Annotated in this window: 92 protein-coding genes and 5 pseudogenes; 57 read left to right on the forward strand and 40 right to left on the reverse strand. The window is 70.3% G+C overall.

Annotated features, from left to right (window positions below; all coding sequences use genetic code 11):
- Positions 1 to 31: 31 nt before the first annotated feature.
- The 8 genes and pseudogenes from QMG73_RS32515 to QMG73_RS32550 form a co-directional block, all read right to left on the reverse strand.
- Complete coding sequence (locus QMG73_RS32515; RefSeq protein ID WP_281902114.1) at positions 32 to 955, reverse strand: lysophospholipid acyltransferase family protein; 924 nt, start codon at positions 953 to 955, stop codon at positions 32 to 34.
- A 10-nt stretch (positions 956 to 965) separates the two neighbouring features.
- Entirely contained in the window at positions 966 to 2543 is a 1578-nt protein-coding gene (locus QMG73_RS32520) for a lactate racemase domain-containing protein (RefSeq protein WP_281902115.1), read from the reverse strand.
- Positions 2544 to 2553: 10 nt separating this feature from the next.
- Entirely contained in the window at positions 2554 to 3705 is a 1152-nt protein-coding gene (locus QMG73_RS32525; RefSeq protein ID WP_281902264.1) for a zinc-dependent alcohol dehydrogenase, read from the reverse strand.
- A 38-nt stretch (positions 3706 to 3743) separates the two neighbouring features.
- Positions 3744 to 6002 (reverse strand): HAD-IB family hydrolase, encoded by a 2259-nt coding sequence (locus QMG73_RS32530; RefSeq protein ID WP_281902117.1) that lies wholly within the window; start codon positions 6000 to 6002, stop codon positions 3744 to 3746.
- The gene (locus QMG73_RS32535) at positions 5999 to 6799 is read right to left on the reverse strand and encodes a hypothetical protein (protein WP_281902119.1); all 801 of its coding nucleotides are present in this window, start codon (positions 6797 to 6799) and stop codon (positions 5999 to 6001) included. The genes QMG73_RS32530 and QMG73_RS32535 overlap by 4 nt, the downstream gene beginning before the upstream one ends.
- Before the next feature lie 21 nt (positions 6800 to 6820).
- Positions 6821 to 7420, reverse strand: a complete 600-nt coding sequence (locus tag QMG73_RS32540) for a TetR/AcrR family transcriptional regulator (protein WP_281902121.1) — start codon at positions 7418 to 7420, stop codon at positions 6821 to 6823.
- Positions 7421 to 8503: 1083 nt separating this feature from the next.
- Positions 8504 to 10327 (reverse strand): annotated as a pseudogene (gene glgB, locus QMG73_RS32545) (1,4-alpha-glucan branching protein GlgB); the annotation flags it as partial.
- 5 nt (positions 10328 to 10332) lie between these two features.
- Positions 10333 to 11595 (reverse strand): glycosyltransferase family 4 protein, encoded by a 1263-nt coding sequence (locus QMG73_RS32550; RefSeq protein WP_281902266.1) that lies wholly within the window; start codon positions 11593 to 11595, stop codon positions 10333 to 10335.
- Positions 11596 to 11956: 361 nt separating this feature from the next.
- Between QMG73_RS32550 and treZ the strand changes: the two genes are divergently transcribed.
- On the forward strand, positions 11957 to 13678 hold the full coding sequence (treZ, locus tag QMG73_RS32555; RefSeq protein ID WP_281902125.1) for a malto-oligosyltrehalose trehalohydrolase: 1722 nt from the start codon (positions 11957 to 11959) through the stop codon (positions 13676 to 13678).
- Between the two features lie 8 nt (positions 13679 to 13686).
- Here the strand turns inward: treZ and QMG73_RS32560 are convergent, their stop codons facing one another.
- Positions 13687 to 14451, reverse strand: coding sequence for an aldo/keto reductase (locus QMG73_RS32560; RefSeq protein ID WP_281902127.1), 765 nt, complete (start codon positions 14449 to 14451; stop codon positions 13687 to 13689).
- 47 nt (positions 14452 to 14498) lie between these two features.
- Here QMG73_RS32560 and QMG73_RS32565 point away from each other — a divergent pair, with 47 nt between their 5' ends.
- The 3 genes from QMG73_RS32565 (at position 14499) to QMG73_RS32575 (ending at position 20230) form a co-directional block, all read left to right on the forward strand.
- On the forward strand, positions 14499 to 18884 hold the full coding sequence (locus QMG73_RS32565) for an SNF2-related protein (protein ID WP_281902129.1): 4386 nt from the start codon (positions 14499 to 14501) through the stop codon (positions 18882 to 18884).
- A complete protein-coding gene (locus QMG73_RS32570) occupies positions 18881 to 19711 on the forward strand; it encodes an SWIM zinc finger family protein (RefSeq protein WP_281902130.1) in 831 nt (276 codons plus the stop codon). Before QMG73_RS32565 ends, QMG73_RS32570 begins: the two co-directional genes overlap by 4 nt.
- A 96-nt stretch (positions 19712 to 19807) precedes the next feature.
- Complete coding sequence (locus tag QMG73_RS32575; protein WP_281902132.1) at positions 19808 to 20230, forward strand: PIN domain-containing protein; 423 nt, start codon at positions 19808 to 19810, stop codon at positions 20228 to 20230.
- A 5-nt stretch (positions 20231 to 20235) separates the two neighbouring features.
- On the opposite strand, the gene QMG73_RS32580 is transcribed toward QMG73_RS32575, so the two are convergent.
- Positions 20236 to 21024, reverse strand: coding sequence for an FAD:protein FMN transferase (locus QMG73_RS32580; protein WP_281902134.1), 789 nt, complete (start codon positions 21022 to 21024; stop codon positions 20236 to 20238).
- Positions 21025 to 21162: 138 nt separating this feature from the next.
- Here QMG73_RS32580 and QMG73_RS32585 point away from each other — a divergent pair, with 138 nt between their 5' ends.
- From QMG73_RS32585 to QMG73_RS32600, 4 genes are all read left to right on the forward strand, one after another.
- Positions 21163 to 21894 carry a response regulator transcription factor gene (locus QMG73_RS32585; RefSeq protein WP_281902268.1) on the forward strand — a complete coding sequence of 244 codons (732 nt, stop codon included), beginning with the start codon at positions 21163 to 21165 and terminating at the stop codon, positions 21892 to 21894.
- Positions 21872 to 23359: a sensor histidine kinase gene (locus QMG73_RS32590; RefSeq protein WP_281902136.1), complete on the forward strand. Its 1488-nt coding sequence runs from the start codon at positions 21872 to 21874 to the stop codon at positions 23357 to 23359. Before QMG73_RS32585 ends, QMG73_RS32590 begins: the two co-directional genes overlap by 23 nt.
- Positions 23360 to 23401: 42 nt before the next feature.
- Entirely contained in the window at positions 23402 to 25450 is a 2049-nt protein-coding gene (locus QMG73_RS32595) for a glycosyltransferase family 39 protein (RefSeq protein WP_281902138.1), read from the forward strand.
- A 264-nt stretch (positions 25451 to 25714) separates the two neighbouring features.
- Positions 25715 to 26575 (forward strand): S1C family serine protease, encoded by an 861-nt coding sequence (locus QMG73_RS32600; protein ID WP_281902140.1) that lies wholly within the window; start codon positions 25715 to 25717, stop codon positions 26573 to 26575.
- Between the two features lie 604 nt (positions 26576 to 27179).
- Here the strand turns inward: QMG73_RS32600 and QMG73_RS32605 are convergent.
- The gene (locus QMG73_RS32605; RefSeq protein WP_281902142.1) at positions 27180 to 28862 is read right to left on the reverse strand and encodes a putative bifunctional diguanylate cyclase/phosphodiesterase; all 1683 of its coding nucleotides are present in this window, start codon (positions 28860 to 28862) and stop codon (positions 27180 to 27182) included.
- 160 nt (positions 28863 to 29022) lie between these two features.
- Here QMG73_RS32605 and QMG73_RS32610 point away from each other — a divergent pair, with 160 nt between their 5' ends.
- The 5 genes from QMG73_RS32610 to QMG73_RS32630 are packed head-to-tail and all read left to right on the forward strand — an operon-like array spanning position 29023 to position 33400.
- Positions 29023 to 30015 (forward strand): NAD-dependent epimerase/dehydratase family protein, encoded by a 993-nt coding sequence (locus tag QMG73_RS32610; RefSeq protein WP_281902145.1) that lies wholly within the window; start codon positions 29023 to 29025, stop codon positions 30013 to 30015.
- A gap of 45 nt (positions 30016 to 30060) precedes the next feature.
- The gene (locus QMG73_RS32615; protein ID WP_281902147.1) at positions 30061 to 30942 is read left to right on the forward strand and encodes an ABC transporter ATP-binding protein; all 882 of its coding nucleotides are present in this window, start codon (positions 30061 to 30063) and stop codon (positions 30940 to 30942) included.
- A complete protein-coding gene (locus QMG73_RS32620; RefSeq protein ID WP_281902149.1) occupies positions 30939 to 31670 on the forward strand; it encodes an ABC transporter permease in 732 nt (243 codons plus the stop codon). The genes QMG73_RS32615 and QMG73_RS32620 overlap by 4 nt, the downstream gene beginning before the upstream one ends.
- A 13-nt stretch (positions 31671 to 31683) precedes the next feature.
- Positions 31684 to 32757 carry a sensor histidine kinase gene (locus QMG73_RS32625; RefSeq protein ID WP_281902151.1) on the forward strand — a complete coding sequence of 358 codons (1074 nt, stop codon included), beginning with the start codon at positions 31684 to 31686 and terminating at the stop codon, positions 32755 to 32757.
- A gap of 37 nt (positions 32758 to 32794) precedes the next feature.
- On the forward strand, positions 32795 to 33400 hold the full coding sequence (locus QMG73_RS32630) for a response regulator transcription factor (protein WP_281902153.1): 606 nt from the start codon (positions 32795 to 32797) through the stop codon (positions 33398 to 33400).
- Positions 33401 to 33886: 486 nt separating this feature from the next.
- On the opposite strand, the gene QMG73_RS32635 is transcribed toward QMG73_RS32630, so the two are convergent.
- The 5 genes from QMG73_RS32635 to QMG73_RS32655 all read right to left on the reverse strand — a co-directional run bounded on the left by QMG73_RS32635 (position 33887) and on the right by QMG73_RS32655 (position 38576).
- Entirely contained in the window at positions 33887 to 34264 is a 378-nt protein-coding gene (locus tag QMG73_RS32635; RefSeq protein ID WP_281902155.1) for a VOC family protein, read from the reverse strand.
- Positions 34265 to 34276: 12 nt separating this feature from the next.
- Positions 34277 to 34732, reverse strand: coding sequence for an MSMEG_6728 family protein (locus QMG73_RS32640; RefSeq protein ID WP_281902157.1), 456 nt, complete (start codon positions 34730 to 34732; stop codon positions 34277 to 34279).
- A 28-nt stretch (positions 34733 to 34760) separates the two neighbouring features.
- The gene (locus QMG73_RS32645) at positions 34761 to 35348 is read right to left on the reverse strand and encodes a hypothetical protein (protein ID WP_281902158.1); all 588 of its coding nucleotides are present in this window, start codon (positions 35346 to 35348) and stop codon (positions 34761 to 34763) included.
- 92 nt (positions 35349 to 35440) lie between these two features.
- Entirely contained in the window at positions 35441 to 36268 is an 828-nt protein-coding gene (locus tag QMG73_RS32650; RefSeq protein WP_281902160.1) for a TrmH family RNA methyltransferase, read from the reverse strand.
- Between the two features lie 712 nt (positions 36269 to 36980).
- On the reverse strand, positions 36981 to 38576 hold the full coding sequence (locus QMG73_RS32655) for a hypothetical protein (protein ID WP_281902162.1): 1596 nt from the start codon (positions 38574 to 38576) through the stop codon (positions 36981 to 36983).
- A 148-nt stretch (positions 38577 to 38724) separates the two neighbouring features.
- On the opposite strand from QMG73_RS32655, the gene QMG73_RS32660 reads away from it, so the two are divergent.
- The 6 genes from QMG73_RS32660 (at position 38725) to QMG73_RS32685 (ending at position 43201) form a co-directional block, all read left to right on the forward strand.
- Positions 38725 to 39036: a hypothetical protein gene (locus tag QMG73_RS32660; RefSeq protein WP_281902164.1), complete on the forward strand. Its 312-nt coding sequence runs from the start codon at positions 38725 to 38727 to the stop codon at positions 39034 to 39036.
- Positions 39033 to 39944, forward strand: a complete 912-nt coding sequence (locus QMG73_RS32665; protein ID WP_281902166.1) for an FAD:protein FMN transferase — start codon at positions 39033 to 39035, stop codon at positions 39942 to 39944. Before QMG73_RS32660 ends, QMG73_RS32665 begins: the two co-directional genes overlap by 4 nt.
- Positions 39937 to 40488: a ferric reductase-like transmembrane domain-containing protein gene (locus QMG73_RS32670; protein ID WP_281902167.1), complete on the forward strand. Its 552-nt coding sequence runs from the start codon at positions 39937 to 39939 to the stop codon at positions 40486 to 40488. The genes QMG73_RS32665 and QMG73_RS32670 overlap by 8 nt, the downstream gene beginning before the upstream one ends.
- Positions 40489 to 40518: 30 nt before the next feature.
- The gene (locus QMG73_RS32675; protein WP_281902169.1) at positions 40519 to 41814 is read left to right on the forward strand and encodes an NADH-ubiquinone oxidoreductase-F iron-sulfur binding region domain-containing protein; all 1296 of its coding nucleotides are present in this window, start codon (positions 40519 to 40521) and stop codon (positions 41812 to 41814) included.
- Positions 41811 to 42044, forward strand: coding sequence for a ferredoxin (locus QMG73_RS32680; protein ID WP_281902171.1), 234 nt, complete (start codon positions 41811 to 41813; stop codon positions 42042 to 42044). The genes QMG73_RS32675 and QMG73_RS32680 overlap by 4 nt, the downstream gene beginning before the upstream one ends.
- Before the next feature lie 473 nt (positions 42045 to 42517).
- Positions 42518 to 43201 (forward strand): helix-turn-helix domain-containing protein, encoded by a 684-nt coding sequence (locus tag QMG73_RS32685; RefSeq protein ID WP_281902172.1) that lies wholly within the window; start codon positions 42518 to 42520, stop codon positions 43199 to 43201.
- Positions 43202 to 43276: 75 nt separating this feature from the next.
- Here the strand turns inward: QMG73_RS32685 and QMG73_RS32690 are convergent, their stop codons facing one another.
- Positions 43277 to 43669, reverse strand: coding sequence for a VOC family protein (locus tag QMG73_RS32690; protein ID WP_281902174.1), 393 nt, complete (start codon positions 43667 to 43669; stop codon positions 43277 to 43279).
- 215 nt (positions 43670 to 43884) lie between these two features.
- Here QMG73_RS32690 and QMG73_RS32695 point away from each other — a divergent pair, with 215 nt between their 5' ends.
- The 8 genes and pseudogenes from QMG73_RS32695 to QMG73_RS46245 all read left to right on the forward strand — a co-directional run.
- Positions 43885 to 44040, forward strand: a complete 156-nt coding sequence (locus tag QMG73_RS32695) for a hypothetical protein (RefSeq protein WP_281902176.1) — start codon at positions 43885 to 43887, stop codon at positions 44038 to 44040.
- A gap of 14 nt (positions 44041 to 44054) precedes the next feature.
- Positions 44055 to 45437, forward strand: a complete 1383-nt coding sequence (locus tag QMG73_RS32700; RefSeq protein WP_281902178.1) for a methyltransferase domain-containing protein — start codon at positions 44055 to 44057, stop codon at positions 45435 to 45437.
- Positions 45427 to 47457, forward strand: a complete 2031-nt coding sequence (locus tag QMG73_RS32705; protein ID WP_281902179.1) for a sulfatase-like hydrolase/transferase — start codon at positions 45427 to 45429, stop codon at positions 47455 to 47457. Before QMG73_RS32700 ends, QMG73_RS32705 begins: the two co-directional genes overlap by 11 nt.
- Positions 47458 to 47560: 103 nt before the next feature.
- Positions 47561 to 48844, forward strand: coding sequence for a citrate synthase (locus QMG73_RS32710; RefSeq protein ID WP_281902181.1), 1284 nt, complete (start codon positions 47561 to 47563; stop codon positions 48842 to 48844).
- A gap of 52 nt (positions 48845 to 48896) precedes the next feature.
- On the forward strand, positions 48897 to 49421 hold the full coding sequence (locus QMG73_RS32715) for a SigE family RNA polymerase sigma factor (protein ID WP_281902183.1): 525 nt from the start codon (positions 48897 to 48899) through the stop codon (positions 49419 to 49421).
- Entirely contained in the window at positions 49418 to 50719 is a 1302-nt protein-coding gene (locus QMG73_RS32720; RefSeq protein WP_281902185.1) for a hypothetical protein, read from the forward strand. Before QMG73_RS32715 ends, QMG73_RS32720 begins: the two co-directional genes overlap by 4 nt.
- Before the next feature lie 23 nt (positions 50720 to 50742).
- Complete coding sequence (locus QMG73_RS32725; RefSeq protein ID WP_281902187.1) at positions 50743 to 52224, forward strand: hypothetical protein; 1482 nt, start codon at positions 50743 to 50745, stop codon at positions 52222 to 52224.
- A 119-nt stretch (positions 52225 to 52343) separates the two neighbouring features.
- Positions 52344 to 52664 (forward strand): annotated as a pseudogene (locus QMG73_RS46245) (helix-turn-helix domain-containing protein); the annotation flags it as partial.
- Positions 52665 to 52666: 2 nt separating this feature from the next.
- Here the strand turns inward: QMG73_RS46245 and QMG73_RS32735 are convergent.
- Positions 52667 to 52948 (reverse strand): annotated as a pseudogene (locus QMG73_RS32735) (IS630 family transposase); the annotation flags it as partial.
- An 84-nt stretch (positions 52949 to 53032) separates the two neighbouring features.
- On the opposite strand from QMG73_RS32735, the gene QMG73_RS32740 reads away from it, so the two are divergent.
- Entirely contained in the window at positions 53033 to 53518 is a 486-nt protein-coding gene (locus QMG73_RS32740) for an HAD family hydrolase (RefSeq protein ID WP_281902270.1), read from the forward strand.
- 206 nt (positions 53519 to 53724) lie between these two features.
- Here QMG73_RS32740 and QMG73_RS32745 read toward each other — a convergent pair whose 3' ends face one another.
- The gene (locus QMG73_RS32745; RefSeq protein WP_281902189.1) at positions 53725 to 54288 is read right to left on the reverse strand and encodes a hypothetical protein; all 564 of its coding nucleotides are present in this window, start codon (positions 54286 to 54288) and stop codon (positions 53725 to 53727) included.
- Between the two features lie 401 nt (positions 54289 to 54689).
- Between QMG73_RS32745 and QMG73_RS32750 the strand changes: the two genes are divergently transcribed.
- Both QMG73_RS32750 and QMG73_RS32755 read left to right on the forward strand, forming a co-directional pair.
- Positions 54690 to 55694, forward strand: a complete 1005-nt coding sequence (locus QMG73_RS32750) for a calcium-binding protein (RefSeq protein WP_281902191.1) — start codon at positions 54690 to 54692, stop codon at positions 55692 to 55694.
- Positions 55695 to 55708: 14 nt separating this feature from the next.
- Positions 55709 to 55981 (forward strand): hypothetical protein, encoded by a 273-nt coding sequence (locus QMG73_RS32755; protein ID WP_281902193.1) that lies wholly within the window; start codon positions 55709 to 55711, stop codon positions 55979 to 55981.
- A gap of 253 nt (positions 55982 to 56234) precedes the next feature.
- On the opposite strand, the gene QMG73_RS32760 is transcribed toward QMG73_RS32755, so the two are convergent.
- Positions 56235 to 57953: a transthyretin-like family protein gene (locus QMG73_RS32760; protein WP_281902194.1), complete on the reverse strand. Its 1719-nt coding sequence runs from the start codon at positions 57951 to 57953 to the stop codon at positions 56235 to 56237.
- Positions 57954 to 58144: 191 nt separating this feature from the next.
- On the opposite strand from QMG73_RS32760, the gene QMG73_RS32765 reads away from it, so the two are divergent.
- The 5 genes from QMG73_RS32765 (at position 58145) to QMG73_RS32785 (ending at position 67403) form a co-directional block, all read left to right on the forward strand.
- Positions 58145 to 60520: an ATP-binding protein gene (locus tag QMG73_RS32765; RefSeq protein ID WP_281902195.1), complete on the forward strand. Its 2376-nt coding sequence runs from the start codon at positions 58145 to 58147 to the stop codon at positions 60518 to 60520.
- Between the two features lie 336 nt (positions 60521 to 60856).
- Entirely contained in the window at positions 60857 to 62410 is a 1554-nt protein-coding gene (locus tag QMG73_RS32770) for a trypsin-like serine protease (protein WP_281902197.1), read from the forward strand.
- 29 nt (positions 62411 to 62439) lie between these two features.
- Positions 62440 to 63018, forward strand: a complete 579-nt coding sequence (locus tag QMG73_RS32775) for a hypothetical protein (RefSeq protein ID WP_281902198.1) — start codon at positions 62440 to 62442, stop codon at positions 63016 to 63018.
- Positions 63019 to 63034: 16 nt separating this feature from the next.
- Positions 63035 to 67039: an ALF repeat-containing protein gene (locus tag QMG73_RS32780; RefSeq protein WP_281902200.1), complete on the forward strand. Its 4005-nt coding sequence runs from the start codon at positions 63035 to 63037 to the stop codon at positions 67037 to 67039.
- 1 nt (position 67040) lies between these two features.
- Entirely contained in the window at positions 67041 to 67403 is a 363-nt protein-coding gene (locus QMG73_RS32785; RefSeq protein WP_281902202.1) for a hypothetical protein, read from the forward strand.
- A 30-nt stretch (positions 67404 to 67433) separates the two neighbouring features.
- Here the strand turns inward: QMG73_RS32785 and QMG73_RS32790 are convergent, their stop codons facing one another.
- Both QMG73_RS32790 and QMG73_RS32795 read right to left on the reverse strand, forming a co-directional pair.
- Positions 67434 to 68654: a sensor histidine kinase gene (locus tag QMG73_RS32790; RefSeq protein WP_281902203.1), complete on the reverse strand. Its 1221-nt coding sequence runs from the start codon at positions 68652 to 68654 to the stop codon at positions 67434 to 67436.
- The gene (locus QMG73_RS32795) at positions 68651 to 69307 is read right to left on the reverse strand and encodes a response regulator transcription factor (protein WP_281902205.1); all 657 of its coding nucleotides are present in this window, start codon (positions 69305 to 69307) and stop codon (positions 68651 to 68653) included. Before QMG73_RS32795 ends, QMG73_RS32790 begins: the two co-directional genes overlap by 4 nt.
- Before the next feature lie 128 nt (positions 69308 to 69435).
- Here QMG73_RS32795 and QMG73_RS32800 point away from each other — a divergent pair, with 128 nt between their 5' ends.
- From QMG73_RS32800 to QMG73_RS32815, 4 genes are all read left to right on the forward strand, one after another.
- The gene (locus QMG73_RS32800) at positions 69436 to 70005 is read left to right on the forward strand and encodes a hypothetical protein (RefSeq protein WP_281902207.1); all 570 of its coding nucleotides are present in this window, start codon (positions 69436 to 69438) and stop codon (positions 70003 to 70005) included.
- An 89-nt stretch (positions 70006 to 70094) separates the two neighbouring features.
- Entirely contained in the window at positions 70095 to 71153 is a 1059-nt protein-coding gene (locus tag QMG73_RS32805; protein ID WP_407676890.1) for an efflux RND transporter periplasmic adaptor subunit, read from the forward strand.
- Positions 71154 to 71212: 59 nt separating this feature from the next.
- Positions 71213 to 71866: an ABC transporter ATP-binding protein gene (locus QMG73_RS32810; protein ID WP_281902272.1), complete on the forward strand. Its 654-nt coding sequence runs from the start codon at positions 71213 to 71215 to the stop codon at positions 71864 to 71866.
- A gap of 5 nt (positions 71867 to 71871) precedes the next feature.
- A complete protein-coding gene (locus QMG73_RS32815; protein WP_281902274.1) occupies positions 71872 to 73065 on the forward strand; it encodes an ABC transporter permease in 1194 nt (397 codons plus the stop codon).
- Between the two features lie 133 nt (positions 73066 to 73198).
- Here the strand turns inward: QMG73_RS32815 and QMG73_RS32820 are convergent, their stop codons facing one another.
- Together QMG73_RS32820 and QMG73_RS32825 are read right to left on the reverse strand one after the other, a co-directional pair.
- Entirely contained in the window at positions 73199 to 73846 is a 648-nt protein-coding gene (locus QMG73_RS32820) for an alcohol dehydrogenase catalytic domain-containing protein (protein ID WP_281902211.1), read from the reverse strand.
- Positions 73847 to 73851: 5 nt separating this feature from the next.
- Positions 73852 to 74451: a luciferase domain-containing protein gene (locus QMG73_RS32825; protein ID WP_281902212.1), complete on the reverse strand. Its 600-nt coding sequence runs from the start codon at positions 74449 to 74451 to the stop codon at positions 73852 to 73854.
- On the opposite strand from QMG73_RS32825, the gene QMG73_RS32830 reads away from it, so the two are divergent.
- From QMG73_RS32830 to QMG73_RS32840, 3 genes and pseudogenes are all read left to right on the forward strand, one after another.
- A complete protein-coding gene (locus QMG73_RS32830; RefSeq protein WP_309299553.1) occupies positions 74407 to 74709 on the forward strand; it encodes a winged helix-turn-helix transcriptional regulator in 303 nt (100 codons plus the stop codon). The genes QMG73_RS32825 and QMG73_RS32830 overlap by 45 nt on opposite strands.
- Before the next feature lie 314 nt (positions 74710 to 75023).
- Positions 75024 to 75158: pseudogene (locus QMG73_RS32835) on the forward strand (DUF1062 domain-containing protein); the annotation flags it as partial.
- A gap of 40 nt (positions 75159 to 75198) precedes the next feature.
- Positions 75199 to 75327, forward strand: a complete 129-nt coding sequence (locus tag QMG73_RS32840) for a hypothetical protein (RefSeq protein WP_281902279.1) — start codon at positions 75199 to 75201, stop codon at positions 75325 to 75327.
- A gap of 188 nt (positions 75328 to 75515) precedes the next feature.
- On the opposite strand, the pseudogene QMG73_RS32845 reads toward QMG73_RS32840, so the two are convergent.
- Positions 75516 to 75764 (reverse strand): annotated as a pseudogene (locus QMG73_RS32845) (carbohydrate-binding protein); the annotation flags it as partial.
- Positions 75765 to 75926: 162 nt separating this feature from the next.
- On the opposite strand from QMG73_RS32845, the gene QMG73_RS32850 reads away from it, so the two are divergent.
- From QMG73_RS32850 to QMG73_RS32860, 3 genes are read left to right on the forward strand one after another with little or no spacing between them, the layout of a single operon-like run.
- Complete coding sequence (locus QMG73_RS32850) at positions 75927 to 77204, forward strand: sensor histidine kinase (RefSeq protein ID WP_281902214.1); 1278 nt, start codon at positions 75927 to 75929, stop codon at positions 77202 to 77204.
- On the forward strand, positions 77195 to 77854 hold the full coding sequence (locus QMG73_RS32855; RefSeq protein WP_281902216.1) for a response regulator: 660 nt from the start codon (positions 77195 to 77197) through the stop codon (positions 77852 to 77854). Before QMG73_RS32850 ends, QMG73_RS32855 begins: the two co-directional genes overlap by 10 nt.
- A 57-nt stretch (positions 77855 to 77911) precedes the next feature.
- The gene (locus QMG73_RS32860; protein WP_281902218.1) at positions 77912 to 78634 is read left to right on the forward strand and encodes a hypothetical protein; all 723 of its coding nucleotides are present in this window, start codon (positions 77912 to 77914) and stop codon (positions 78632 to 78634) included.
- A gap of 110 nt (positions 78635 to 78744) precedes the next feature.
- On the opposite strand, the gene QMG73_RS32865 is transcribed toward QMG73_RS32860, so the two are convergent.
- From QMG73_RS32865 to QMG73_RS32875, 3 genes are all read right to left on the reverse strand, one after another.
- On the reverse strand, positions 78745 to 79182 hold the full coding sequence (locus tag QMG73_RS32865; protein WP_281902220.1) for a hypothetical protein: 438 nt from the start codon (positions 79180 to 79182) through the stop codon (positions 78745 to 78747).
- A gap of 3 nt (positions 79183 to 79185) precedes the next feature.
- Positions 79186 to 83337, reverse strand: a complete 4152-nt coding sequence (locus tag QMG73_RS32870) for a LamG domain-containing protein (RefSeq protein WP_281902222.1) — start codon at positions 83335 to 83337, stop codon at positions 79186 to 79188.
- Between the two features lie 620 nt (positions 83338 to 83957).
- Positions 83958 to 84242, reverse strand: a complete 285-nt coding sequence (locus tag QMG73_RS32875; RefSeq protein ID WP_281902224.1) for a hypothetical protein — start codon at positions 84240 to 84242, stop codon at positions 83958 to 83960.
- A gap of 247 nt (positions 84243 to 84489) precedes the next feature.
- On the opposite strand from QMG73_RS32875, the gene QMG73_RS32880 reads away from it, so the two are divergent.
- A complete protein-coding gene (locus QMG73_RS32880; RefSeq protein ID WP_281902226.1) occupies positions 84490 to 85140 on the forward strand; it encodes a hypothetical protein in 651 nt (216 codons plus the stop codon).
- A gap of 213 nt (positions 85141 to 85353) precedes the next feature.
- Here the strand turns inward: QMG73_RS32880 and QMG73_RS32885 are convergent, their stop codons facing one another.
- The 3 genes from QMG73_RS32885 to QMG73_RS32895 form a co-directional block, all read right to left on the reverse strand.
- A complete protein-coding gene (locus QMG73_RS32885) occupies positions 85354 to 86964 on the reverse strand; it encodes an HNH endonuclease signature motif containing protein (RefSeq protein ID WP_281902228.1) in 1611 nt (536 codons plus the stop codon).
- Positions 86965 to 87495: 531 nt separating this feature from the next.
- Entirely contained in the window at positions 87496 to 87996 is a 501-nt protein-coding gene (locus QMG73_RS32890; RefSeq protein ID WP_281902229.1) for a GNAT family N-acetyltransferase, read from the reverse strand.
- 66 nt (positions 87997 to 88062) lie between these two features.
- Positions 88063 to 88266: a hypothetical protein gene (locus QMG73_RS32895; protein ID WP_281902231.1), complete on the reverse strand. Its 204-nt coding sequence runs from the start codon at positions 88264 to 88266 to the stop codon at positions 88063 to 88065.
- Between the two features lie 170 nt (positions 88267 to 88436).
- Between QMG73_RS32895 and QMG73_RS32900 the strand changes: the two genes are divergently transcribed.
- The gene (locus QMG73_RS32900; RefSeq protein WP_281902233.1) at positions 88437 to 88970 is read left to right on the forward strand and encodes a DUF402 domain-containing protein; all 534 of its coding nucleotides are present in this window, start codon (positions 88437 to 88439) and stop codon (positions 88968 to 88970) included.
- Here the strand turns inward: QMG73_RS32900 and QMG73_RS32905 are convergent.
- From QMG73_RS32905 to QMG73_RS32915, 3 genes are read right to left on the reverse strand one after another with little or no spacing between them, the layout of a single operon-like run.
- Complete coding sequence (locus tag QMG73_RS32905; protein WP_281902235.1) at positions 88957 to 89223, reverse strand: hypothetical protein; 267 nt, start codon at positions 89221 to 89223, stop codon at positions 88957 to 88959. The two genes, QMG73_RS32900 and QMG73_RS32905, sit on opposite strands and share 14 nt — an antisense overlap.
- 47 nt (positions 89224 to 89270) lie before the next feature.
- On the reverse strand, positions 89271 to 89846 hold the full coding sequence (locus QMG73_RS32910) for a TetR/AcrR family transcriptional regulator (protein WP_281902238.1): 576 nt from the start codon (positions 89844 to 89846) through the stop codon (positions 89271 to 89273).
- A gap of 34 nt (positions 89847 to 89880) precedes the next feature.
- Entirely contained in the window at positions 89881 to 91410 is a 1530-nt protein-coding gene (locus QMG73_RS32915) for an MFS transporter (RefSeq protein WP_281902240.1), read from the reverse strand.
- Positions 91411 to 91537: 127 nt separating this feature from the next.
- Here QMG73_RS32915 and QMG73_RS32920 point away from each other — a divergent pair, with 127 nt between their 5' ends.
- From QMG73_RS32920 to QMG73_RS32945, 6 genes are all read left to right on the forward strand, one after another.
- A complete protein-coding gene (locus QMG73_RS32920) occupies positions 91538 to 92557 on the forward strand; it encodes a 5'-3' exonuclease (RefSeq protein ID WP_281902242.1) in 1020 nt (339 codons plus the stop codon).
- A gap of 44 nt (positions 92558 to 92601) precedes the next feature.
- Complete coding sequence (locus QMG73_RS32925) at positions 92602 to 94104, forward strand: DUF3375 domain-containing protein (RefSeq protein ID WP_281902244.1); 1503 nt, start codon at positions 92602 to 92604, stop codon at positions 94102 to 94104.
- The gene (locus QMG73_RS32930; RefSeq protein ID WP_281902245.1) at positions 94097 to 94768 is read left to right on the forward strand and encodes a DUF4194 domain-containing protein; all 672 of its coding nucleotides are present in this window, start codon (positions 94097 to 94099) and stop codon (positions 94766 to 94768) included. The genes QMG73_RS32925 and QMG73_RS32930 overlap by 8 nt, the downstream gene beginning before the upstream one ends.
- A complete protein-coding gene (locus tag QMG73_RS32935) occupies positions 94765 to 98109 on the forward strand; it encodes an ATP-binding protein (protein ID WP_281902247.1) in 3345 nt (1114 codons plus the stop codon). Before QMG73_RS32930 ends, QMG73_RS32935 begins: the two co-directional genes overlap by 4 nt.
- Positions 98106 to 99359 carry a Wadjet anti-phage system protein JetD domain-containing protein gene (locus QMG73_RS32940; protein WP_281902248.1) on the forward strand — a complete coding sequence of 418 codons (1254 nt, stop codon included), beginning with the start codon at positions 98106 to 98108 and terminating at the stop codon, positions 99357 to 99359. The genes QMG73_RS32935 and QMG73_RS32940 overlap by 4 nt, the downstream gene beginning before the upstream one ends.
- A 166-nt stretch (positions 99360 to 99525) precedes the next feature.
- A complete protein-coding gene (locus QMG73_RS32945) occupies positions 99526 to 100626 on the forward strand; it encodes a hypothetical protein (RefSeq protein WP_281902250.1) in 1101 nt (366 codons plus the stop codon).
- A gap of 49 nt (positions 100627 to 100675) precedes the next feature.
- Here QMG73_RS32945 and QMG73_RS32950 read toward each other — a convergent pair whose 3' ends face one another.
- The gene (locus QMG73_RS32950; RefSeq protein WP_281902251.1) at positions 100676 to 101116 is read right to left on the reverse strand and encodes a hypothetical protein; all 441 of its coding nucleotides are present in this window, start codon (positions 101114 to 101116) and stop codon (positions 100676 to 100678) included.
- Between the two features lie 540 nt (positions 101117 to 101656).
- Between QMG73_RS32950 and QMG73_RS32955 the strand changes: the two genes are divergently transcribed.
- The 3 genes from QMG73_RS32955 to QMG73_RS32965 all read left to right on the forward strand — a co-directional run bounded on the left by QMG73_RS32955 (position 101657) and on the right by QMG73_RS32965 (position 104803).
- Complete coding sequence (locus tag QMG73_RS32955) at positions 101657 to 103282, forward strand: AMP-binding protein (RefSeq protein ID WP_281902252.1); 1626 nt, start codon at positions 101657 to 101659, stop codon at positions 103280 to 103282.
- Positions 103279 to 104166 carry a phosphopantetheine-binding protein gene (locus tag QMG73_RS32960; RefSeq protein WP_281902253.1) on the forward strand — a complete coding sequence of 296 codons (888 nt, stop codon included), beginning with the start codon at positions 103279 to 103281 and terminating at the stop codon, positions 104164 to 104166. Before QMG73_RS32955 ends, QMG73_RS32960 begins: the two co-directional genes overlap by 4 nt.
- 94 nt (positions 104167 to 104260) lie before the next feature.
- Positions 104261 to 104803, forward strand: a complete 543-nt coding sequence (locus tag QMG73_RS32965) for a peptidase inhibitor family I36 protein (protein ID WP_281902255.1) — start codon at positions 104261 to 104263, stop codon at positions 104801 to 104803.
- A 57-nt stretch (positions 104804 to 104860) separates the two neighbouring features.
- Here the strand turns inward: QMG73_RS32965 and QMG73_RS32970 are convergent, their stop codons facing one another.
- Together QMG73_RS32970 and QMG73_RS32975 are read right to left on the reverse strand one after the other, a co-directional pair.
- The gene (locus tag QMG73_RS32970; protein ID WP_281902256.1) at positions 104861 to 109180 is read right to left on the reverse strand and encodes an nSTAND1 domain-containing NTPase; all 4320 of its coding nucleotides are present in this window, start codon (positions 109178 to 109180) and stop codon (positions 104861 to 104863) included.
- Entirely contained in the window at positions 109177 to 109914 is a 738-nt protein-coding gene (locus tag QMG73_RS32975; protein WP_281902258.1) for an NUDIX hydrolase, read from the reverse strand. The genes QMG73_RS32970 and QMG73_RS32975 overlap by 4 nt, the downstream gene beginning before the upstream one ends.
- Before the next feature lie 100 nt (positions 109915 to 110014).
- Here QMG73_RS32975 and QMG73_RS32980 point away from each other — a divergent pair, with 100 nt between their 5' ends.
- Positions 110015 to 110782 carry an AfsR/SARP family transcriptional regulator gene (locus tag QMG73_RS32980; RefSeq protein WP_281902259.1) on the forward strand — a complete coding sequence of 256 codons (768 nt, stop codon included), beginning with the start codon at positions 110015 to 110017 and terminating at the stop codon, positions 110780 to 110782.
- A 20-nt stretch (positions 110783 to 110802) separates the two neighbouring features.
- Here the strand turns inward: QMG73_RS32980 and QMG73_RS32985 are convergent, their stop codons facing one another.
- The 3 genes from QMG73_RS32985 to QMG73_RS32995 all read right to left on the reverse strand — a co-directional run bounded on the left by QMG73_RS32985 (position 110803) and on the right by QMG73_RS32995 (position 112855).
- Complete coding sequence (locus QMG73_RS32985; RefSeq protein WP_281902261.1) at positions 110803 to 111159, reverse strand: hypothetical protein; 357 nt, start codon at positions 111157 to 111159, stop codon at positions 110803 to 110805.
- A gap of 291 nt (positions 111160 to 111450) precedes the next feature.
- Positions 111451 to 112710, reverse strand: a complete 1260-nt coding sequence (locus QMG73_RS32990) for a hypothetical protein (RefSeq protein WP_281902263.1) — start codon at positions 112708 to 112710, stop codon at positions 111451 to 111453.
- Positions 112700 to 112855, reverse strand: a complete 156-nt coding sequence (locus QMG73_RS32995) for a sigma factor-like helix-turn-helix DNA-binding protein (protein WP_309299554.1) — start codon at positions 112853 to 112855, stop codon at positions 112700 to 112702. Before QMG73_RS32995 ends, QMG73_RS32990 begins: the two co-directional genes overlap by 11 nt.
- Positions 112856 to 112863: the final 8 nt, after the last annotated feature.

The raw sequence follows: 112863 nt of genomic DNA on the forward strand, positions 1-112863 counted from the left end.
AGTCGCTAGAACGACTTGAGGGACGCCCTGATCACGAAGAAGGTGGGCGCCAGGCTCTGCGGGGGGCGCGGTCGACCAGCGGGCGCGTGGACTCCCAGGTGCGGCGCCAGGAACTCGCCGGGAACTGCTGGCCACTGGGTAGGGCAAGCTCCCCGCGGGCCTGGGCGCGCAGGCTGCCGTACCAGCCGAGATCCTCCTCGGACCACAGCTGCGTGATCGAGTCGCCGACCCGAACGTTGAACGCGCGCGCCCCCTCGCCCTCGGCAGGGTGCAGCGGGGTGCCGTAGCGCACCACGACCCGGGCGCGGCCGGGTATCGGCCAGTTGCGACCTCGGGGCATTGCCGCGTACGTGCCGCGGAGCGCGATCGGAACGATCGGCACGCCCTGGGTGACGCAAAGGTGGGCGGCGCCCAGCCGCAGCGGCGACATCCAGCCGTCTTCGCTGCGGGTGCCCTCGGGGAACAGCAGCAGGCTCCACCCCTTCGCCAGCAGGTACGGCGCGAGGCTGCGCAGCCGGCGGGACCGGTGCCGCTCGACGGGGAACGCGTTGAACACGAGCGCGGTCACCGCGGCGCGCCAGCGGGCGTCGAAGAAGTAGTCTGCCGCGGCGCCCACCGCGACCCGCTTCTGCAGGTGTTGCGGGATCGAGCCGAGGATCAGCGGGGTGTCGAGGTGGCTGCTGTGGTTGGCCACGAACACCACCGGGCCCTTGAGGGCGTCGAGCCGTTCGCGGCCCTGCACCTCGGGGCGGGTCTGGCTCCAGGTGAGCGGGGTCAGCACGCCGCGCTGGAGTGCGCGGCGGGCGGCCTGGGCGACCTGGGTGCGGGCCCAGCCGGTGGGGAACTCGCGCGGTGGCTCCGGGGGTTCGTGTGCCGCCGCCGAGCGGGGTGTGCGCGACCGGCCACGCCAGTCGCGCCCGCCGGTGAGTACCTTGACGTCTCGGATCAGTCCCATGACAGCCCCCTCAGCGCACGTCGGCCATGGTCAGCGGCGGCGCGTGCAGGTAGTTGATGCTCGGGGAGCGACCTACCCGCTCGCGCGCCATCTCCAGTGCGTCGTCCAATGTGGAGGCGCTGCGGAATCCCATCCGCTCCGTGGTCTTCCGGTTGCCGCCGACGAAGATGACGTCGCCCAAGTGCTCCATGGCGTGGGCGCCCCAGTACCACATGTAGAGCGGGTGCACGCCGTGGTAGGCGTAGCTGTTGCGGTACAGGTGGATGTACCACGGATCGGTGGCGAACTGCTCCTCGAATTTTGTCTCGATGGCCACCGGGTCGGTGGTCTCGGCGAGCACCTCTTCGAAGAAGTCGATGTAGCTGGGGTGGTGCACGGGGTGGAACTCGTTGCGCACCGGGTGGTAATAGATCGCCACGCCGCCGGGCCGCACGATGGGCTGGCCCCGGTACAGGTTGAAGAAGTAGCCGAGTCCCAGTGACATCACGAGAATCGGGTTCATGATCGAGTTGACGTTGTAGGGGCAGATGTACGGCAGCCCGAAGATGCCGATGTCCGCCGGACCGTCCACTTCGGTCAGTTGCTGGCGCAGCACGTGGCGCGTGGTGACCTCGTGCACCTGGATCGGGTCGCCCGCGGTCACCGACGTCACGCCGTACGGGGCGGCCGTGCGGTGCCAGATCTGCCGGCGCTGCTTCGGTGGCGCGAGGTCGTTGGCGCGCTTGACGGCCAGGTACGACGCCTGGTCCTTGAGGTTCCACTCCCACTCGCGCTTGTTGAGGAAGCCGACGTAGTCGGGGAACGTGTCGTTGTTGACCGTCGTCTCGATCTGGAAGATGTTGACGCTCTCGTCGAGCAGCCCGGCCATGCGGTTGTACGAGTGGTGCATCGCCGAGTTCGGCGGGTCGTTGAACGACTTCGAATGCCGCAGGGTGTGCACGTTGTGGTGGTGCTTGAGGCTGCGGTAGGAAGCCAGGCCGACCGACACCGACTTCGGGCCGCCACTCATCGCGGTCAACGACACGTTCACGTACACGATCAGGTCGCTCTCGGCGGCCCGCCGGTTGATTTCGACGACCTCGCCGTGCCGGGTCTGGCCGATCTCGGTGAGGTTCGCCTTGTCCTCGGCGTCGTGGTTGCGCAGGTGGCGCGGGAAGAACGAGCGGAACACCCGCTCGCCGACCGTGCGCTTGAGCTCGGCGGGCGTCATCCGGCGGTGCAGCGCGTTGCCGGCGATCAGCTCGACGTCGTCGACGCCCTTGGCGGCGGCCAACTCCAGCACCTGCTCGATGATTCGCTGGCGGATGTCGGGTGTGCGCATCGGCGGCAGCGGGATCGACAGGTCGTCGAAGACGATCGTCAGCCGCATGCCCGGCCGCAGCAACTCGTGCAGCGGCTCGCGGCCGAGCGGGTTGGCCAGGGCGTGGCGGATGCGCGCGTCGAGGTCGCGCAGGCCAGGCAGCGACTCCGGCGGGTAGATGACGCGGCTGCCGAGCGGCAGCTTCTCTAACCGGAAGCCTTCGCCCTCATGCATGAGGAGCGCTGGTGTGCGCTCGTCCACTTCGAGCACAAAGCCGGGACGACTCATCAAAGGCCCCCTACTGGTCTTTCGTCGGATCGAACGCCACCTTGACCGAGCCCAACCGGCCGGCGGCGCTGGCGTGACCGATCGCGTCGCGCCAGCGGGAGAGCGGGTACACCGCGTCGACGTACCCGGTCAGCGGCGCCGACTGCGCGAGCGCCAGGGCGTCCGGGAAGTCGTGCCCGCCGGAGCAGTACGCGCCCACGAGGTTGAGCTCGCGGAACCACAGCGGCGTGAGGTCGACACCCGCGTTCGGCATGCCACTCATCACCACTGTGCCACCGGCCCGTACGACCCGCAGCGCGGTGTCCAAACCGGATCCGGCGGTGCAGTCGAACGCCAGGTCGACGCCGCCCAGCAGGTACTCCGAGCCGCGCTCCGGCCGGGCCAGGAAACCGCCGGTGGCCCGGCGCAGCGCCCGTGCCGCCCGGTCGGAGGCCAGCACCTCGGTGGCGCCGGCCTCGCGCGCCAACTCCCGCTGGTGCCCGTACCGGGCGATCACGTAGATGGGGCCGGCCTTCGTGTACTCGCGCAGCGCCATCGTCGTCAGCAGGCCGACCGTGCCGGCGCCGACCACGAGCACGCTCGCACCGTCTGGAATGGGCGCCCGGCGCACGGTGTGGATCGCGCACGCGAGCGGCTCGACCAGAACCGCCCGCTCATCGTCCACAGTGTCCGGTACACGATGGAGCTGGCTGGCGTGCGCGACGAACACGCGGCTCCAGCCACCGCCGGTGTCGGCGCAGTAGCCGGTCTGCATGCCGGCGGAGACCCGGCCGGCGGTGATGTGGTCGCAGCGGCTCGGCTGATCGGCGGCACAGCCGGCGCACGGCTCCAGCCCGCGGGGCACGCAGCCGAGCACCGGGTCGAGCACCACCCGGGTGCCCTTCGGCAGGTCGGGCAGGTCGTCGAGGGTGTCGCCGACGACCTCGTGGCCGGGCGTGAACGGCAGCGAGATCAGTGCCGACAGGTACGGCGAGTTGCGGCCGGTCAGCAGGCCCAGGTCGGAGCCGCAGATGCCGGACAGGCGCGGGCGCACCCTCGTCCAGCCGGCGCCGGGCAGCCGGGGCTCGGGGCGGTTGAGCAGGCGCAGCGGCGACAGGTTCGCCGCCATCCAGCCCGACGCCCGGCCGCCGACCGAGGTGCCGGTCGCGGTGCGGGTCGTCATGTACCGCACCGGAGAACGGTGATATTCCAGAGTCAGGTTCATAAGGCGGTCTCCACGAACGCGTCTCCCACCGGCAGCGTGTACGCCTTCCAGTGCGCGACCGGCCAGCGGCGCGACTTGGCGTGCCGGTAGAGGTGCGGGTCGGGGTTGACCGCGACCGGATGCCCGACGGCCTCCAGCAGCGGCCGGTCCGAGTAGCTGTCGCCGTAGCCGTAGCTCTCGGTCAGGTCGGCGCCGACCGTCTCGGCGTACCGGCGCAGCCACGCCGCGCGTGCCTCGCCGACCAGCGGCGGCGACTCCAGGAACCCGGAGAACCGCCCGTCGCGCACGTGTAGCCGGCTCGCCACCACCTCGTCGAACAGGCCGGCGATCGGCTGGACCAGCACGTCGACGGTGCCCGTGATGAGGACCGTGCGGTGGCCGGCCGCGCGGTGCTTGCGCACCTGGCGGATGGCCTCCGGATGCGAGCGTCGCAGCAGCGCGTCGCCCAGGTGGTGTTTCACGAGGCGGGCGAGGCCGGCCTCGTCGGCGCCTTCGTACCGGCGTACGAACGTGCGCAGGAACTCGCCGCGGTCGCGGCGCTCCGCGGCCAGGTAGCGCGGCATCCGGCGGACCAGGTCGGCCAGCTCCGCCGGCCATCCGGCCCGCGGCAGGTCGCAGAGCTTGGCCAGCAGGTACGTCTCGATCACGTTGGAGGCCACTATCGTGCCCTCCAGATCGAAGACCGCGATGACGCCGCCGTTGGGCGCGTGCTTGAGCGGTGGCAGGGCGCTGCTGCTGGTACGCCGTCCGGCGGTCGCCTTGCGCATGGTGGCCGTGATGGCCGGGTAGTGCACCTCTTGCAGGTAGTGGTGCCAGTCGATGACGGCCGCGTCGAAGCCGTGCTCCTCGGTGCGCTCCGCCGGCAGCGCTCGGTGCAACGCGAGCAGTTTGCTGTCGGTGTAGATGACCTCGGCCTCGGTGTAAACGCCGTAGAGCTCCGAGTACTTGCGCAGGAAGTCGAGCTTGTCCTTCTGCTTGGTGAGGTCGTCCTGCCAGTGCCGCGTGCGCGTGTTGGCGGGGGCGGACAGCAGCGCCTTCTGCGCCACCGACAGTGCCTTCTCACCGGTGCGTAGCATCCGCTCCACCCGCTTCGCGCCGGGGAACGTCCACACTGGAACCTTTATCTGGCCCCGGCCGCCGTCGGGCATCGGGTGCTCGGTGAAGTACTCCCGGACGCTGTCGTGGATGCCCCGGAACGTGAGCGGGTTACGGGAACCGGAGCCCACGTGGTAGTACGCCGGCTCGTCGACGGGCGGTGGCGTGGCGGCGACCGCGAGCGTGGCGTTGACGACGATGTCGACCGGGATCACGTCGAGTACGCCGTCGGGCAGGCCCGGGAACTCCGGCAGGATGCCCCGTCCGTACGCGAGGATCAGCGGGTCGGCCATCTTGAAGCCGTCGATCCAGCCGGGGAACGGGTATCGCAGCGAACTCTCCACAATGGCCGGTCGCACCACCGACAGCGGCATCGCGCCGGTGAGCTTCTCCTCGGCCACGCGCTCGCCGAGCGCCTTCGTGAAGGTGTACACGTCGGGCCACCCGAGGCTCTGCGCGCGCAGTCGGCCGTACTCGACGAGCTGTTTCTCCACCCACTCCACCCGCCGCTCCTCGGCGGCGGCCGCGGTGGACTGTGGTCCGGATTTTCCGTGGTCCTTTCGCGCGTCGGCGAGTGCGCGTCGCAGGACGCCCGGCCGCCGCGAGTCCCACTCCACGCTGTCGCGTGCCGCGCGGGCGGCGGCCAGCTCGGTGCGCCAGACCGCGTCGTGGTCGAGCGACCGCTCGGGCACGACACCCTTGCGCGCGCCCGCGACGTAGGCGGTCGAGACGTGCACGATGTGGGGTGTGGTTCCGGTGCGCGCGACCGCGTCATAGAGGTCGACGACGCCTTGCACGTTGGTGCGGAACGCGTCGTCGATCGGCGGGTCGAAAGACACCGTCGACGCCGCGTGGATTACGGCACTCAGGTCGTCAGGAAGTGTGACCTCGGTGCTGCCCAACTCGCCGTCGATCACGCTCACGCGCTCAGCGACTGCGGCGGCGGCCGCCTCGGCGCCCACCGCCTCGCGCCAGGTGTTGAAGACCGGCCGCTTCAGCAGCGTCCTGAGGCGATCCGTGCCGGACGAGCTGCCCCGGCGGCGGATCAGCAGCGTCACCCGGGTGGTCGGGTAGCTGGACAGCACCTTTTCAAGCAGCGCCTGCCCGAGGAAGCCGGTGCCACCGGTCAGCAGGATGTGATCCCCGTCCAGATGGCTCATGCGACAGACACACCGAACTTGGCGACCGACTTGGACACCAGACTCAGGCCCTCCTGGCCGGGCAGCTTGTCGACCTTCTGGTCGAGCATGCGCACCATCCTCGACCCGGCGCCCCCTTGGAAGAGGTAGCGCAGGATGAACTGGGTCTCCGCCTTCGTCGTGATGGTGGATCCCACCGGCGCCCAGAAGCGCTTGAGCGCGAACCGGGTGATCCGTTGGGCCCGCCGGCTGCGCTCCAGGCGCTCGCGGGCCTCGGTCATGTAGAACGCCAAATGTCGGCTCTCCTGTTGCTGGATACGCTGGAGAATCTTCGTCAGCGTCGCATGCTGTTCAAGCTCGATCAACCTTCCGTATGCGGCGTGGGCGGACCATTCGTTGACGGCGCCCCACGTCATGTGTGTGGCGATGAAATCCTCGCCGATCACCGCCGCGGCGAGGCACTGTGTGATGGGTGCCAGCACGTTGCCGGAGAAGCCTTGGTTGACCCGCACGCTCTCGTGGCGCGGCAGGCCGTTGATCTCATCGTGCACCGCGAGCACGCGGTCGATGACGTCGCCATGCCAGAACTCCTCGAAGTTCCACATCGTGAGAAACGTGGTGATCCGGGGGTTCTGGTGGGAGGGCGTGACCAGCAGATCGCGCAGGTAGCAGACGGTGTGGGTCTCGACGTCGGTCATGTAGTGCAGGCAGCGGAGGGCTTCGGGAGAGAGCGGTTGGTCGCGGAAGTCGTCGAAGTCGATGTCGTCGACGATGACGGCTTTCGCCTCGCGTTTGTAGGTGTCGAGGTTGAAGGACATGTGGCCGGCCTCCGAGGGGTGTCAGGTGACGGCGCGCAGGTACAGGTCGACCACCTCGTCGACCCGCTCTCGATTCGGAACCAGGACGTTGCCCGGACGGGCCAGACCGTCCATGAAAATGAAGGTCATCAGGGGACCGATGAACAGCCGGGTGGCCAGGTCGAGGTCGACGTCTTTGATGACCCCGGCGTCGTGGGCGTGTGCCAGCACGGTGTCGACCCTGGCCAGGAAGCGCTCCGGCACCGTCTCACGCCAGATCTGCGTGAGGGCTGGGGTGGTGACCATCTCGGCGATGAAGATGCGGAAGAGCGCGAGATTGTCGGGACTCATCAGGTGGCTGACCATCGTCCAGGCCACCTCGGAGAGCACGGCGCGCAGGTCTTCGCGCGACGCGACCGCACGATCGCCGAGCAAAGGGGCACGCTCGTCGAGCGCCGCGACCATCGCACCGAGCACGTCTACGAGCAGGTCTTCCTTGCTGCGGAAGTAGACGTAGAGGGTCTGCTTGGAGACGCCCGCGGTCGCGGCCACATGATCCATGCTGGTGCCGGCCACGCCGCACTGGAGGAAGGCTTCTAGCGCACCACGGCGGATCTGCTCCCGCTTCGCGCTGCCCCTCATGATCCCCCGATCAAACCAAACCGTTCAGTTTGGCATGGGGCTATCGTGTCATGCGAGGTGCTTGTGATCAAGGGCAGCTTTCGGGCTACCGCGATGTCCGCCGCGCTCAAGACCGCCGCTCCCGCGGCCTCACCCTCCGCCGTCCCCCGCCCTCTGCCGCCGCCCGCCGCCTTTCGCCACGCCCGCCCGCCCGTTACGGCGCGTCGCCACGCCCCGCGCGCTGCCGGCCGATCAAGGGCGAACGCACGTGGTTGGATCTCTTTGCCGCGTGCGTCCGCTCCCAGGCCAGCCCGGCGCGGCGTGTCGCCACGCCCTGCGCGCCGATCAAGGGCGAACGCACGTGGTTCGATCTCCTTTCCGCGTGCGTCCGCTCCGAGGCCAGCCCGGCACGGCGTGTCGCCACGCCCTGTACGCCGATCAAGGGCGTATGCACGCGGTGGATCTCCTTTCCGCGTGCGTCCGCTCCCAGGTCGGCCCGGCGCGGCGTGTCGCCACGCCGGGTGCGCCGATCAAGGGCGTATGCACGCGGTTTGATCTCTTTCCGCGTGCATTTGCCCTTGATCCATGCGAATGCCCTTGATCGGCGCGCAGGACGCGGCGTGCACCGCGCAGGGTGCGGCGTGCACCGCGCAGGGTGCGGCGTGCACCGCGCAGGGTGCGGCGACACGCCGCCGGTAACCCCTCGAACCCCGGCGGCTAGCCCCGGCCGCGATGGCGCGCCGCCTCCCACCCGGGGACCTTTTCCGCCGATCAAGGGCGAACGCACGTGGTTCGATCTCAAAACCGCGTGCATTCGCCCTTGATCGATGGGAATGGCGTTGATCGGCGCCGCGAACCCGCCGCCGCATCACGCGGCGTGCGCTCGCCCGCCGCCGCATCACGCGGCGTCCGCGAACCTGCCGCATCCGCCGCATCCGCCGCATCCGCGGCGTCCGCTCGGCCGCCGCCGGACCGTGCGGGTCGCCGCCAGGCCCACCGTGCGCCGCGCCGTGCGGTGCTACGCGCGGAGGGTGAGGCCGCGGGAGCAGCGGTATGGAGCGCGACGGGCATCGCGGTAGCTCAATATCTGTGGAAGTGGATTGTCTAGGCGCGTAGCCAGACCGCGGCGTAAGGGCCGATGTTGACTACCGCATTGCCCTTGGGCGTCGTGACGATTGCACCGAGGTTGCCCACGCCGGTGCCTCCGTACGCCTGGGCGTCCGTGTTGATGACCTCTTCCCACCGTCCCGCCTTCGGGAGGGTGAGCTCGTAGCCGATGCGCGGAACTCCGGAGAAGTTCACTACGCAGACCAGCGTCTCGCCATCCGCGCCGACGCGAGTGAACGCCAGGACGTTCGCCGCGTTGTCGTCGTGGCGGATCCAGCCGAAACCCTCGGGCTTCGTGTCCTGGGACCACAGGGCCGGTGTGGAGCGGTAGACCCGGTTGAGGTCGCGGACCACTTCGCTGGTGCCGTCGCCGGTCGACGACCAGTCGAGGCCGTTGGCTTCGCTCCACTCGTGCTCGTCGGCCAGCTCGGAGCCCATGAAGAGGAGTTGCTTGCCGGGGAAGGCCCACATGTACGCGAGGAAGCCTCGGAGGCCGGCCAGGCGCTGCCAGCGGTCGCCGGGGAGCTTCGCCACGAGGGAGCGCTTGCCGTGCACGACCTCGTCGTGGCTGATCGGGAGGACGAACTGCTCGTCGAAGGCGTACACCGACGGCCAGGTGAGCTGGTCGTGGTGGTAGCTGCGGTGCACGGGGTCGCGTTCGACGTAGTCGAGCGTGTCGTGCATCCAGCCCATGTTCCACTTGAGGCCGAAGCCCAGGCCACCCCAGTCGACCGGGCGGGAAACCCCGGGCCAGGCGGTCGACTCCTCGGCGATCATGACGACGCCGGGGTGGGTGCGGTAGACGGTCTCGTTGAGCTGCTTGAGGAGGTCGATGGCCTCCAGGTGATGGTTGCCGCCGTACGCGTTGGGTGACCACTGGCCCGGGCCGCGGGAGTAGTCGAGGTACAGCATCGAGGCGACCGCGTCGACGCGCAGGCCGTCGATGTGGAACTCCTCCAGCCAGTACAGGGCGTTGGCGATCAGGAAGTTGCGGACCTCGGGGCGGCCGTAGTCGAAGACCAGGCTGCCCCAGTCGGGGTGCTCGCCGCGGCGCGGGTCGGGGTGCTCGTACAGCGGGGTGCCGTCGAACCGAGCGAGCGCCCACGCGTCACGGGGGAAATGCGCCGGGACCCAGTCGAGCAATACTCCGACACCGGCCTGGTGCAGGCGGTCGACCAGGTACCGGAAGTCGTCGGGCGACCCGAACCGGGCCGTCGGCGCGTAGTACCCGGTGACCTGGTAGCCCCAGGAGCCGCCGTACGGGTGCTCGGCCACCGGCATGAACTCCACATGCGTGAAGCCAAGCTCGGTGACGTACTCGGTGAGCTGGTCGGCGAGCTCTCGGTACGAAAGGCCCGGACGCCACGACCCAAGATGCACCTCGTACACGGACATCGGCTGGGCGTGGTGGTCGCTCTCGCGGCTCTCGATCCACGACCCGTCGCCCCACTCGTAGGCCGACTCGTAGATCACCGAGGCCGTCTTGGGCGGGCACTCGGTCGCGGTCGCCATCGGGTCGGCCTTGTCGGTCCACTCGCCGTCCGCGCCGTGGATCCGGTACTTGTACCGGTGGCCGGGCGCGGCGCCGGGGACGAAACCGCCCCACACGCCGCTCGGGCCGAGCCGCTCCAGGGCGACGCCGCTCCAACCGTTGAAGTCGCCGATGACCTGGACGGCGCGCGCGTTCGGCGCCCAGACCGCGAAGTGCGAACCGCCTTCGCGAGCCTGGGCACCCAACACCTCCCAGAGCCGCTCGTGACGACCCTGAGAGAGCAGGAAGAGGTCGAGATCACCCATGGGAGTAGGCCGCTTCAGGGTGTCGAGCATCAGGCGACCGCCAGCAGGTTGCCCTCACGAACCGGGGCCACCGCGCGGCCCTGCGCCATGCGCAGCTCCGCCTGCTGGGCGTTGAACGCCGGCGCCTGAGCGATCGCCGACGAGTACACCGCGGCGGTGTGCGCCGCGATCGACGCCCAGCCGTACCGCTCGTGCACCATGGTCCGGGCCCGGCCGGCGAGCGTGCGCGCCAGCTCGGCGTCGGCCAGCAGCATGCTGACCGCGTGGGCGAGCGCGTCGGGGTCCTTCGCCGGGAACGTCACACCGTTGACACCCGGCTCGACGAACTCCGCCAGGCCGCCCGTCGCCGCGACCGCCAGCGGGGCACCCGCCGCGGCGCCCTCCAGGGCCACCATGCCGAACGGCTCGTAGATGCTCGGGACCGCGAAGCAGTCCGACGCCGCGATCACGGCGGGCAGGTCGGTGCCGCCCAGGAACCCCGGGAACGTCACCGCCTGCGACAGGCCGAGCCGGTGGATGTCGGCTTCCAGCTCCGGCCGGTACGGGCCGTCACCGGCGATCACCAGGCGCAGGCCCGGGTGCTCCGAGCGCAGCCGCGGCAGGCCCGCGATCAGGTCCTGCACGCCCTTCTCGTAGACCAGCCGGCCGGCGAAGGTCAGCAGCGGGCCGGCGCCGGCGAACCGCTCGCGCGCCTGGTTGATCGCTGCCTGGGGGACCTGCCAGCGGTCGATCTCGACGCCGTTCGCGACCACGTCGAGGCGCTCCATCGGCAGGTCGAAGAGGCGGTTGGCCTCCCACCGCATGTACTCGGAGCAGACCACGACCCGGGTCGACTCGCTGGACAGCCACCACTCCACCGAGTGGATCGTGCGGTTCATCTCCTCGGGGAGCCAGCCCTGGTGCCGCCCCGCCTCGGTGGCGTGGATCGTGGTCACCAGCGGGAGGTCGAGGTGCTCCTTGAGGGTCATCGCGGTGTGCGCCACCAGCCAGTCGTGCGCGTGAATCACGTCGTACTCGCCGGACTCGGCGGCGCGCAGCGCGGCGCGGGTGAGCGTGTGGTTGAACGCCATCGTCCACGCCAGCAACGACGGCGTCGCGAGCGGGAACACCGGCGGGTCCTCGGGCGCCCGGACGATGCGCACGCCGTCGGCGTACTCCTCAAGGGGGGCACCGGGGGCGTGGCGGGTGACGACGGTGACCTCGTGACCGGCGGCGACCAGCGAGACAGACAGGGCGTGCACGTGCCGGCCGAGGCCACCCACCATGACGGGCGGGTACTCCCAGGACAGCATCAGGATCCGGCGGCGGCCGTCGGGTGCGGGTCCCGAGGCCGTGGGGAGGCCGGTGTGCGGGTAGGTCGAGGGGGAGGGGAGAGGGCTGGGGCGGAAGGCGCCGTCTTGCTCGTCGACCCGCAGGGTCACTGCATCTCCATTTCAAGGGTGGGAAGGTGCGTGGCTACCCCGCCGGCGCCTCTGGCGGCAGGTGTAGGAGGTTGTCGCCCGACCGGGCTTCACCAATCAAAAAGCATTGTTGTTACGCGCGCATTCCAAAGAGGTCAGAAGGTGAGCGACGACACGCGATGTTCACGGTAACCGTGACCGCGACCACTGATTGCGGCGTGTCGGGGTCGCGCCGGGTCTACAGTCCGGTCACATGACCCACTTCGCGGTGTGGGCGCCCGAACGGTCCGACGTGCGGCTGCGGATCGCCGGCCGCGCCGACGACGTCCCCATGGTGGCCGGCGACGGCGGGTGGTGGCGCGCCGACCTCCCCGGCGTACTCCCCGGGACGGACTACGGGTACCTGCTGGACGGCGCCGGCGAGCCGCTGCCCGACCCCCGCTCGGCGTGGCAGCCGCACGGGGTGCACGGCCTGAGCCGCGTCTACGACCACGCCGCCTTCGGGTGGACCGACACCGCGTGGACCGGGCGGGCGCTGGCCGGCAGCGTGCTGTACGAGCTGCACGTCGGCACGTTCACGCCGGAAGGCACCTTCGACGCGGCCATCGGGCGGCTCGACCACCTCGTCGACCTGGGCGTCGACATGGTCGAGCTGCTCCCCGTCAACGCGTTCAACGGCACCCACAACTGGGGGTACGACGGGGTGTGCTGGTACGCGCCGCACGACGGGTACGGCGGGCCGGACGGGCTCAAGCGGCTCGTCGACGCCTGCCACGCGCGCGGCATCGGCGTCATCATCGACGCCGTCTACAACCACCTCGGGCCGTCGGGGGCGTACGCTCCGCGGTTCGCGCCATATCTCGCCCAAGGCGCCAACACGTGGGGGCGATCGCTCAATCTGGACGGTCCACACTCGGACGAGGTCCGGCGGTACATCGTGGACAGTGCGCTGTCGTGGCTGCGTGACTACCACGCCGACGGGCTGCGGCTCGACGCCGTGCACGCGCTCGTCGACCACCGCGCGGTACACGTGCTGGAGGAACTGGCCGCGGAGGTCGACGCCCTCGCCGCGCACCTCGGCCGCCCACTCACGCTGATCGCCGAGTCAGACCTCAACGACCCGCGGCTCGTCACGCCGCGCGAAGCCGGCGGATACGGGCTCCAGGCACAGTGGAACGACGACGCGCACCACGCCCTGCACGCGCTGCTCACCGGGGAACGGCAGGGCTACTACGCCGACTTCGGCTCCTTGGAGTGCCTCGCCACCGTGCTGACCGGGGCGTTCTACCACGCCGGCACGTGGTCGAGCTTCCGCGGCCGCACGCACGGCCGGCCCGTCGACCGCCAGCGCACGCCCGCGCACCGTTTCGTCGCGTACCTGCAGAACCACGACCAGATCGGCAACCGGGCCACCGGCGACCGGATCAGCGCGACCCTGAGCCCCGGACTGCTGCGCGTCGGTGCGGTACTGCTGCTGGCCTCGCCGTTCACGCCGATGCTCTTCATGGGCGAGGAGTGGGGCGCGACCACGCCGTGGCAGTTCTTCACCAGCCACCCGGAGCCCGAGCTGGCGACCGCCGTGGCCGAGGGGCGGCGGCGCGAGTTCGCCGAGCACGGCTGGCCGGCCGGCGACGTGCCCGACCCGCAGGACCCGCTGACGCTCGCCCGATCCCGGCTCGACTGGGCAGAACTCGGCAAGCCCGCGCACCGCGACATGCTCGACCTGTACCGGCGGCTCATCGCCCTGCGCCGCGCCCGGCCCGACCTGACCGACCCGCGACTCGACCGCGTCGAGGTCACGCACGGCAACCGCTGGCTCGTGATGCGGCGCGGCAGCACGGCGGTGGCCGCGAACCTGGCGCCACACCCCACCCGCGTCCCCCTGCGGGGGGACGAGATCCTCCTGTCGACCGCGCCCGGCGCGACGGCGGCGGGTGACCTCTCGGCCGAATCCGCCGCCGTCCTCGCCCTCTAGACCGGCACTCAGACCGCGTCGATCTTGGCCATCTCCTCGGGCGTCAACTCGAAGCCCGCAACGTCGAAGTTGGCCTTGATGCGGTCCGGGGTCGCCGACTTCGGGATCACCACGATGTCGTGCTGGAGGTGCCAGCGCAGGATCACCTGAGCCGGCGTCACCCCGTGCGCCCGCGCCACCTCGGCGAACACCGGCTCGCGCAGGTTGCTGCGGCGGAACGGGCTGTATCCCTCCACCACCACACCCCGCTCACGGTGCTCGGCGAGCAGCTTCGCGTCGTGCAGCGCCGGGCTGTACGGGATCTGGTTGACCGCCGGCGCCACCCCCGTCGCGTCGATCAGCTCGTCGATCTGGCCGATGCTGTAATTGCTCACCCCGATCGCGCGGGTCAACCCCGCCTCCCGCGCGGCGACGAACTCGCGCCACGTCTCCGGCCGCGCCCCGCTCGGCGGCCAGTGCACCAGCCACAGGTCGAGCTGGTCGACACCCAGAGCGCGCAGGCTCGCCTCGATCGTCTCCCGCTCGCGGCCAGCCAGCTCCGCGGGGAGCTTCGTGGTGACGAAGACCTGGTCGCGCGGCACACCGCTGTCGCTCAGCGCGCGGCCCACCTCGGCCTCGTTGCGGTACATCGTCGCGGTGTCCAGATGCCGATATCCGGTGTCGAGCGCCACCCGCACCGGGTCATACGCCTGCGACCCCGGAAGCTGCCAGGTGCCGAAGCCGAGCAGCGGCATCTGGCCGCCACCGGCGAGGCTCACGGTCGGTTGAGTCATGAACCCAACCTACTCTCGACAAATCCGGCCTCTGGCAAACTAGCGAGGTGCTGGTCGTACACGGGCTGTGGCACCGCGGTCACCTGGCCCTGTGGGCGGAAGATCCGGCGGCGCCAACCGAACCACCCCGCCGCTCGGGCCGTCCCCCGAAAGAGCGACCCCACCCCTTCGCCGCCCCCGCCGGCGACCTCGCCGCCGCGCTCGGCGACCTCGCGGCGAAAGCCACGCAGACCACCGCCGTGCTCGGCCTCCCGACCGCGGCCGGCCGGCCCGTCGACTCGCCTGAGTTGGTACGCCCAGAGCCGCCGGCCAGAGCCCCGATGGCACTCGCCTCCTGGCGCGTACCCGTGCTGGAGCTGGCGCCCGACGACGCGTTCCCGCTGCTCCGAGCCCTCGACGACGACGAGCTGCGGTACGGCGCGTCGCTGCGCCACCTGGCCGAGGTGGCCGACTTCGCCATCGACCTGGTCCGCCGCGGCCGCCTCCTCCCGACCCTCTCCACCGCCGCTGACGGGGCGTTCGCGCTCTGGCGGCCGCTGCTCACCGGGGCGGACGCCGCCTGGGCCCAGTCGCTCGCGGCCGCCCTGCCGCCCGCCACCCGCGCCGCCGGCGGCAGCCCCGCCGAGGTCACCGCCGCGGCCCTCGACGCCCTCGTCGACGCCGCCGCCCGCATCACCGGCACGCGCATCGCCGGCGGCCGAGGCACCGCCACCGGCGCCTGGCTTGCCGCGCTCACCGGATACGAGCGGCGCTTCACCGCCGACCCCGCCGGCATAGCCGCCCTCGGCGCCGAACTCGCCGAATGGCAGCGCGACGCCGCCGGCGGTGCCGTCCGCGCCTGCTTCCGGCTCGTCGAGCCACCATCCGACGAGGTACAGGACTGGCGGGTCGAGTTCGCCCTCCAAGCCGCCGACGAACCCAGCCTCGTCGTCGACGCCGAACGCGTCTGGCGCTCCCGCGGCGCCCTCCGCGCCCTCGCCCGCCACCTCGACGCGCCCCGCGAAACCCTCCTGACCGAGCTGGGCCGCGCCAGCCGCCTCTGGCCCGAACTCGACGACGCCCTCCGCACCGCCAAACCCAGCGAACTCGCCGTCGACGCCGCCGGCGCACACCGGTTCCTGCGCGAGGGAGCGCCGCTGCTGCACGCGGCCGGCTTCGGCGTACTGCTGCCAACCTGGTGGGGCAAACCCGGCTCGCGGCTCGGCGCCCGCCTCAACGCCAAGACCCGCACCGCACCCGGCACCGTCGCCAGCCGCAGCGCGGTGGGCATGTCGTCCATCGTGGACTACAAATGGGAGCTGGCACTCGGCGACGAGCCGCTCTCCGAAAGCGAACTGCGCACGCTCGCCAAACTGAAGACGCCACTCGTGCGGCTGCGCGGCCAATGGGTCGAGCTCGACGCGAAGCGGCTCGCGGCCGGGCTCAAGCTGCTCAAGTCCGGCGGCGAGATGACGGTCGGCGAGCTGCTCCACCTTGGACTGTCCTTGGAGGACGATCCCGACGCGCTGCCCATCCAGGCGGTCACGGCCGACGGGGCGCTCGGCGACCTGCTCGCGGGCCAGGCCGAGCGGCATCTGTCCCCAGTGGAACCGCCGCCCGGCTTCGTGGGCACGCTGCGCCCGTACCAGAAGCGAGGGCTGGCCTGGCTGAGCTTCCTGGAATCGCTGGGATTGGGCGGGATTTTAGCGGACGACATGGGCTTAGGAAAGTGTCTTTTGGGCGATACGCCCGTTTTTCTCAATGGTCGGCTCGTGCGGGCGGAGGACGCCTGGGATGCGTACGCCGGCCCGGCCGTCTCAGACGGCGAGGGCGAGTGGGGCGCGCCGACCGAGCCGCTGGTGACCAACGCGCTGTCCGGCGGGCCGTTCCCCGGACCGATGGTGGAAGCTCCCGTACGGCGCCTCTACCGGCAGCACGTCAGCGAGCCCCTGCGCCGGGTGCGTCTCGACGACGGCAGCGAGGTGGTCGTGACCCGGCGCCACAAGCTGCTGGGCACGCACGGCTGGACGACAAACATCTCCGTGGGTGACCGCCTGTGCGTGCCGGCGCGTCTGCGCTGGCGAGGCGAGCCCGTCGATGCGGACCTGACCACGTTGCTCGCCTGGCAGATCAGCGAAGGTTGCGAACTGCCGACTGGTGCGGTCCAGATCTCCCAGAAGGACACGGCAGTACTCGGGCGGCTTCGTCGCTGTGCGCTCGACTTGGGCGACCGGCTTGGCATACGTGTCAACAACCCACGGATTAGCCTCAATCACAAAGGATACGGCTTCCTTGGAATATATAGCGTTGCCTATATGCGTTATTTGGGGCGCCGCGGATACCAGTGGGGAGAGCGGTCCGCCGGCAAGGCGATCCCGGACTTCATCGTGTCGGCCGACGACGCGACGATCGCGCTGTTCCTGCGGGAGTACTTCACCGCCGAGGGCTCGGTCCTGACCGGGATGCGGGTAGTGGAGATCAGTTCGGCCTCACCTCAGCTGATGCGTCAGCTGTCTGCGATGCTTCGCCGTTTCGGCATCTGGATGCGCGTGACGGTCAAGCACAAGCGGGCGACGAACGGCTCCGGCATCGCCCGGCCGTACCAGGTCGGGCTGATCGGTGGCTCGTCCCTGCGCCTGTTCCGCGAGCACGTCGGGTTCTCGGATGCCACCAAGCAGTCGAAGCTGGCAGCGGTCTGCGCGAAGCCGAGTAACACCAACGTCGAAGGCGTGCCGGCCAGCGATCTGCTGATCCAGGCCAAGGATCGTAGCGGCCTGCCAGCCCGGCACTTCGGCGTGGGCCCGGTCTACTTCGCCGGAACGCAGGACGCATCGAAGGAGACGGCGGGGCTCGCTCTCGCGGGGTTCGACCGCATCCTTTCCGGCGAAGCGGCAGCGGAATATGCCCGCCGTCCGCGTACGAAGTGGACCGCGGCCGTCACGGATGCGTACCGGAGCTTGGACGTCGAAGGGCTGGGCGATCTGCGCGACGCCCTGGCCTGGCGTGCGGGCAGCGAGGTGCACTTCGCTCGGGTGGTGGCCGTCGAAGACGTGCACCACACAGGCTGGGTGTACGACTTCGAAGTCGCTGAGCACCACAACTTCGTCGCGGGCGGCATGCTGTGCCACAACACCGTGCAGTTGCTCGCGTTGACGGCGGGGGATGGGCCCGAGGTGGGGCCGACGTTGTTGGTGTGTCCGATGTCGCTGGTGGGGAACTGGCAGCGGGAGGCGGCCAAGTTCGCGCCGGAGCTGCGGGTCCACGTACACCATGGTGCGGAGCGGCCGCGGGGGGCGAAGTTCGCGGCGGCGGTGAGCGCCGCGGACATCGTCGTCACCACCTACGCGATCGCGGCGCGCGACGCGGAGGCGCTGGGCGAGGTCGCGTGGCATCGCGTGGTGGTCGACGAGGCGCAGGCCATCAAGAACGCGGCGACGCGGCAGGCGGCGGCGGTGCGGGCGTTGCCGGCGCGGCACCGGGTGGCGGTGACGGGTACGCCGGTGGAGAACCGGCTCGCCGACCTGTGGTCCATCATGGAGTTCGCGAATCCGGGGCTGCTGGGCGCGGCGGCGGCGTTCAAGAAGAAGTATGCCGAACCGGTGGAGCGGCACGGTGACGAGGAGGCGGCCGAGCGGCTGCGGCGGATCACGGGGCCGTTCGTGTTGCGGCGCCTCAAGACCGACAAGTCGATCATCTCGGACCTGCCGGAGAAGCTGGAGATGGAGGTGCTCTGCAACCTCACCGGCGAGCAGGCGTCGCTGTACCAGGCGGTGGTCGACGACATGATGGAGCGGATCGAGTCGAGCGAGGGCATCGAGCGGCGCGGTCTGGTGCTGGCCACGATGACGAAGCTGAAGCAGGTGTGCAACCATCCGGCACAGTTCCTGCACGACGGCACCCGGATGTCGGGCCGGTCGGGCAAGCTGGCGCGGCTGGAGGAGATCCTCGACGAGGTGCTGGCGGCGGGGGAGAAGGCGCTGCTGTTCACCCAGTACGCGGAGTTCGGTGCGATGCTGCGCGCGCACCTGTCGGGGCGTACCGGCCGCGAGGTGCTCTACCTCCATGGTGGAGTGTCCAAGAAGGACCGTGATGCGATGGTGGCGCGGTTCCAGGGTGAGGGCGGGCCGTCGCTGTTCGTCCTGTCGTTGAAGGCGGGCGGCACGGGCCTGACGCTGACGGCGGCCAACCATGTCGTGCACGTCGACCGCTGGTGGAACCCGGCGGTGGAAGACCAGGCGACCGACCGGGCGTACCGGATCGGGCAGCGGCGGGCCGTGCAGGTGCGCAAGTTCGTGTGTGCTGGCACGGTGGAGGAGAAAATCTCGGAGATGATCCGGGACAAGCGCGGGCTAGCGGCTCGCATCGTGGGCACCGGTGAGCAATGGCTGACCGAGATGTCCACATCGGAGCTGCGGAGCCTGTTCGCGCTGGAGGCCGGGGCGGTGGTCGAATGAGCTACGAGGTGTACGGGCGCACCCGGAAGGTCGACGGCGGGCTCAAGGCGCGCAGCACCCGCGGTCAGATCGGGGAGTCGTGGTGGTCGCGGCGGTTCCTCGACGTGCTGGAGTCGTTCGCGGTCGGCACTCGGCTGACGCGTGGCCGGTCGTACGCCCGCGCCGGCCAGGTGCTCTCCCTCGACGTGTCGCCCGGCATGGTCACCGCGTCGGTGCAGGGTTCGCGCGCCACGCCGTACCAGGTGCGGGTTGGGCTGGCACCGTTCGCCGACGAGCTCTGGACGCGGATCGAAGACATGCTCGCGGCGCAGGCCATCTACAGCGCGCGGCTGCTGGCCGGCGACCTGCCCCCGGAACTGGAGCGCGTCTTCGACGAGGCTGGCGCGCCGCTCTTCCCGCGCAGCATCGGCGAGCTCGACATGCGCTGCTCATGCCCGGACCACGCGGTGCCGTGCAAGCATTTGGCGGCGACGTTTTACTTGCTGGCGGAGGCGTTCGACGCGGATCCGTTCCAGATCCTGCACTGGCGGGGTCGGTCCCGCGATGCGTTGCTGGCGCGGCTGCGTGGCCCGGCGGCCCGCAGTCGTCGGGCGTCCGCGCCGGCGGCGATCGGCACCGCAGTCGCGCTGACCGAGGTGCCCGATACGGCGTTGGCGGAGTCGCTGGACCGGTTCTGGCTCTCGCCGCAGCCGCTGCCGGCCCGGCCGCAGACCCTGGACACCGAGCCGGACCTGCTGCTGCGCCAACTCCCCGCGCCCGGGCCCGCGCTGGGCGGCCCCGGCCTCCTGGAACGCCTCCGCCCCTTCTACCGCTCCCTGTCGTCCTAGCCCTGTGTAATCCGGACATTCCGCCCCGACAGGGCCCGCACCGTGCCCTGGGCGCCGGTATGGTGGCAGTACGTTGCCCGGAGTGGGAGAGTCGCGATGACCGCCGCACACGATGACTACAGCGACCTGCACGAGATCATCGATCGCCTGGCGCCTGACCAGGCGGAAGTGATCCGGCGTCACGCCCTTCGCCTGGTCAATTCGCCTCCGCCCAGCCGCTTCCGGGTACTGCGCACCTTCGACGGGCCGTCGACAGACCTTGGTGCTCGGGCGAAGGACGTCCTCCGGGAGGAGATGGGCGAGACCGGTGACCTTGAGCAGACCTCGTGTACGGAGGTCGATCTGGTGCGGATGGGCGAGCTCATGCGGCAGTACCGCGGCTTCCCGCTCGGTATCGCCGACGCCTCGGTCATCGCGCTCGCTGAGCGGCTCAAGGTCAACGAGGTCGCGATGCTCGATCATCGGCACTTCCGGTCGATCGTGCCAGCGCATACGCCAGCGCTCAACCTGTTGCCCTGAGGGTCTCAGGCGGCGTTGGCCCTGGTTCCACCGAGCGGGTCCAGGTGGGCCTGTACGGGGAGGGCGGCCAGCCAGTGTCTGGCGTCTTCGCCTCGGACTTGGGCCGCTGTCGCTAGCGCCGTCGCGGTCAGGCAGCTCTGCGCCACCACCGTCACTCGGCGCCACACCCGTGTCGCGGGTGCGCCGGTGCGGGGGTCCAGGACCTGGGCGGACGACGTGCCGATCGCGCCGCCGTGCGGCAACGTGATCGCCCCATCCCGCCAGCCGCCGGCTGGTGCTGGGCCGGCGGTGGCCACGTCGCCGCCGAGCGCTACGAGTGCGCCCACGCCGTATCGCACGGCGATCTGTTCGGCGCAGCGCTCGGCGATACGTGCCGGCGCGGTCGCGCCCAGGTCCAGGACCACCCCGGGCGGCAGCGTGAGCTGGCCCTCGTCGAGCCGTACGCGCCGCCAGCCGGGGACGGGTGCGGCCGGTGCCGAAAGCACCGAGCCGCACGCGGGAAGCCACGGGCGCCGCTGGCCGTACCGTTGCCGCAGCAGCGCCGTGCCCACCGTCGGATCGACGTCGCCCCCGGTGCGTTTCGCGGCATCCAGAGCCGCCTCGACCAGGTCGGCGAGCACCGGGCTCAGTCGCACGGGGCGGCCGGGCGCAAGGTGTACCCGGGAAAGCTCCCGACCGAGCGCGACGCGCGCCTCGGAGATCCGCGCCTGTGCCAGCTTGCGGGCCGCGCGCAGCGCGCTCGGATCCGTGACCGCGACGCGAAGGTCCGTGACCGCCACCCGTAGGTCATCCATGCCACGAAGCCTGCGCGCGGCGGCTGGGGCGGCCCTAGGGTCAAGCTGTGCCCGACCTGTGAAATCCTCACAGGCGGCGCACAGAAACGGCTTAGGGTTGGCACAGCCGGCGCGGCCAGCATGAAGGACGTGATGAGCATGAACACGCGGCAGGCCGGCCCCGAGCTGCGCCGCCACGACGGCGAGCCGGTGCGGGTGCTCGTTGTCGACGACGAACCGACCCTCACCGACCTGTTGTCGATGGCGCTGCGCTACGAGGGGTGGCAGGTCCGCACGGCCCCCAACGGGATGAGCGCTGTGCGCCTTGCCAAGGAGTTCGAACCGGACGCCGTGGTCCTCGACGTCATGCTGCCCGACCTCGACGGGCTGGAGGTGCTGCGCCGCATGCGCGGGAACTCGCCCGACGTGCCGGTGCTGTTCCTCACCGCCCGCGACGCCGTGGAGGACCGGGTCGCCGGGCTCACGGCGGGCGGCGACGACTATGTCACGAAGCCGTTCAGCCTGGAAGAGGTGGTCGCGCGGCTGCGGGCGCTGATGCGCCGGGCGGGCGTCGGCACGGTACGCGACGACGCGACCCTGGTCGTCGGCGACCTCAGCCTCGACGAGGACAGCCACGAGGTGCGCCGCGGCGGCGACCTGGTGACGCTGACGGCGACCGAGTTCGAGTTGCTGCGTTTCCTGATGCGCAACCCGCGCCGGGTGTTGAGCAAGGCGCAGATCCTGGACCGGGTGTGGAACTACGACTTCGGCGGGCAGGCCAACGTCGTCGAGCTCTACATCTCGTACCTGCGCAAGAAGATCGACGCCGGGCGCCCACCGATGATCCACACGCTGCGGGGCGCGGGCTATGTCCTCAAACCAGCTGAGTAAAAGCCGGCTGGGGAGCCTGTCGCTCCGCGCACGCCTGATCGCCACGATGGTGGCGCTGCTGGCGATCGTGTCTCTGATCATCGGCGTGGTGACCACGCTGTCCCTGCGCGACTACCTGTACGACCAGATCGACGCCCAGGTCATCTCGGGGGCGAACCGGTTCGTCGAGCAGCCCCCGAAGGGCGACGGCGGGAAGGGCCGGCCCGATCAGCAGCGGCCGCTGCTGTCACCCGGTCAGCCGGCGGGCACCGTGGTCGTGAAGCTCAGCGGGACGCAGGTGAAGGATTCCGGCGTCGCGCACCTGACGGCGTTCAGCGAGAACACCCCGGCTTCCGAGGCCCAGACGGCGATCCTCAGCCAGGTGGCGGCGGACAACAAGATCCACACCGTGGAGGTGCCCGATCTCGGCACCTACCGTGCCGCGGCTGTGCTGTGCAACGACGGGTACACCTACGTCGTCGCGGTGCCGCGCGGAACCGCGACGGCGACCGTACTGCGCGTGGTGGGGGTCGGGGTCCCTGTGGTCGCGGGCGGGGTGTTGCTCGCCGCCGGCATCGGGGCGCTCATCATCGGGGCGTCGCTGCGGCCGCTGCGCCGGGTCGCCGCGACCGCGAGCCGCGTCGCCGAGCTGCCGCTCGACCGCGGCGAGGTCGCGCTGTCGGTCCGCGTGCCGGAGGCCGACACCGATCCACGCACCGAGGTCGGCCAGGTCGGGTCCGCGCTCAACCGCATGCTCGGTCACGTGGCCAACGCGCTCGCCGCGCGGCAGGCAAGCGAGACTCGGGTACGCCAGTTCGTGGCGGACGCCAGCCACGAGCTGCGCACCCCTTTGGCAGCCATCAGGGGGTACGCGGAGGTCACCCGCCGGGGCCGCGAGGCTGTCCCGCCCGATGTGGCGCACGCCCTGCGCCGGGTGGAGTCGGAGAGCGCCCGGATGACCACGCTGGTCGACGACCTGCTGCTGCTCGCCCGGCTCGACTCGGGGCGGCCGCTGGAGGACAAGCCGGTCGACCTGTCGGCGCTGCTCGTCGACGCGGTCAGCGACGCGCACGTGGCGGGCCCCGAGCACCGCTGGCGGCTGGACGTACCCGAGGAGGCCGTCAGCGTCCCCGGCGACGCGCCGCGGTTGCACCAGGTGATCGCGAACCTGCTGGCGAACGCCCGTACACACACTCCACCCGGCACGGTGGTGACGTCGTCGCTGTGGGCGGCTCCCGACGGGTACACGATGATCAGGGTGACCGACAACGGCCCCGGCATCCCGGCGGACCTGCAGGCGGAGGTTTTCGAGCGGTTCGCGCGCGGCGACAGCTCGCGGTCGCGAGCGGCCGGCAGCACCGGGCTGGGCCTGGCGATCGTCGCGGCGGTGGTCGAGGCGCACCACGGCACGGTGTCGGTGGTGAGCCGGCCGGGACACACGGAGTTCACAGTGCGGCTGCCGGGCTCACAGCCCGGACATAGCTGACGCTGTGGTGACATGCAGGGTGGCGAGCAAGCCTGGGCCACCATGAGCCTCACCGTGACCTCTCTCGACGTGGTGCCCGAACAGCCGCTGGTGCCTGACCAGCCGCCCGCGGACCCGACCTCGCCGGCGAGCCAGCCTCGATGGGTCCGGCCCGCGCTGGCGGCTCTGCTGCTCGGCACCGCCGTGCTGTATCTGTGGAGCCTCGGCGCGTCCGGCTGGGCCAACTCGTTCTACTCCGCCGCCGCGCAGGCCGGCTCGGCGAGCTGGAAGGCGTTGTTTTACGGCTCTTCCGACGCCGCCAATTCGATCACAGTGGACAAACCACCGGCGTCGTTGTGGCTGATGGCCCTGTCGGTACGGGTGTTCGGGCTCAGCTCGTGGTCGATCCTTGTGCCGCAGGCGCTGCTGGGTGTCGCGTCGGTCGGCGCGCTGTACGCGACGGTGAAGCGGGTGTCGGGGCCGGCGGCCGGTCTGCTGGCGGGTGCGGTACTGGCGCTGACGCCGGTGGCGACACTGATGTTCCGCTTCAACAACCCGGACGCGCTGCTGGTGCTGCTGATGGTGCTCGGCGCGTACGCCACGGTGCGGGCGGTCGAGAAGGCGAGCGCGCGGTGGCTGGCGCTGGCGGGCGTGTTCATCGGGTTCGCGTTCCTGACCAAGATGTTGCAGGCTCTGCTGGTGGTGCCGGCGTTCGCGCTGGCGTACCTGATCGCCGCACCCACCGGCATCGGCCGGCGCATCGGGCACCTGCTGCTGTCGGGGCTCGCGCTGGTGCTGTCGGCCGGCTGGTACGTGGCCATTGTGGAGCTTGTGCCCGCCTCGATGCGCCCCTACATCGGCGGCTCGCAGGGCAACAGCATCCTCGAACTGACCCTCGGCTACAACGGGCTGGGCCGGATCACCGGCGAGCAGCCGGGCAGCGTGGGCGGCGGTGGTGGCAACGGCGGCAACTGGGGCCAGGCCGGATTGACGCGCCTGTTCGACTCGGAGATCGGTGGGCAGATTGCTTGGCTCCTGCCCGCCGCATTGCTCCTGCTTGCCGCCGGCATTGCTGTGACGTTGCGCCGGCCGCGCACCGACCTCGTGCGCGCCTCGCTGATCGTGTGGGGCGGTTGGCTGCTGGTCACCGGGCTGGTATTCAGTTTCATGGAGGGCATCTTCCACGCGTACTACACGGTCGCACTCGCGCCGGCGGTCGGAGCGGTTGTCGGTACAGGCGGAGTGCTTTTGTGGCAGCGCCGTCGGAGCCCTGTCGCGGCGGCGGTGCTAGCGGCTACGGTGGCGGTCACCGCATTGTGGTCGTGGGCGCTGCTGGGCCGCAGCCCAGACTGGCACCCGTGGCTGCGGGTCGCGGTGCTCGCCGGGGGCCTGGCCGCGGCGGCCTTGCTGCTCGTCGCCGGACGATTGCCCCGGTACGCCGCCACAGCCGGCCTGGCCGCGGCGGTCGCCGCCGCACTGGCGGGTCCGGCCGGGTACTCGTTCAACACGGCGTCGACCGCCCACAGTGGAGCGATCCCGACCGCTGGTCCGTCGGTGCAGGGTGGCGGTCCTGGTGGTGGTTTTGGTGGCGGGCCTGGCGGTGCTGGCGGGCCGGGCGGGTTTCGTGGCGGCACTCGGGGTGGTGGGCAGGCGCCTGCCTTCCCGGGCGGTGCTCAAGGCGGGGCCGCTGGCTCTCCTGGCTCTCCGGGCGGCGGCGCGACCCGCGGTGGCGGTGGTGCGCGGGGCGGCGGCATGGGTGGTCTGCTGAACGCGCAGGAGCCGAACGCTGAGCTGAAGAGCTTGCTGGAGGCGAACAGTGACCAGTACACATGGGTGGCCGCCACTGTAGGTTCCAACAACGCGGCCGGGCTGCAGTTGGGCACCGGGCTGCCGGTGATGGCTGTGGGTGGTTTCAACGGCAGCGACCCGTCGCCGACACTGGAGCAGTTCAAGCAGTACGTGGCGGAGGGGAAAATCCACTATTTCGTGGGCGGTAACGGCTTCCGCGCCAACGGTGGCAGCCAGGACTCCCAGGAGATCGCCGCGTGGGTAGCCGACACGTACACGGCCCAGACCGTGGGCGCCCAAACCATCTACAACCTGACCCCATAGCCCCCGCGCCCGGCGGTCCGCGCCCGGCGGTCCGCGCCCGGCGGTCCGCGCCCGGCGGCCCGCGTCCGCGCGCCCGGCCCGCTCTCTCTCCTCGCCGATCAAGGGCGAATGCACGTGGTTGGATCTCTTTTCCGCGTGCATTTGCCCTTGATCGTTGGGGTTTTCCTCGATCGGCGGGGCGAGGCGGGGACCGGGCAAGGGATGCACAGGGACCGCACAGCGGGCGCGAAGGGGCTTTCCAACCGCCGCGTCCAAGGTGGACGTATGAACGAGACGATCTCCCAGCCCGAGCCCGTGTCCGTCCCCTCCGCGCACTGGTCGCCCGCGGCGCCTATGGCCGCGGTGGCGCTCGGTCCGGCGCCCGCGCCCAGCTTGTGGCGGCGGCGGATGCTGGCCGCGGCCGTCGCTACCGCACTCGCCGTCACGAGCGGCGTCGGCGGTGGGCTGCTCGCTACCCAGTTCGCGAGTGCGTCGCCCACCACGACCAACACTGTCACCGCGACGTCCGTCTCCACCGGCGGGACTTACACACCGGCCCAGATCGTCGCCAAGGTCTCGCCGAGCGTGGTGACCATCCGGGTAACGTCGCGCGAGGGCGAGGCCGAAGGCTCTGGCGTGGTACTCAGCGTCGATGGCCTGATCATGACGAACAGTCACGTCGTCGAGTCCGGCGGCACGATCACGGTGGAGCTGTCGGATGGCCGTACCGTCGATGCCACCCTCGTCGGCCGCGACGCCGCCGCGGACATCGCGGTGTTGCGGGCCGAAGGCGTCTCCGACCTCACGCCAGCGACGCTCGGCACCAGCTCGAACCTGGCGGTGGGCGACTCGGTACTGGTGTTCGGCAGCCCGCTCGGCCTCGAAGGCACGGTGACGGCGGGCATCGTGTCCGCTGTGGACCGTGAGGTGTCGGAGTCCGGCGGCAGCGACATGAGCGGCCTCATCCAGACCGACGCGCCGATCAACGCGGGCAACTCGGGCGGTCCGGTGGTCAACTCGGCGGGCCAAGTCGTGGGCATCACGGTGGCGATCGCCACGACAAGTGAGGACGGCGGCAACATCGGGGTCGGGTTCGCGATCCCGATCGACACCGCGACGGCGGTCGCGACCCGCCTGACCACCTGAGCCGCGGTAGCGGCTCCTCGCCTGGCCCCGCCTCTCCTCGCCAACGCCGAGCACCTGCCGTCCGCGGTGACCAGCGCGGCCCTCATGCCGGCGCGGTCCTGGGCGGGCCGCCGCAAGCTTTCGCGCGGCGTCGGTTGGATCGGCGATCCGTTCGGGCCGGCGGGTCGTTCGGGCCTCGCACGAGGCGGTGCATGGGCCGTGCTGGGCCGTGCCGCGGCCGTCCACGTCGGACCTTGGAGCGGGAGCGTTGCTCTGGCGACGGTCGGGCTCCAAGATCTGGGCGTTGGCGGCGTCTGTGGCGATTGGCTGCCCCTCTTGGGGCAGCCAATCGCCACAGACTCGGGGACCTGGGGATAGAGCGGATAGCGGCGCGCGGCGATGGCGGAGGCCACTCCGGCCGGCGCGGCGGCGAGCCGGCCCGCGGATCTGCGGCCCGGCGCGGCGGTGGGCCGGCAGTTGGGGTCGTGGGCGGGCGAGGGAGCTGGTCGCGGCCCGTCGATCAAGGTCATTCGCATGGATCAAGGGCGAATGCACGCGGAAAAGAGATCCAACCACGTGCATTCGCCCTTGATCGACGGAAAAGGGCCGCGCGGGCGGGGTGCCGTTAGAAGGTGGGGGTGGGGACTGGGCGGCCCCACAGCCAGCCCTGACCCAAATCGCAGCCGATCGCGCGGAGCCGCCGCGCTTGCGCGGGTGTCTCGACGCCTTCGGCCGTAACGCTCAGCCCCAGCTTGTGACCCAACGTGACCAGGGTGCTCAGGATGGCTTCGCGCGTCGGGTCCACCTCGCCGCGGGGGCGGCGGCCCTTCAGGAAGCGGCCGGCCAGCTTCAATCCGTGTACCGGCAGGTCGCACAGGTATGCGAGGTTGGAGTAGCCGGTGCCGAAGTCGTCGATGGCGATCTGTACGCCCAGGTCCGCCAGGGCTCGCAACGTGTCGACGCTGTCGTCGTCGATGTCCATCACCGCGTCTTCGGTGATTTCGAGTTGGAGGCGTCCGGCGGGCAGGCCGGTGTCGTCGAGGATGGCGGCGACCTGGGCGGCGAGGCCGGGCTGGCGGATCTGGCGGACCGCCAGGTTGACGCTCACGAAGGTGTGGTCGGGCCAGCGGGTGGCGTCGCGGCAGGCCTGTGCCAGCAGGTGGCGGCCCAGGTGCACGATCAGGCCGGTGTTTTCCGCGAGGCCGATGAAGTGGCCGGCTTCGAGCAGGCCGAGGCGCGGGTGCCGCCAGCGGGCCAGCGCCTCGACGCCCATGACGGTGCCGTCGGCGATGTCGACGAGCGGCTGGTAGAAGGGGGTGAACTCGCCGCGGTCGAGGGCGCCGGGCATGTCGGCGGAGAGCCGGTACCGGGCGACGTCGGCCGCGTTGCGAGCCGGGTCGAAGACGGCCCACGCGCCCTTGCCGTCGGCTTTAGCCCAGTGCAGTGTGAGGTCGGCGGCGCGCATGAGGTCGGCCGGGTCGGAGCCTTCGACGGGGCGCTCGACGACGCCGGCGCTGGCCGATACTCGCAGGGCGTGGCCGTCGACCAGTACCGGGTCGGCGAGCAGCGCGAGTGCCTTGTCGGCCACCTTGACGGCGTCGTCGGTGCAGGTGGTCTCCTCGATCAGGATGGCGAACTCGTCGCCGCCGAGCCGGGCGACCAGCCGCGACGGGTTGGCGGCGAGGGTGGCGAGGCGGGCGCCGACCTCGTGGAGCAGGTGGTCGCCGACCTGGTGGCCCAGGCTGTCGTTGACGGCCTGGAAACGGTCGAGGCCGAGGAAGCAGACGCCCAGCCGGACGCCCCTGCGCGGGTCGGAGCAGGCGTGTTCGAGGGCACGGGCGAAGAAGGTGCGATTCGGCAGCGTCGTGAGGGCGTCGTGCAGCGCGGCGTACCGGAAACGGCTCTCGCTCTCCCGCAGCGCCGCCTCGGCCTTGATCCGCGCGGCGAGCGCGGCGTGCCTGAGCGTGTCTTGCGCGTCGAGGGTGTGGTCGCGCAGCGCCCGCGCGAAGCCGGTGGAGAGCGCGTCGAGCAGTTGGCCGACGCGGGCCGGGTCGCCGGACAGTCTGGATTGGAGGACGGCGATGGTGCGGCCGAGCGTCTCGGGGGTCTGGAATCCGGCGGCGACCAGCTCAGTGGCCACTGTGGAGCCGGCCGCCGGGTCGAACGGCTCGGCCTCGATCGCCGTGACCAGCACAGTGGCGAGGCGATCGACGAGCGTCAACCGCTCGCCGCGTGTCAGCGGCGCGCATGACGTGCCCTGTAACGCGCGCGCCCACTCTTGGGTGAACGGCGCCATCTCCCCGGCCATCGCGCACTAGGCTACCGCCACTTCGGCTTCGGGGCACCCGCCCGCCAACGTCCCAGAATGCGGAACCAGTCAATTAGGGAACACTAAGAAGACTGGGAGGTGGGCGGCCACGTTGGTACCGTCGGCCACGGCTGTGGGGGCTCGAGGGGTAAGAGGCGCGGTGAACAGTGGCGGGGCGATGAGCCTGCGCAAGAAGGTGCTCGTGCTGGGTGGCATGGACTTCCTGGCGACGCACCTGGCGCGACGGTTGGTAGCCGAGGGGTTCCGGGTGGTGATCGTCGCCAACGTGCCCAAGTCGCGCACAACCACCGGTAATCGCAATGTCGAGGTGCTTTCCGGTGACCTGACCAACGTGGACACTTGGGCCGCGTTGCCTCGCGAGTGGGAGCAGATCTACCTGCTCGGAGACGTGCCGACGCCGAGGGCGATCGACGCCGACCCGGTCCGGGCGGTACGCGGGCAGGCCCTCGCGGCCCTGCACCTGCTCGACTGGGCCGGCCCCAACGACAAGATCTTCTTCGCGTCCTCCGGCGAGGTGCACGCGGACGGCGTCGACGCGGGCGTGGTGCCGGTACCGACGGACGAGACCGATCCGGTCATGATCGGCGATCTGGCGGCGCCGCGGTCGGCGTACGCGGCCAGCAGACTGGCGGCGGAGGCCGCGCTGCTGCACGGCGCCCGCGCGGGACGGTGCCGGGTCGTGATTGGACGCCTTTACGACGTGTACGGGCCGCGGATGCCGGTCGACGAGCTCATCCCGCAGATGTGCCTGCGCGCGCTGCGCGGGGTGGACCCGTTTCCGGTGCCGGGTCCGCACCGGCAGCGCTCCTTCATGTACGTCGACGACGCGATCGCGGCGATGCTGCGGCTCGTCGACACCCCCGCGGCGGCCGGCGAGATCGTCCACATTGGAAACGGTGGCGCCGAGACCAGCGTCGGTGACCTGGCGAAACTCGTGTTGCGGGTGGCCGGGGTCAAGGCGCGTGTCGTGGCGCAGCCGCCACCGCGAGGCTCGACCGCCCACCGCATCCCCGACCTGACGAAGATCCGCCGGCTGATCGGGCTCGAGCCCGGGGTCAGCCTGGAGGAGGGCGTGCGCCGCACCTTCTACTGGTACCGGCGGACCATGACATCCGTCATGGGCGCGGGGTGACGGCGGGCAGCCTGCCGTAGCGCTCGCCGGGGACACGATCGTCCCATGATTGTTCTTCGTAACCTGGTCAAGCGGTACGGGGCCGTCACCGCCGTCGACGGGCTCAATCTGGAAATCCGCTCCGGCGAGGTGGTGGCGCTGCTCGGGCCGAACGGCGCCGGCAAGTCCACCACGATCGACCTGCTGCTCGGGCTGGCCCGGCCGGACGAGGGCAGCGCCACCCTCTTCGGGATGCCGCCCGCCACGGCGATCGCGCGGGGCAAGGTCGGCGCGCTGCTGCAGTCCGGTGGGCTGCTGCCCGACCTGACCGTCGCCGAGATCGTCGAGCTGACCGCCTCGCTGCACGGCAAGGCACGGCCGGTACCGGAGGTACTGCGCCGAGCCGGCATCGCCGACCTGGCCAAGCGCCGGATCGCCGGGCTGTCCGGCGGACAGCAGCAGCGGGTGCGGTTCGCGATGGCGCTGGTCGCCGACCCGGAACTCATCGTGCTCGACGAGCCGACCACCGGGCTCGACCCGGAGGCCCGGCGCGCGTTCTGGTCGGCGATGCACGAGGAGACCGCACAGGGTCGCACGGTGCTGTTCGCCACCCATTACCTGGACGAGGCCGACGCGTACGCCGACCGGATCGTCTTCATGCGGGCCGGCAAGGTGGTCGCGGACGGTACCGCTTCGCAGATCAAAGGGCTCGCGGCCGGCCGTACCATCAGGGCCACGTTGCCCGGCGCGGACCTGGCCGCTCTCGCGGCTCTCCCCGGCGTCGACCAGGCCGAAGGGCGCGGCGAAGCCGTGCTCCTGACCTGCCACGACTCGGCCGCCGCGCTGCGCGCGCTGCTCGCCGCGACGGACGCCCGCGACATCGAGGTCACCGGACGCGGCCTGGAGGACGCGTTCGTAGCGCTAACCCTGGAAGGAGCGGCGGCATGAACACCACGTACCTGCGGATGGAGGTCCGGCGGCTGCTCCGGAACCGCCGAGTGCTCATTTTCAGTATGCTGATGCCCGCGATCCTGCTGCTGATCTTCGGCGGGCTCAACAAGGACCAGGAGATCGGGGGCGTGTCGGCGACCGCGTACCTGATGGTGAGCCTGGGCATCTTCGGCTCGATGTCGACGGCCATCGGCGGCGGCGGTTCGATCGCCGTCGAGCGCGGCATCGGCTGGAACCGTCAACTGCGGCTCACCCCGCTGCGCCCCGGCCGGTACGTGGCGATCAAGGTGATGCTGTCGCTGCTGATGACGCTGCCGCCGCTGCTCATCGTGTACGTGCTGGGCGCGGTCGCGCTCGACGTGCGGCTGCCCGCCGGCACGTGGGCGCTCGTGGCGCTGGGCTCGTGGCTGGGCGCGCTGCCGTTCGCGGCGCTCGGCGTGGTCGTCGGCTACGTCGCCAAGCCGGACAGCGTGCAGCAGGTGTCGGGGCTGCTCTACATGCTGCTGGCGGCGTTCGGTGGGCTGTGGGTGCCGGTCGAGACCATGCCGCGGCTGATGCGCGACGTCGCCGAGCTCACGCCCGCGTACTGGGTCGGCCAGGTGGCGCGCAGCCCGCTGTTCCACGGCTCGCTCGGTGTGCACGCGGTCCTGGTACTGCTCGGCTGGACGGTGGCGCTCGCCCTCGTGGCGCTGAGCCGGTTCCGCGCCGACACCGCACGGGCGTAGGTAGCGTGACCGCGTGGCGCGTGGACGGTTCTTCTGGCTCTGGTCGGGCATCTGGCTCGTGTACCTCATCGAGCCCCTCGCCCAGACCTGGCAGGACGACGACGGCGCGGTGCGCGTGCTCGGCGTCGTGGTGGTCGGCTTGTTCGCGGCGGTGTTCGTGGCGTTCTTCGCCCGGCTCCGCCGCGCCCGCCTGGCCGGCGAGCCGGTGCCGGAGCCGATCGGCTGGGCCGCGGTCGGCGCGCTGGCCCTGCTGACCGTCGCGATCACGCCGGCCATCGGCGAGAGCGCGCTGGGAATGCTGACGTTCGTGGCGGTCACTGCCCTGTTCAGCCTGCCCCGGCGGCCGGCGCTGACCATCGCGGGACTGCTCATCGCGGTGCCGGTCGCCGTGCCGCTCGCGGTGCCCGGCTGGAAGATCCGGTACGACCTCAGCTTCTCGATCTTCCTGGGTTGCCTCGTGGTGTGGGGCGTGATCCAGATGCTCCAGCGCAATGCCGAGCTCGCCGCGGCACACGAGGAGATCGCGCGGCTGGCCGTCGTCGACGAGCGGAACCGATTCGCCCGGGACCTGCACGACCTGCTCGGCCACTCGCTCACCGTCGTCGCCGTCAAGGCGGAGCTGGCCGGGCGGCTCGTGCGGCTGGCGCCGGAGCGGGCCGAAAACGAGATCGGTGACGTGGAACGCCTGGCCCGCCAGGCGTTGCGCGACGTGCGGGCGGCGGTCGCCGGGTACGTTGAGGTGGCGCTCGCGGCGGAGCTCGCCGGTGCGCGAGCCGCCCTCGACGCCGCCGGCATCGAGGCCGACCTGCCCGACGACGTCGACGCGGTGCCGGCGGCGCGGCGCGAGCTGTTCGGCTGGGTGGTGCGGGAGGGCGTGACGAACGTGGTGCGGCACAGCGGGGCCAAGCGCTGCCGCATCCGGGTCACCCCATCGGAGATCGAGGTCTCCGACGACGGCGGCGGTGCCGGCGCGTCGTCAGGGCGCGGGCTCGCCGGGCTCGGCGAGCGGGTGGCGGCGGCGGGTGGGTCGCTGGCTGTTTCCTCGGTACGGGGGCAGGGGTTCACACTTCGGGTACGGGTGCCGTGATGCTGGCTGGTGTCCGGCGGTCTTCCCGAGGGCGCGCGTGATCAAGTTGCTGCTCGCGGATGATCAGGCTCTCGTGCGTGGCGCGCTGGCCGCGTTGCTGTCGTTGGAGCCCGACCTGGAGGTGGTGGCCGAGGTCGGCCGCGGCGACGAGGTCGTCGACGCCGCCCGCCGCACCCGGCCCGACGTAGCGCTGGTCGACGTCGAGATGCCCGGCCTCGACGGCATCGCGGCGACCGCCGCCCTCCGGGCCGCCCTGCCCGCCTGCCGGGTGCTGGTGGTGACCACGTTCGGCCGGCCTGGCTATCTTCGGCGGGCGATGGCGGCGGGCGCGAGCGGGTTCGTGGTCAAGGACACCCCGGCCCGCCAACTCGCCGACGCCGTCCGCCGGGTCGCGTCGGGCCTGCGCGTGGTGGACCCTGGGCTGGCCGCGGAGACGCTCGCGAGCGGCGACAGCCCCTTGACGCAGCGCGAGACGGACGTGCTGCGCGCGGCACGGGACGGCGGAACGGTGGCTGATGTGGCAGCGACGCTGTCGCTGTCCGAGGGCACGGTGCGTAACCATCTGTCGGCCGCGATCGGCAAGACCGGCGCCCGCACCCGCGCGGAAGCGGTCCGCTTGGCGGACGAACGCGGCTGGCTCTAACCCCCGCCGCCCCCGCCGCGTGCCCGCCGTGCCCGCCGCGCGCCCCCCTGCCCGCCGCGCGCCCCCCGGCCCCCTTTGCCGCCGATCAAGGGCAAATGCACGTGGTTTGATCTCTTTTCCGCGTGTTTTTGCCCTTGATCGATGCGAATGGCCTTGATCGCGGAGCGTGCGGCCGCCCGGTGGTGCTGCGAAGCGTGCCAGTCGCGCGGGTTGGAGGCGCGGGTCGCGGGTTGGGTGCGCGGTGGGCGCCCGGGGCGCGCAGGGTTGGGCGCGCTGTGGAGCTCTCGAGGTCAGGTTCGAGATATGGGCTCCCGCGACGTGCGTCGTGGTCGAGGCCGTTGCTCCCGCGGCCTCACCCTGCGCGGTGCAAGCCCAACCCCGATCGGGGTTGGTCGTGGGACGGCGGTGGGTGAGGCCGCGGGAGCAACGGGCATGGCGCGCGGCGGGCGTCGCGGTAGCTCAAGAGCTCGTGATTTGCAGGGTTTCTCAGCGGGGATAGGCGGGTGGGCGGTCCAGGAGGCAGAACTCGTTGCCCTCCGGGTCGACCAGCACGGTGAACGGCTCGTCGCCCGTCTGGCCCACGTCGGCCCGCCGGGCGCCGAGCGCGAGTAGCCGCTCCACCTCGGCCGCCGGGTCGCGCTCGACGGCGAGGTCGAGGTGGCCGCGGAGCTTGTCGCGCTTGGCGGAATCGGTTGGCTGGAGCCAGATCGTGGGCGCGCCCGGTGGGGCGCCGTCCGGCGGCAGCAGGTGTACGTTGCCGTCGTCGGCCTTGTCAATGTCGTAGCCGAGCGCTTCGGACCAGAACCTGGCCATCAGGTCGACGTCGTAAACATCGAGTGTCCACTGTGCAATCTGGCTGGGCATCGCGGGTTCCTCTCACGGTAGGCGGTCAGACAGCGGCCATACGTACGGCAGGTCGTCGGGCAGGTCGGCGCCGAACAGCGGCCGGTAGAACGCGGGATCCTTGCGCAGCAACGACGAACGGTGGCTGCGGTGGACGTCGTCCTGGCCGAGCCACGGCGGTAACTCGCCGGCGACCGCCAGCGCGGCCTGGTCGCGCGGCTTCCGGCCGTACTCGGAGACGAGCGTGCCGGCGACCGTGTCGCCACGGCCGCCGGCTGTCCAGGCGGTGCAGATCTCGAGTCCGTACCGGACCAGGCCCTCCAGGTACCCCGTCCACATCTTCGCGACCGGGTGGTGCCGCCACCCGTACCCGGGCACGGTCAGCGCGCGCAGCACCTGGAGCGCCTCGACGCGCTGCTTGCCGAGGCGGCGCCCGTCCAGCACCGCGGCGGTGGCGGCGAAGTCCGGGAACGGCAGGAAGGTCTGCACATCCGGGTAGTACCCAGTCAGGCGGCTTTCAGGCCGGTACCGGGTCTTGTCGCGTGGCGGCTGACCGTCCGATCAGCGTCCACCCGAGCCAGCCCACGCCTACCGCCGCTAGAAGGAGGCCGCCCAGGTAGACGGGCTCGGGTACGGCGTTGCGCAGTGAACCGGGGACCATGCCGGCGGTGTAGAGAGCTACGGCGACGGCGGGCAGCCTCCTGGCGCGCCAGCTCGACACTCCGAAGAGGACGGTGCCGGTGATGAGTACGAGTGCGGTCGCCCGGAACGCCATGCCTGTCGCGCCTTCGACCAGTCCATCCACGACACCGTCGTCGAGGTACCGGAAGACAAAGTGGAGGGTGTACTCGATGGCGAAAGCACCGGCCAACCCGGCCGCGTTGAGGCCGTAACCGATACAGCCGAGCACGCCCGCCTCGGCGCGCTGCCAGAGGTACAGGCCGCTGAGCGCGAACAGGCCGAACAGCGCGGCGAACGGCGCGATGGCGTGGGTCAGGTCGTTTTCCGGCAGGGCGCCGGACCGGCGGGCGGCATTGACCGCCAGCAACAGGGCGCAGGCGAGGCCGGCGGTGCCGGCCACGCGATACAGGCGATTGAGTTCCATGACAATGGTGATACGGCCCCGAGCGCTCTCTGGTCCACGCACGTAAGGACCCGGTCACCATTCCGGTACCGGTCCGTGGCCGGCCGCTTCGCTCAACCGGCGCGAGTGCGTTGCCGCGCGGCCTCGTAGAGGACGATCGTGCCGGCGGCGGCCGCGTTGAGGGAACTGGCGGATCCACCAATGGGGATGCGGAGTATCTCGTCGCAGGCGTCCCGCCAGGCCGCGCTGAGGCCCTGCGTCTCGTTGCCGATCGCGATAATCTTGGCGCCGGTGAGGTCGTGGTCGGCGATGTCGTGGCTGCCGTGCTCGTCGGTGCCGAGGATCTCAAGCACCGTGCCGCGTGCCCGCAGCGAGGCCGCCCAGTCGAGGATGTCGCGGTGGCTCGCGACGCGCACGACCGGCACGGCGAACAGGGATCCGGTGCTGGCGCGGACCGCCTTGGGATCGTAGGGGTCGGCCGCGTGCCCCGTGATGACCACACCGGACGCACCGAATGCATCGGCGGAGCGGATCAGTGTGCCAACGTTGCCAGGGGTGGAGGGCCGGTCGAAGGCCACAATCAGCATGTCGGGGCTGACCGGTATCCGTGACAGGTCATCGTCGGGGAGTCCGACGACGGCGAGGAGCTCGGGTGTCTCCTCGTCTTTGCCGCTGAGCTCTTGGAGGAGTTCGGGGGCGAGGGTGACTCGGGTGGCGTCTCCGGCACGGGCCAGGATGGTGCGGGCCCACCGAGACAGCGATCGTTCCTCGGTGAAGAGGAGGGCTCGGACGTGCCAGCCGTGCTCGACGGCGAGGTTGATCGGCCGTACCCCTTGGACGATGAACTCGGCGGCCCGCTGGCGCTTGTTGCGGTTGCTCAACAGCGCGAGCCACTGCTGGAATGTCGCGTTCCTCGTCGTGATCCTGAGCGTCTTCGCCACAACTCCAAGATTCTCCTCGTGCCACCGCACGCGATGCCTGCGGGCCACCCACAGATGGGTTCGAGAGGGGCAACCCAGCCCGCGTCCGTCCTCTCCCCGGCGCCGCCCCGCCCGTGACGGCGTGTCACTACGCCCGCACGCCTCCCGTCGATCAAGGGCGAACGCACGTGGTTGGATCTCTTTATCGCGCGTGTCCGCTCTCAGGCCGGCCCGGCACGGCGTGTCGCCACGCCGGGTGCGCCGATCAAGGGCGAATGCACGTGGTTGGATCTCTTTTCGGCGTGCATTCGCCCTTGATCCATGCACATGGCCTTGATCGACGCGCAGGACGCGGCGCGCACCGCGCACCGCGCGGCGACACGCCGCCGCCAATCCCTCAAACCCCGGCGGCTGGTCCCGGCACGACGGCGCGGCGCCTCACACCCGGGGACCCCTCTCTCGTCTCAGGCCGTGCGCGTCGATCAAGGCCGTGCGCCTCGGAAGGCCATCCCACGTCGAGAAGGCCACGCGCGTCGATCAAGGGCATTCGTGTCGATCAAGGGCAAATGCGCGCGGAAATGAGATCCAACCACGTGCATACGCCCTTGATCGGCGGCAAAGGGGCCGGGGCGAGCGCGGGGCGCGCGGGGAGTGCGGGCGGGGTGCGGGCGGGCGAGCGCGGAGAGCGCGGGCGGCCGAGGGGCGGGGAGCGCGGGCGGGCGGGGCGCGGGGGTTAGAAGAGGACTAGGCCGTGGTCGGGGCAGGCGGCGGGGGTGGGGGCGGTTTCGGGGACGCAGTACGCCGGGAGGCCCCGCAACAGGTTGTGGGCGTAGACCAGGACGACCGCGCCGTCGAACTCGTGGCGTTCGACCGGATCGCCGAACTGGGAGCGGGCCGTCGCCTCCGTGCGAGTGGATGGGTTTCGCGTGTCGACCACCAAGAAACGCGCGTCATGCTTCGCCGGGTCGTACCAGTCTTCTTTGGACTCCCAGCGGTACGAGGCGATCGGGGGGCCGGCGACCACGGGCGCGACCTGGACGCGGCCGCCCGTCAACACTGTCACGTTGTTGGCGTTCCAGTATTCGCCGATCCCGTACGACAGGCCGCGATCGTCGAGCCATTGGGCGACGTCGACGGCGTGTCCGCGTACACCTTGGAAGGTGGCATGGGCGATCAGCTCGCCGGCCAGGAGCATCAGTAGCACGGCGAGCGCCGCTGTGATCTTGTGGCCCGCGGCCGCCAGCGGCGGGCCGAAGATCCGGGCGACGAGCACCGCGCCGAGCGGGAGGATGGCGACCACCTGGCGTGCGGAGAGCAGGTCGGTGGGGAGTGCGGAGACGACGAACGCGCCCAGGTTGACGAGGATGCCGACGGTGAGTAGCTCGACCATGCGGTCGCTGGGGGCGCGGAGGGTGCGCGCGGCGGCGATGGCGACGGCGGCGAGGGTGGCGAGCAGGCCGAGCAGGTGGATCGCGGCCATGGCGGCGCCGGCCGGGCCTTCGCGGTCGGGGAAGTAGGCGCCGAAGTTCACCGACATCACCCGGGCGGCTAGCCACAGGTGGTGGCCCAGATCGGAGAACGTGCTCAGTTTCGCCTCGGCGGCGTGGGCACCGAAGCCGCCACCCAGGCGGATGGCGAAGAGGGCAATCTGGGCCAATACGATGGACGCGGGGCCTGCGATCAGCAGAGCAATGTCGGTGCGCCGGTCGGTGCGATTGCGGAGCAGCCGCCAGGCGCTCACCGCTAGCAATGGGAGCACGCCGATGTACATGACCAAGGGGTCAGCTATCTGGGCCCAGGCGAGCAGGGCGGCCACCGCGTAGGGAAGCCACCTGCGGTCCGCGGCGCGCTCCACCAGCAGCCAGATGAGCAGGAGCGGGATCGCGGTGCCGGTGTGGTCCGGCGACGTGAGCTGGGTGACGGCGGCGAATCCGAGCGCCGGCACCGCCACGATCGCGACCGCCACGGCCACCTTGACGGCGGCCTCCCGGCCGGTGGCGCGGCCCTTGGCGGCGGCCGCCACGACCAGGACCAGCAGCGTGAAGACCAGCGCCGCGACCGCGTGCGTGGTGTCGTCGTGATAGCCGTACACCGTCTCGACCAGCGCGAACAGCAGCAGCTCATTGGTGTAGAACGAGACGTCGGTGACTGTCCAGCCGCTCAGCAACACGTTGCCGTGGAGCATGTCCCATGCCTGGATGGCGTTGCTCGCGCCGTCGGAGTTCATACCGACCGCCCGGGACATGAGCAGGTACGCGAAGAACAGGCCCACGGCCACGGCGGCACCAACCACCCACCGGGCCCGGCGGATGATCACCGGCACGCTCACCGAACGCACCGTACCGCACGCGAGATGTTGAACCATGCGCGGGAACCGCACGTACCAGTGGGTACTCGTCACTGATGTGAGGGAGCTTATGGACCGCCCCCGTCCGCGCCACGTCGACCGTCGCGACCAAGGACTGCGTCGCCAGCGAATGGTTACCCAGGGTGCCACTTTCGGCGCCGCCGCGCTCGCCGTGGCCTTTGGCTGGGTGTTCGCGCAGCCCACGGAAGCACCGGCGACCGAGCCAGCCGGCAGCACTGAGAAGATTCCCGCCACCAAGGCGCCCGCCACGAAGGCCCCGGGGAAGGCCCCGACCACGAAGGCGCCCGGGAAGCAGAAGCAGGAGCAGCCGGCCGCGGAGGAGTCGGAGGAGCCCGAGCTCAAGGCCCCTGAGGAGCCGCCGGCGGAAGAGCCCGAGCAGGAGCAGGAACAGCAGCCAGACGCCCGGTCGGGCGGGTCATGACTCGTACGCGGGTGGCGCCGGCGCGGGTGACGTTTCCCGCGCTCGGCACCACCGCTGTGCTCCTCGTGACCGACGAGGCGGCCCTGCCCGAGGGCGAGCGGATGCTGCGCGACGAGTTGGCGGCCGTCGACGCGGCGTACAGCCGGTTCCGGCCGGACTCCGAGATCATGCGCCTGCCGCACGGCCGGGCCGCGCCGGTGAGCCCGCTGCTCGCCGGCGCGCTCCGGGCCGCCCTGCGCGCGGCCGCCGCCACCGATGGCCTGGTCGACCCGACGGTCGGCCAGGCTCTTGTCGACCTCGGGTACGACCGCGATTACTCCGAGATCACCCTTTCCAGTGACCCGATAGTGCCCAAGCCAGCGCCCGGATGGTGGCGGGTGCGAATGGACCGAGACAATGTCATCGTGCCCCACGGGGTATTGCTCGACCTTGGCTCGACGGGGAAGGCGTACGCGGCTGACCGGGCCGCCGCCGCGATCTTCGGAGCGGTCGGCTGCGGGGTGCTCGTGTCACTGGGCGGTGACCTGGCCACGGCCGGACCGGCCCCGGACGGCGGGTGGCTGGTGAGCGTCGGCGACGACCACCGGACCGCCGGAACGGGTGACCAGATGGTGTCGGTGCGCTCCGGCGGGCTCGCCACGTCGAGCGTCACCCAGCGGGTGTGGCGGCGAGGCGGCCGGGCGGTACACCACATTGTGGACCCACGCACCGGTGACGTGCCGGCGGCGGTCTGGCGTACCGTCACCGTCGCGGCCCGGTCCTGTGTGGACGCCAACGCGGCCGCGACGGCCGCGGTGGTGCGTGGCGACGGAGCGGAAGCGTGGCTGCGGGGCCTCGCACTGCCCGCCCGTCTCGTAGGGCACGACGGCCGCGTGGTCGCGGTCGCCGGGTGGGGGACCCATGGATGAGATAAACCTCTGGTACGTGGCACGAGCCACCGGCATGGTCTCGTTGCTGCTGCTCACGGGCACGGTGCTGCTCGGGATCATGGGCCCGATGAAGGTGGGCACGGCGACGTGGCCGCGGTTCGCCCTGGCGGGATTGCACCGGAACATTTCGCTGCTCACCCTCGCGCTGGTTCTGGTGCATGTGGTGAGCATCGCGGTCGACGAGTACGTGCCGATCACGTTCACCGACGCGGTGGTGCCGTTCATGTCCGCGTTCGAGCCGCTCTGGCTGGGGCTCGGTGCGATCGCGTTCGATTTGATGCTGGCACTGCTCATCACAAGCCTGCTGCGGCCTCGGATCAATCCTCGGCTGTGGCGGTCCGTGCACTGGTTCGCGTACATCTGCTGGCCCGTGGCGCTGGCGCACACCATCGGCATCGGCACCGACGCCGCCGCCGGGTGGGCGCTGATCGTCTCGGTGCTGTGCGCGCTGGCGGTGCTGGCGGGCGCTGTGTGGCGGGTCACGCCGCGCCTGAAGAGCCTGAAGACAAGCCGAGCCTCATGACAGGTGGAGCCTCATGACAAGGGGGGCCGCATGACGAGTGTGCTGCTGGAGCGGGCGCCGTGGGAGACGGCGCCCGCGCTGCCGCGTCTGCTGGGTACCGGGCGCAAGCTCGCCGAGCATCGTGAGGCGTACGGCGGGATTCCACTTCGGACGTTCGCCGGTGAGGAGGGCCGCGCGCGGCTCATCCAGGAGGTCACCCAAGCCGGGCTGCGGGGCCGCGGCGGTGCGGGCTTCCCGACCGGCCGCAAGCTCGCGTCCGTGGCATCGGGCAAGAAAACCCCTGTGGTACTGGCCAACGGCTGCGAGTCCGAACCAGCCAGTCGCAAGGACAAGACGCTCCTCACACACGCTCCACATCTGGTACTGGACGGCGCCGTGCTCGCCGCGCACGCGGTCGGCGCCGAAAAGGTGATCATCTGTGTGGAGCGGGGCGGTTCGCTGCCTGAGCGACTCGAACGGGAACTCGCCCAGCGCAAGGGCGACCCGGTGAAGTGGCAGATCGCGCGCATCCCACGGCGGTATGTGTCCAGTGAGGAGTCGGCGCTCGTCCACTTTGTCAACTCCGGCGACGGGCGGCCGATCGCGGTGCCGCCGCGGCCGTACGAGCGCGGCGTCGACGGCCGGCCGACCCTTGTGGACAACGTGGAGACGCTCGGGCACATCGCACTCATCGCACGGTACGGTCCGGACTGGTTCCGGGAACTGGGTACCCAGACCGACCCAGGGTCCACATTGGTCACCATCGGCGGGGCGGTCGCGCAACCCAACGTGTACGAGATCGTGCCCGGCATGCGGATCGGCGAGGTGCTCGACGCGGCCGGTGGCGCCACCGAGCCCCTCGGCGCGGTACTGGTCGGCGGGTACTTCGGCACCTGGGTGCCCATGCCCGAAGGCTGGAGCATGCCGCTCTCGCACGACCGCACCGGACCCGGCGGCGTGACGCTGGGCGCGGGTGCCATCTTCGCGCTGCCCGCCGACGCGTGCGGCCTGGCCGAGACGGCCCGCATCACCCGGTACCTGGCTGAGGAGTCGGCCGAGCAGTGTGGTCCGTGCATGTTCGGATTGCCCGCTATCGCTGACGACCTGCGCTCCGTGGCATTCGGTCGGTGCGGTCCGGCGACCCGGCAGCGATTGATGCGACGCATTGAGATGGTGTCCGGTCGGGGCGCTTGCCGGCACCCGGACGGAGCAACCCGGTTCGCGACGAGCGCGCTGACCGCGTTCGCCGAGGATCTGGAGACGCACCTGAACGGGTGGACCTGTTCCGGTGTGAGCCGCGACCCGATGCTCCCGCTACCGAAGGCGCGCGATCGGGGCTGGCGATGACCTCGCCGAGTGAGGACCCGCCCCGGCTGCAGGTGAACCCGATCGCGTGCGTGGCGCACGGGGTGTGCCGGGAGTTGCTGCCCGAGCGGATCACGATGGACGAGTGGGGGTACCCGATCGTCGACGGCTCCCCGCTGCCCGCTGACCTGGTGGCGCACGCACGGCGCGCGGTGGCGGCATGTCCGACGCTGGCCCTCCGAGTAGACGGCAAACTAGCCCGCCGCCGCTAACACCCCACCTACGCGCGTCGCGCGCGTGGCACGCCACGCGCGGGGCCTCGTGTAGCGCGCGGCCCCACGTGCACGGCCTTGCGTCGCGTGCGCGGCATTGCGCAGCGTTGCGTGGCGCGACGCGCGGCGTCCTCCGCGTGGCGCGATGCGCGGCGTCCCCCGCGTGGCGCCACGCGCGGCGTCGCGCCGATCAAGGGCAAAGGCACGTGGTTCGATCTCTTTTCCGCGTGTATTCGCCCTTGATCGATGCGATCTTCCTTGATCGGCGGGAGGTGCGGCGATCGGCGGGAGCTGCGGCGCCTCTCGGCCGCGAGCGGCCGAGACCCGCGGCCTCGTGCCCGCTCCGGTGCCTGGATGACCATGGGCGCGCGTGAGGATGCCGCGAGTTCGGGGATATTGGTGGCTCAAGCGCGCCGTGAGGGCGCAGTTTCGGTGAAGTTGCTGTGTCGGACGGCGGGCGTAGGGTCGGAACGGTGTACGTGGAGCGGGCGGCGGGGCTCGATGGCGCGGTGCTGTGGCGGCGCACGGCCGAGCCCGACGACCGGACCTCGCGCGTCCTGCCCGACGGGTGCATGGACCTGCTCTGGTGGGGCGGCGAGATCGTCGTCGCGGGGCCGGACACCGTCGCGTACCTCAGCAAGATCCGCGCCGGAGACACCCTGGTGGGCCTGCGGCTGCCGCCGGGCGTCGCGCCGACGCTGCTCGGCGTGCCGGCCAGTGAGTTGCGCGACGAACGCGTGCCGCTGTCAGCGTTGTGGCCAGGCCAGGTGACGCGTGCGGCCGCTGAGCGGGTCGCGGCGGATCCCGGCGCCGGCCTGGAACGGCTCGCCGCCAGCAGGCTGACAGCGGCGGGCGGGCCGGATCCGGTGGCCCGGCGGATCGTCGCGGGTCTGCGCGCGGGTGCGTCTGTCGGTGCCGTGGCCAGCGCGCTCAATCTGAGTGCGCGGCAGCTCCAGCGGCGATGCTTGTCCGCGTTCGGATACGGACCCAAGACGCTCGCGCGCATCCTCCGGATGGGGCGGGCACTCGACCTGGCGTGGGGCGGGACCGGGCTGGCTATGGCGGCTGCCCATGCCGGGTACGCGGACCAGGCGCATTTCACGCGCGAGGTGCGCGCCCTCGCCGGCACGACCCCGACCACCCTCCTGGCCGCGTAGCCCACTCCGTTTGGCACGGCCCACCGTGATCGGGGCGTCCCTCAAGTCATAAGAGCGACTTGAGGGACGCCCTGATCACGGTGAAGGGGCGAAGAGGTCTACCGCGTTGCCGTCGGGGTCGTGGAGGAGGGCGTAGCGCTGGCCCCATTCCGCGTCCCAGGGGTCCTTGTGGCCTTCGAAGCCGGCCCCAACCATCTCCGCGTACACCTTGTCGACCTCCGCCGGGCTGTCGCAGCGGAACGCCAGTCCCGCCCGCGCCCCACCCGTCGGCGGCTGCCAGCTTGGGTCGAAGGAGCGCACCGTGTCGACGGTGTCGAGCAGGAGGCGCATGCCGCCGGGCAGCTGGGCTTCGACGTGCGGAGCGGTTTCGGCGCCGTCCGGGAACTCCAGTCCGAGCCGGCGGTAGAACGACAGCGAGCGGGGAATGTCGGCGACGACGATGCCGATGGCGTCGATTCTGGGTGTCATGAGGCTAACCGTACGGACACGGATGTCGATCGCTCTTGAACGATTCGGACACGGGAGACGCGTCCCGTGCGCTCCTCTGACCAGCGGCGTAGGGTGAGGTGTACCGCCAATGACGCCCGGTCGGCGGAGCGGTTAACCGCTCTGAGGTTTCTCCCAGGTTGTCCATGTATGGTGCGGTTCGTTAAGTTTGCCCCCGACGGCGAGAGGGAAGCGATATGAGGCTGGCCTACCTGGACGCTGGATCCGGCAGTTTGATCGTGCAGGCGGTGGTCGCCGGGGCGGCCGGGATGGCGGTGGCCGTCAAGCTGTACTGGCGGCGGCTCACGGGGCGTTTTCGTCGCCGCGCCGACGCTCCCACGGACAACGACTGAGGACAAACCCGCAGATGGTGGCCAGCGTCGAGCCAGCTTCTTTTCGTGACCCGTCGGGCCGGGTCTTCTATCGTGACGGTCAGGTATTCCGCGGGCTGAGCCCGGTGGCCGCACAGGATTGGCGAGCTCTTGCCGCGACCAAGTTCTTCGCCAATGCGGTAAAAGCGGGCAAAATCACAGCAACCGAAGAGGCCGAGAAAACGGACGAGTGGGACGTCGTGCTCAAGCACGAGCGCATCCCCTTCATCTCGTACCCGTTCGAGTGGTCCTTCGCGATGCTGCGCGACGCCGCGCTCCTCCACCTCGATCTTCTCCAGGCCGCTCTCGCCGAGGGCCTGACCAGCAAGGACGGCTCGGCTTACAACCTGCAGTGGCACGGCGCCAGCCCGGTCTTCATCGACGTGGGCTCGTTCGAGCCGGCGCGACCGGGTGAGCCCTGGGCCGGCTACCGGCAGTTCTGCCAGACGATGCTGTACCCGCTGATGCTCCAGTCGCACCTCGACCTCGATTTCCAGCCGTGGCTGCGGGCCTCGGTCGACGGCGTCGAGCCGGCGCGGATGCGCAAGCTGTTCGGTGGTGCTCGGAGATTCAAGGCGGGCGTGCTCAAGCACGTGCACCTGCACGACGCGGTGCAATCGCGCAATGCAAGGTCGAGCACCGGTGAGGTGCGCGCCGAGCTGCGCGACGCCGGGTTCTCCGAGGAGCTGGTCAAGGCGACGGTGCGCGCCATCCAGAAGCTGGTGCGCGGCCTCGACTGGCAGCCGCCGGCCAGCCACTGGACGGCGTACCAGCAGACCTGCACCTACTCGGACGCCGATCGGGCGGCGAAGGTGGAGTTCGTCGAGGCCGCCCTTCCTGCGAAAAGCAATCTCATCCTCGACCTCGGTGCAAACGACGGCACATATTCGCGCATCGCCGCGAAGCGCTCCGACTACGTCGTCGCCGTCGAGAGCGACGCGGCCGTGGTCGACAAGCTGTACCGCGACCTTCGCGACGAGGGGGAGCGGCGCGTGCTGCCGATCGTCATGGACCTGGCTGATCCCTCGCCGGGCATCGGCTGGCGCGGTCGGGAGCGGGCATCGTTCGAGCAGCGTGCCGGCGCCGACGCGGTGCTCGCGCTCGCGGTGATCCACCATCTCGCCATCGGGCGCAACGTGCCGCTGCCCGAGATCGTCGACTGGCTCGCCGCGCTCGGCGAGCGGGTGGTGGTCGAGTTCGTCGAGCCGGCCGACCCGATGGCGAAACGCCTGCTGGCCAACAAGCCGGAGGGCCTGTTCCCGGACTACCGGCGGGACGTGTTCGAAAAGCTGCTGGGGGAGCGGTTCACGGTCGAGCACCGGGCGGAGCTGCCGTCGGGCACTCGCACGCTCTACTGTGGAGTCCGGCGTGCCGGATAAGCGGTGGCGCAGTGAGCTGTACGCGTTCATGGAGATCGCGGCGCTCTGTGGTTTGGCCGTAGCGCAACCGCTGCTCGACATCACCGGCAAGGCGCCCGACTTCTTCCTCTTCTATGGAGCCGGCCGGGGCGAGGTCCTGACGCTGGTGCTGCTGGTGACCGTGGTGCCGCCGGTGGCGCTGTGGGGCGTGGGCGCGCTCGCTGGCGTCGGCGGCGAGCTGATCAAGCGGTCAGCGCCACCGGAGTCGAGGCGTGCCCGCGCCGGTGGTCTTGCGCGGAAGGGCATTCACGCGGCGACGCTCGGTGCGCTGCTCGTGGTCCTCGCGGTGCAAGTCGGCAAAAACCTCCTTCCGGTACGCGGGCTGCCGCTCGCCCTGCTGGCGGTGCTCGCCGGCGCGGGCCTCACCGCGGCGTACCTGCGCTGGAAGGTCCCCGCCCAGCTGCTGCGGTTCGCGTCGGTGGGCCCGGTGCTGTTCGCGCTGCTGTTCGTGTTCGCGTCGCCCGCGTCGGCCGTCGTGCTGGCCCGGGAGTCCGGGGGTGCCGGGCCGGGCGGGCGGGCCGCCGACACGCATCCGCCGGTGGTCGTGCTGCTGCTCGACGAGTTCCCCCTGATTTCCCTGATGGGCACCGACGGCAAGATCGACGCCGCGCGGTACCCGAACTTCGCCCGCCTCGCGGGCGCCTCCACCTGGTACCGCAACGCCACCGCGGCGAGCGGCTGGACCCCGTACGCGGTGCCGGCGATGCTGAGCGGCAAGTGGCCGCACAAGGACAACGTGGCGCCGCACTATACGCAGCACCCCGACAACCTTTTCACGCTGATGGGCGGCCAGTACGACCTGAAGGTGCAGGAGAGCATCACGCAGCTCTGCCCGCCGCGCCTGTGTCCCGAGCGCGCCCAGCCCGCGGGCGGCCTGCCGGTGCTGCTCAAGGAGAGCGCGACGCTCCTGGAGCAGTTGGTGTCGCCGGTCGACGCCAACAAGAACCTCGAAGAGTCGTACCGCGAGCCGACCCAGGAGGAGGCCGGCCCGCCGGCTGACCCGCGGTTCAGGTTCGGGGCGCTCGCCGACAACCAGCCGGCCCGGTTCACGAACTTCCTCGCGAGCCTCGAAAAGACCAGCGGCAAGCCGCGACTCAGCTTCCTGCACCTGCTGATGCCGCACACGCCGTGGAACTACCTGGCGTCCGGCACCCGCTACGACGCACCGGAAGACCTGCACTACGAGCAGGCCGGCTGGGAACGGCTCGGGTACGAGCGGCACCTGCAACAGGTGCAGTACACCGACAAGCTGATCGGGCAGGTGCTCGACACCATGGAGCAATCGGGCATCCTCGACGAGGCGCTGCTCGTGGTGACCGCGGACCATGGGGTGAGCTTCTCCGAGGGCGCCGCCGGCCGCGGGCTCGACGCAAAGCAGAAGGCCGCCGCCGAGGTGCTCTGGGTGCCGCTGTTCGTCAAGGAGCCGCGCCAGGCGGCCGGGCGGGTCGACGACCGCAACTGGGAGCAGGTCGACCTGCTGCCCACGATCGCCGACCTGGCGGGCGTGACGGTGCCGTGGCAGACCGACGGCGTCTCGGCCGCCGAGCAGACCCGGGGCGAGACCGCGAAGGCGTACCACGACACTCCCAGCAAACCGATCACGGTGGACGGGGCGGCGAACCTGGCCACGGTGCTGCGTGGTCCGGCCGCACGCCCGGCGTTGCCGGCGGCGCCGTCGCAGGACCTGGTCGGCAAGGCCCCGCCCAGCGGGGCCCACGACGCGGGCGCCACCGTGGCCAACGCGAGCGCGTTCGCCGACGTCCAGCCGGGTTCGGGTAAGCTGCCCGCCCTGGTCTACGGCACCGCGCCGAAGTCGGTGCGAAACGGGACACCGCTCGCGGTCGTCGTCAACGGGAAGGTGGGCGCCGTCGTGCGCGCCAGCGCGGCGGATGAGGCTGGGCGGCGGTTCGGCGCGCTCATCACCGACGAGTCGCTCTTCCGGGAGGGCGCCAACGAGGTCGCGATCCTGCGTCTGGAGTGACGCATGCCTCAACGATCTCTCTGCCTGAACCTACCCTTAGCGGCGGTATTACGGTGGAATTAACGCGTTGACAGGAAAATCTTCGGGCAAAGCGAGGGGCCTCATGACGGATGTCAAACTCGATCACCACGGTGGACAGCTGTCGATGCCCGTGCACGAGGCCGTCGAGGGTGCTTCCGGCATTGACGTCGGTAAGCTTCTCAAGGAGACCGGGTACGTCACCTTCGACCCGGGCTTCGTCAACACCGCCTCCTGCGCGTCGGCGATCACCTACATCGACGGCGACGCGGGCATCCTGCGTTATCGCGGATACCCGATCGAGCAGCTAGCGGAGAAGGCGTCCTTTTTGGAGGTCTCGTACCTGCTGACCTACGGCGAGCTGCCGACCGCCGACCAGCTGGCGGCGTTCAGTGGCAAGGTACGCAACCACACGCTGCTCCACGAGGACATGCGCCGTTTCTTCGACGGATTCCGGTACGACGCGCATCCGATGCCGGTGCTGGCGTCTGCCGTCAACGCACTGTCCACTTTCTACCAGGACAGTCTCGATCCGTTCGACGCCGACCAGGTCGAGATCTCGACGGTTCGCTTGCTCGCCAAGGCGCCCACAATCGCGTCGTACGCGTACAAGAAGTCGATCGGGCAGCCGTTCATGTACCCGGACAACTCCCTCGGGTACGTGGAGAACTTCCTTCGCATGACGTTCGGCGTCCCCGCCACGGGCTACGAGGTGGACCCGGTCGTCGCGAAGGTACTGGACATGCTCTTCGTGCTGCACGCCGACCACGAGCAGAACTGCTCGACCTCGGCGGTGCGGCTCGTGGGTTCCGCGCAGGCCAACCTCTTCTCCTCGGTCTCCGCGGGCATCAACGCGCTGTCCGGCCCGCTGCACGGCGGCGCCAACCAGGCGGTGCTGGAGATGCTCGAAAGCATCCACGCCGAGGGCGGTGACGTGGCGTCGTTCGTGCGCCGGGTCAAGGCCAAGGAGCAGGGCGTCAAGCTGATGGGCTTCGGCCACCGGGTCTACAAGAACTACGACCCGCGCGCCGCCATCGTGAAGAAGGCCGCACAGGACGTGCTGGCCCGGATGCCGCAGCCCGACCCGCTGCTCGACCTCGCCATGCAGTTGGAGGAGATCGCGCTCGCCGACGACTTCTTCGTGTCGCGCAAGCTGTACCCGAACGTCGACTTCTACACGGGCCTCATCTACAAGGCGATGGGCTTCCCGACGAAGATGTTCACGGTGCTGTTCGCGCTCGGCCGGCTGCCCGGCTGGATCGCGCAGTGGCGCGAGATGATGAGCGACCCGGCCAACAAGATCGGCCGCCCGCGCCAGCTCTACACCGGCTCCGTCCAGCGCGACTACATCCCGGTCGAAGACCGGTAATCCTATTCGCCCTCCCCGGTGTCTTGGATGCTGACGAGACCGGGGAGGACGGATGCGAGACGTGCGGGGCGCGGAGTTCGACGACTTCGTGCGCACGAGGTCGGTATCCCTGTTGCGGGTGGCGTACCTGCTGACGGGTGACCGCCACGCGGCGGAAGACCTGCTCCAGGAGGTTCTGGAGCAGGTCTACGTGCGCTGGCGGCGGGTGCGCACCACGCCGGAGGCGTACGCCCGGCGAGCGCTGGTCAACCGCGCGGCCAACCGCTGGCGGCGGCGGTCGCGGCGGCCGGAGAGCGCGCTCGGCGACCTCGACCCCGCCACCCCCGACGCCACCGACGGCGTCGCGCTGCGCGAGGCGGTCGTGGCGGCATTGCGCACGGTACCGCTCCGACAGCGCGCCGCGGTGGTGCTCCGATACCTGGAGGACCTGTCGGTGACGGAGACGGCGGCGGCGCTCGATTGCTCCGAGGGCGCGGTCAAGAGCCACACGGCGCGCGGGCTCGCGAAGCTGCGCGAGGCGCTCGCCGACTCCGGTCTCGTCGTGACCATCCCCAACGGCTCCGGGAGCTCGCGATGACCATGAACGACACCGACGTGCGCGCCGTCCTGCACCGCGCGACGGACCACCTGGCCAGCCCCGACGGCCTCGTCGAGGGCGTGCGCCGCGGCGGGCGGCGCCGGGTCGCGCGCCGCCGCCTGCTCGCCGCCGGCCTCGCCGTCGTCACCGCGGGGTCCATCGCCGGGGTGCTCCAGTTTTCGGGTACCGGTGGCGAGCGGATCGATGTGGCCTCGCGGCTGTTCGACGAGGCCACGCGCGGCGACCTGGCCCGAGATCAGGCGTTCCTGCGCGACGTCAGGGAGGTCTGGCGCCGCGCCACCGAGCTGGATGACCTCCGGGGCGAGCCACATGTGGTGTGGGCCGGAAACACGCCAAAGGGCAAGGCCGCCTACGTCACGCAGCGCACCATGGAGAACCCGGTCGTAGTCCAGCCGGGGGACGGGCGGCTGCTCGGGTACGGCGCGTTCGTGGTGCCGACCGCGAAGGGCCCGCGCATCCTGACGCTGGAACAGCTGTACGGCTCCGGATACGTGGACGGCAACTCGCAGGCGGTATTTCTCGGGCCGGACCGCGACACGCTCCTCGTGCTCGACTTCGGCCGCCCGGTGGAGTATTCGCCGTCGATGTCGTACGCGCCGGACGGCCGGATCGTGCGCCAGCACCTGCCGGTCACGTTCCGGGACGGTGCGGCGTCGCTGCCGGTACCGCCGCAGCGGACCAAGGTCACGGTCGCGGTCGGCCGGGCGCCGCTCAGCAGAGACACCCGGATCCACATCGTCAACGAGAGCGAGATCCTCTTCCCCGGCGGCGAGGACCGTGGCGAACCCAAGCGGTACGACTACGTCCTGCCCGGCGCCGACCTGGCCTGGGGCGCCGCGGTCGATCCGACCAAGCGTCCGCTCGGTGCCGTCGTCGCCTTCGAGCCGTTCATCGACATCGTCGGCACGCACGCCGTCAACCCGGAGGCGCCGAGCCTGTCCGTATTCGGCGGCACACCGGACGGCCGGCGACTGCTGATCGAGACCATCCAGTACGACGACGACCCGGGCCACGCGGTCGCGATACTGGGGCGCGGCGAGTCCGAGTACACGGTGGTGGTCACGCAGTCCGTCGACTGGACCGAGCCGCTGCCCGTGCGGCTGCGCCTGCCCGACGGGCAGGGCACGCTCGTGGCCGCGCCGGAGGCCAAGCTCGAGTACCGGGCCGCCGTCGGCGCATGGCAGGACGCCGGTCGGGGCGCCGCGCTGGTGCCGGTCGGTGCGATCGAGGTGCGTGTCACCCCGGCGAGCGGGGTGGCCAGGACCGCCCGGCTGTGAGTTTCATGGCACCATAACCGATCATGAGTGAAGTCGGGTCGGTCGTGCCACGCACCACCGCCCGTCCGGCCGAGCCGGGCGGGCGCGTGGTCTTCGCGGTGGCCGCCGTGTCGATATTGGCGCTATTGCTCGCACGCAATCACCGCGTGTTCACCGAGGCGGTGTACGAGCGGGGTGACTTCGCCGCCAACTCGATCATCACCGGCGACGCGAAGCACTTCGAGTTGCTGGTCGGCAACTACTCGCGCCTCGGCTTCTCGCATCCCGGTCCGGCGTTCTTCTACGTGCAGGCGTTCGGTGAGTGGCTCTTCCACGACGTACTGCACGCCGTGCCGGCGCCGTGGAACGGCCAGTGGCTGGCGCTGTTCGCGCTCAACGCGGTCCTCGTCGGGTTGACCCTGACGATCCTGCACTCGTGGTCGCGGTCGTGGGCCGCGACGGCCCTGGCGGGCGCCGCCGCGCTCGTGTTCCTCGCCGTGCAGCCGCCGATCCTGGCGTCCGCGTGGATGCCACACCTGTATGTGGCGCCGTTCCTGCTGCTTCTCACGGCGGGAGCGTCGGTGATGGCGGGCCGCCTGTCGCACCTGCCGCTGCTCGCGGTGGCGGCCGGCTTCCTGGTACACGGGCACGCCGGCTTCCTGTTCTTCGTACCGGTCGTGGTGGGTGTCGCGGTCTTCTTCGGGTGGCGCCGGCGCGAGCCCGGCGATCCGCACCCCGCCATCTACCGCGCGGCTGCGATAGTGGGCGTGTTTGCGCTGCCAATGGTCGTCAACCTCGTCGTGAACTGGCCGGGGGAGTTCCCGCGATACTTCGGTTACGGCGGCAAGCGCCACACCCACGGCGCCGGCGACATCGCCTCCTACGCGCTGCACTTCTGGGCCGAGAAGCCCGGAACGGCGCTGGCGCTCGTCGTGGTGCTCTTCGGCGGCGTCGCGGCGCTCGCGCGCCACAACCGCTTCCTCTCGGCCGGTCTCGCGATGGCTGGGCTCGCGACGATGCTTTTCATCGGGTACGCCGCGCGTGGCATCGACGACCTGAGCCAGACTTACGTGGGGCATTTCTCGCGGGCGGTACCGCTGCTGTTGTTGATGCTTTTGATGGTGGGTGTCGCGGAGCGGTGGACGCCGCATCCGTGGCTGGCTTTGGCTGTACTGGCCGGTGCGCTGGGGATCGCGGGGCGCTCGCCGGCGCTGGTGTCGAATCCGGAGCACCTGCCGGAGCTTCCCCGGGTGGTGTCCGTCCTCAATGGATACACGGGCGGGAAGTCAGCGGTGGTCGAGTTGGAGCACGCGGCGTGGCCGGCGCTGACGGCGCTTGTGGCGCACGCGGATCGCACGGGGTTGCGGGTGTGCGCTCGCGATCCACAGTGGAAATTCCTGGTGACCGCCGATTTCGTGTGCACGCCGAAGGATGTGACCGATGGCCGCCCGGTGCGACTGACCGAGCTCCCCCCGCTAAGCGCCACCGTACTGGCCGAAATCGACGGCATGTACCTAACGAGCTAGCTCCCCGCCGTCGCGCCGTCCGCGCCCGCCGGAGTTGGTCTAAGTCCATATAGGAAGACCTCGTCGGGGTTGGATCGAGTTACCACACAACAACCCAGCCCGACGAGGTCTTCGCCAGTATGCGCCCCGCGCACGTATACGCCAACCCGACCGACGGGCGGTACCACCAACTCGTCGACGCCCTGCACCGGCAGTGGCGAGATCGCCACCCCTGCTGAACTTCGACCCGAAGACCGTGCGAAGGTGGATCGCCCGCCACGACATCGAGGGTCTGGCCGGACTACCGGACCGGCCGCGCCCCGGACGGCCCCGGCTGGGCGGCCCGCGCCTGGCAGCGCGGATACAGGCCCTGCTGGCCACACCGAAAGCGCGGGGCCATCGCTCGGATCTGGCGGCAGTTGGGACGCCCACGCATGAGCCTACGCACCCTCTACCAGCGGGCGGCCACGATCGGGGCGTCGGGATATGCGGTGAGGAGTTGTTCGAGGAAGTAGCAGAACACCACGGACACGTTGTAGACCGACACGTGGTGGTGCCAGACGCCGGTGACAAGGCCGACCGCGCCGTGCAGGGTGCGGCGCTGGTTGGTGCCGGGCGTTAGGACCCGGTGGCGGAGGCCGCGGGGCATCCAGCAGGCGCGGATCCGGGCGATCAGGTCGAGGTGGGTTTCGTCCTGGGCCAGGACGACCGAGCCGGTGGGCAGGACCGCGACCTGGTCACGGATGCCGACGCGTTCGGGTTTGCCGCCCAGGCGCCCGTCTGGGAACAGGCGCGCACCGAACAGGAAATCACCGCGGCACGCCTCGGTATGTGGGAATACCTCCAGCACCTCAGCACCCAGGACATGGACGCGGCGCTCGCCAGCATCCCGCTGGCGCCCGGCGCTGTCGAGGGCATCACCGCGCTGCGCACGGCCGGCATCGCCACGGTCATCGTGTCTCTCGCCCACGCCCCGAACGTCGCCTACTTCGCCAACCGCCTCGGCGTCGACGCACACTTCGGCACCGAACTCGACGGCAGCGACGGATTCCGGCACGTCTTCCCGGCAACCAAACCCACCCTGCTCACCCAGTACGCCAACACCCTCAACGTCACCCCCGAGCAGATCGCGGCCGTAGGCGACACTCCAAACGACGTGCCGATGCTCCGCGCAGCCCGAATGTCGATCTACGTCGGCACGACACTGCCTGCCGACTTCACACCAACCTGGCATCTCCCCGCCGCACCCATCGACGAGATCGCGCGCATCGTCCTCAAACCTGACGAAGAAAACGCCCAATCGCCGACCCGATAGAGAGCCGCGACCGCGGCGCAGCCGGGAGGATCGGGGTTGGCCGCCAGCCGCCGAGCAGCACGGCCACGCCGGCGGCGGCGAGTGGCGGCGCAGTGATCCCGGCGACCGCGCTCGTATGCCTGATCCGCGGGCCCGCCGCGGCGGCACCGAACTCGATGAGATGCACGGCCCCCGGGAGGCGAGTTCCCGGGGGCCGGTGTGTTGGCTCAGGAAACGCCAATCACCCACTGCGATGGCTGATGCACTACGTAGCGTTTCAGGTAGACCAGCCCATCACCGCCAGCGCTTGCCGCCATGCTGGGGGCATCCCACGGCTTCAGCACTCTCGGCTTGATCGGCGCTGGCGCGGCCGACGGCTCGTCGGTCAGATGCGGGATCGTTGGCTCGTAGTACACGCCCCACCACTGGCTTTCGTCCGCCCATACACATTTTTCCGTCAGTAGGATGCCGGCGGCATGCGAAAGGCACTCGCCGGTCAGGAAATGGCGATATCGGTAATACGTAAGGCCGGAAGGGCCGACATAGCTGTCGGACAACCGATCCCACCGGGCGCTGTTCAGTGAGGTATCGGTGCGCACGAGGCCGGCGAAAATCCCGTCTCGCACAATGTCCGTCCCGCCGGCGTAGGGAACGCCAAATCCGCCGGTGAAGACGATCCCGACCGGTAGGAGTGTCGTCGAGGCGCTGCCGTCCGGCGGGCGCTCATCGGCCCGGACGCCGTTCGGGTTGCCCAAGGCGAGGACGCCGCCGACGACCACTGCGGCGGCCACGCGGAGTCCACGCCGCAACCGTACCCAAGGTTTGCTGCTAAGCACTTGCACCCCCATCGAAGGACCTGTTCGACGCCTCACGGGCGTCGACCGGAGCGGGCGACGTCGCCCGTACCCCTGCGACCGACTTTCCCGTCAACGGCGGTCGACATCACCAGTCCCTGCCCCAAACTGCCGGCGAACTGCCGGTCCGGTACTCACACGGTTCGCCGCGGCGGGATCCGTCCAGATGGGACGGTCGCGACCGATCGGCAGCTTTGCCGGGGACCGGCATTGAGATTGAGGGTTCTCCCCCTCATCGCGACCCCGTTCGCCGTACGACCATGGAACGGGCGCCGCCTACCGCGACGACAGCGATTCGTTCGCGCTCTGAACACATACCGAGTTACCCGAAGGAAGCCATGCGCTCGTTGCTGAGCGGCGTTATCGCCGCGCTCGTCCTCGTACCCTCGTCCGCGGCGACCGCGTCCGGCACGCTGGCGTCGGCCAGCCCGCGGCCGCGGCTGCTGTCAGGCACGCTGTCCATCTTCGGCACCGGCGGGCCGGACCAGGTCACGCTACGGCGTACGGCGGGCACGTCCGCCGCGATCGAGCTGGACTTCGGATCCGACCGCACGCCCGACTTCCGATTCCCCGCCGCCCAGGTCGCGAGCATTCTGGTGCAGACGTTCGACGGCGGCGACACCGTCGACGCCACCGGGCTGGGCGGCACGGCGCCACCGATTGTCGTCGACGCCGGAGCCGGCACGGATGCGCTGGCGGTCGCCGGCGACGACACGGCCGAACAGTTCACCCTCACAGCCGAGGCGGGGCAAGTCATGCTCGCCCGGAACGCTGTCGCCGCGCAGGTCCGCGGCACGTCTATCGACCAGATCCGGGTAGCGTCGCGCGGTGGGGCTGACGCCCTCCTGATCGGTGACCTGTCGAGCCTCGGCCATGTGGCCGCCGACGTCGACCTCGCCGATACCGACGGACGGCCGGACAAGCTCAGGCTCACCGGCACGCCCGCCGCAGACACCGTCCACCTCACGGCTCAGGGTGCCGTGCTACACGTGAGCGGATTGCCCGCCGACGTCCGCGTCACCGGCGTCGACAGCGACCACGACGACATCGCGGTCGACCTGGGTGCCGGCGGCGACCGCGCGGACCCGACGCCCAGCGCGACACAGTGGACGGACGTCGAACTGGTTGGCGGCGGCGGCGCCGACACGCTTGTTGCCGCGGCTGGCGACGACGTGCTGATCGGCGGCGACGGCAGCGACGTACTCATCGGCGGTAGCGGCGACGACGCCCTGCTCGGCGGAGCCGGCGACGACGTCCTCGACGGCGGCGCTGGCACGGACCTGCTCAGCGGCGCGGCGGGCCACGACATCCTCGTCGGCGGCGAGATCCTGCTCGACTCCTGAGCAGAGGCACGGCGTTGCAATCCAGGTCGCCCGCCAACCACCTCACACCCGCGGGCGCGGACGTTTTCACCCGGGCTCGGACCGAGCTCTGCTTCACCGCGCTGGCCCAACCGCTCACCGGACGGACAGCCGCCGACCTCTACGATGTGGACGCCGGCGAGCGGGAGCGGCTGACCCGGCAGCGACGTCACATTCCGGTTCTATCCCGGTCCGACCACAGTGGCGCGATGGCCGCCGCCCTGCCCGAGCTGCTCACCTGGGCCGCCATCCGGGTCGGTATGGGATGAGACGACCAAGGTCGCGCGCCGGCGCCGGCCGCNATGAGACGACCACGGTCGCGCGCCGTCGCCGGCCGCTGGGCACCTGCCGCCGGTCCGGCGCGGCGCGTCGGCTCGCTGTCCCGACGGTCAGGATCGGACTTTGAGCTACCGCGATGCCCGTCGCGCTCCTTGCCCGTTGCTCCCGCGGCCTCACCCTCCGCGGCCAGTCGGTGACCGGTGGCGGCCTGGGCTGCCACCGGTCACCGGGTTCGAGGAGTCGTTAGCCCGTGAAGCCGAAGTCGATGGTGCTCTGGAACAGCGATCCGAGTGCGTTGTTGCCGACGTCGAAGCCGTCGGAGCCGCGGTGTGACCAGAATTGGGCGAAGGTGGCGGAGCGGTGGTTCTGGAATGTCGTCCAGATGTTGGAGATCCCTTCGCCGACGCGGTCGGTGCCTTCGTTGTTGGTGTCCGACAAGTCGATCAGCGCGCCGGCGACGCGGCCTTCGACGGTCGGGCCGTTGTCCCAGCCGGACGAGCCCCACGTCGGCGACTCGAGGTTGAGCGAGCTGCCGTTCGGCCAGCGGAAGAAGGGGTCGTTGAACACCATGGCCGGTACCCACTCGGCGAAACCCTCGGTCCAGGCGCACCCGGTCGAGCTCACCTTAATGATGTTGTGGGGGTTGCAGTTGGGCGCCGACGGGAAGTTGTCCTCGTAGACGTCGTCCATGATGGAGTGCGTCACCTCGTGGGAGACGGTGATGCCGGAGTCTGGGTCGACTGCGGCCAGGTGCACGTCGTTGCCGGCAAGGCTGTAGTAGGTGCCGTCGTTGGAGTCCGGCTGCCAGAGGATCACCACGGCTCGGCAGGGCCCCACCATGTCCCAGCAGGCCCCGGGGACGTTGTTCCAGGTGACCTGGGTGGCGGCGAAGGCGGCCGCGCCCCGCATGTGCGTCGGGTCGCCGGGCTGCAGCCAGCCAAAGTCGGCCGTGGTGTTGTCCAGGACCTCCCCATCCACGCCGCTGACGTAGTTGTAGATCCAGCCGTCGCGGGTCTGCACCCGCCAGTTGCCGTTGTCCGCGGTGAACCTTATGTAGACGTCCTGCCCGGCGCTGGTGCCGTCGGTGTTGTCGAAGCACAGGTTGTACTCGCCGCTGAAGCCGGTCAGCCCGCTCGCGAGCAGGTCGTCGCCGCCGCTGCTATCGCGGTCCCAGGCTTCCACCCGCCACGAGATCGCCGGTCGGCCGACCCCGTTCTTGTCGGTGTAGTTCCATGTGCCCGTGGCGCACGCGGTGCCGCCCGGAGACGCCGCGCCGAGCCTGCCGACCTGCGCGGCGGGCCTGAGTGTCGCGACGGCCGGCTGCTTGCGGTTGGTGCTCGTCACCAGCGGTTGCGGGGTGGCTCCCCGGTACGGCGTGGTCCCGGCGTTCTGGTTGACCGCGATGCCGAACCTGGACGCCGCGGGTGTCGCTCCGACCGTCAGGAACACGTGGTCGGTGGCGGTCTGCCGGGCCTGGGACGGATCCGCCGACGCCGTGACGCTGATCTCGGCCGGGCCGGCGGCGATCGCCTCTACCACGCCGCTGTACGTCGCGGTTTGGCCGTCGGTGAAGGACCGGGTGAGGTCCGCTACCTGAAGCTCGCCCCGACGGTGGGGCGCCCGCGACAGCCGGCTGCTCTGGCTCGTCCCGGCGGGCCGGGTCACCCAGCGCAGGTTGGGCGGGAGTTCGGCGCTGACCTTCACGCCGGCGCGGGTGACCGCCGCCGTCACCGTGAAGGTCAACGTCGCCCGCTCCTTGACGGCGAGCGCACGCGACATCTTCGCGTCGACGCTGAAGCAGCTGCGCGCCTCGTTGAGCGACGACTGGCTGCCGGACGGATTGAGCACGCACGCGTCGGCGGGCGTGCGGGCCTGGGCGGGGGCGCCGGATAGGCCGATGGCCGCGAGTGCGAGCACAGTGCTCGCGACCGTTGCCCGCGCGATGCGGACCTTCTTCGTCATATTGCTGACCTCCTGTGACGGGTGGCTCGCCGCAATCTGTCGTGGCTGCGGCAATGGCGACTGTCTATGAGCGACGCATTGATAACCTCCGACGCGGGACGTCGCTGGACAGCCGGCCGCGTCACGGCTGGTAGAGGACCGCAGCGGGGGCCGATGGACTGGACAGCACTGGACGGTGGGGGAGGCGTTCCGTGACCACAGATGTGCCGCGGTACCTGCTTCAACAGCTCTGTGCTGATCTGCGACTGCTGTGGAAGCAGGCGGGAGGCCCATCCCTGCGCACCCTGAGTGAGCAGGTAGGGCGGAGCAAGAGCCAGGTCGGCAACATCCTCAGTGGACAGGTCAGGCGGCCGCCGGAGTGGGAGGTCGTGCAGGGCCTCGTCGAGAGTTTTGTCGACTATGCGCGCGGTCGCGGTCGCTTGGGCCGGTTGTCGTTGGCCATCGGCGTCGAGGAGTATTGGCGGCCCAGGTACGCCATGGTCGAGCATGCCTTCGGGCATGCGTCGCGTGGCGGCCGCGCCGCCGCCTCGCCCCCGGTTCAGGCCTCGGATAGGGCCGCGCCTTCCGTCACGCCGCGCCAACTGCCGGCGCGGATACGCCATTTCGCCGGCCGTACGGTGGAACTCGCGGTTCTGACGGATCTGGTCAAGGCGACCGAGGAGACCGGCGCGGTCATCTCCGCGATCCACGGCACCGCTGGGGTCGGGAAGACCACGCTGGCGGTGTTCTGGGCGCACCAGGTCGCCGACCAGTTCCCGGACGGGCAGTTGTACGTCAACCTGCGCGGCTTCGACCCCGCTGGTACGCGGCTGGAGCCCGCCGCCGTGCTGCACGGCTTCCTTCTCGCGCTCGGCGTTCCCGCCGCGCAGATCCCGGCTGAGGCGGACGAGCGGACCGCCCTGTATCGCAGCCTGCTGGCCACCCGCCAGGTGCTGGTCCTGCTCGACAACGCCGCGGACGCCGCGCAGGTCCGCCCGTTGCTGCCCGGCTCACCTGGCTGCGCGGTGCTACTCACCAGCCGAAACCGGCTGACTGGCCTGGTTGCTGTCGACGGTGCCCACCCGGTCCAGCTAGCGGTGATGTCCACTGAGGAGGCCACCGAGATGCTCGCCGCGCGGCTCGGCCCCGACCAGGTCGCCGCGCACGCCGACGCGGTCGACCAGATCGTCGACCGCTGTGGCGGCCTGCCACTCGGCTTGGCCGTCGCCGCGGCGCGGGCGGTCGCCGACGAGGTGCCGCTGCCGAGGCTCGCCGCCGAGCTCACACGACCTCTCGACGCGCTCGCCGCCGGTGACGTGGCCGCCGACGTGCGTACCGTGCTGTCGTGGTCGTACCGGATGCTGCCGCAAGGCGCCGCCCGCATGTTCCGGCTGCTCGGCGTCCACCCTGGACCCGACATCGGGCTCGCCGCCGCGGCCAGCCTCGCCGCCGTCCCGGTCGCCGCCGCCGAAGCGATGTTGCGCGAGCTGACCCGCGCCAACCTGCTCGCCGAACACCGCCCCGACCGGTTCGCCTGCCACGACCTGCTCCGTGCCTACGCCGTCGAACTCGCCGACGGCACGTCGGGCGCCGACGGCGCGTTCGCCCGGGTCCTGGACCACTACACGCGCACCGCGCACAACGCCACGACCCTGCTCGACCCGCTACGCCACCCGGTCGAACCACCCCCGCCGGTCCCCAGCGCCCGACCGGAGCCGCTCGCCGACCTCACCGCGGCGCAGACCTGGTACACCGCCGAGTACCCGGTCCTCACCGCCACGATCGAGGCGGCGTGGGCACACGGCTTTACCGCGCACGCCTGCCACCTCGCCTGGACGGTCGGGTGGTTCCGGCGCCTGCGCGGTCACTGGCACGACTGGCTTGCCGGACTACTGACCGCATTGACCGCCGCCGGCCAGCTCGACGACCGCGAGTGGCTGGCCCGGATTCACCATGACCTGATCGGCGTGTACGCCCGGCTGGACCGGTACAACGACAGCCGCGACCACGCCCGCCAAGCCCTCGACCTGTACGGCGAGATGGGTGATCTCGCCGGCCAGGCCAGCTGCCACCGCAGCCTGTGCATGACCTTCGAACGCGAAGGACGGCCCCGCGACGCTCTGGAACACGCCACCCGCAGCCGCGACCTGCTACGCGGCACCAACGACCAGGCCAAACTGGCGTACGCGTACAACTCAGTGGGCTGGTACCACGCCCTGCTCGGCGAGTTCGACGCGGCACTGACCGACTGCCAGGAGGCGATCAGGCTGCTGCGCCTCACCGGCGATCGGCACCGCGAGGCCAGCACCTGGGACAGCCTCGGCTACGTCTATCACCACCTGGGCCAGCACGACCAGGCACTGGACAGCTACCGGCTCGCCCTGGAGTTGTTACGCGAGTTCGGCGACCAGTTCTTCGAGGCGGACACGCTGGACCACCTCGGCGACACCCACCAAGCAATGGGCGACACCGACGCCGCACACCAGGCGTGGCAGGCGGCAGTGACCATACTCGACGAACTGGAACACCCCCGGGCAGCCGAAATCCGCGCCAAGGCCGTGCTCCAGCGTCGCCCCACGGCGGAATGAGACCGTCGTTGACGAGCCCGCGCCGTTGGCGGGCGGTGGGACACGTTCAACAGCAAGACCGAGCCCTGAGCTACCGCGACGGTAGCTCAAAACCCGATCCTGACCCTAAATGTCACTGCCCTCGCCTAGCGGCCCGCCGAACTGGGGTCTGAGCAGCGGATTCATGCGGTTTGAAATTGCTGTGCAAGGCCGGTGCGGCATGCTGATCGCGGCCAGCCGGCGGGTGGGTTCGGTTGGTGCGGTCTCTCTGTTCCGTGGCTGAGGTGGCCTGGTGGGGGCTCTGGCGCGATCCGGCTGCGGCGCGCGATATTTGACGACCTTGGGGGGAAACTTCATATGCGTTTCGTGGTGAGACGACGCCACGCCGCGGTTCTGGTGGCCGGTCTGGTAGCGACGCTGTTGCCGGCCGGAACGCCCGCTTACGGCGTTGCCAATGGGGAACCGGTCGCCGCGGGCACGTATGGCTTCGTGGCTCATTTGCGTATCGGTGACGTGCGAGCGTGCTCGGGTGCCCTCGTCGACACCGAATCGATCTCGGACCAGCTGGGGGCGTTTGCCGCGGTTCCGAGCGGGCCGCGGTGGGTGCTCACCGCGGCGTCGTGCTTCGCGCGTGATGGTCAGCCGACCCGGTCGGGTCCGCCTCCTTGGCCAACGACGGTCACCGTCGGGCGTGCCAATCTCCTGGCGGAGGATGCCGGCGTGGTGCTGCAGGCCACCGATGTCATCTCGCACCCGGATCGCGATGTGGCGCTGGTGCGCCTGGCAAGCCCGGTCGCGGGTGTCACCGCCGCGTCGCTGGCTTCCCATACCCTGCCGGCCGGCACGGACGTCCGGGTCGCCGGATACGGCCGGACCGAGACGGAGTGGGTCTCGGACCGGCTGGACAGCGGCGTCTTCACCGTTCAGGCCGCCGACGAACAGAGTTATGGACTCACCGGGGCGGGCACACCGCTCGTCAGCGCATGCAAGGGTGACGCGGGAGCGCCGATGTTCCGCGGCGATGCGGGGACATCGGCCGTCCTTTATGGACTGATCAGTACGTCTTTCCAGGCCGGATGCCTCGCCGCGACCGAGACGCGTAACGGCGCGACCGCGGCGGGACTGCAGGGCCTCGGCGGATGGATCGGCGCCAACGCGGCCGATCAGCCGACCGCTCTGGTGCGCCTGGAGCAGGGTGAGCTCACCGGTGACGCGTACACCGATCTGCTGGGTGTGGACGCCAATGGTTACCTGTGGCTCTACCCGGGACTCGCGACGCCCGCGCGGTTCGGTCCTCGGCTGCGGGTCGGTAGCGGCTGGACGGCCATGGTGCACATGACCGTGGGTGAGTTCACCGGCGACAACTACGCGGACGTGGTGGGTGGCGACCGCGACGGCAAGCTGTTTGTCTACCCCGGCCGGGGGACGGCTGGATTCGGCAGCCGGATCCAGATCGGTAACAGCGGGTGGACGGCGATGGTCGACCTCGACACCGGTGAGTTCAATGAGGACGCCTACGACGACATCCTGGCGATCGACTCCGCTGGGAAGCTGTGGGTGTATCCGGGCCGCAGTGACGGAAAGCTGGACCCCCGTGTCGAGATCGGCGCCTGGGGCTGGGCGGCGCTGGTGCACGTCACGGCCGGTGAGTTCAATGAGGACGGTCGCGAGGACGTGCTGGCGATTGATTCCGCGGGCAAGTTGTGGATGTATCCCGGCCTCGGCACTCCCGGCCTCGGCAGCCGCATCCCTATCGGCAACAGCGGGTGGGCCACGATGCGCACGTTCACCGTCGGCGAGTTCAACCGCGATGCGTACAACGACGTGCTGGTCTTCGACAAGGACGGCAAGCTGTGGCTCTACCCCGGCACCAACACACCGAATCTCGCACCGCGCATGGAGATCCGATGACGACGCGAGCGGGCATGAGGAGTAGCGGAATGAGTGTCTACTCACGACTGAAGACCGGGCTCCTGGCCACGGCGACGGCGGCTGCCGTGCTCGGTGTCTCACTGGGTGTGGGTGGTGCCTTCGCCGCGGACCCCGGCGAGCGGGAGACCCAGGACGTGGTGGGCGCTCAGGAAGTGCTCGGTACTTCGGCGGTGGAGGACTACGGCTATCCCAACGCCGAGCAGATCATGGCGGAGCAGAACGTCAAGCTCATCTCCGGTGATGGGCACATCCTGCTGACCGACTGCGCCACACCGACCCAGGGCGACGTCGGCCTGCTGAAGGTGTGGACCACCGACGACCAGATCGGGGCCGACGGTGTCGGGCGGATCTGCTTCCAGGTGCGGGCGCCGTACGGATTCCTCAACCTCGAGGTTCCCGGCGTCTACGAGATCCGCGGCGACGGCCTGAGCACGGGCGCCGGCCACGAGGTGACGGCGGACCTTCGCGATGACGACGGTAAGCAGTTCAAGGTCGACGTGGATCCCGACGGCAGTACGCAGGTGGGTATGGGCGCCGACCCGGACGCCCCGCCCACGATGTTGCTGCGCCTGACCGTGACGGGCTGAACGGGGGATAGGGCGCATGAGTTCACCTCTGGATGTTGCCTACCGGCCGCCTCGACAGGCCGCTGGCGGGCGTCGAATCCTGGTCGCGGCGTTCACCGTGCTGGCGTTGCTCGCCGGCCTGTTGCACGCCACACCGGCGCGGGCCGAGGCGGACCCGGTCCCCGTGGACCGGTCCAGGGTGGTCACGACGTGGCAGTCGGGCGGCGCCCAGGTGCGGGCCGCCGCCGAGGCCGCGCTGCTGGGCTCCGACGATCAAGTGCGGCAGTTCCTGGAAGTGGGATGGCAGCAGGCACAACAACTGGACGAGCGGGACGCGGTCGTCGCCGCGATTGCCGAGGGCGGGCCGTCGCTCCGGGCGGCGGCGCGGCGGGCGTTGGACGCGGCCGATGCCGGGGACGCGAGCGCGATCGACACGTTCCTGCACACCGGCTGGCACGAGCCGTCGGACGTCGACACGCGGGTGTCCGTGAATCAGTTGATGGCCACCGGTGGGCCGCAGGTCCGAGAGGCCGGTCAGCGGGCGCTGGACTCCGAGGACGCGGCGGTGCTGCGGCGGTTCCTCGACTCCGGCTGGCAGACGCAGTGGCAGACCGACCAGCGGTTGCGGGTCAACCAGGCGATGGCCACCGGCGGGCCGCGGGTGCGGGAGGCCGGGCAGAAGGCGCTCGACGCCGGCACCCCGGAGGCGCTGGAGCAGTTCCTGGAGTACGGCTGGGCCGTCGCCGCCGCACAGGACGAGGAGACCACGACGCTGACCGGCCTGCTGGCGCAGGCGCAGGCCGCCGGGGAGGTGGCCGCCGAGGAGACCCGTAACGCCACGAGCGAGGCGGATCGCGCGAGTGCGGCCGCGGAGGCGGCGCGCAAGGCGGCCGAGAAGGCCGCTGCGGCGACGGAGGCGGCGCGGGACAACACCGCGCAGGCGGCGGCGCACGCCAAGCGGGCAGCCAACGCGGCGAACAAGGCGGCGGAGGCGGCCAAGGTCGCCATACAGGCCGCCGCGGCGGCAAGCCGGGCCGCACGGGCGGCCTCGACGGCGGCGGCGCGTGCGGCGTCGGCGGCGGCAGCGGCGGACCGGGCCGCGGCGAGGGCGTACCGGATGGCCGCGCACGCGGCCACGGACGCGTCGAACGCGTCGGCCGCGCGACAGGCGGCGCGGGAGGCGAACGCCATCGCCGCGGAGGCGGAGAACTTCGCGGACAGGGCCGAGCAAGCCGGGGAGGCGATCAAGGCCGGCAAGCAGGCGGTCACGGCGGCCATCTCCGCGGCTCACCACGCCCAGGCGGCGGCGATGGCCAACGACATAGCGGTCGGGCACGCGAACAGCGCGGGCGCGGACGCGGCCGAAGCGGTGGCCGCGGCACAGCGGGCGCGAGCCAACGCCGACCGGGCGGTCCGGGCGGCGCGGGCGGCCGAGAAGTACCTGGGCGTGGCCATCGACGCGGCGTTCGCCGCGCGGGACGCGGCCCGGCGGGCGGCGGCGAACGCGAAGGCCGCGGCGCTTGCGGCGATCGAAGCGGCCGAGCACGCCGGGGAGGCGGCGGAGGCGGCGCAGCGGTCGGCCGAGCACGCCAGATTGGCCACCGCGGCGGCCAATTCCGCGGTCGACGCGGCTGCGAAGGCCATGGACGTGTTCGTGGCGGCCCGCGAGGCCGACGCCGAACGGCTGGCGGTGGCCAAGGACGAGCAGTTGGAGGTCGTCCGGGCCGCGAACACCGAGTACGAGGCGCAGCAGCGCCGCGCCGACTGGGACACCGAGCAGGCCGCCCAGCGGGACGCGGAGACCAACCGGCTGCTCGCCCTGGCGCAGAACCCGGCCACCCCGATGGCAGACGCGGTGGCGGCCGGCCGGCGGGTGGCGCTGGCCCTGGCCGCCGCTCAGGGCGTGTGGACGCGGGAGGCCGGTCTGGCGGCCCTGGCCGGCACCGACGAGCAGGTGCTGGAGTACGCGCGCACCGGCGTGGCCAAGGCTGCCGCGCGGGACGACCGACAGGCCGTGATGAACCTGGCCGTCGACGCCAACACCGCGCTGGCGGGGGCGGCGCGGACGGCGTTGGCCGGCGACGACGCGGCGGTGCGGCAGTTCCTGCGTACCCAGAACTACCCCGGCCGGTACCGCGACGACCGGCTCAAGGTCAACCAAATCCTCGCCGCGGCGCGGGACGCCGGTGACGTCGTGCTGGCGCGGGCGGCGCAGCAGGCACTGGACGCCGAGACGCTGCAGGCCCTACGTGACTTCCTGGACACCGGCCGGTACACCGCCGGGGCGGTGGGAGAGCGGGTGCTGGTCAACCAGATCCTGGCCGACCCGGACAGCGGCCCGGAGGTCAAGGCCGCCGCCCAGATCGCGCTGGACGGGCCGCCACCAGGACTGCGTGAGTTCCTCACCACCGGCCGGTACGCCGCGACGGAACGGGACCACACCAGCGCGATTCACCTCGCGGTGGTTGGCGGCCTGCTCGACAAGATCAACGAGGTTGCCCAGACCGCGGTGGAGAACGCGCTGGAGGCCCACGCAGTGGCGGCGCGGGCGATCGGCGACGCCGACAAGGCCGCCTCCTACGCCGCTCAGGCTACCGACTCCGCGCAGAAGGCCGCCGATTACGCCGACAGGGCGCGGCAGCACGCGGCCAACGCGGCGCAGTCGGTGGAGAAGGCCGCGGCCGCGGTCAAGACCGCCAAGCAGGCCGCTACCCGCGCCGACGCATCGGCGCGAAGCGCGATCCGTTCCGCCACCTGGGCGATCTCCTCGTACGAGAACGCCGCGGCGTCCGCCTCCGAGGCGCAAGCCGCTGCCGAACGCGCCCGCAAGGCCGCGCTCAGCGCTGGTAAGAGCGCGATGGTCGCGGCCGCCGCCGCGCAGCAGGCCTACGAGGAATACGCCTACGCCGAGGCCGTCGCGAGCATGGACTGCCTCAACACGTTCCAGTCCGTCCCCGCCCAGGACTGGGAACAGCTCCTGGCCCCGCCCGGCACCGACTACACGGAGAACTGCGTCCGCCTCGTCACCGGTGACCCGGAAGAGCTGGCCACGCGCGCCTACATCAACGCCGGTTACTGCGAGATGTACCCGAAGGACAGCCAGAACTACGACAACTGCGTCCAGTCCACTCTGCATCCCGCCTTCGCCGGTCTCCCAGGGCTGGTCGCCATCGGCCAGGTGATCGAAGGCATGACCGCCGCGATGATCCCGATCGGCATCGCGGCTGGCGTCACCTGCGTGGCCACCATCGTCTGTGGCGCGGCCCTCGGCACCATCCTGGGCATCGGCGAGGTCGGTCTCAACATCTTCAAACTCATCAACGGCGACCAGACCCTCGCCCAGACCTTGCTCAACCTCGGCCGGATCGCACTGGAAACACTGGTGTTCGCCGGTATCGGAAAGCTGGTAACCGCCGGCTTCCGCAGCGTCAGGGCGCTGTACGTCGCCTCCCAGAACGCCAAGAAGCTCCAGGCGGACCTACAGGTCGTCAACCTCGAACGGTTGATACAGGTCGGTTTCGTCAGCTGCCTGCGGCACAGCTTCGACGCACGGACAGTGCACGTACAGAACAACAACACCGACTGTCCGTTGGTACTCGGCATCAGGCGGCACATCGAGGGTCTGGCGCAGAGCATCGGTGGCCGCACGCTCCTCGATCCGAGGCTGGCAGAGGTCACCGGGTACCAGAACGGCGTTCCCATGACACGCTGGATGTCCGAGGTCAACAACACGTTGGGCAGCAACAGCAAGATCGCCGTGGCGCTGGACGGCTTCGACGGAATGAACGTGGGGACGGTGGAGGAGGCGAAGCAGGCGTATCTCGCCGCGTACCGTATGGGCGCCGCTGCCAATGTCGGTGGCGAGTGGGCCGCGACACCATGGGAGATGTACCGGATCGGGTTCTATTCTCGAATGGCACACATCGACCAGGACTTCTATCACCTCGATTGGGAAAATGTCACCTGGTACTATCGCGGGATCAAGATCGATCTGCCAGAGCCTATCTGGGACGCGGACCCGGCCAAGGTGAGGTTTCCCTGACGTGGACAGCGGCGAATTCCGGTCGGCACGGCACTTCCAGGTCTGGGCGTACTCGGTCAGCAAATGCCGGCTGCTCCTGCGCAGCACCAAGGATCCCGGCATCGCTACGCGCGTCGACGTCTACTTCGGCGGCGTAGGCCGGATGCTGCTCAAGCCGGACTACGACGGCCTGCACGTGGCCGAGGCAAGTGCCGCGGACCTTCGGGTGTACCGGGACAGGTACGGGGAGATCGGACCGGGATACACACTGTTCATCCTGGAACCGGACCTGCGCAGCTTCGTCGTGGCCGGCGTCGTGCAGTGGCACGAGGACACCGGCGGGTTCCAGGATCCATCAGCCTTCGGCCCCTTCACCGGCCCCTAGCTCGTCACGCCCTGGGTGCAACGCGGGTGATCACATTGTCGAGACCTGCTCCGATTGGGCCGCCAGTTCGGCGCGGGGCAGGGTGACGGTGACGGTCAGGCCGCCGCCGTCGCGGGGCTCGGCGTGCACGTCGCCACCGTGGGCGCGGGCGATGGATCGTACGATCGACAGTCCCAGGCCCGCGCCGGGCGAGGTGGCCAGTCGGTCGGTGCTGAGGCGGCGGAAGGGTTCGAAGAGGTTCGGGATCTCGTACCGGGGTACGACCGGCCCGGTGTTGGTCACCTGTAGCACCACGATGCCGTGTGGTCGTGTGTCGCTGGTGACGCCGACCCAGCCGTCCTGGGGGATGTTGTACCGGAGCGCGTTTTCCACCAGGTTCTGCACGAGGCGTTCGAGTAGGACGGGGTTGCCGGTGGTGGGGGCTTCCGCGGGCTTGGTGAGGAGGGTGATTGTGCTGTGCGGCGTTTGTACCGCCACGTGCTCGATGATGTCCGCGAGGTCTACATAGGAGTGTTCGAGCACGTCGTGTTCGGAGCGGGCCAGCAGGAGCAGCCCGTCGATGAGTCGTTCGTGGCGCGTGTTGATTCCCAGGAGGGTTTCGCCAAGTTGGCGCATCTCTGGCGACGCTGCGGTGCGGTCCAGCGTGACTTCCAGTAGCGCCCGGTTGAGGGTTAGCGGGGTCCGCAGCTCGTGTGAGGCGTTGGCGATGAACGTGCGTTGGCCGTCGAAGGAGTGGTCGAGGCGTTCCAGCATGACGTCGAAGGTGTCCGCCAACTGTTTGATCTCGTCGTGCGGGCCGTCCAGCGCGATACGTTCGTGTAAGCCGCGGTCGGCCGCGGGGGTGTCGGCGATCCGCCGGGCGGTTTCGGTGATCCGGTGCAGCGGCTGGAGTACCCGGCCGGCGATCAGCCAGCCCAAGACGGTCGCGACAGCGCTGATCGCGGCCAGCGCGATGCCGCCCTGGGTGAGTAGCGTGTCGAGTGCGCCGTCACGGACCTGGCCCACGAACGCGTCGGACAGTTGTGGAGCGGTGTCGCCGCCTGGCTGCAGCGGGGGGACGGTTGGTTGGCCGGTGCCCGGGCTCTCGCGGACGGGTCCGGTGATGGTGGTTGCGGCGTCGCCGGGTAGCTTTTGGGAGACGAGCGCATAGGTCACGCTGAGTAGCAGTACCCCAGCGAGTAGGAAGAGCCCGCCGTAGACGATGGTCAACCGGGCGCGCAGGGTGAGCTTGGAAAGCTTGAGGCGGCTCACGGGATCCGGTACCCCCCAGCCGGGTCGGTCAGCACCACGGGTGGGTCGCCGAGCTTGCGCCTCAGTTTGAGGATCGTCATTCGCACGGTGTGGGTGAACGGGTCGGTGTGTTCGTCCCACGCCTTCTCCAACAGTTGCTCCGTGGAGACCGCCGCGCCGTCCGCACGTAGCAGCTCGGCCAGGACCGCGAACTCCTTGCGGGACAGGGGAACGTATCGGCTGTCCCGGTAGACCTCGCGGCGGTGTGGATCGAGCCGGATCCCGGCGCGGTGCAGGACCGGTGGTGTGGCTGGGCGAGCCCGCCGGCCGAGAGCCGCCACCCGCGCGCCCAGTTCCCGGAACGCGAACGGTTTGGGTAGGTAGTCATCGGCGCCGAGGGTCAGTCCGTCGACCCGGTCGTCGATGTTCGACGCGGCGGTGAGCATGAGGATCCGTGCCGTCGAGTCGCTGCCGGTGATCTGGCGGCACACCTGGTCTCCGTGCACCACGGGCAGGTCACGATCGAGGATCACCACGTCGTAGTCGTTGACAGCGATCCGCTCGAGCGCGGAGCCCCCGTCGTAGACCACGTCGACCGCGTGCGCGTCGCCGCGTAGCCACCGGGCCACCACGTCGGCCAGGAGATGTTCGTCCTCGACCACCAAAATCCGCATGCCCCCATGGTGTTCGCGGCGGCGTCACCTGGCGGTCAACGTTTTCGCTGACCGCCAGGTGACGCCTCGCCGGCTCTAATTCCACCTGTGGTGCCGGCGACCGACCGGCCGCCGAGGAAGGAAACGGCATGCGTATCAGGATGGGATTGGCGCTTGGCCTGTTGCTGGTGCTGGGTGTGGCCGGCTGCGGCGGCAGCGATGGCGACGACGGGATCGCCAGCGCTGGCGGTACACCCAGCGCGTCCGCCAGCGCTGGCGGCGCCGGCGGCCCGGACACGGCCGCGGAGGACGGGCTGAAGTTCGCGCGGTGCATGCGGGAGAACGGCATTCCGAACTTCCCGGACCCGAAGCCCAATGACGGCGGAGGGTTCGACATCAGCCTGCCTGATGGCGTGGACAAGGCGAAGGTCGACGCGGCGCAGGAAAAGTGCAAGCAGTACATGCCCAACGGTGGCGAGCCGCAGAAGATGCCGCAAGAGCGGCTCGAGCAGCTGCGCAAGTATTCCAAGTGCATGCGGGACAACGGCGTGACGGACTTCCCGGACCCGACCGACCAGGGTTTGCAGATTGACGGCAACAAGGTAAATCCGAACGACCCGAAGGTCAAGGCCGCCCGGAATGCCTGTGACAAGTACCAGCCGGCTCCGCCCAAGGGTGAATCGGCCGGCCCCGGGCTGCAGAACGGCGGTGGCGAATGACTTCCGACGTGGACCCGGCCGTGCCAGAGCCGGTGTCGGGTGCGGGGCGACGCCGCCGTGGCCGTCGGGCTGGCCGAGTGGCGGTCGTCGTGGCGGCGGTTGCCGTCGCGGGCACCGCGGCTGTGGCGGCCACCGGGTTCGGCTACGACGCCGTCCTGGGCGGGAACGAGCAGAACGGTGAGACCGGTGGCGGCCTGCCGCCGCAGACCGCTCAGGTCTCGCGGCAGACGCTGGTGGACTCGCAGACGGAGAGTGGCGAGTTGGGGTACGGCAATTCGACGACGGTGTCGGGCAGGGTTGGCGGGACGCTGACCGGGTTGCCAAGCACCGGGTCCACGATCAAGCGTGGGCAGGCCTTGTACCGGCTCGACAACACGCCGGTGCTGTTGCTGTACGGCTCGTTGCCGGCGTACCGGGCGTTGTCGCCGGGCGTGGAAGGCGCCGACGTCAAGCAGTTCGAGGAGAACCTGCGTGCGTTGGGATATGACGGGTTCACCGTGGACGACGCGTACAGCGTCAGCACAGCCAGCGCAGTCAGGAAATGGCAGGAGGATCTTGGCCTGCCGCAGACCGGGACGGTGGAGCTGGGCCGGATCGCCTACGCGGCCGGGGCGGTGCGGGTGGACACGCACGAGGCGGCGCTGGGTGACGCGGTCCAGCCGGGTACGGCGGTGCTCTCCTACACCGGTTCGGCCCGAGTGGTCACCGTCGAGCTCGACGTGGCCGACCAGCGGCTGGCCAAGAAGGGGACGGCGGTGAGCCTCACGCTGCCGGACGGCAAGACGACGGCCGGCAAGATCACCAAAGTCGAGACCGTGATCGACACCGGTAGCGGTTCGCAGGGCGGCGGCCAGGAGGATCCGAAGACGAAGATCAAGGTCACGGTCACGGTCACCGACGCCAAGGCGCTCGCCGGCTTGGATCAGGCGGCGGTGGACGTCGCCTTCACCGCCTCGCAGCGGGAGAACGTGCTGACCGTGCCGGTGGCCGCGCTGCTCGCCCTCGCCGAGGGCGGCTACGGCGTGCAGGTGGTCGACGGCGCGAGCACCCGGATCGTGGCGGTGCAGACCGGGATGTTCGCCAGCGGCCGGGTCGAGGTGACCGGCGACGGGCTGGCCGAGGGCATGAAGGTGGGGATACCGGCATGAGCGTCACGGAAAGCGTGCGCACCGATCCCGCAGGCCCGGTAGCCACCGGTGGCGAGGCGGTGGTCGAGCTGGACTCGGTGACCAAGGCGTACCCCGGCGGGGTGGTCGCGCTGGACGAGGTCAGCCTGTCGATCGGGTACGGCGAGATGGTGGCCATCGTGGGCCCGTCCGGATCGGGCAAGTCCACCATGCTGCACCTGATCGGCACCCTCGACCGGCCCTCCGCCGGCACGGTCCGCGTCGACGGACACGACGTCGCGATGCTGTCGGACCGCCAGCTGTCCGCGTTGCGGGCACGGCGGATCGGTTTCGTGTTCCAGCAGTTCCATCTCGCGCCCGGACTGCCAGCCTTGGACAACGTCGCGGACGGGCTGCTGTATGCCGGCGTCCCCCTCAAGCAGCGCAGGCGCCGCGCGGAGGCCGCGCTGATCCGCGTCGGCCTTGGCGACCGGCTCGACCACCGCCCGCACGAGCTGTCCGGCGGCGAACGTCAGCGGGTGGCCATTGCCCGCGCGGTCGCCGGTGACCCGGCGCTGCTGCTGGCGGATGAGCCGACCGGCAACCTCGACAGCGTCTCCGGGGCGGGTGTGATGGATCTGTTGCACGAGCTACACGCCGCCGGCACCACGGTGCTGGTCATCACCCACGACCGGGAGGTCGCGGCCAGCCTGCCGCGGCAGGTGGCCATGCGCGACGGGCAGGTGGCCTCGTGACCACGCTGCTGTCGCCGGCACGGCTGGGTCCGCGCGACGTGGCGCGGGTCGGCGGCGCCGGCCTTCGTACCCGGCCGCTACGGGTGTTCCTGTCTGCCTTGGGTATCGCGATCGGCATCGCCGCGATGACCGCGGTGGTGGGCATCTCCTCCTCCAGTCGAGCCGACCTGGACCGTACGCTCGCCGCGCTCGGCACCAACCTGCTCACCGTCGCGCCCGGGGACACCATGCTCGGCGGGACTGCCACCCTGCCGATCGAGTCGGTATCGATGATCTCCCGGATCGGGCCGGTCAACCAGGTCGCCGCGATCGGCAAGGTTCCGGACACCAACGTCTACCGCACCGACAAGATCCCGGCCGCGGAATCCGGCGGTATCACGGTCCAAGCCGCGCACCTCGACCTGCCGGACACGGTCGGCGTCACGCTGGCCGCTGGCATCTGGCTCAACGCGGCCACCGAGAGGTACCCGGCCGTCGTGCTCGGCTCCGCGACCGCCCGCCGGCTGGGCATCGCCGGGCCCGGTGAAGACATCCAGGTCTACCTGGGCAGGCGATGGTTCACCGTCGTCGGCATCCTCGACCCGGTGCCCCTCGCCCCGGAACTGGACTCCGCGGCGCTGGTCGGATGGGGTGCCGCACAGACCTACCTCGACTTCGACGGCCACCCCACCACCGTCTACACCCGCTCCGACGACAACGCCGTCGAGGCCGTCCGCGGTGTGCTGGCCGCCACCGCCAACCCGCACGCACCCAGCGAGGTGAAGGTGTCCCGCCCCTCCGACGCCCTCGCCGCCCGCCAAGCCACCAGCCGCGCCTTCACGGGCCTGCTGCTCGGCCTGGGCGCCGTGGCCCTGCTCGTCGGCGGCGTCGGCGTCGCCAACACCATGGTCATCTCGGTCCTCGAACGCCGACCCGAGATCGGGCTGCGCCGCTCCCTCGGCGCCACCCGCGGCCAGATCCGCCTGCAGTTCCTCGCCGAATCACTCTTGCTGTCCGCACTCGGCGGCGTCGGCGGCGTCGTCCTCGGCATCGCCGTGACCACCATCTACGCCGCCACCCAGTCGATGCCCGCCATCGTCCCCGTCTGGGCCATGGCCGGCGGCGTGGGCGCCACGCTGGTCATCGGTGCGATCGCGGGCCTCTACCCGGCCATCCGCGCCGCCCGCCTCGCCCCGACCGAAGCCCTCGCCACACCCTGACGCCACACCCTGACGCCGCAGCACCGCAGCGGGGAGGGTCGAGCATCCTCGACCCTCCCCGCCACCGTCGCGTGTCAGGATGGCGTGGGTAGTGCGGGTAGTACGCCGAGTTGCTGGAACACCTCCATGGTGTTCAGTTCATCCCAGTGCTCGGCGAACAGGCCACCCTCCACCCGCCAGATGTCGATCGATCGATGGTGAGGATGCGCTCCACGGCATCCGTCGTTCGGGATGAAATGCACTGTTGAGGCCAGCCGCCCGCCTCTGACGAGCAGCCCAGCCACGGTCGGGCCGTCGCCGGCCAGGCGCCCACGCCACCGGTCGCGCCGCAGATGAGGACGGTCTCCCCGGGGCCGGGGGCGATGGCGTCCACCGCGTTGAGCGCGGCGGTGCCGGCGAGGCCGAGTGCACCGGCCCGGACGTGGTCGAGGCCCTCCGGCGTCTTGGCCAGGCCGTAGTGGGCGGCCACGACCACGTACTCGGCGAAACCGCCCTGACCGAGCGTCGGTCGCATGACCACGCCGAACACGGGATCGTCCACGCGCAGACCGGTAACCCCGGTGCCGATGGCGGCGACCACGCCGGCGAAGTCCTTGCCGAGCACCACCGGGAACTCGTACGTGTACACGCCGGCGAGGTGACCGCCGAGCACGCCGAGGTCGAAGCCGTTGACGGACGACGACCGTACCCGGACCAGAACCTCTTCCGGTCCAGGCTCGGGCACCGGCAGTTCGGTGAGCGTGGGGGTCGCGCCGAAGTCGGTGAACGCCATTGCACGCATGTCTGCTACTCCTTCTCGGTAGTGGTGGTGTGCTCGGCGGCATCCGGGGCGGCCTGCCGCCAGGAGGCTCGCAGGGCGGCGAGGGTGACGGTGAGTTCGGCGTCGTCGCGGGGGGCGTAGAGCATCACGATCGTGTCGGGCCATTCGGGGCGCCGGCTGATCGGGTGGGGCTCGGCCCAGCCGGCTCGTACCAGCGGTGCGATCATTGGCCGCGGCAGGGTGAGGTGCAGGAAACCCGTTCGGTGCACGTGCCCGAACTCGTCGCGGCTGGGATGCAGGAACGCCTCCCACGGCCCGCTCGGATCGCGCAGGCGCAGCGCCAGGGACGAGGGTTCAGACACCGGGCTGGGTCCGGTGAACACCCCGGGCAGGGCCTGTGCCCGCGCGACAAGCGCGGCCCGGATCTCCGGCGGGGAGAACTGGTCGAGTTGATCGTGGGGTATCTCCAGCCCCGTGGTCGCCGGCCGGGTTCCCGGCCGCGCGGGTGGAGCGGGCAGCACCCGACCTGCCAGCTGCGCGACGTCCTCGACCGAGTCGGCGACAAATGGAGCGTGCTGGTCATGGGCCTGCTGGGCACAGGACCGAAGCGCTACTCCGAACTCCACCGCGCAATCGACGGCATCTCCCAACGGATGCTCACCCTGACCCTGCGCAGCCTGGAGCGCGACGGACTGGTGGAGCGCACGGTCACACCGACTTCACCGCCCAGGGTGGACTACAGCCTCACCCCGATCGGCCAGACGCTCTCCACCCAGGTCAGCACCCTCATCCAGTGGGCCGAAGACCACCGCGAGTACATCGCGACGTCCCGACTCCACTACGACCTGACCGACCGACCAACCACCGCACCGTCAGAGTCCTGAACGAGGCAGCGTCTGTGGCGATCTGCTGCCCCTGGAGGGGCAGTAGGCTTCCACGCTCCACAGCCGGCGGCGATGCCGGGCCGGCGAGCTGGGTTTTCTAGGCCGCAGGCGCTCGAAAACCAGTGGACCGGCGGTGTTGCGGGTCGATACCGTGCTGCTGCCGAGCCACGTCTAGCCTAGGACGCTCCGTTGTACATCCTGTGAGACCTTCCGAGCGCTGATTCATCGCGCGGCGCGCATGTGCGCCGCGTGCCTTCCTGCTGCGGACTTCTCACTGAAACCGGTGTACTCCTGTGCTCAAGAACTGGGCCGTCGTGCCCACCTGCCTGCCGCTCGTCCTCTGCCGTTGCCGCTCGTGCGCGTCCGAGCACTTCCGGGCACGCACCAAATTTCACGTCAACGCGAACCACAAGCTCCTCGACGCCTGGCTCCTCGCGCTCTGCACCGCCTGCGGGGACCCCGCGAAGCTCACGGTCCTGGAGCGGATGAATGCGCGGCTCCACGCGACCCGAGGTGCTGGACCAGATGCACGACAACGATGCCAGCCTGGCAGCCGAGCTCCAGGGTCCGGCCGGGCGATGCCACAATCGCATCACCCTCGACTGGGACAACGCCTGACGCCTCGACACCGGCGGATCGGATCGCTTTGAGCGGCACGGACTTGATGTTCATGGCGGGCGAACCGATGAAGCCGGCGACGAAAACGTTGGTGGGCCAATTGGAGCAGCCCGGCGGCTTCCTTGACACGCCGCTGTGTCGCCCGGTCCGATGGACCGGGCGACACCTTCGTTTGTCAGGCGGGTGCGCTACGCGACGTCGATGTAGTCGACGTTGGGTAGGCCGCTCGCCGTTGTTGGGTTGAGCTGGATGGTGTTGGTGCCGGCGTTGAGGGGGACGGTGAGGGTCTTGGTGACCCAGGTGTTCCAGGCGCCGGTGGCTTCGAAGGAGACGCTGGACACGGTTGCGCCGTTGACGATGAGGTTCGCTGGCCGTGCGGCGCCGCCGCTGGCGCCGTTGGCGAACCGGACACCGATCGTCGCCGTGCCCGCGGCGGTCCTGTTGACGGCATCCGCCTGCCGACGAGCCTCATCCTCCGCGACACGGCGGCACCCCCACCAGCCGCCTGATCAGCGGGATTCGGCTGCCGAGGGAAGTTAGCGATTCCTGTGATGCCGGCGCCGCCGACCACACCGATTGCCACCGTATCGTGGCTCACGATGGGGAGGGCCTGGTTCGCGGCGGGGATCGCACTCGCCGTTGTCGGAACGGCACTGACGGTCGTCGTGCTCGGTCGCGGCGGCGGCTTGAGCGTGCTGCACGTCGTGCTCACCCCGGTCGTGGGGTGGTCGTTTGGCCTCGCCGGCCTGGTCGCGTGCCTGCGTCCCCGCTGGCGGGCCGTGGGTGTGCTCATGGTGGCGGTCGGCCTGGCCTGGTTCGTCCACCTGTTGGACTGGACGCACGTGCCGGTGTTGGAGGCGGCCGCCGCGCCGCTGCGCAACGCGTACGCGGCCGTGTTCGCGCATCTGCTGCTCGCCTTTCCCACCGGTCGGCTCGGCACGAAGGGGACGCGTGTGCTGGCCGCGGCCGGCTACGTCGACGCCGTCGGCCTGCATCTCGTGGCGACCACCACCGGAGCCACGATCTGGGTTGACGTGGAGGCCGCCGTGGGAGTCGCGCTGGCCGCCACCGTGATGGCGGTGCTCGCACGGCGTACCCGCGAAGCGAGAAGGCCCGCGACGGTCGTCTGGTGCGCCGCGCTGGTGGCGTGCGCCGCGCTGGTCGGAAACCTCGCCAGCGGCTGGCTGGCGCCCGACCTCACGCTGGCACTGTGGGTGGTGTTCTCGGCCGCGTTCGCGGCCGTGCCGTTCGGTTTCCTGGCCAGCGATCAGTTGGACGGCCTCGCCGCGCGGCTCAGAGCCGCCGAGCGGCGCCGCATCGAGCGGAACCTGCACGACGGCGCGCAGCAGCGCCTGGTGTCCGTCGCGTTCGCGCTGGGTGTGGCGCAGTCGCAGCTGTCCGGCAACCCGGCGGCGGCGGGCGCCGCGTTGGCCGAGGCCCGGTCGGGGCTGGCCGCCGCGCTGGACGAGCTGCGCCGCCTGTGCCAGGGCATCCACCCCGGCGTGCTCGTCGAGCGCGGTCTCCGCGCGGGCGTCGCGGAGCTGGCATGGGCTTCACCGGTACCGGTCGAGGTCGAATGGCAAGCGTGCGACCGGAGGCTGCCGGAGGCGGTCGAGCTGACCGGGTACTACGTCGTCGCGGAGGCCCTCGCGAACGTGGCGAAGCACGCGCACGCCACCGCCGCGCGCGTCCGGTTGGCACAGCGGCGGGGCCGGGTGATGATCGAGATCATGGACGACGGCGTCGGGGGCGCGGACCTCGCGGGCAGCGGCCTGCGCGGGCTCACCGAGCGGGTCGAGGCCGCGGGTGGCTTTTTGACGGTACGCGGTGGGCCGGCCGGCGGCACGACGGTGCGCGCGGAGCTGCCGTGCGGGTGATCGTGGCCGACGACGCCGCCCTGCTGCGCGAAGGGTTACGGCGGCTGCTTGTGGAGGCCGGCGTCGATGTGGTGGGCACGGCCGGCGACGAGCCGAGCCTGCTTGCCCTGGTCGAGGCGGCGCGACCCGACGTGGCCATCGTCGACATCCGGATGCCGCCGTCGTACACCGACGAGGGCCTGCGCGCCGCGCGACGGATCCGCACCGAGCACCCCGGCACCGGCGTGCTGGTGCTGTCCCAGCACGTGCGGGTGACGTACGCCCTCGACCTGTTCTCCGACGGGTCGCGCGGGCTCGGGTACCTGCTGAAAGACCGGGTGGCCGACGTGGCGGAGCTGACCGCGGCCCTCGACCAGGTGGCGCGCGGCGGCACGGTGACCGATCCGGAGGTCGTCGCCTTGCTCGTCGGTCGCGCCGAGCGGCGGCCCGGGGCGCTCGACGGCCTCACCGGGCGCGAGCGCGACGTGCTCGGGCTGATGGCGCAGGGCCGATCCAACCAGGCCATCGGCCAGCGACTCGCGATCAGCGAACGCACCGTCGAGAAACACATCGCCAACCTCTTCGACAAGATCGGGCTGCCGGCGACCCCGGACGGCCACCGGCGGGTGCTCGCCGTGCTCGCCTTCCTCGGACTGCGTGCTGGCACGTAGCGGCGGAGCCGGGCTGCCACGCTTCACCACCGGAACCGTCCCGGCGAGGCTGTGCCGATGAAGCTGACACGACGGCGGCGGGTCGTAGTCTGGGTGGCGGGCGTACTGGTCGCGGTGCTGGCGGCGGCCACCGGCGCGCTCGCGTACGCGTACCCGTCCGTCGCCGCGACGACCTGCCCCCGCTGCTACGGCCTCGTCCCGCTGCGCGACGGGCTGTACGCCGAACGGGGCCTGTCCGAGGCCCGCCGGCAGGAGATCGTTGCGCTGTACACCGAGGCGAACGCCCGGGTCGCCGCCTTCTACGGCGCCCGCGCCAGCTCGCCCACGATACTGGCCTGCGACACCACCGAGTGCTACTCCCGGATCGGCGGCGGCGGGGAACGCGGCGTCGCCGTGCTGAACCGCGCGGTCATGCTGTCGCCGCGCGGCCTCGACGCGGTGATCGCGGCGCACGAGATGTCGCACGTCGAGCTGCACCAGCGCCTCGACGCCGGACACGTGCCCCAGTGGTTCGACGAGGGCCTGGCGGTGCTTGTCTCCGGCGACGAGCGGTACCTGCTGCCGGACACCGGCGGGGACCGGTGCCGGCTCACCTCACAGGAGGCACTGCCGGAGACGCTCGACGAGTGGTTGCGCGCCGCGAGCAGTGACGAGCAGGTGTACGCCAAGGCGGCGTGCCGGGTCAGCCGGTACGTCGACGCGAGCGGCGGCCCTCAGGCGATCCTCACCCTGATCGACTCCCTCAACCACGACGCCCCTTTCCCGGCGATCACCCCGTAGCCCCGAGCAGGCCCAGTTCCACTGCCCGCGATCTGGTTGTGTGGCCGCGGAGGGTGAGGCCGCGGGAGCAGCGGTCTCGCGCACGACGGGCGTCGCGGTAGCTCAAGGCCTCAGGCCGGCGGGAGGAACGTCCAGCCGAAGCGGTCCGAGAGGTTGGAGACCGGATCCGGTCCGGCGGGGGTTAGGTCGGCGATGAGGTCTGCCAGGTCGCCCCGATACCGGCGCACCAGGCCAGGCCCGCTCAGCTCTCCACCGGAGAGGTCGGCCAGCGCCACCGCCGCGACCAGCGCCACCGCTGCCGAGAGCTGGGTCCGGTACGCCGTCACGGTGGTCCAGACGTCGCCGTCGCCGTGAGCGTCGAAGGTCACCTCGGCGGCGCCCTCGGCTTCGTCGAAGCTCACCCGCAGCGTGAAGTCTTCCGCGTCGCCGTCGATCCGTACGCCGTCCGGCGCGGTGCCGAGCACCGCGCCGAGCAGCTTCGTCGTTGCGTGAGCGAGCTGGCCCGGCGAGACCGCCGAGCCAGACTCGATCGTCCACTCAATAGCCATGTGTTAGAAGTGCACCCAACCGTCAGAAGCGCGTACCGAGATCTTGACGATAGTGCCCAGCTCGAGGATCTCGGCGGCCCGCAGGCACGTTTCCACCTCGGCCTTGGCCATACCGGGCGCCTTGATGAACAGGACAACGTCGCTGATCTCGGCCTTCTTGGCCGACTTGTTGGCGTTGGTCATCGCGTTCGCCAGTGCCCGGATGTTGTTCACCGAGCCGGGCTGGACGGTCTTCAGGCTGGTCGGCTTGCCGTTCCAGTGTCCGTCGATGCCGGGGGTGTTGCCGTCGATCTGGCCCTCGAAGTGCCCGCCCAACTCGTCGACGATCTCATTGGCCTGGTCGAACTCGTGGTCGGCCAGCCCGTTCCGGTTGACCGTGCCGCAGCCCTTGTCGGCGCTGGCGGCGAAGGTTCGCGCGAGACCGACCTTGCAGGCAGGGTTCTTCTTGAGTTTGTCGATGACCTTGCGGAGCCGGTCCAGGGTCTTCTTCCCCGCGGCCGACGCCTCCAGGAAGCCGGTGATGCCGTTGCCGACCCGGACGATGGCTTTGGTGACTGCCGGCAGCTTGCCGACCACCACGAGCAGCGACGCGACGTTCACCAGGGTCCACAGGCACGCCTCGATGTCGGCCTTGGTGAAGCACTTCTTCAGGTCGTTGTAGCCGGCGACCTCGAGCAGGACCTCGACGCCGTTCTCCTCGATCCACTGCATGACCGTCTTGCTGGCGTCGGCCAGAGCCCTGCGGTACTCGTCCACACAGGACTGTCCACAGTGCTTCCGGAGCAGCTCCTCCTCTTCGGCTGTCAGGGCGGTGCCACCGCCGCCCGGCGCGTCGGAGCCGGCCTGGAGGGCGTTGGCGCGCCGCTGCTGCTCCAGCCGGCGGGCCTCCTCCTCGGCTCTGGTGGCAGCCTGGTCCGCCTCGTCCGCGTGCCCGCGGGCGTCGGCGGCGTCCTTCTCGGCCGCGGTGGCCTCCTGGTCTGCCCGGGATGCGAGGGACCGCGCCGTGGCGGCGTCCCTCTCGGCGGCGTCGGCCGCGGCGCGAGCCGCCGCGGCGTCCTTCTCCGCCTCGGTGGCCGCCGCGTCGGCCGCCGCCGCCTCGGATGCCGCCGTGTTGGCCGCCACGTTGGCGCGGGACGCGTCGGAGACCGCCCGCTGGGCGTACCCGTCGGCGCTGGCCGAGGCCCGCCGCGCCGCCGCCGCGTCGGTCGCCGCCGAGGCCGTGGACACCCGCGCCTGCCGTACCGACTCCATGGCCTTCGCGGCGTCCTCCGCCGCGGCCGCGGCGGCCTGCGCCGCCGCCTTGGCGTCCGCGTTGGCCTGGGCCGCCAGCTCCTTCGCCGCCGCAGCCGCCTTCGCGGCCTCGGCGGCCCGGATCTTCGCCGCCTCCGCCTGCTGCTGAGCCAGCGTCATTGCTTTCTGACCCACGAGTACGGCCATGCCGGCCGACGCGTCGGTGTCGCGGTACGGCGTGCCCAGCGAGATGGCTTCCTTGCCCGCCTTGACCGCAGCCACGGCCGCCGCGGTCGCCGCCGTGGCAGCCTGCGCGGCCGCCCACGCCTCCGCGGCGGTACGCGCGCTGCTCGCGTTCGCGATGTCGGCCTGCTTGCGGGCCTCGACCGCGTTGACAGCGGCCGTGATGGCGGCCGTCTGCGCCTTCTTGGCCTCCACCTCGGCGGCCTTGACGTCCTCCGCCGCCGCGAGTGCCGCGTCGATCGCGTCCGCGGCCGCGTGGCGCGCCGTGGCGGCCTGGGAGCGGGCGGTGTTGGCGTCCGACTGAGCCCCGTTCGCCGCGGCCCGCGACCGGGTGGCCGCACCGTCCGCCTCGATGGCGGCGGTACGCGCCGCGACAGCCGCGGACGTCGCCTGGTTGGCGTTGTTCCGCGCGGAGGTGGCGGCGCTGGTGGCCTCGTTCGCGTCGGCCCGGGCGGCGTTGGCGGCCGCTCGCGCCTCCTGCGCGTCCGCGGTGCCCTCGGCAGCGGCGGCGGCAGCCTCCAATGCCCGCGCCCGCGCCAGCAACGCGTCCCGGCGCTCCTCCGCCTTCACCGCGCCGTCCCGCGCGACGCGGGCGCGTTTTTCGGCCTCGTCGGCGTCGGCGGCCCGGTCGCCCGCGATTTCCTCGTTCTGCCGGGCACCGGACAGCGCCGACGAGGCCCGCGACTGGTCCTGCTGTGCGCGCGACTCGGCCGCGTTCGCCTTGGCACGCTCGGCGTCGGCCCGATCCCGGGCGGCCGCGGCGACGTCGCGCTCGTTCTCGGCGACCTCCCGCTTCTGCGCGGCACCGTCGGCGGCCACCTTGGCGGCCGCCTCGGCCTGCTCGGCCTTGACCCGGTCGTTCTTGGCCCGGGTGGCCATCTCGGCGGCGTGCGCCGCCCGGGCGGCCGCTGCCTGCGCGGCGGCCTTCGCCTGCGCGGCGGCCTCCTCGGCCGCGGCCCGGCGGAACTCCGCCTGCTGCGCGGCCTGCTGGGTCGCGGCGAGCGCCTGCAGCGCCTTGCCGTCGGCGCCCGCGGCCTTGGCCGCGTTCAAGGTGGTTTCGATGGCCTTCGCCGCCGCCTGCGCGGCCGCCGCGGACGCCTTCGTCACCTGTGCCGACTGCCGCGTGTACGCCAGACCGCGGTACAGCGGCGTGCCGTTGCTGGTCGCGATGGTGGTGGCCTGCTGCAGCGCTGTATTGACCTTGGTGACCTGGCTGGCCGCCGAGGTGGACGCGTTCTTGGCGATGGTCAGCTGGGCGTTGATCCGGTTTTTCGCGGTGGTCAGGTCGTTGTTGGCCTTGGTGAACTCGGCCGCCTTGGGGTAGCCCGTGGTGTCCTTGGGCTGCGCCAGCCAGTACTTCTGCCACTTCAGCAGCTGGCCCGCCACCCACGCCTGACCCTGCGCCTCGATCATGGCTTCGGACGCCGCGCGGACGTCCTTCATCGCCTGGATCTCGGCGGCGACGATGGTGCTGCGCGGGGCGGCGTGCGCCGCGAGTTCGGCGTTCCACTCCCGCTGGGCGGTCGCCGTCACGTCGGCCAGCACGCCGGTCGAGCCATCGGGGTCAGCGGTGTCGCAGTCCGACCAGTTGATTTTGATGGACTCGACCTCGGTGCGGAACTCCAGCGAGTCCGGCGCGGGCGCCTCGGTCGGGAATCCGCCGAAGCGCAGCAGCCGCTCGATCCGGTTCGCCGACCAGGTCTTGACCTGCCAGTCCGCCGGCGCACCGGGTACGCCGTCGGCGCGCATCTCCGCCGCGACGGCCAGCGCCCGGTTCAGCGCGGCCTGGCTGGGCTTGGGCGGCACGGGCGGCACGAGGTAGTCATGCCAGGTCTGGTCGTTGCGCTGCAGCAGGAACTTGTGGACATCATCGCCGTAGGCGGGCGCCGTGTGGAAGCCGACGCTGTCCGTCCCGAAGTACGTGTACGGGTCGAGCACCGCCTCCCACGCCTGGTACCTGACCGTCTGGTTCTGGTGCAGCGCGATGTAGGCGGACTGATCCTCGTCGGCCGCCTCGTCGAGCTGGTGCGGCACCAGGCCCTCGGTCTGGTAGACGACGCGGCGGTCCTGGTCGATGCCGGCGAGCGCGGCACTCGCGATCGCCTTCACCTTCGGCCCGCCCGCGTGCAGCCAGTGCCCGATATCGCACCGGTCTTCTCGCGCGATGGACGGCGTCACTACGAGATCGGCGAGCGCCTCGTCGGCCACAACAGCGGACCAGGCGTGGATCTCGTCGAAGTTGCCGGCGAGGGCCTCGGCAGCCTTGCCGGCCACGAGCCCGCGACCGGCCTGCAGCCCTCCGGTCGCTGCCCACGTGGTGGTGTGCGCGGCTGTCGCCACCTTCGCGCCGTTGACGTACAGGCGGAGCTGACCCGCGGCGGCGTCGTAGACACCCGCCACGTGCGTCCATCGCCCGGCCACGGCCGCCGGGCCGGTCGCCGTGTCCCACGCCGGGGCGTCGACATCGGACCGCGACATCGCGAAGGCCCACTGCCCGCTGGCGTTGGTCTTCAGCGTGTACGCGGAGCCGCGGGCGCCGTTCTGAGCTAGCACGGTCTGCGCGCGCTTCGGGTCGTCCATCCTGACCCAGGTCGCAACCGTGAACGACTGGTTCGTGGAAAGCACCACCGGCGTCGTCAACACGTCATCGACGCCGTCGACGCGCAGGGACTTCTGTGTCACATTGAGCTTTGGCCACGGCGAGCCGGTGGCGAACGATGCTCCATTTTGGAGGGCTCCGTCACCCCCGCCGGGCGCCGCGTTCTTGGCCGTGGTGCCCTCGTCATCCCCGAACGTGAAGCGAGCCCTCTCGGTGCTGGCTTGCTCCGTTCGCAGGCTGAGCTGCGCCGCGGCCGCGTAAGCCGCCGATGCGGGGGATGGTTCGACAAAGGTTGCCGAGAGAGTCAAAGCTGTGCCGAGGGCGATCAGCCGCACGGCGCCTGGTAGGCCGCGAGGCGATCTGCCCACACGGCTGGGACGGGCTTTTTGCATCGTCTTGCCTATCCGTTCGATGTGGACACAGATGGAATGTGAGGCAGACTCACAAGCCGGATAAGGCAAGCGCGTCCACGGCTGGGAGTCAATGGTGATGATCGTCATGCGGGCGCGGTGCAACGATCCACGCCGGCGAAGTCGTCAAACCTCAATCGGGTGCTGCCGAGCCGCAGCAGGTCTTCCAGCGGATCGCCGGAGCTGAAGGCGCGGCCGCCAACCTGGTCCGCTGTCGGCGCTGATCCATCTTGGATGCGGCGTATCGTCCGGCCTGGCTGCGGGCGAGGCCGGTCGCCGCTTTCATGGGCAGTTCACAGCACGGCGTCGATCAGTTGGTACGCCACGTACAGGGCGGCGGCGAGCGTGCTGACGCCAAAGATGACGCGCAGCATCACGCGACGTGGGGAGTTGCGCGGCGTGGTCGTCAGGTAGTCCGCGATCGCCGAGTATCCCTGTATGCCACCCTCGAACGTCAGCGGGTTGGAGTATTTGTCCTCGGGCGGCGGCGACGGAGGGGTCACGTCGTGTTCGGTGCCGGTCGGGTGCACGCGCGGCGGCAGCCGGCGGTAGCGCTCGCGGTCCGGGTCGTCGCCCACTCCGCCATGGTCGCAGTCGCCGTCCACACGGCGCGTCCGATCCGGTGTTGGACCACGGGCTCGGGCGCATCCGCCGTACAGATCTTCCATGTCGTCGTCGGTGGACCATACCTGCTCCCCAAGAGCCGGCGAAGATCTCGTAGTCCGCCGACCGCGGGTCCTGTCCCTGCGTGGTCAATTTTATGGTCCCGCGCGGCAGTGGACGGGCTGCGCCGTTCACGGGTTTTTGATCAGCTATCTTGCCCGGGTGGGTATCCAGGTGTTGGAGGGCGCGCTCGTCGAGGTGGCGACGGTCGATGTCACGGGCATGGACCGCCGTGCCTTCGGGGAGTTCGTAGGGCCGCGTGGTGAGCTGGCCTCGTACGCGTTTGGCTGGACCACTGGCTCTGACCCGCACGTCGCCCGGTTGTCTGTCGGGATCGGTGCCGGCAATCCGGGCGGTGGGACGTTCCACGCCGTTATCTTCGCGAACGACGACGGCCATGCGTTCTCGCTCACCGACGAGCCGTTTGAGCGGGTCCCGCAGGGCGGTCCCCATTTGGTCGCGGACCAGGCGCGGGCACACGAGGACCTGCCGTTCGTCTGGTGGGTCACCGATTACGTCATGCAGCACGATCGACGAGCCTGGTGGATGCGGCATTGGCTGCTTGGCACGACATGCATCCAAACCCTCGAGGTCTTCGAACGCCGCGAACCTGTCTTGATGGTCAGTCACGACGCGGACGATGGAATCTGGCAGCTGATCGGCGCCTCCAACGCCGACGGCAGTACCGGCAAGATCGGACACCTTCACCACGCCGTCGACGAGGATCCCAGCCTGATCGACGTTCTTGACCTGCCGCCCGGGCAGGCCGCGGTGCGCGCCGGCGTTGGAGAACCCTGGACCGGCCGCTTCTAGAGATCTTTGGGGTCAGGGTCCGTCGCCGTCCGGGTGGTGCTGGTGGAACGGACACTGTTGCTCCTGGAGGGGCAGTAGGCTTCCACGATCCATGCTGCGGGCTGGCGGCGGGTTGTGGAAACGCGGTGGGTGAGGCCGCGGGAGCGACGGTATGGCGCACGACGGTTGCCGCGGTAGCTCAAGGCCCGATCCTGAACCTGGCCCCAGAGTGCTCTAGGTCTCTGGTCTGGGTTCGGGTGGGACGAGGTAGGTGTGGCCGAGGGCGGTGTGCCATTGGAAGAGGCCGGGTGTGATTTGGTGGTATTTCCAGTGGCCGTGGTGTTTGAGTCCGTGGTCGTGGCGGCACAGCGTGCCGAGGTTTTCTTCGATGGTGGGTCCGCCGTGTGCCCAGTCGTGGATGTGGTCGATGTCGGCTTGGTGGGCGGGTACGCGGCAGCCGGGTGCTCGGCAGGTGCGGTCGCGGGCGGTGATGTGGTCGGCTAGGTCGGTGGTTGGTCTGCGGCGGGTGACGCCGGTGTAGAGGGTGTTGCCGTCGTGGACGGTGAATCGCCATCGGCTGCGTTGTTGTTGGGCGGCGACTTGTCGTGCGATGTCGGCGATGACCGGTCCCCACCCAGCCAACTCGCCGGGTAGCTCGGTGAGTCCGATGAGCGTGGACAGCGGCACGGTCAGCTCCACGCCGCCGCGCGCCGGCCCGGCGGTGCCGCTGGCTGGGCCGGCGGTCCCAGGCGCGGTGTCCCGGCAGGCCGTTGCGTCCGGCTCGGGCCGGCTGGCGGCCGCGGCCGCGCCGGGCGCATGGGCGGCGGTGGCTGTGCCGGGCCGCTCGGTCGTGCCGTGTGCCTGGCCGGTGTCGGCCCGCTGGGCCGTGCCGCGTGTGTGGCCGGTGCCGGGCTGCCGGTTCGTGCCGTCGGCCTGGCCGGCGCCGGCCTGCTCGGCCGTGCCGCGTGCGTGGCCGACGCCGGGTCGCGCGTTCGTGCCGTCGGCCTGGCCGGGGTCGAAGGGCGCGGCCATCGTCGGGGTCTTCGCCGCGTTGGAAGGTGCGGTGGACAGCGCGGTGGCGGTGTTGAGGCCTTCGAGCAGGTCCAGGAACGTGTCCGCGCGTAGTTGGTCCAGGGTGCGTTCGTCGCCGCCGCGGCGGGCGGCGCGGGCGATCGCGTCGATCCGTGCCGAGGCTGCCGCGGCGCGTTCGGTGGGCAGGTTGGTGCCGCCCAGGAACGCGGTGCCCTCCGGCAATAGCCTGTGGTCCAGACGCCGGTCCACGACGCTCTTGTCGCGGCGTTTGCGGGCGGCGTCGGGGTCGATGGTGATGACCAGGCGCTGCAACCGCACCCGCAACTGCCCCGTCGTCAGACCGTCAGCGACCGGCAACAACCGCGCCGCCGCTTCCCGCGCCACATCTTCCGGCAGCACGGACAGCACGTCGCAGAACACCCGAGCCCGCGGAATGTCGATGTGCCCGGCCCGCAGCGCGGCGTAGACGTCGGGGAGGCGTTCGACGACATCCACAGCGAGGGTGAGTTGCTCGCCAGCGGCGCGGCGGGTCCAGCACAACGCGACCCGCACCTCATCATCCGGATACCGGCTCAACCCCTTCAACCGCTCGACCGGGCTGTTGAAAACACCGGGCGGGCAGTGCGCGACTTCCACAATGTCGGCCAACAGTTCGGCCTGGTCGTGGGCGACCTGACGGGCGCGGGCTTGCATGACGGTGACCATGTCGTGGCCGTTGACGCGGGAGCGGTCGATGCCCGCGAGGATGGCTGACAGCCCTGGACCGGGCGGCATCTGCGCCAGGTCTTCAGGGATGACCAGCCTCTCGATCATACGTTTGATTCTATCGAAACCCACCGACATTCGTTGCCCCGCCGGCGACCCGGCCGGGGTCAGGATGGCCGTCTGTCCACAATGGTGATCGCGGCGCACGACCTGCCCTCGTCGGGGTTGGTCGTGCGACGACGGCGGGCGAGGCCGCGGGAGCAACGGCATGGAGCGCGGCGGACGTCGCGGTAGCTCACATTTCTCTTTGCTTGGATCTGGATGGCTTTCGCGGTCTGGGTCCGTCCGTCCACATAGGTGGCCGGCTGGCTGGATCGGCGGCCATGCGGTGCTGGCGATGCCGGGCCGGTGAACTGGTTGTGTGGCCGCGGAGGGTGAGTCTGCGGGAGCAACGGGCATGGACCGCGATGGGCGTCGCGGTAGCTCAAAGCCCCACCCTGAACTTGATCCCGGAGGCCTCTCTAATCCGCAGACGGCCTACACACTGGAAGCCTTCGCCGTCCCGCCGGGCACAGACCTGCGACGCAGGTTTCCCATGGCGGCGCCTTCACTGTGGACTTCGATTGGGCAGCCGACTGCTCATACCGCTGACCTCATGTCGGAGGGGGTGCGCGCTGCCGTGTCACGGTGCATGATGTGGCCGGTCGCGGTGAACGTTTCGTTACCGACGAGCGGTCCGGTCCGGGTCTCTGTGATGGCGAAGCCCTCGCTCAAGTAGAGCGCCAGGGCGGCCGGATTGCCGTCGAGCACCGTGACCTCCACTCGGGGCCCGGCAGCAGCGAGTGCGTGCCGTAACAGAGTTCGGCCCACACCCAGGCGGTAGCGCTGAGGGTCTACGTACAGCCAGGTGACTTCGTCATCGTCGAGCGCGACGAACCCGGCCACGGTGCCGTCGGCCTCGGCAACCCACAAGTGCCCGTCGAACAACCCCTCGACCTCGGCGGTCTGCGCGAGCGTCAAGAACGCCTCGAGGCCGGCAGAATCGCGGAGTTCGTCGAGGCGAGCGGCGTCGTGGATCCGCGCGATCGCGTCCCAGTCATCGTCGGAATAGGGGCGCACCGCGATCTCGACGTCTGGCATGTGCACGATCCTGGCGGCCGGTTCCGAACCCGCGCAAACCAATTTGTGCCTGCGTGGTCGCGTCGTTTACGATGCGGCGCCGACGCGCCTAGTCAGACGGACCAGAACGGTGCCGGCAACAAACATCGCCCCGAGCACGCCGTAGACGATCGCCAGGTCCGCAACGGTTCCGGTCACACCACTTGTGGCAATGCCAATGCCGGTGCCGATCATGCCGAGTAGGCCAAGGATCCTCAATCCCCAACCAACCGCACCGATGAGCTGACGCATGGTCCGAATGGTAGGGCAACCGTCAAGTGCTGACAGCCACGGTCGATGGCGACCCAGCGGCGATCCGCGCGACCTTCGAGCGGGTCGAAAGGCTGTGGGTCGCGGTGTGCGAAGGGGAGCGCTGTGAGCACGGTTCTCGGCCAAACCGCTCCTCTGCCACACTGCCGGACGTGACAGACACCTTCCTCGGGCAGCTCACGCCCACCACGGTCGTCCGGAACGGGAAAGTACACGCAGCGGGCCGGCGGCTGGCAGACGTGATCGTCTACGACTGGGGGTTCGAGTACGAAGGCCGGCACTGGGAGCAGCGCAGCTTCGTGTTACTCGACGACGGGTTCCAGATCAATCAGCCGGTGATCTTCCCGCCGGAGCGACAAGGCTGGTGGTACTGCGACCTGGTGAAGGTGGTTGACGACGGAAGCGTCGTGACGGTCGACGATCTATGGATCGACGTGATCGTGGGCCCGCCGGACCATCCTTACCGGCTGCTGGACCTGCACGAGTACGCGGAAGCCATGGAGAGTGGCGCGCTGAGTGCGGCTGACGCCGTCGACGGTCTCGTACGGACGCAGCGATTCTTGGACCGGCGCCTGAACCGACGGTACGACCAGGCCGAGCGGACGTGGCTCGACTTTCCGTCCGCCGAGGTCGAACAGCTCATGAACGTCCGCTTCCCCCGCGAATGGTCGATCATCGACGGCTGAGCGCGACAGTCCAGACACGCCAACGACAAGCGACCTTGGCAGCGGCCAACGTCGCAAGCGGCAAGGCAGCACGCGATCCCAGGACGATGGTGGTCACGGCGCCCTTGTGCCCCGGCCCACCGGTATGCTCCCGGGACACCGCAACCCCACGCCCTTCCAGGACGTCGAGCAGCTCGTCGGCCTGCGCGAGCCAAATGGGATCGGTCTCGTCAAAGCGATTGGAACGCGCCTGCACCCGCAGCGAAGTACCCATCCACCGTCCTCGAATCTCGGCTCAGCCTCGCGACCAACCGAGTGCCCCTAATGTCCCCGCCGTGTTCCGATGGCTTGTGAGAGGACGCGGTGGACGTAGTCGGTGTCGGCGGGGATGTTGTCGATGAGGATCGCGGTGCACAGGCCGTCGGAGGCGGCGACGAGTGCGTCGATGGCTTGGGGGTTGTCGGTGAGGGTGGCGGCGAGTTCGGCGACGTTTTCGCGCCAGTGCCGGGCGACGGGCGCGAGGGCGGGTCTGCGGGCGGCGAGGGTGGACAGTTCGCGCTCGGCGAGGGCGCGGTCGCGTCCGGGGCCGCCGGATTCGACGATGAGTTCGGCCAGGCCGCGCAGATTGTCGTCCGGGCCGTCGATGATGGCGCGGATGCGCTTGGTGTAGGTGTCGGCGACGCTGGAGAGTGCGGCGACGAGGAGGGCGTCGAGGGTGGCGAAGTAGTAGGTGCTCAGGCTGGCGGTGATGCCGGCCTGTTTGGCGACGGTGCGGTGGGTGACTCCGGCCGCACCGTCACGGGTGACCACGGCCAGGGTGGCGTCGATGATCTCGGCGCGGCGCTTGTTGCCTCTGGCTTGTCGCCCGTCGGTGGTGTGTTCTTCGCTGTCGCTCATGCTCCCTCCTGTGGTTACAGGTTAGTCAGGCCGGTCACCGAGGGTTGGTTTCGACGTGCTGGTCGTGGCCGAGGGGCCGGATGTGGCGCAGGGCGACCAGGCACAGCACGGTCGCGACGACAATGGCGGCGCCGGCCACGGCTGAGGCGATGTTGACGCCGGTGGTGAAGGTCTCCTGTGCCGTCTGGACGACTTCGGCGGGCACCTGGTCGGCAACGGAGAGCGCGCCAGAGAGGCTGCCGGTGAACGGCTCTGCGATCTCGGGCGGAATGTCGTCCGGTGGGGTCATGCGGGTGGTGTAGAGGGCGGTGGTGAGGCTGCCGAGGAGGGCGACGCCGACGGCGATGCCGAGTTCTTGGACGGTCTCGGACATCGCCGCCGCCGATCCGGATTTCGAGGCCGGTGCGGCCCCGACGACCATGTCGGTGCCCAGGGCGGCGATCGCGCCGAGGCCGAGGTAGACGAGCGCGAAGCCTGTCACGACGATCAGGGCGTCACCGGCCCCAGCGGTCGCGAGCAGCAGGTAGCCGATCACCGAGAGCGTGAGCGTGATTCCCATGACGACGCCAGGGCGGATGCGCCGGGCGATCAGGGGTGCGCCGATGGCCGCGGCGAACATCGCCAGCGCGGGTGGCCCCATCCAGAATCCGGCGGCGAACGGGGTGAGTCCTTCGACGAGTTGGAGGTACTGGGTGACCAGGTACATGGTTCCGCCGACTCCGACGAGCCCGATCAGCAGCACCGTCAGTGCCGCGGAGAACGTCCGGTTGGTAAACAGGGTGACGTCCAGCAGTGGGGCGGCCAGACGCCGTTGCCGGCGTACGAACACCACACCGGCTATCGCGCTGACGGCCAGGAGAACCGCCGTGCTGGCGTCCACGCCGTGGGCCGCGGCGTGCTTGATGGCGTACATGCCGGGGAGTATCGCCGCCAGCGACAGGGCGACGCTGAACAGGTCGAGTCGCCCGGCCTGCGGGTCGGCGTACTCAGGCAGCAGCGCTTTCGCGCCGGTCAGGACGATGATCGTGATGGGGACCGCGAGCAGGAACGCCGCACCCCACCAGAACGCGTCCACCAGCGCGCCGCCGACCACGGGCCCTGCGGCCATGCCGAGGGCGAACATCGTCGCCCACACCCCGATCGCAACCGCCCGCCGACGCACGTCGGGGAACATGTTCGAGATCAACGACAGCGTCGAGGGCATCAGGGTCGCGCCCGCGATCCCGAGCAGCGCACGAGCAGCGATCAACAGTTCGGCGCTGGGAGCGAACGCCGCGAACACCGACACGACCGCGAACGCCGTCATGCCGATCAGCAGCAGCCGACGCCGGCCGATGCGATCACCCAGGGTGCCCATCGTGATCAGGAAGCCTGCGATCAGGAACCCGTAAGCGTCCATGATCCACAACGTCTGCGTCGCGGACGGTTCGAGAGCTTCGGACATGCTCGGCAGTACCAGGTACAGCACCGTGACATCCAGCCCTAGTAGCACCGTGGGCAGCGCCAACAGCGCCAGACCCGACCACTGGCGTGGATCGGCTCGCATGGCCGTGACCTCTGACATGGTTCCCCCTCCGGCTGATATTTGAACGATAGTACAACTAGAACTATCGTTCAAAATTCGGTCGCGGGCCAGGCATGCAGAGTGGACAGCGGGTTGAGCCGCTTGGGCGGCGCCCTAGGCTGTTGGCGTGAGTGCCCCGGAGCCGCTGCTGCTTGTCGTGGACGGCAACAGCCTGCTGCACCGCGCGTACCACGCTGCGGCAACGGGGGAGTTGCGCGACGGGGACGGCCGCGCGGTGTGGGCGCTCAAGGGTCTGGTCACGCATGTCGCCCATGTGGCGGCTCGGCTGCGTCCGGACGCGGTGCTGGTCGGCTTCGACTGTCCGGTGTCGTCGATGAGGGCGGACGACTACGCCGGGTACAAGGCGCATCGGGCGGCCAAGCCGGCGGATCTGCGGGAGCAGCTGGCCGCGGCGCCGGAGCTGCTGCACGCGGCTGGGCTTCCGGTGTTCGTTCCGGTTGGCTACGAGGCCGACGACGTTCTCGCCAGTTGCGCGGCGAAGGCCGCGGACAGCGGCTGGCGTACTGTCCTGGTCACCAGCGATCGCGACGCGTTCGCGCTGCTTGACGCGAGCACGTCGGTGTTGCGGATCCGCAACGGTGGCCGGGACGCCGCGGTGCTGGTCCGGGCCGCTACCCTGCCGGGCGTGTGCGGGGTTGAGGCGTGGCAGTACCGAGACTTCGCCGCGCTGCGGGGCGATCCGTCGGACAACCTTCCCGGGGTGCCCGGCTTCGGTTCGGCGACCGCCGCCGGCCTCCTTGCCGCGTTCGGGACGGTTGACGCGGCGTGGGCGGCGCTGGATGGCGGGAGGGCGGCTGAGGTGAGCGCGGCCGTGGGCGTCCGGGCGTCGGAGCGGTTGGCCGAACCGGCCGCGCGTGAGCTGGTGGCGCGTAACCGCCGGTTGATGCGGATGCGTACCGATCTTGCGGTGCCCGATCCGGAGGGGATCCGGCTCCCGCTCGAGTTTTCCAGGATGCGCCGCGCGCTAGCTGGCCGGGGCATCCTGCTCGGCCCGTCGTTGTGGGCACTGACCGGTGGCGTTCCTCCGGACGAGGTCGCGGAGGCACCGGAATGGGTACGGGTGGCGGTACGTCCGCCGCGTTCGCGCCGGCCCAGCCCGATCCCGGGCCAGCTCACCCTGTTCTGACGCGGAAGCTGACGTGTCGTACCCGCGCCGTACGCTTCGTGTCGATGGTTACACGAGGTGTTGAGGGTGCCTACCAGGGCGCGCTCCGGGCGTTCCAGAATCCGATGCTCGCTCTGCTCCACCAGACGCACGCGCCGTTCGTGGTGACGGTGTTGGCGATGGTCTTCACCGCGGAGCGGCAGAGGGTGGCGGTGGCTGACGCGCACGCGGAAATCAACGACGCCCTCGGCCAGTTGCGGGCCGCGGGCTACGGCGACGACGACGGCCTGCGGCTGCCTTCGGGAAACGCACGTGATTTGTGCCGGCAGTGGGTGCAGGCCGGGTGGTTGGTGCGGCAGGTGTCCGACGACGACGTCGAGGTGTACCGGCTGTCCGCGTACGGCGTCGGTGCGCTCGAGGTCGCCGGGCGGGTCGGCGGAGTGCGGACCAAGGTGTCGGAGTCCCGCGTCAGGACGCTGCTGGAGGCGATCGAGCGACTCGCGCAGGACGCCGATCCGGACGTGATGGCCCGAATGGTGCGCCTCCATGAGGAGATCCAGCAGCGGCAGAAGGAGCTCGCTCGGCTGGACCAGGGTGGCGCTGTCGAGACCGTCGACGACGAGCAGCTGCTTGAGGCGGCTGAAAACGTGCTGCACCTGGCGCGGGAGCTGCCCGCAGACTTCGCCCGCGTGGCAGAGTCGATCAAAGCCATCCAGCGCGATGTCGTCGCGGAGTTGCGGCACGACGTGCGACCAACCGGTGAGGTGCTCCGCGAGTACCTCGCTCGTGGCCAGCAGATCTTGGACGCGACAGCGGAGGGCCGCGCGTTCGCGGGGGCGTTGCGCCTGATTGGCGACCCCGCGCAGATCGAAGACCTGTGGAGTCAGCTGCGCATCGTGCTGCGGCATCGGTTCACCGATCTGTTGCCAGAGCAGCAGCGGCGGGAGCTCACCGAGATCTCGCGCCGGATCGAGCAGGGTGTCAAGGAGGTGCTGTCCGCGCAGCGGCAGGCATCTCATGTGATCACCGCCCAGGTCCGCAACCACGATCCGATGCGAGACCGCCAAGTGGATGAACTGCTCAGGGACGTGATGTCCGGTCTACACAAGTGGGTTCCTGGCTCACGCCGCGGCGAGGCCGTCGAGCCACTGCGTCGCCTGCCGGTCGCCGACGTCGGGCACCTGCGGCAGCGGATGAACGACCTGCGGCCGCCGCAGCCGCCGGCGCCGTTGCGGGAGTGGGACGAGGCTGAGGACCTGCCGGCCGCGGACACTCGGGCATGGGGTGGCCCTCGATACGCCGAGTTACGCGCGCATTTGGCGGCGTTCGCGGGCGACGCGGCGAGCGTGGATGTCACGGCCGCGTTCCGTGCGGCGATCGAGGATATCCAGCGGCCGGTCGACCTGCTAGGCCTGCTGGAGATCGCGTATGACGCCGGGATGACCGAGACGGCCGAGGTCGCGATGGTCGACACGGTCCGCCCCGACCGGACCCGGCGACGGTTCGCCCTCGGCGGTGTGGTTGCGGCGAACCCGGCGAGCGTAGAGGGGAGCGGTGGCGATGAGTGAGCCGGACGGCGCCGACGACGGCTGGTCGGCAGACGCGGCGGCCGGGTTCATCGACCCGGTCTCGATGGAGGACGATCCGGCGGAGTTGTTCGCCGGCGACGCGGGCACTCTCGACGCGGACGTACGCCGCGTACTGGTCCAGTTGCTGCGGCGCAAGTTCCTGCTGGCCGAGAAGAACCCGGCGCAGTGGCGCACGCTGCTGCAGAACCAGCAGATCATTGAATCGCGCATGCACGACCTGTTCGTGCGCCTCGTGGTCGACCATGACCGAGGCGTCGCTTACAAGGAGCAGGTGCGCTCAGCGGAGCTGGACGTGCCGATCCTCCTCAAGGACGACCCTTACAACCGGGCCGAAACCTTGGTACTGGTGCACCTGCGGACCGTCTTCCAGCGGGAACGCGGCACGGGCGAGACGTCCGCGCGGGTAGACATCGAAGAGCTGGAGCAGACCACGTTGACCTACTTCGATCAGAATGACCATAACCTGGCCCGCGGCCAACAAGAGGTCCGCTCCGCGGTGCAGCGACTGGTCACCGAAGGTCTGCTCGCCGAGGAATCCGCCGGCAGGTATCGGGTCACCCCGATGGTGGAGGTCGTGCTGAGCGCCGCAAAGCTCGCCGAACTGGAGCAGTGGTTGCGCGAGCGGAACGAGGCCACGGCATGAGCATGATTGACACACTGTTCGGTCTGATCCCGGCGGCATCGCGGGGCCAGCAGTGGGTGGCGCGAGACCTGCAACTGGTCAACTGGGGCGGATACGACGGCTATCACCACCTGCGACTCGCACCCGGCGCGACACTGCTCAGCGGAGGCTCCGGATCAGGCAAGTCGACGCTGATGGACTCCTACATCGCGTTGCTCATGCCGCATACGACCCCCTTCAACGGGGCGTCCAACGGCGGCGTCGTCGGCAGGCCCCGGGGCAAGGACCAGCGAAACATCCTTTCCTACGCGCGCGGCAAGCTCGACGAATCCCGCACCGACGGCGAGACGAAGCTGCGGGTGCTGCGCGGCGACGGCCAAGACACCTGGTCCGCCATCGCGATGACCTGGGTCGACCACACCGGCGCCGAGTTCACCGCACTCCGGGCCTGGTACGTCCCGTCGGCCGCCCGCAGCCTCGACGACGTCGTGGCGGTACGCGCCACCTGTGACCACGCGTTCCACCTGCGGGCACTGGAAGGCCCCGCGAGCAACAAGCTCGCCCGCGCCGAGGTATCGGCAACCGGCTTGAACTGCTTTGAAACCGACCGGGACTTCACCGCGCGTCTTCACACCACGCTCGGCATCGGCGCCGCGGGCGACGGGCACAAGGCAGTCGCGCTACTGGGTCGGATTCAAGCCGGTCAGCAAATCACCACCGTCGACGCTCTGTACAAGACGATGGTCCTCGAGGAACCGTCCACACTGGCCACCGCCGACGCGGTGGTACAGCAGTTTGACGAGCTGTCCAGCACCCGCGTCCGGATGATCACAGCCCGCCAGCAGGTCAAGGCGCTGTCTCCGATCCGCGAACACCGGCGCGTCATCGACGAAGCGGTTGACCGGTTGCACCTGATCGACGAGGTCGGATCGTTCATCGATCTGTCGTCCCCGGCCGCGTTGTGGCGTCATGAACGCCGGCTGGACCTGCTGCGCGCCGCTGAAGAAGACCTGGGTCAGCGGCACCGCCGAGCCAAGGGCGAGCTGTCCGAGACCATGGCTCTCGTCAAAGCGGCCGAGACAGAGCGCGAAGCGGTGGCTGACGCGCTTCGTGCGTCCGGTGGTGACCGCCTGGAGACCGCACTCCGTGAGATCCGCGGCGTGGAGCAACGGTTGGGCGACGTCGAACGCTCACGGGAACGAGTCGACCGGGCGCTCGTGGCCATCGGGGCCACGGTGTCGACCGGTGAGGACTTCGCCGCGCTGGTCGACACGGCGCATCGGTCGCTGGCCGACAACGACGCTAGAAGGACCGCGCAGAACCGGTTCGCCGTGGCGGTGGCGGAGAAAAAGGCGGCCGACGACGAGTTGGAAGCGTTGCGCGCCGAGCACACAGCGGTCAAGTCCCGCCGGGGCAACATTCCGACCGACCTGCACGCGGTCCGCGCCAGGTTGGCCGAGGCCGCCGGACTCACCCCGGATGACCTGCCGTTCGTCGGCGAGCTGATCGAGGTGCGAACGGAGTTCGAGCCGTGGCGCGAGGCGTTCAACCTGGCGCTCGGCGGCTTCGCCATGCGGATGCTGATCGACATTGGCAGGTTGAACTCATTCCGCGAGGCGATCAACGCGGTGCCGACCGCCCGACGGGTCCAGTTCGAGGGCGTACGGACCGGCCTGCGCGACGAGGTCGGGCTCGACGGAAAGACGCTCCCCGGCAGGCTCGACTACCGGCCCTCGCCGTTCACCGCCTGGCTCAAGGCTGAGCTCGCCCGCCGCTTCGACTTCGTCTGCGTCGAGACGCCCAGGCTGCTGCCGCAGTACTCCAAAGCGCTCACGATCACCGGCCAGACGTCGGAAGGCGGTCGGGGCGCGCACGGCGGTCACGGCCGTGCCAACGTGCTCGGTTTCACAAACACCAGACTGCTTGCCGACCTTGAAAACCGGATCGGCCTCGCGCAAAAACGCCTCGACGACGCCATCGCCGAGGAGTCGAGAGCGGAGGGCGGCCTCAACTCGTTCGAAACCAGACGCACGGCCTACCAGACCCTGACCGACCTTTCCTGGGACCAGGTAGACGTCGAGTCGGTCCGGGCGGAGCGGGATCGCTGGAACGACGTGGTCGACGAGATCCGCGCGGGCAATCCAACGATTGATCAGCTACACGGCCAAGTCGACGTACTCAAGGAGAAGGTCAGGAAACTGACCGAGCGTGTCGGCCAGCAGAAGGAAAGCGCGCAGGCGTTCGAGAAACTGTGGGAATCGACCGTCGACGAGGTAGATCGTGCCCAGCGCGCGCTCGACAATGCCGCGGAATCAGGCGTCGATGTCAGTCGAGAACACCGAGCGTACCTGGAGGCGCTGTTCGACAGCGCACCAGACGGCACAGCCCCCGCGGGAGCGCTCGCGGAGTTCGACGCGGCCGTGAAACGCGCCACCGAGAGGATGCGCGACGACCGGCAGTCCGCGACGGAGACGATTGGCCGGTCGAGAAAGGCGCTGTTCGACACGTTCTCCACGTTCCTCGAACGCTGGCCGAACCCAAACCTCGGCGTGGACGCGGACGACTCCTACCTCGACTTCGACCGCCTCCTCACCGACCTGGAGACAAGTGGCCTGCACGAGCTGGAGACCGAGTGGCGAGACAGCCTGCTCAAACTGTCCGGCAACGACCTGACCGGCCTGGATAGCGAGCTCGCCGCAGCGGTCCGAGAAATCCGCGACCGGATCGACCCGGTCAACCGCGTACTCGCCGAGCTGCCGTTCGCCGACGACAAACACCGGCTGCGCATCGACCCGCAGGAGAGCCACTCCGCGGTGCGTGCCCGATTCCGCAAACAGCTGCGCGAAGTACGCGCCTTCATCGACCAAGCGGCGACAGACGACGACCGAGAACGCGCCTATCACCGGATGGCCAAAGTGATCGACCGTATCCGACGCACCGCGCCAGACTTCGCCGACCTCGTCGACGTGCGCAACCACGTTCGGATCAGCGCGGAGAAACGCGATCTCGAGGGTACACACGTCGCCGTGTACGACCACATTGGCGAGAAGTCCGGCGGCGAGTCGCAGGAACTGGTCGCGTTCATCGTCGGAGCGGCATTGCGTTACCAGCTGGGCGACGCGGGCGCCGCCCGTCCTCGCTATGCCCCCGTCTTTCTCGACGAGGCGCTCATCAAGGCGGACGCGCACTTCACCGGCCGGGCCATCGGCGCGTGGCGGGGCCTCGGTTTCCAGCTCATCATCGGCGCCCCCAACGACAAGCACAGCGCGATCGAACCGCACGTCGACGCGGAGTATCTGATCCTCAAGAACTCCCAGGGCCGATCCTGGGCGAAACCTTTGGTCGGTGTTCCGGACGCATGAGCGGGCTCGTCACGCCGGGGGACGCCGTAACGGCTATCCGCCACAAGGTCGATCAGAAGTGGGCCGACGCCGTGTGCGCGGATCTCGGCGTCGGCGGCGACCAAGTCGTGTTCTCCGTTCCACTCCGCCCTGGTGTGTCGACGGGCAAGGCCGTCGAGCGGCTCGGGCACGCCGCTTGGCACGAGTGGCACATGCTTTGGCGCGAGTTCTACGACCAGCTCCCCGCGGGCGTGCGACTCGTTCGCAAAGCGGTGACCATCCGAGGAGTCGCCGGCGATTTTCCCGCCACGCTCAATGCGACTTTGGACGGCGCCGCCACGCTCATCGCCGACGCACGGTTTGGTGCCGAACCCTCCATTGTGGACATCGGCCGCGCCCGAGCGCTCGCGTCGGCGCTGCGATCCGCCAGCGCGATCCTCACCCCGGCAACGCTGCGCGCCGTCTACCGTCTTCGGGCCAACGACGTCGAGGTGCTGATCAGCGCGGTCACCTGGCTACGCCAGCACCCCGACGCCAGCACGTGGACCCTGCGGCAACTTCCGGTCCCCGGCATGCACACCAAGTGGCTCGACACCAACGGCGCACTGCTGCGCGACGTCGCCGGTCGCGATGTCCGAGACGAGGTCAGGCCCCGACTAACCGTCATGCACCTGACCTACGTCGACCCTCACCACACCGCGTCGGGCCGCCGTAGGCACGACGCCTGGACCACCGGTGACGTACACGACATCGCCTACCGGCCGCGCGCCGTCCTCATCGTCGAAAACCGCGATTCCCGCCTCTGGTTCCCGCCAGTCAGCGACACGATCGTGGTCGAGGGCGGCGGCAAGGCGGCAGCCGCCCTACTGGCGAATGTGCCCTGGATCCGCGCCGCGGATCATGTCGTCTACTGGGGCGACATCGACGCGGACGGGTACACGATCCTCAACCAGTTCCGCGCCACGCTAGCTGAGCCCGCACCGGATGGCGCACCGCCGAAACCGGTCACCTCCATCCTCATGGAAGCCACCGACCTGCACCGCTACTCCGAGCATGGCGTCAACCACGACAAGGCGGGCCGCCCCATCAAGCCGTCACGGGAGCCCTTGCCTCATTTGACCGAAGCCGAGACCACCGCGTACAACACCATCGCCACCGCGGGTCCTACCCCGTTCCGCCGGATCGAGCAGGAAGCCATCCCTCTCGCCCACGCCGTTACCCGACTGCTGCGAGTCTTGAAAAGCCAAGGCGTCGGTCTGGAGACCTTTTAGGTTCAGGATCGGACTTTGAGCTACCGCCGCGGTAGCTCACATCTCTCTTTTGTTAGTGTGCCATCCGGGCATGCTTTTGCTCGTCGACGAAGAAGTGAGGTGTCGTGCGGGATCCGGACGGTCACCTGGTCGAGATCAACGAGGCCCTTTTCGTAGGCACACAGATATGACAACACCGTCCTGGGTGATCGATGGCGGCCGCGAGCCGGATTTCGTCAGGGTTCTGCTCTACCTGGACTATGGCGACGACTTGTCCCGCGTTGGCCCGGTCCTGAAGATGTGGCACGCCGAGGCCGACTGCCTATTGTCGGGGCTGCTCCAACCGCCTGGAGAAGTGGCGAAGCCCAAGGTCCAGCGGTCTGGTTTTGAGAAGAAGCCCGACGGTACCGGCCGGAAGATCCGTCCCCGGACGTGGAGCGATGGGATCACCGAGGACTTCTACCAGCTCACCTGGGTCTGGCGCGCCACGTCGCCGAGGGCCGACGTCGCCGACCTCAAGTTGTACGCGTTCCGTTTCGCCGAACGCCGTCACGTCATGTTGTCGGCTGCGGTCGATCTGGAGGACCGTCCTGGCCGGCTGCCGGTGGTGCTGCCGCCGCTGTTGGAGTTGCTGCGGAGCGTGGCCGACGTGGCCGATCCCGTGTACGGCGAGGTGGTCGTCAACGCCGAGTCGATCGCGCCGAACACGATGCTCGATTCGGCGTTGCTGCGCCGGTGTGATAGATCCGCTGCTGAGAGTCGTACTTACCTTCGCGGCTACGAGTGGGTGACCGTGTGCCCGAAGGAGCTGCTACCTCGCTTAGGGGGCGTGGACGGGCTGCGAGCCTCGAAGGCGTTCGTAGCAGTAGATCCGCTGGAGCACGGCGGCGCGATTCTGCGTGCTACCGATGATCCGGCCGCCTATGGGCCCGATCAGGTGCGGGCGGTGTTCTCGGTGCTGGCAACGGTATTGCCGCCGGGGCAGCCACGCTTTCTGGGGGGCCGCGACCTGAGTCGGGTGGTGTTGGCGGACGCAGGCGCACAGGCCAGGGCCGCCGGCGTACTGGCCGTTGGGCCCGGTCTGCCGGCACTGGACGATCCGCAGGTCGTCGCGGCGCAGGCGTTCGTAGCGGAGGCATTTGCCAAGGGCTGGGTCACCCACGAGTCGGCCGACGACGTCATTCCCGAGTACCTGCGCGAAAAGTTCGCCGGCCACGTGAAGGTTGGACTGACGGAGGAGGGCCGTCGTCGCCTCGATCAGATCCTCGATGAGCTGAACGGAACCTGAAGCACACGCGCATTGCCTTCGTCTCGGAGCGTTGTGCGATCGCTGCTCCTTAGAAGGTGGCGTCGATAACGCCTATGGCGAAGGTGTGTCGGCCCTCTGCCTCTATCACACGAACGATGCTGAACGCCGAGGCACGGCCGGCCTCGGAGGGTCCCCTGGCTGTCACCCACGGGGAGATGCAGACGGCCTGCGTACCGGCGTCGAGCCGGGACGCTCCGCAGTCGGTCAAGCCGTACTGCGGATAGGAGATGAGGGTCTTGAATTCCCTCAGCTCGATGGCCTGGTCGGTGCCGTTGATCACGGTCGACAGGCTTCGACGCTGGTCGCCCGTCGCCTCGGCGCAGGTCACGATCACGATGTCGGGAGCCTCCGGGCGCAGCGGCCGCTCCGCGCACTTCACCGTGTCGGCATGGGCCGGACCCGCGACGCCGACGACCGCCACACCGGCCGCCGCGGACGCGAGAATCAGGATCTTAGCCAGGGTGCGCATGTGTTACCTCCGATGGCTGGGGTCCCATTTTGGCCCCTGACCTTCATCGGAATGGCATCGGTGCCTTCATCGCGCCCGGTGGCGGCGCAGCCCGCTCTCGCGTCGATCTTGCAGTTGATCAGGCTCTGAGCTACCGCGACGTCCGCCGTGCGCGATGCCGTTGCTCCCGCGGCCTCGCCGTCCGCGGCACACGACCTGCCCTCGCCCGGGTTGGTCGTGCGACGGCGGCGGGTGAGGCCGCGGGAGCAACGGGCATGGAGCGCGGTGAGCGTCGCGGTAGCTCACGTCTCTTTGTTTGGATCTATAGAGACCTCAGGGTCAGGTTCAGAACCGAGCTCTGAGCGTGCTCCGGTGCCGAAACTCGCGTGGCGAAAGGCCGTACGCGGTACGGGTTGGCAAGGTCGCGCCGGCACTGCTCCAAGCGGTCCTCGCGGATCCCGGCAGGCGGGTGGCGCCGGCCGCTGCGGCGGGGTGGCTCGGTCGGCTGTGGTACTGGCCGGTTCTGATCGGACTATGAATGGTGCGGTCCATCGTGCATCCATGCGGACGGTGGTGGATGAGATTGTCGATCGGGCCGGTGGGAGCTGCGCGCTGACCGTGTTGGGCGGTGCGGGCGAGACGATCGCGGCGGTGCCGTGGGCGGTCGTGCACGATCAGGCTCGGCGCATGGCGACCGTGCTGGCCGCCGGTGGAGTGGGCCGTGGGTCGCGGGTCGGTCTGGTCGGTGACACCGGGGTGGACCTGGTGGCCGCGCTTCAGGCGGTATGGCTGCTGGGCGCGGCCGTGACCGTGCTGCCGCCGCCGGCCCGGGGGCGTCTGGGCAACCTGGTCGCGATCGCCGCCGACGGGGGCCTGGACCTGGTCGTCGCGGAGTCGGATGTGGCGCCGCTGGCCGAGGTGACGCGAGTGGTGTCGCTCGCCGTGCTGGCTGCCTCGGCGCGGGTGGCGGTGCCGGCCAGCCCGCACCGGCCAGCGCCGGATGATCTGGCGATCCTTCAGTACACCAGCGGTTCCACGCGGGCGCCGCGGGGAGTGCCGGTCACCCATCGGCATCTGGCGGCGAACATCGCCGCGATCAAGGAAGCGATCGACTTCTACGGGCCCCGGCCTACGCGGATGATGTCCTGGCTTCCGCTCTACCACGACATGGGACTGGTCGGGTTTCTGATCCTGCCGATGTCCGCCGGCTGCCCGCTGGTGCTGCAGTCTCCGCTCAGTTTCGCCCGGCGGCCGGCGAGCTGGTTTCAGGCGCTGTCCCGGCATCGTGCCACGACGACCGGCGCGCCGAACTTCGCGTACCACCTGATGACCCGGCTGCTGGCCGCGGATCAGGAGCTGGACCTGCGGGCGGTGCGGTTCATGCTCACCGGCGGCGAACCGGTCGACGCGCGGATGATGGGCCGGTTCGTCGCGGCCGCTGGCCGGTACGGCTTGGACCCCTTGGCGGTCGTGCCGGCGTACGGGCTGGCCGAGTCGACGCTCGCCGTCACGTTCTCCTCGCTGGGTGCTGGCGTGCGGGTGGATGACGTCGACCCAGGCGCTCTGGAGCAGCACGCTCGCGCGGTACCGGCCACGCCGGGCGGCCCGGCCAGGCGGCTCGTGCGGCTCGGCCCGCCGGTCCGGGGTACGACGCTGCGCGTGGTCGACCGGCACACCGGTGCCCCGATAGGTGAGCGGGTCGTTGGGCACGTCGAGATCCGTGGCCCCTCCGTCGTGGGGCATTACTGGGGTGAGCCGCGGCCACCGGCGGGATGTTGGCTGCGCACCGGCGATCTCGGCTATCTCGTCGATGGCGAGCTGGTGGTGTGTGGCCGGCACAAGGACGTGCTGTTCGCCGCGGGCCGCAACATCTTTCCGCAGGACGTGGAGGCCGCGGCCCAGGTGCCTGGTGTACGCCCCGGTGCCGCTGCCGCGTTCGGCGTGCCGCACGATGCCGGCGACCGGCTCGTCGTCGCGGTCGAGTGCCGCGCCGCGGACCCCGTACAGGTACGCCACGACGTGGCCGTCGCCGTGCTCGACGAGGTTGGCCTGACTCCGGCCGATGTGGTGACGCTGCCACCCGGGCGGCTGCCCAGGACATCTTCCGGCAAGCTTCGCCGCGCCGAGACCCGCCGCCGGTATCTGGCCGGCATCCTCCAACCGGTCCAGGAAGGAAGCGTTCGATGACCACTGTGGACACCAGAGTTGACCCAAGCACGGCCGGTACGAGCCGGGAGGCGTACCGCCGCGAGCTCGCCGACCTGCTCGGCCTCGACCACTCCGCACTGCCCGACACCGCCCGGCTGGTCGACGACCTGGCCCTGGACAGCCTGGCCATGATGCGGCTGCTCACCTGGCTGGAGACCGGCGGCGTCACCCTCGACTCCGCCAGCGGCCGGCCAACGACGGTCGGCGGGGTGCTGGCGCTGTTGGAGAAGGCGACCTTCCCGGGGCTGTCGATCCGGGTGACCGGTGGCCCGGAGCCGTATCCGGTCGGGCCCACCGACGTCACCGCGAGAGCACGACCGGCCGCCGATCCGCTCGTGCCGGTTCTGGAGACACACGCGTTTCGGTTGACCTCCATCGAACCGAACGACATGGGCTTTCTCTACACGCTCGCCATCCAGCCGGAGACGTGCTTTCGCTGGCGGTACCGCGGTGCCCCGCCACCGTTCGAGCGGTTCACCGCGGACCTGTGGAAGCAGGTACTCGTGCAGTATGTCGCCCGGCGCGCCGAGGACAACGAGCCTGTCGGTTTGGTGGTCGCGTACGGCGCCAACGTCAGCCTGCGGCACGCCTATCTCGGTGCGGTGTTCCAGCCGCGATGCGCCGGCACCGGGCTCGCCGCGCAGATAGTGGCGCTGTTCGCACGGCACCTGTTCCACACCTTCCCGCTGCGCAAGCTGTACCTGGAGGTACCCGGCTTCAACTGGCCCCAACTGCGCAGCGGCGAGAAGGGGCTCTTCGAGGTCGAGGGCGTGCTGCGCGACCACCACTACTACGCCGGCCGGTACTGGGATCAGTTCATCTGCGCGATCTACCGCGACGAGCCCATCGAGGACGAGCGGTGAACCGGCGCCGGCCGGCGCGCGCCCGGTCGCCGCCGCTTCGGGGGCACACACAGCGCCTCTCGACATCAGCACTCAAACCAGAATGGAGATTCTCGTGAACACTGCAAATCGTCGCCGGCAGTTGCTGGCCATGGCCGGCGTGACCGTTGGCCTCGCCTCTGTGCTCGCCCCCTCGTCCGCGCCCGCCTACGCCAGCACCGAATCGCAGGCCGACCTGGCGCCGGGGGACGCCTCGGGCACCGTGGCCGGCGCCCCCGCCAGCGGCTGGCTCGGCGTCGCCGCCCCTGCGGCGCCCGGCAGCGACGACGTGACGGTCGCCGCGCCGCTGCGCAACGGCGTCTGCGATCCCGGTGAGATCTGCGTCTACAAGAACGCCAACCGGGAAGGCCCGGTCATCGACTGGGCGAGCGGCGACACCGACTACAACTACAACAACGACACTTGGCCGATCGTGGGCGGCCCGGTCGCCAACGAGGCGTCGTCGGTGTGGAACCGCACCGGCTGCGAGGTGCGTCTCTACGAAGAGGTCGACCACAACGGTGACTCGGCCCCCATCGGCGCCGGTCGCTGGCGCAACCTCAGCGGTACCCAGGTCGGCAACGACAACGCCGAGTCCCACAAGTCGTTCTGTCCCTGATCCGGTCCACTGATCGCCTGATGAGCTCCTGGCGGCAACCGGGAGCTCATACAGGTTCTAAGGGCAGGCGGGGGTGTCGGGGGTGCCCGGCGGTAGGGTGCCGCGCTCGGCGTCGGTCAGGTCGCGACCGATGGCGCGGCACAGGTGCTCGGCCCAGCGCTCCGGTGCCAGCGGCATCCGCATCAGGCCGGCGGAGCGCATCCAGATGAGCAGGGCGTCACCGCCGGCCGAGAGGACGGGCCGCACGTTCAGCGAGTCGATGTCGATCTCGGCCATGATGGAGCCGCTCGCCAGATCCCAGATCCGCAGGCCGCCACCGATCTTGACGATGATCTGGTCGCGGGTCGGGAAGTGCGCGATCTGGTGGTACGGCAGGCCGGCCGGCAGCACGGTCAGCGCGTCCGTCACGCGCCGCCGCTGGTCCACGTCCCAGACGTCCAGCGCACCGTCCGCACCCAGTACCGCCAGGTGGTGGCCGTCCGCGCTGAATGTGGCGTCCGCGATCTCGGTGGGGCGCTCGAGCGGGAAGCTGGCCACCCGCGCCTTCTGCGCCAGGCTCCACACCTCGACCGCCCGGCCGTGGTTGAACGCGATCTGGTCGTGTCGGGGTCGCAGCGGGCAGCTGTTGACGCTGGCGAAGGTCGGCAGCTCCGTCCGGTCACGCCAGAGCCGGATCCGGTCGACGAGGGCGCCGGATCGCAGGTCGATCCGGCTGGCGTAGCCGGCGAAGAAGACGGCGACGATGTCCGGGTCGGGGGTATCGGCCGCGCAGAGGCCGTAGAAGAACCCGTTTCCGGCCACCTCGGGCTCGGTGTGCAGCGGCAGCCGCCGCCCTACGACGCCAAGCGACGGCACGTCCCGTACCGCGAGAACGTTGGGGGAGATGCGGGTCAGCAGCCGGTCGCGAGCGGCGAAACGCACCAGCGTCTCGTCCTTGCCGGCCGTGACCGTCTTTCCTCGCCGGCCGGTGGCGGTGTCCCAGGTGGACAGTGTCGGGGGATTCGCGGCGGCGGTGACGGCCAACGGCTGGCCCGGCCCGAGGAGCGGGCCGCCGGCAAAATCCGGCTCCAGGCCCCGATTGAGCGGGGAGAAGTCGGCCGCGGTGAGGTCCAGGACCGCGATCGCCGAACCGGCCGCGCTGACCACCCGCACGGTGTCGCCGACGGTGGCGATTTCGTACGCGAGAACCGGGCCGCTGTTGGGTGGCAGCACCGGGTACGCCATGGTGCGTTCCTGAGTGTCCATGATGGACGCCCGGATGCGGAGGTGCTGGTTGCGGCCCTCCAGGGGAGCGCCGGTGACCAGGAAACGACCACTGTGGTCGGTCGGCCCGCCGCCGTGGATGACGCTGCCGCTCCTGTCGAGCGCGTAGTCGGACAGGTCCGGGCATCGCCCGCCGGGCGCCGGTAACGCGGTCTTCTTGCGCGTGACGAGGTTCCATGCGGTCAACGTCGTGCCCGCGCACGTGTACGCCGTGCGCCCGTTGGCACTGACCGCCGCGCCGTCCGTGCCGGCCCCGGTCACCCGGGTGTCCTCGCCGCTGTTCAGGTCCCAGATGGTGAGCGCGCCGTCCACCGCCACGACGAGGGCGTCCCCGGATGGGCCGAACCACGCCTGGACCCGGTCCGCGTCCCTGACCTGATCGACGGCACCGGCCGGCAGGGTGACGGCCCGGCCCTCGACGTCCCATGCTTTCAGGCCGACGCGGGGCTGCGCCGCGAGCAGCCGCGTTCCGTCAGGGGCGAAGCGCAGCGACGGGACTCCGGTCAGGGGGTTGCCGAACTCGCCCAGCGCCGCCTTGGCACCGTCCGGCCCCCAGACGGTGACCCGCCTCGACCCGTCGATGCCCGCCACCCGCCGCCCGTCTGGGCTGAGGGCGATCCCGATCAGTCCACTGTCGAGGTACACCGGCTTCGGTGACTGCTCGTTCAGGCGCCAGAGCACGCCGCCGCCGGTGCCGACCGCCGCGATCACCTGGCCGTCGGTGCTGACCCGCACCTGTCGCAGATACGTTACGTCGCTGGGGAGCAGGCGATCGGTCGACCGGTACCGCTGGTACTGGCCGGCCAGGTGGGCCAGTACCGTCGGATCCGGGTTGGTCCGGTACGCCGCCACCGTCATCAGCGCCGCGGTGTCCGGCTTGTTCGGCGCTACCTCGGTGGCGTCGGTGACCAGCGCGTGCGCGGCGTTTCGCCGCACCTGATCGGCGAGCTCGCCGCTGCGCTTGGCCAGGATGACCGTCAGCGCGCTGGTCAGCACGGCGAGGACGGCGATGAGGGCCGCGGCGCCGCGCCACGCGGCCGTCCGGCGGCGCCGCCGGTACAGGCTGTCGGCGATGAACCGGCGCTCCTCGCCGGTGATGTCTTGTGGGTGCTCGCGTAGCCACCGCCGGGCGTCGGACAGCCGCTGCCCGCGCAGTGGTTCGGCCCGCTGCCGGCTCTCGCGTAGGTCCTCCTGCCAGGCGCGGAAGTCGCGTTCCTCGGCGAGCCAGCCGGCCAGGCGCTGCCAGTGCGTCGCGAGGGCGGCGTGCGCCAGGTCGTATGCCGGCTCGCCGGCGGCGTCGACGCTCTCCACCACCAGCCTGGTCGCGGCCAGCCGCCGTGCCACCGGCCGCAGGTCCGCGTCCAGTTCGCCGGCCCGGGCGGTGCGGCGCACGACGCCGTCGGCACCGATCGGGCGGGTCAACTGCGGCAACAGGCGGCGGGCGGCGACCCGCTCGCCCGCGTCGAGGTCCGCGGCCCACACCCGCTCGGCGTACCCGGCCAGCGCGCCCTCGAAGCCGCCGAAGCCGTCGTAGGCGGCGTGTGTCAGCAGCGGCCCGTCCTGCTCCTCCCACAGCCGGGTCAGGGCGAACTGGATCAGTGGCAGCGAGGCCGACGCGCCGCCGGCCGCCACGATCCGGTCGACCAGGCCCTGCTGGAACGTGACACCGGTCGGCCCGACCGGGGCTTCGATGGCGGCCCGGAGCTGGTCGGGCCGCATCGGGGTGAGCAGGAAGACGGAGGTGCGGGCCAGCTCGCCCAGGCCGAGCCGGTCGGCCGCGAGGTCCAGCGTCTCGGTCCGCAGCGTCAGCACCACGTGTACCGGAAGGGCACCGGTGGCCAGCCGGGTCAGCAGTCCGGCCAGGTCTTCGGCGGCCGCCTCGTCCAGTTCCTCGAACTGGTCCACGCACACCAGCAGGCGCGCGGCCCCGGTCTCGGCGAGCACCGTGCCGACCAGCTCCGGCAGCCGCCCGTCGGCGATCATGCCGGCCACGCCGGCCATGGCGGCCGGGCGCGGCGCAGCATCGCCGCGTTCCGGGTGCAGCAGCGGCAACAGGGCCGCGGCCAGGGCCTTGGCAGCGGGTACGCCGGCCAGCGGACGGAACGCGGCGATCGCCCACCCGCGCGGGCGCAGCCGTGGCTTCAGCCCGGCGTGCAGCAGCGACGACTTCCCGCTGCCGGACGGGCCGGTGACGGCGACGAACCGCCGCCGGGTCACCAGGTCGGCGAGTTCGTCGGCGAGCTCGCCGCGGCCGAAGAACAGGTCGGCGTCCTGCTCACCGAACGCGGCCAGGCCGGGGTAGGGGCACGGCCCGGTTTCGGCCCGCCGTGCGGGCGGCGGCGCCGGTACCGGCCGGACGATCCGCTCGGCCATGGTGACCGCGAAGGCGGCCGCGTGTACCGCCGCGCGTGGCTGCCAGCCGTCGGCGTCGGTGTGCCGCTTGTGACCGCCGGCCGCGTCGCTCACGCCGCGGATGGTGACCGCCCGGTAGAAGTCCTTGCGCAGCGCGGCCTCGGCGACGCCGACGCTTTCCATGTCGATCGCGATCGCGTCGCTGAAGTTCTGGAAGATCGTCTCGGCGATCGGTCCGGTGCGGGTGTCCAACACCACGTCGCCGGAGACCAGTGGCTTGAAGTGCACCCGGGCGCCACCGCCGCCGCCCTCGCCCAGCGACGCGGTCCAGTCACCGGTACGCGCGACGCCGCGGGCGATCTGCTCCAGGCGATGGGCCAGCGGCCAGCCCTTGGGGCGGACCCGCGTGCCGCTGGGCTCGGCCCTGGCGCCCTGGTACGCGTACACGTGGGTGGCCACCACCACGTCGCCGAGCCCGATGTCGGCTTCGAGCCCGCCGGCGATCCCCACCAGGAACAGCGCGTGTGGCCGGAACTCCTCGATGGCCCGGCCGGTCAGCGCGGCGGCCGCCACGTTGCCCGGACCCATGACCGCGAGCGCCACCCGGCAGGCGCCGCCGCGCAGCACGCCGACCGCGTAGCGGGTGCCGTCGGCGTCGACGTGCTCGCGCGGATCGGCCAGGTAGGGGTGCACCGCGTCGTACTCAAGACCCAGCGCGGTGAGGACGACGACGTCCACACCGGCATCCCGCGACCGCGTCACGCGCGCATGGTATTAATCCTTGTCCATTCCGATGTTGGTGCTCCGATGTTGGTGCGCAGCATCGGCGGATAGAGCGTCTTGGCCGGACCCGCGCGATAGAGCGCGGCGGGCCGGCCGGGTGTGGAGCGCCTGGTCTCGCCGGTCGGCACCACGAACCCGTCGGTGCCGGTCACCTTGCGGTTGAAGTTGCGAGCGTCGACCGGCCCGCCCCACACCGCCTCGTAGACCCGCCTGAGTTCGCCGATGGTGAACGTCTCCGCGCAGAACACGGTCGCGAGCGTGGTGTGCTCGAGCTTGCTGCGGGCGCGTTCGAGGGCGTCGGCGAAGACGTCGTTGTGGTCGAAGGCGAGCCGGTCCACCCGGTCCACCGGCTCCCAGCGGGCGTGGCGGGCGTCGGAACCGGCGACCGGGGCCGGCAGGCTCGGCGCGATCGCCAGGTAGGACACGGTCACCACGTGGTCGCGCGGGTCCCGGCCGGGGTCGCCGTAGGTGGCCACCTGCTCCAGGTGTAGGCGGGCGTCGGAAAGGCCGGTCTCCTCGGCCAGCTCCCGGCGAGCGGCGTCGGGGAGGTTCTCGCGCTCCCGCAGGAACCCGCCGGGGAGGGCGAGCTGTCCCTGGTACGGCTCCTTGCCGCGCTCGACCAGCAGGACGTGCAGGCCCTCCTCCCGGATCGTCAGGATCACCAGGTCGACGGTGACGTAGAGGCGGGCGTGCCTTCGCGATACGGCGGCCATGACCATGAGGCTACTCCATAAATGTCAACTTGACACTAATGGGGGAGGGCGGTTAATGTCAGAAAGACACTAATGAATGTCCGATGTGGAACGAGGGGCGATGGACATTCGACTGCTCGGCCCGGTGGAAGCGTGGTTGGACGGTGTCCGCCTCGCCCTCGGGCCACGAAAGCAACGGTTCTGCTTCGCTCTGCTGGCGTTGGAGATCAACCGTGTGGTCAGCGTCGACCGGCTGGTCGATCTCACCTGGCCGGGATCTCCGCCGCGGACCGCGCGGCACGCCATCGCGGTCAACATCTCCGGGCTGCGGGTGGCGCTCGGCCTCGGTCAGGGCGCCCGGCCGGCCGAGCTGGCCACCCACGGGCACGGGTACACGCTGCGGGCCGACCCGCAATGCGTCGACGTCCACCGGTTCCGTGCGCTCGTGCAGCAGGCGCGGGAGACCGCGCGCCACGCCGACCGGCTCGGCCCGCTGCGCCGGGCCCTGGCCCTGTGGCGCGGCACCCCGCTCGCTGGCGCCGGGCCGCCGGAGGTCGTCGACCGGCTCACCCACCGGCTCACCCAGGAGCGGCTGGCGGCCGAGGAGGAGCGGCTCGACGCCGAGCTGCACGTCGGCAACCACACCGGGGTACTGGGCACGCTGGTCGAGATGGTGGCCCAGCACCCGCACCGGCAGCGGCTCGTCGGCCAGCTCATGCTCGCCCAGTACCGGTCCGGCCTCACCGCTGACGCGCTGGCCACCTACCGCAACGCCCACGCCGCGATCGCCGGCGACACGGGCCTGGACCCCGGACGGCGACTACGCGAGCTGGAAGGCGCCATCCTGCGCGGCGACCACCGCCTCGACCCGCCCGCCACCGGCCGGTGAGCCCGCACACCCGGGCTCGGTCAGCGCTCGCGACTCAGATATCGAACCGGCTTGCCGAGCGACTCCGCGTAGGCGATCTCCCGTCGGGTCGACTCACCCACGTATCCGCCGGGATCCACGATGTACACCTCGTCAGCCATGCGAATCTTATGGAAGTGCACGGCGCCGAGCCGCCCCTTCAGGTCCGAGCTGTCGACTGTCCAGTCGTAGCCCGGCAGATCGGGGAGGCTGAACATTCCGAGGCTGATCACAACGCAGCCTTCCATCGTGAGCCGCTGGTTGACCTCCGCGAACTCAGCCTCGAACCTGGTCGAGCCGCAGAGCGTGATGACCTTCGCCTCACCCTGGGCCGACTGCGACGCCTGCTGATCCTCCATGAGGTTCATGATCGCTGAACGGCAGGACAAGTCTGTCGCCGCCCCCTGCACGTCCGTTCAGGCCGCCGATAAACCGGACCGCCCGGGCCCGTCACCATGGACGGCTTTGAATTAAGGCAGCATCGTCGCGGAGAGCCGGGCAGCGACCGCGGTTGCGATGAAGAATGCCGTCAGGGCAAGGATGGCGAAGGCCACCGTCTGGATGGGCCGCTTCACTCGGAGGTCCTACCTCGCATCGGCTTCAAAGCGTCGCTGCCCGCCACCGCGCCGTTCAACGCCGACACGAACCGCTCACCACAGCCGCTTCAGGTCCAGCATCATGTACGTGCCATCAAGGCTCTGCCAGGTCAGCACCGGCGACCGCGGATCGTAGTCGTACCGGACGGAGATGGACCGGTCGGTGATGCCGTTCTTTGACAGGTCCTGTGCGATCGTCGCGGCTTTACCGCTGCCCCGATCCCATACGACCCATCGTTGGGCGACGGTGCCGATCGCGAGGCGCCCATCGCGGCTCGGGTCAAAGTGACCCTTCTGCTTCAATTCCAGATAGCGGCTACCGTCCAGATCCTGAAACGCGATGTAGCCACCGACAGCCGACCCCGTACACCAGTCGGGTCCACATGCGACAGTCCACTCGAACTCGTCATTCGCCTTCCACTGCACCCGCCGCCCGGTAGCGACCTCAACCAAAGTCCCGGTGCGCTCCGGCTCACCAAACGGCGTACCCGGATACTGCGACGTAATCCACCCCGGCACGGTCGACAACCAATACCCCCGCGAACCCGGCACATCAGCGACCGACCCACCGTTCAGCGACAGCCGACGGATCACGATGTCGTCCTGCCCCTGACCCGGACCATGCTGCTCCCAAATCAACGCCTCACCGGCCAGGACCACCCGCCCCTCGACCGCGCTGGCCGGCAAATCCGCCAGCCGCCTCACCTCACCACCAGCCAACGGCGCCGACCACGCCTCCCGAACCACGCTCCCACCCCGCCGGCCCTGCACGAACCACACCACCCGATCCCCGGCCACCCGCGCCATCGTCACCCGCGACGCGCTCAAACCATCCGTCACCAACCCAGTCGCCACCGGACGAACCACCCCACTGTCGGGGTTGAACAGCAACGGACCCGCCGCACGACCATCCGGAACCACCAGCACCTCATCTGCGCCAGCAGAGTCCACAACCCGGTACACCGACCCATCCGGCAACCTCCCCGGCAACCGACGAACCGCATCCGGCCACACCACCTCCGGCCCCGCCAAATTCGCAAAGTCCGGCACCCGATCCGCCGACACCACCGGCGCGACCCCGTGCTGCGACTTCGACGGCAAAACCACCACCGCCACCGTCGCACAAACCACCACAGCAACCGCCGCAGCCGCCGCCTGAACAACCCACCCAGACCGCCGCCGCGGCCGAGCACCGCCTTCCGCCCGCGCCACAACCCGCGCAAGATCCGGCGCAGGCACTGTCAACGCGGCAACATGATCCCGGACAGCGGCCCGCACCCGCTCATCCCGTCCGTCCAATGGCTCAGTGTTCATCGAGGTGCTCCCTCAAGGTCGCAAGCGCGCGATGGAGTAAAGATTTCACCGTCCCGGGACGGCAGCCGAGCGCTTCAGCGATCGCCGCCTCCGGCAGGTCAAGATAGAAACGCAGAAACACGGCCGCACGCTGACGGCGACCCAACGCCAGCA

Origin of the sequence: Phytohabitans aurantiacus (assembly GCF_027923225.1) — a bacterium.
Taxonomy (GTDB): domain Bacteria; phylum Actinomycetota; class Actinomycetes; order Mycobacteriales; family Micromonosporaceae; genus Phytohabitans; species Phytohabitans aurantiacus.

What these genes read in the sequence shown, in the direction of transcription:
- QMG73_RS32550 (WP_281902266.1), bottom strand. Translation starts at nt 11,595, where the DNA reads ATGCTGTCCTGGGAGTACCCGCCCGTCATGGTGGGTGGCCTCGGCCGG.
- QMG73_RS32665 (WP_281902166.1), top strand. Translation starts at nt 39,033, where the DNA reads ATGACTCGTACGCGGGTGGCGCCGGCGCGGGTGACGTTTCCCGCGCTC.
- QMG73_RS32885 (WP_281902228.1), bottom strand. Translation starts at nt 86,964, where the DNA reads ATGATCGAGAGGCTGGTCATCCCTGAAGACCTGGCGCAGATGCCGCCC.
- QMG73_RS32950 (WP_281902251.1), bottom strand. Translation starts at nt 101,116, where the DNA reads ATGCGCACCCTGGCTAAGATCCTGATTCTCGCGTCCGCGGCGGCCGGT.
- QMG73_RS32725 (WP_281902187.1), top strand. Translation starts at nt 50,743, where the DNA reads ATGAGTGAAGTCGGGTCGGTCGTGCCACGCACCACCGCCCGTCCGGCC.
- QMG73_RS32710 (WP_281902181.1), top strand. Translation starts at nt 47,561, where the DNA reads ATGACGGATGTCAAACTCGATCACCACGGTGGACAGCTGTCGATGCCC.
- QMG73_RS32645 (WP_281902158.1), bottom strand. Translation starts at nt 35,348, where the DNA reads ATGGAACTCAATCGCCTGTATCGCGTGGCCGGCACCGCCGGCCTCGCC.
- QMG73_RS32540 (WP_281902121.1), bottom strand. Translation starts at nt 7,420, where the DNA reads ATGAGGGGCAGCGCGAAGCGGGAGCAGATCCGCCGTGGTGCGCTAGAA.
- QMG73_RS32605 (WP_281902142.1), bottom strand. Translation starts at nt 28,862, where the DNA reads ATGGCCGGGGAGATGGCGCCGTTCACCCAAGAGTGGGCGCGCGCGTTA.
- QMG73_RS32720 (WP_281902185.1), top strand. Translation starts at nt 49,418, where the DNA reads ATGACCATGAACGACACCGACGTGCGCGCCGTCCTGCACCGCGCGACG.
- QMG73_RS32925 (WP_281902244.1), top strand. Translation starts at nt 92,602, where the DNA reads ATGGTTACACGAGGTGTTGAGGGTGCCTACCAGGGCGCGCTCCGGGCG.
- QMG73_RS32775 (WP_281902198.1), top strand. Translation starts at nt 62,440, where the DNA reads ATGAGTGTCTACTCACGACTGAAGACCGGGCTCCTGGCCACGGCGACG.
- treZ (WP_281902125.1), top strand. Translation starts at nt 11,957, where the DNA reads ATGACCCACTTCGCGGTGTGGGCGCCCGAACGGTCCGACGTGCGGCTG.
- QMG73_RS32750 (WP_281902191.1), top strand. Translation starts at nt 54,690, where the DNA reads ATGCGCTCGTTGCTGAGCGGCGTTATCGCCGCGCTCGTCCTCGTACCC.
- QMG73_RS32680 (WP_281902171.1), top strand. Translation starts at nt 41,811, where the DNA reads ATGACCTCGCCGAGTGAGGACCCGCCCCGGCTGCAGGTGAACCCGATC.
- QMG73_RS32585 (WP_281902268.1), top strand. Translation starts at nt 21,163, where the DNA reads ATGAACACGCGGCAGGCCGGCCCCGAGCTGCGCCGCCACGACGGCGAG.
- QMG73_RS32935 (WP_281902247.1), top strand. Translation starts at nt 94,765, where the DNA reads ATGAGCATGATTGACACACTGTTCGGTCTGATCCCGGCGGCATCGCGG.
- QMG73_RS32690 (WP_281902174.1), bottom strand. Translation starts at nt 43,669, where the DNA reads ATGACACCCAGAATCGACGCCATCGGCATCGTCGTCGCCGACATTCCC.
- QMG73_RS32905 (WP_281902235.1), bottom strand. Translation starts at nt 89,223, where the DNA reads ATGGGTACTTCGCTGCGGGTGCAGGCGCGTTCCAATCGCTTTGACGAG.
- QMG73_RS32945 (WP_281902250.1), top strand. Translation starts at nt 99,526, where the DNA reads ATGACAACACCGTCCTGGGTGATCGATGGCGGCCGCGAGCCGGATTTC.
- QMG73_RS32615 (WP_281902147.1), top strand. Translation starts at nt 30,061, where the DNA reads ATGATTGTTCTTCGTAACCTGGTCAAGCGGTACGGGGCCGTCACCGCC.
- QMG73_RS32660 (WP_281902164.1), top strand. Translation starts at nt 38,725, where the DNA reads ATGGTTACCCAGGGTGCCACTTTCGGCGCCGCCGCGCTCGCCGTGGCC.
- QMG73_RS32780 (WP_281902200.1), top strand. Translation starts at nt 63,035, where the DNA reads ATGAGTTCACCTCTGGATGTTGCCTACCGGCCGCCTCGACAGGCCGCT.
- QMG73_RS32570 (WP_281902130.1), top strand. Translation starts at nt 18,881, where the DNA reads ATGAGCTACGAGGTGTACGGGCGCACCCGGAAGGTCGACGGCGGGCTC.
- QMG73_RS32520 (WP_281902115.1), bottom strand. Translation starts at nt 2,543, where the DNA reads ATGAGTCGTCCCGGCTTTGTGCTCGAAGTGGACGAGCGCACACCAGCG.
- QMG73_RS32840 (WP_281902279.1), top strand. Translation starts at nt 75,199, where the DNA reads ATGCGCGGCTCCACGCGACCCGAGGTGCTGGACCAGATGCACGACAAC.
- QMG73_RS32560 (WP_281902127.1), bottom strand. Translation starts at nt 14,451, where the DNA reads ATGACTCAACCGACCGTGAGCCTCGCCGGTGGCGGCCAGATGCCGCTG.
- QMG73_RS32740 (WP_281902270.1), top strand. Translation starts at nt 53,033, where the DNA reads ATGTGGGAATACCTCCAGCACCTCAGCACCCAGGACATGGACGCGGCG.
- QMG73_RS32850 (WP_281902214.1), top strand. Translation starts at nt 75,927, where the DNA reads ATGGGGAGGGCCTGGTTCGCGGCGGGGATCGCACTCGCCGTTGTCGGA.
- QMG73_RS32530 (WP_281902117.1), bottom strand. Translation starts at nt 6,002, where the DNA reads ATGAGCCATCTGGACGGGGATCACATCCTGCTGACCGGTGGCACCGGC.
- QMG73_RS32670 (WP_281902167.1), top strand. Translation starts at nt 39,937, where the DNA reads ATGGATGAGATAAACCTCTGGTACGTGGCACGAGCCACCGGCATGGTC.
- QMG73_RS32675 (WP_281902169.1), top strand. Translation starts at nt 40,519, where the DNA reads ATGACGAGTGTGCTGCTGGAGCGGGCGCCGTGGGAGACGGCGCCCGCG.
- QMG73_RS32595 (WP_281902138.1), top strand. Translation starts at nt 23,402, where the DNA reads ATGAGCCTCACCGTGACCTCTCTCGACGTGGTGCCCGAACAGCCGCTG.
- QMG73_RS32600 (WP_281902140.1), top strand. Translation starts at nt 25,715, where the DNA reads ATGAACGAGACGATCTCCCAGCCCGAGCCCGTGTCCGTCCCCTCCGCG.
- QMG73_RS32975 (WP_281902258.1), bottom strand. Translation starts at nt 109,914, where the DNA reads ATGGCCGCCGTATCGCGAAGGCACGCCCGCCTCTACGTCACCGTCGAC.
- QMG73_RS32930 (WP_281902245.1), top strand. Translation starts at nt 94,097, where the DNA reads ATGAGTGAGCCGGACGGCGCCGACGACGGCTGGTCGGCAGACGCGGCG.
- QMG73_RS32800 (WP_281902207.1), top strand. Translation starts at nt 69,436, where the DNA reads ATGCGTATCAGGATGGGATTGGCGCTTGGCCTGTTGCTGGTGCTGGGT.
- QMG73_RS32635 (WP_281902155.1), bottom strand. Translation starts at nt 34,264, where the DNA reads ATGCCCAGCCAGATTGCACAGTGGACACTCGATGTTTACGACGTCGAC.
- QMG73_RS32940 (WP_281902248.1), top strand. Translation starts at nt 98,106, where the DNA reads ATGAGCGGGCTCGTCACGCCGGGGGACGCCGTAACGGCTATCCGCCAC.
- QMG73_RS32990 (WP_281902263.1), bottom strand. Translation starts at nt 112,710, where the DNA reads ATGAACACTGAGCCATTGGACGGACGGGATGAGCGGGTGCGGGCCGCT.
- QMG73_RS32985 (WP_281902261.1), bottom strand. Translation starts at nt 111,159, where the DNA reads ATGGAGGATCAGCAGGCGTCGCAGTCGGCCCAGGGTGAGGCGAAGGTC.
- QMG73_RS32960 (WP_281902253.1), top strand. Translation starts at nt 103,279, where the DNA reads ATGACCACTGTGGACACCAGAGTTGACCCAAGCACGGCCGGTACGAGC.
- QMG73_RS32955 (WP_281902252.1), top strand. Translation starts at nt 101,657, where the DNA reads ATGCGGACGGTGGTGGATGAGATTGTCGATCGGGCCGGTGGGAGCTGC.
- QMG73_RS32890 (WP_281902229.1), bottom strand. Translation starts at nt 87,996, where the DNA reads ATGCCAGACGTCGAGATCGCGGTGCGCCCCTATTCCGACGATGACTGG.
- QMG73_RS32715 (WP_281902183.1), top strand. Translation starts at nt 48,897, where the DNA reads ATGCGAGACGTGCGGGGCGCGGAGTTCGACGACTTCGTGCGCACGAGG.
- QMG73_RS32915 (WP_281902240.1), bottom strand. Translation starts at nt 91,410, where the DNA reads ATGTCAGAGGTCACGGCCATGCGAGCCGATCCACGCCAGTGGTCGGGT.
- QMG73_RS32860 (WP_281902218.1), top strand. Translation starts at nt 77,912, where the DNA reads ATGAAGCTGACACGACGGCGGCGGGTCGTAGTCTGGGTGGCGGGCGTA.
- QMG73_RS32980 (WP_281902259.1), top strand. Translation starts at nt 110,015, where the DNA reads ATGGACATTCGACTGCTCGGCCCGGTGGAAGCGTGGTTGGACGGTGTC.
- QMG73_RS32895 (WP_281902231.1), bottom strand. Translation starts at nt 88,266, where the DNA reads ATGCGTCAGCTCATCGGTGCGGTTGGTTGGGGATTGAGGATCCTTGGC.
- QMG73_RS32590 (WP_281902136.1), top strand. Translation starts at nt 21,872, where the DNA reads ATGTCCTCAAACCAGCTGAGTAAAAGCCGGCTGGGGAGCCTGTCGCTC.
- QMG73_RS32770 (WP_281902197.1), top strand. Translation starts at nt 60,857, where the DNA reads ATGCGTTTCGTGGTGAGACGACGCCACGCCGCGGTTCTGGTGGCCGGT.
- QMG73_RS32695 (WP_281902176.1), top strand. Translation starts at nt 43,885, where the DNA reads ATGAGGCTGGCCTACCTGGACGCTGGATCCGGCAGTTTGATCGTGCAG.
- QMG73_RS32620 (WP_281902149.1), top strand. Translation starts at nt 30,939, where the DNA reads ATGAACACCACGTACCTGCGGATGGAGGTCCGGCGGCTGCTCCGGAAC.
- QMG73_RS32525 (WP_281902264.1), bottom strand. Translation starts at nt 3,705, where the DNA reads ATGACGACCCGCACCGCGACCGGCACCTCGGTCGGCGGCCGGGCGTCG.
- QMG73_RS32535 (WP_281902119.1), bottom strand. Translation starts at nt 6,799, where the DNA reads ATGTCCTTCAACCTCGACACCTACAAACGCGAGGCGAAAGCCGTCATC.
- QMG73_RS32830 (WP_309299553.1), top strand. Translation starts at nt 74,407, where the DNA reads ATGGGCCTGCTGGGCACAGGACCGAAGCGCTACTCCGAACTCCACCGC.
- QMG73_RS32795 (WP_281902205.1), bottom strand. Translation starts at nt 69,307, where the DNA reads ATGCGGATTTTGGTGGTCGAGGACGAACATCTCCTGGCCGACGTGGTG.
- QMG73_RS32580 (WP_281902134.1), bottom strand. Translation starts at nt 21,024, where the DNA reads ATGGATGACCTACGGGTGGCGGTCACGGACCTTCGCGTCGCGGTCACG.
- QMG73_RS32820 (WP_281902211.1), bottom strand. Translation starts at nt 73,846, where the DNA reads ATGCGTGCAATGGCGTTCACCGACTTCGGCGCGACCCCCACGCTCACC.
- QMG73_RS32910 (WP_281902238.1), bottom strand. Translation starts at nt 89,846, where the DNA reads ATGAGCGACAGCGAAGAACACACCACCGACGGGCGACAAGCCAGAGGC.
- QMG73_RS32865 (WP_281902220.1), bottom strand. Translation starts at nt 79,182, where the DNA reads ATGGCTATTGAGTGGACGATCGAGTCTGGCTCGGCGGTCTCGCCGGGC.
- QMG73_RS32575 (WP_281902132.1), top strand. Translation starts at nt 19,808, where the DNA reads ATGACCGCCGCACACGATGACTACAGCGACCTGCACGAGATCATCGAT.
- QMG73_RS32760 (WP_281902194.1), bottom strand. Translation starts at nt 57,953, where the DNA reads ATGACGAAGAAGGTCCGCATCGCGCGGGCAACGGTCGCGAGCACTGTG.
- QMG73_RS32515 (WP_281902114.1), bottom strand. Translation starts at nt 955, where the DNA reads ATGGGACTGATCCGAGACGTCAAGGTACTCACCGGCGGGCGCGACTGG.
- QMG73_RS32700 (WP_281902178.1), top strand. Translation starts at nt 44,055, where the DNA reads ATGGTGGCCAGCGTCGAGCCAGCTTCTTTTCGTGACCCGTCGGGCCGG.